Genomic DNA, 113829 nt, shown 5'->3' on the forward strand with positions numbered 1-113829 from the left:
TTCCCATCCCGAACCGGACCGTGAAACAGCTCCACGCCGATGATAGTGCGGATTGCCCGTGTGAAAGTAGGTAATCGTCAGGCTCCTTATGCTGTAACGTCCAGAACCCCGGTGTCTCCGAAAGAGAGCCGGGGTTCTGGCGTTTGGGCGCGCGGAAAATTGAATGCTCGACGCGACGCAGGAAACAAAAAAGCCGTCCACGGGACGGCTTTTTACGTTAACCAGCGTCGACAAGCGCAGGCCTATTGCGCAGCCTTCTGCACAGTTGCAGTGACCGCGGCGTCTTTCGCCAAAGCAACATCCTCTGCGGCATCTGCAAGCTGCTCTTGAGTCAATTCTTCAAGCAGCGCCAGGTCACGCTCGATGACTTGCGGAAGATGCGCGCGCAAAAACTCCACCCACGTCTTCGTCTTCGCGTCGACGAATTTGCGCGACGGATAAAGCGCGTACACGTTCGTCTTCTGCAGCTTGTGCTGCGGCAGCACGCGCACGAGTGTACCGTTACGCAGTCCTTCTATTGCCGCGTAGACCGGCAGCATCCCAATCCCCATGCCTTCGCGTATCGCCACGGCTAGCGATTCCGCGATATTCACCTGCACCGGTCCGTCCACTTGCATCTCGACGCTACCCTCGGGCCCGTCGAGCGTCCACTCATGCGCCGGAAACGCCGGCGATTTGAGAATCAGACAGTCGTGATGCGAGAGATCGGCGGGCGTGCGTGGCGCACCATGCGTATGCACATACCCAGGCGACGCGCACAGAATGCTGTACGTCGAACCCAGCTGGTGCGAAACGAGATCGGAATTCGGCAGCGAAGACGCCGTGACCACGGAGACGTCGCTGCTGCCTTCGAAGAGATCCGGCATGCGCTGCGAAAGCGTCAGCTCGACGGTGACCTCGGGATGCAGCGCGCGATAGCGCGAAATTGCCGGCAGCACGTACTGCTGACCAATACTCGCAAAGCTATGCATGCGCAGCGCCCCGGCCGGGCGTTCGTGCGCGCAGCTCGCTTCTTCTTCCGCACTATCGACGTCCGCGAGAATCTGCGAGCAGCGCTTGAGATACCGCTCGCCAGCGGGCGTGAGCGCAAGCCGGCGCGTCGAGCGGTTGAGCAGACGGGTGCGCAAATGCGCTTCGAGTTCCGATACCGCGCGCGACATCGCGCCGGTAGTCGAATCCAGCGACTGAGCCGCGGCCGTGAAGCTGCCCGCTTCCACGACGCGGATAAACACCCGCATGTTTTGTAACGTATCCATCAGACCTTCTTGACCTTCTTGTTCGGTACAGAAACGATATTGTCCGCCTGTCGGGGCGCGTCATTGTTGAGTGATCTGGAACGGAGGTTCCCCGCGCGTCCCATTAATGCGGCGCAATGACGCTCCTACAATCGGCCCCTGTCTTCGAAACAGTTCGAGCGTTTGTCATGACCCGCCAGCCTGCGATACATCGAGCGATCGACTCGCGTCGGCGCGCGGAAATCATATGGCGCGCCGCCAGACGGGCGCTGCGCGACTGGCAGGCCACCGATGGCGCGATCTGGATTCATCTGCTGAAAACGGTCGCGGCCGGCTTGCTTGCCATGGGCATCTCGATGCTGCTGGACCTGCCGCAGCCGCGCATTGCGATGACGACGGTGTTCGTCCTCATGCAGCCGCTCTCCGGCATGGTGTTCGCCAAGAGCTTCTATCGCATCGTCGGCACGGCGGTGGGAATGGTCGCGGCGGTGGTGCTGGGCGCCGTGTTCGTCCAGCAGCCCGAGCTTTACATACTCGGGATGACGGGATGGGTGGCCGCCTGTACGGCTGCCGCCATGAGGAATCGCCATTTTCGCTGGTACGGTTTTGTGCTCGCCGGCTACACGGCAGCGCTGATCGGCATTCCGCTCGTGATGCAGCCCAACGGTCTCTTTCTCGCCGCACTTGGCCGCGGCGCCGAAGTGGCCGTGGGCATTCTCTGCTCGGGCATGGTCAGCGCGGTGATCGTGCCCCGGCAGTCAGGTTCGCTGCTCGATCGCACTTTGCGCGCTCGGTATCTTAATTTTACTGCGTTCGCTGCGGCGGTGTTGGCAGGACGGCTCGAAAGGGGCGCATTCGAAGGGCGATTCGCGAGCCTCGTCGACGATGTCGTTGGCTTCGAGGCCACGCGCGCTTTCTCGTTTTTCGAAGATCCGACGATGCGCTCGCGCAGCGGCCTGCTTTCGCGTCTGAATTCGGAATTCATGGATGCGTGCGCGCGGCTGCACGCGCTGCGTCAGTTGCTCAAAAGGCTGCATTGGAGCGACGCGGCGATCGCACCGCTCGCGCCATATTTTGCCGAGCTAGCTGCGCTGATCGAGCAACAGCCGCGTCGCAACGAAAGCGACCGGGCTTACGCGTCGCGGCTCGCCGATGGACTCGAAGCCTTCCAGCGCACGTTGCCGCGTCATGTGCGCGAGACGCGGCGGCCGCTCGAGCATGCGCTACCCGACGCGCTACCCGACTTCGACACCTCCGCCGAACTCATCTATCGCTTCACGACCGAGATCGTCCGCTACAGCCGCACGTGGGCATCGCTCATGGAGGCGCGTCCTGCGCAGGAGCCGCGCGCGGCGCGCTACGTGCCCCGCACGAGCTGGTACGTAGTGGCATTCACCTTCTTGCGCACCGCTGTCGTGGTGGCGGCCCTGGGCTGGTTCTGGGTCGAGACCGACTGGCCGAGCGGCGGGCTCGCGATGATCGCGGCCGCGCTCACGTGCGCGCTCACGTCGTCGGCGCCGAACGCGTCGCGCATGGCCGTACAGATGGCGGTCGGTGCGGGATTTGCCGCCGTGACGGGTTATCTCTTCACCTGCTACGTCTATCCCAATGTCGATGGGTTTCCCTTGCTCTGCGCGACGCTGGTTCCGGTACTCGCCATCGGCGCTTTTCTCGCCACGCGCTCGCGCATAGCGGGCTACGGCGTCGGCTTCTCGGTGTTCTTTTGCCTGCTGGCCGGCCCGGACAACGTGATCGTCTATACGCCGGATCTGCTGATCAACAACGGCATCGCCGTCGTCGCCGCGATGCTGGTCGCATCGCTCGCTTTCGCGGTGGTGTTTCCGCCGCACATGAACTGGCTCGTCGAGCGCATGTGCGTGTCGTTGCGTGGGCAAGTCGTGCTCGCTTGTCACGGAGAACTGGATGGCCTCGGGCAGCGCTTCCAGTCCGGTACGCACGATCTGATGCACCAGTTGAGGCTCTTGCTGAACGGGCGCCGCCAGGCGCACCGGCGCGCGCTGCGCTGGATGCTCGTGACGCTCGAAGTCGGGCACGCCGTGGTCGATCTGCGCAACGAGGCGCGCGCGGCGGCCTGGCTCGGCTTTCATGACGCGCGCTGGCCTGCGGCCCTCGCGCGTGTGCAGGAGGACATCGCGCATCTCTTCGAGAATCCGGACGGGATCGCGCTCGACCGTGCGCTCAGCGCCGTGCGCGCCGCAACCTGGATCGCCCAGGAATCGCTTGAGACCGTGCATCACGAGCGAGAAAGGCGGCACGAGGTGCAGCGGCTGCTGAGCCATCTGCATTTCATCCGCAGCGCGCTGCTCGATCGCGATGCGCCGCTCGGGCCGCTCGCACGCCGCGCACGCCGCACGTCTGCGCCTCGGGAATCGTTGGAAACACAATGAAAGCGGGCCCGCGCGATCTTGCTGCAGTCTGGAAATATGCCTTCCACCCCGCCTCCTTAATCAATACGACACCGAGTCATATAGTCACATCACTGCTTCGCAGTACCCCGTTAGCACTGGAGAGTCAAATGAAGTCCCTGAAGATCGCTGTTGTTGCCTGTTCGCTGTTTGCCGCCGCCGCTGCTCATGCGCAGAACGAAGCACCGGCAGCGAGCGTCCCTCAGCAGATCGCGCAGACCGCTGCCCCGCAAGCAAGCGCCCAACGCGAAAACGTAAAGCCGGCAAAGAAGGATGAATGCGTCGGCCCGGTCAGCTTCTGCAATATTTATTTCGGTAGCTGAGATCGAGAGCACGCCAGCCATGTGCAGGCGCACGCTGAAATCTTGTGCCGCGACGCCTTCATCCGGGCGCCGCGGCTTTGCGCATTGGGGCTTCAAGAGACGCTGCAACAGTGTTTTGTGAAACTCGCAGTGCACGACCGCCGATGCAAGACCTGAAAATAGGCACCAGGCGATCAGAGAGTTTGTGGAGACTTTGATGTACGAAGACCGTATTCGTTGTGCCGCCTTGCGCGGGAAAATCACTTCGGCTGCCGAGGCGGCCCAACTCGTGCGCAATGGCATGCGCGTTGGCGCGAGCGGCTTTACGCGCGCCGGCGACACGAAGGCCGTGCCGATCGAACTGGCGCGCCGCGCGCGCGAAGAGAAGGAGCCGCTGCGTATCACGCTGATGACGGGCGCCTCGCTCGGCCACGACGTGGACCGCATGCTGACCGAAGCGGGCGTGCTCGAGCGCCGACTGCCGTTCCAGGTGGACGGCACGCTGCGTAAGGCGATCAACCGCGGCGAAGTGATGTTCGTCGACCAGCATCTTTCGGAAACCGTGGAGATGCTGCGCGCGAACCTACTCGGCAAGCTCGATCTCGCGATCATCGAAGCCGCCGCAATCACTGAGACCGGTGCGATCGTGCCCACGACATCGGTCGGCAATTCGGCGAGCTTCGCGATTCTCGCGGAGAAGGTGATCGTCGAAATCAATCTCGCGCAGCCGCTCGCGCTCGAAGGCCTGCACGACGTGTGGATTCCTGGCCGCCGCCCGCATCGCGATCCGTTGCCGATCGTGCGCCCGCAGGACCGCGTGGGTACGAACGCCATCGAGATTCCGCCGGAGAAGATCGCCGCCATCGTCATCACGAACGAATCGGACAGCCCCTCGACCGTGCTGCCCGCCGACGAGGAAACCGCGCGCATTGCAGGTCACCTCATCGAGTTCCTGCAGCACGAAGTGAAGCACGGCCGCATGAGCGCGCAATTGCCGCCGCTGCAGGCCGGCATCGGCACGATCGCGAACGCGGTGCTTTCGGGCTTCGTGGATTCGCCGTTCGAAGCGCTTACGATGTACTCCGAAGTATTGCAGGACTCGACTTTTGACCTGATCGATTCCGGCAAGATGGTATTCGCCTCGGGCGCTTCGATGACGCTCTCCGCGCAGCGCCAGGCCCAGGTGCTCGCCGAACTCGACCGCTATCGCGACAAGCTCGTGCTGCGTCCGCAGGAAGTGAGCAATCATCCGGAAGTGATTCGGCGCCTGGGCTTGATCGCGCTGAACACCGCGCTCGAATGTGACATTTACGGCAATGTGAATTCCACGCACGTGGGCGGCACGCACATGATGAACGGCATTGGCGGCTCGGGCGATTTCGCGCGCAATGCGTCGTGCGCGATCTTCGCGACCAAGGCGATTGCGAAGGACGGCCGCATTTCCAGCATCGTGCCGATGGTCCCGCACGTCGATCACAACGAGCACGACGTGGACGTGATCGTGACCGAGCAGGGCCTCGCCGACTTGCGCGGTCTCGCGCCGCGCGAACGCGCCAACCTCGTGATCGAGCATTGCGCGCATCCGCTGTATCGCGACCTGCTGCGCGACTACTATCGCGACGCACTCAAGATTGGTGGCCAGACGCCCCACGATCTCGCACGCGCCTATGAAATGCATCTGCGCTTCAATCAAACAGGCTCGATGTTGCCTGAAGCGACGGGCGGACTCGCAGCGAACGCATAAGGCGCTCGCGATTCAGAAGCACACAAAATAAAACGGGAGCACCGGCAACGGTGCTCCCGTTTTTCATTGATAGCGCGAATTCGCTACGCTCGTCTGACGAGGCGAATGATGAAGAGCAGAATGACCGCGCCGACAATGGCGGTAATGATCGAGCTGATGATACCGGCGCCGATATGAATGCCGAGCACGCCGGCAAGCCACCCGCCGATGAACGCGCCGACAATGCCGACGATGATATCGACGAACAATCCGAAGCCGCCGCCCTTGACGAGGACGCCAGCGAGCCAGCCTGCGATTGCGCCGATGATGAGCCAGGCAATGATGCCGTGTTCCATATGAATAGACTCCCCTTGTTGGCGTGAACGAATCACGGTGAGTGGAGCTTAGTTCAAGGGCGACCAGGCGTCCATGAAACGCGGCCAGAATTGACAGTTCTTGAACACCGCCGCGAATAGTTTTAAAAAGCGCAATGAACTAGAAATGCATTCGTAAGGAATGCGAGCCGATGCAATGCGCCAATCCTCATTCGGGCGCGATTTCGGGTTCCGCGGCAGTCCAGCTCACGCTGGAGACGCCTTTCTCCATGCTCAGGCGGCTCGCCATGAGCTCGAGCTTCGGCTGGTACTTCGGATGCAGGCGCATCGTTGCCGTCACGCGCAGGCGCGGCGGATCGCCGGCCAGATCCTCGCTCGTGAGGCTTTGAAATGAAAGCGGCGTTGAGTACAAAGAATTTGAAAGCAACGTGCGGATATGGACTTCGTCTTCTTCGCGGCAAACCACGGTAAGCACGTAAGCGCGTACGAGATCCGCATTCGAAACGGGCGACGCGTTGATGATGCGGCTCACCTCGCGCAGCACGGTATTCGTGAGCAGCACGACGACGGTGCCGGCCACCGCCGGGCCGTAGTGGCCCGCGCCGCACAGCACCCCCACGGCCGCCGAACACCATAGCGTCGCCGCAGTATTGATGCCCTGAATCGAGCCCTTCTCGCGCATGATGACGCCGCCGCCGAGAAACCCCACGCCAGAAACGACATAAGCCGCGATTTGCGTTACGCCGGTCGATCCGTTGCCGGTCAGCACGCCGAGCGTCACGAATAAACACGCGCCGCTTGCCACGAGCGTGATCGTGCGCAGACCGGCCGTGCGTTGGCGAATCTGGCGTTCGAGGCCGATGGCGACGCCGCAGGCGAACGCCGCGAGAAGGCGCAGGGCGAATTCGAGAGTCATCGTTTTGTCATGAAAGCGCAGGGCTGCCGCATGCCATGCGGCTCTCGCGCAAGGCGTGACGGGTGCGGTCAAGGACACCCCGAGGGCTCGTGGATCATACGCGGGACGGGGCTTTGCGCCAAGCTGTCCGCGCTGTCATGTTCGAGTCAGGATCAGGCCACGGCTCATGGGCGAAACTAGTTTCATTCGTATCGAGATGGGAAGGCAGGTCGAATGAACGGGGGTTTCTGATGGATACGCTGCGCAATATGCGGGTCTTCGTGCGAGTGGTGGAGTCCGGCAGCTTCACGCGCGCTGCGGCGAGCGAAACGATGACGACGGCGCAGGTCTCGCGCGCGGTCACTGATCTGGAGTCGCGGCTGCGCACACGGCTGCTTAACCGGACCACGCGGCGCATGTCGCTGACCGAAGCGGGCGAGCGTTACTTCCAGAGCTGCAAGCGCATTCTCGCCGACATCGAGCAGGCCGAGGCCGAAGCCGCCGCCGCCCACGCGAACCCCGCGGGCAAGCTGCGCGTGTATGGCGGCACGAGTTTCGGACAGCACTATGTGATGCCGCTCATCGCGCGTTATCAGCAGCATTTGCCTGAGGTATCGGTCGATCTCACCATCGCGCAGCAGATGCCCGACATCATCGAGGAGGGCTTCGACGTCGCGGTCGTGGTGGCCGCCGAGCTCGAGGACTCCGCGCTGATCTCCCAGCAGCTGGGCAGCACCGCCGCCATTCTTTGCGCGTCGCCGGCGTATTTGCGCACGCGCGGCGAGCCACAATCGTTCGATGACCTCGAGGCGCATACCTGCCTGCATCTGACCGATGCGAGCCTCCCCGCCGGCCAATGGGTGTCCGAAGGGCCCTTGGGCGAGACCTTCCGGCATACGGGCGTGACGCCGTTCCAGGTGAACAACCCCGAAGCGCTCGCGCTCGCCATACGCGAGGGCATGGGCATCGGCCCGCTGCCGGTGCCGGTGGCGCTGCCCGGTCTCGCCGACGGCACGCTGGTTCGCGTGCTGCCCACGCACACGCTGCAAAAGCTCAACATCTACGCGCTGTACGCTTCGCGCCGCTATCTGGACGCGAAGATCCGCACCTTCGTCGAGTTCCTGCGTGAGAAAGTGCCGCTCGTTCTCGCCGAGCAGGAGGCCGCGCTCGCCACGTGCGTTGAACCGCCGCTTCGCGAGGTGGAGGCACACGCGGGTCCGCGGGGCACGCGAGCGCGTAGCGGCCGCGCCCGCACTCACAGCACGCACGACCTCGAGCGCCTGCGCCTTGTGAATTAAAGCGGTGAACTGAAGCAGTTAAAGAAGTCATCGCGAAGCGCGAGTCTGTTACGGCGCGTTTCGCGGCTGCGGATTTCACGCGCTTTGCGCCGCTACGGCGGCGATCTATCTGCGTTCTCGTGCGCTTTCATACGCCTCGCGTGTTGCCTGTCAATTTCGCCATATTGGCGCCAGCGAACCGCCACCGCCATTGCCTATGATGCGGCACCCGCTGGATGAATGCGTCCTCGTCTCAACCCCTCGCCTGAGTTGTCCGAAACACTGACATGTGGATTGTCAATCTCGCGCTGAAGCGACCGTACACGTTCATCGTGATGGCCATCCTGATCGTGCTGGCCACGCCGTTCGTGCTCATGTCGATGGCCACCGACGTGCTGCCGAACATCAACATTCCGGTCATCAGCATCATCTGGTCGTACACCGGCTTTTCCTCGAAGGACATGGCTGACCGCATCACCTCGGTCAACGAGCGCAGCCTCACGACCACGGTAAGCAACATTGAGCACATCGAGTCGCAATCGCTGCCGGGCATCGCCATCATCAAGCTGTTCCTGCAGCCGGGCGCGAGCCTGCAAACGGCGATCGCACAGGCCGTCGCATCGGAGCAGGCGCAGGTGAAGCAGATGCCGCCGGGCGCCACGCCGCCGCTCGTGATCAGCTATTCGGCCTCGAGTATTCCGGTGATCCAGCTCGGCCTCTCGAGCAAGTCGATGAGCGAGCAGGCGCTCGCCGACGTCGCGATGAACTTTCTGCGCCCGCAGCTCATTACGATTCCCGGCGCGCAAGTGCCTTACCCATATGGCGGCAAGACGCGCGTGATCTCCGTGGATCTCGACACGCGCGCGCTCATATCGAAGGGCCTCACGCCCGCCGATATCGTCAACGCCGTCAACGCGCAGAACCTCATATTGCCGACGGGCACGGCCAAGCTCGGGCAAACCGAATATCGTGTGGACACCAATGCATCGCCCGATACGCTTGCCGGGCTGAACCGCATTCCCGTGCAGACAGTGAACGGCGCGACCACCTATCTCGGCGACGTGGCGCATGTGCGCGACGGCTTCACGCCGCAGACCAATGTCGTGCGCCAGGACGGCCAGCGCGGCGTACTGATGTCGATCTTGAAGAGCGGCGATGCTTCGACGCTGCAGGTGGTGGGTGCGCTCAAAGACCTGTTGCCCAAGGCGCGCGACACGCTGCCCGCCGACCTCGTCGTGAAGCCGCTCTTCGACCAGTCCGTATTCGTTTCCGCAGCCGTGCAGGGTGTGGTGCGCGAAGCGCTCATCGCGGCCGCGCTCACAGCAGCAATGATCCTGCTCTTTCTCGGCAACTGGCGCAGCACGCTCATCATCGCCGTGTCGATACCCTTGTCGATTCTCTCGTCGATCATCGCGCTCTATGCGCTTGGCGAGACCATCAACATCATGACGCTCGGCGGCCTCGCGCTCGCTGTCGGCATTCTGGTTGATGACGCAACGGTCACGATCGAGAACATCGAACGGCACCTGCATCTGGGCGCGAAACTGCACGACGGCATTCTCGAAGGCGCCGGCGAAATCGCGGTGCCCGCGCTCGTCTCGACGCTATGCATCTGTATCGTGTTCGTGCCGATGTTCTTCCTCACCGGCGTGGCGCGCTTTCTGTTCGTGCCGCTCGCGGAAGCCGTGGTGTTCGCGATGATCGCGTCGTATATCCTCTCGCGCACGCTGGTGCCGACGCTTGCGATGCTGCTCTTCGAGGGCCACGATCCCACCGCGCACGCGCAGCGCGCACAAAGCTCGCTCTTCTCGCGCATCCACTGGCGCTTCAATCATGCGTTCGAGCGCGTGCGCGCCAACTACATCGCGCTGTTGAGCCTGCTGCTTTCGCGCCGCAAGCTCTTCGGCGGCAGCTTCCTCGCGTTTTGCCTGCTTTCGCTCGTCCTCGTGTTTTTCCTTGGCCGCGACTTCTTTCCTTCGGTCGATGCGGGCAACATCCGCCTTCACATGCGCGCGCCAACGGGCTTTCGCATCGAGGAAACCGCGCGCCTGGCCGACCAGGTGGAGCAGGTGGTTCGCGAGGTCGTGCCGCCCGACCAACTCGAAACGATCGTCGACAACCTCGGACTGCCCTATAGCGGTATCAATCTCTCGTACAGCAATGCGGGGACGATGGGCACGCTCGACGGCGAAATTCAGATCGCGCTGAAGCCCGATCACGATCCCTCGCGCATTTACATCGATAAGCTGCGTGCGTTGCTTCCGCAACGTTTTCCGGGCGTCGAGTTCTTCTTCCAGCCCGCGGACATCATCACGCAGATTCTCAACTTCGGTCAGCCCGCGGCGATCGACGTGCAGGTGGTGGGCGCGAATCTGAACCAGGACATGGCGCTGGCGAGCACGCTGCTCAAGCAGGTGCGGCAACTGCCGGGCGCAGTCGACGCGCACATCGAGCAGCGCAACGACGAGCCCGCGCTCACGCTCGCGATGGACCGCTCGCGCATGCAGCAGTTGAACCTGAGCCCGCAGAACGTAGCGCAGGACGTGCTGATCGCGCTCTCGGGCAGTACGCAGACGTCGCCTGCGTTTTGGGTGAGCCCGCAAAACGGCGTGGAATATCCGCTCACGGTGCAAACACCGCAGTATCGCGAAACCTCGATGAACGAGCTGATGGGCACGCCCGTCTCCGCACACAGCACGAACCCCAATGCGCCGCTGCAACTGGTGAGCAATCTCGTGCAGCTCAGGCCACATGACGGGCCCGCCATCATCACGCACTACAACATCCGTCCCGTGATCGACCTGCTCGTGAGTGTGGAGGGCAGCGACCTGGGTTCTGTGGGCGTGAACATCAACGACATCATCCGGCATGTGCAGGCGCACGCGCCGCGCGGCACGACTATCACCATGCGCGGGCAGATTGGCACGATGCGTTCGTCGTATGTGGGTCTCGGCGTCGGTATTGCGATGGCGGTGGTGCTCGTGTATCTGCTGATCGTCGTGAACTTCCAGTCGTGGGCCGATCCGCTCATCATCGTCAGCGCGTTGCCGGCAGCGCTCGCGGGCATTGCGTGGATGCTGTTCATCACCGGCACGCATCTCAGCGTGCCGGCGCTCACCGGCGCGATCATGACCGTGGGCGTAGCGACCGCGAACAGTATTCTCGTGGTTTCGTTCGCGCGTCAGCGTCTCTCCGCTGGCGCGACGCCGCTCGCCGCTGCGCTCGAAGCGGGCGCTACCCGCATACGTCCCGTGCTGATGACGGCGTTCGCCATGATGATCGGCATGGTGCCGATGGCGCTCGGCCTTGGCGAAGGCGCGGAGCAGAATGCGCCGCTCGGGCGCGCGGTGATCGGCGGCCTGCTGTTCGCTACGGTCTCCACGCTATTGTTCGTACCCCTGATGTTTGCGACCGTGCATACGCGGCTCGCCCAACGCGCCGCCGCGAAACGCGAGCGCGAGGCGCATCGCCGTGTCGCGCGAGGCGATACCCGTTAAGTCACTATGGCCGAAGACATGAACGAACCTCACCACCATTCATCTCTCGACATCACCGTGGGCGGCGAGCAGGGCATGGACCTGCCGGCGCGCGGCCAGGCGGGCAAGCGCGCACGCTTCGCGGTGATCGTGGTCGCGCTGCTGCTCGCGGCGGGCGCCACGCGCACGATCGTCGCGAACCTCATGAACGCCCACCATCTCGCGGAAGTCACGAAGCAAAACGCGAAGCAGTACGTAAGCGTCGTGCAGCCCAAGGCGGCGGGCGCGGACGGCCGCATCGTGCTGCCGGGCACATTGCGCGGCTACGTCGAAGCACCGATCTACTCGCGCGCGAACGGCTACGTGCGGCGCTGGTACGCCGATATCGGCGCGCACGTGCAGCAAGGTCAGTTGCTCGCGGAGATCGACACGCCCGAGATCGACCAGGAACTCGCGCAGGCGCAGGCACAGCGCGAACAGTCCGCCTCGACGCTCGCGCTCGCGAAGACCTCGTTCGATCGCGCACAGCAATTGCGCCAGCGCGATGCGGTCTCGCAGCAAGAGCTCGACGACCGCCAGGGCGCATTCAACACGGACCAGGCGAATCTCGCCGCCGCCGACGCGAACGTGCGCCGCCTCACGGAGATGAAGTCGTTCCAGCGCATCGTCGCGCCGATCACGGGCATCATCACGCAGCGCAACGTCGATATCGGCGACCTCGTGAATGCGGGCAACGGCGGCGCGGGGCATGCGCTCTTTTCGATTGCGCAGGCCGATCCGCTGCGCCTCTATCTCGACGTGCCGCAGACTTACGCGCAGCAAGTGGCGGTTGGCCAGCACGTGAGCGTGACCGAGCAGGAGCTGCCGGGCGTGACGTTCGACGGCACCGTTACGCGCACGGCGCAGGCCATCAACGTGGCCACGCGCACGCTGCAGGCCGAAATCTCGCTGCCCAATCACGACGGCAAGCTGCTGCCCGGCGCATACGTGCAGGCCGCATTGCAGACCGATGCGAAGGGCTTGCTGACGGTGCCCGGCAACACGCTGCTGTTCCGCTCGGAAGGCCCGCGTCTTGCAGTCGTCGACGCGGATGGCAAGGTCAAACTCAAGCCCGTGGAAATCGCGCAGGATCTTGGGCAGACGCTCGAAATCAGCCGCGGGATCGAGCCGACCGACCGCGTCGTGCTCAACCCGAGCGATTCGATAGCGGATGGCGACAGCGTCGTCGTGGTTGCGCCGAACAAGACCGAAGCGGCGCGCGAAGCCGCCAAGCGGAGCGCGACGTGACCAGGCGGCAAAACACGCGGCAACGGCCACTCGCCTACGTCACGGCGCTAGGCGCGATTGGTCTAGCGGCTTGCACTGTGGGCCCTGACTATCACGCGCCGCAAACGCAAAGTCCGGCGGCCTGGCGCGTCGATTCCGCCGATTCGTACTGGCACGCGGCGCAGCCTTCGCATGCGCCGCTCGATCCGCAGTGGTGGAAGGCGTTCGACAACGCCGAACTCGACGGTCTGGAAACTGCGGCGCTCGCCGAGAACCAGACGCTGCGCGTGGCCGTCGCGCACTACGCGCAGGCGCGCGCCACGCTCGCTTCGGTGTCGTCGCAGCAAAGCCCGCAGGTCGGGCTCGACGCGGGCCTCGCGCGCGAGCGCATCTCCGCGAATCGTCCGCTCACGAACTACGCGACGCCCAACACGTCGACCGTGCAGAACCAGGTCATCGTTGGCGCGACCGTGAGCTACGAACTGGATCTGTTCGGGCGCATCCGGCGCATGGTGGAGTCGGCGCAGGCATCGACGCAGCAGGCCGGCGACGATCTCGCCAACGCGCGCCTCGTGCTCACCGCCGAACTCGCCACCGACTATTTCGCCATGCGCGAACTCGACAATGAGATCGACGTGGTGAACCGCTCGGCGCAGTTGCAGCAAAAGGCGCTCGACTTCGTGACGGCGCAGCACGACCTCGGCGCGGTGTCGGGTCTGGAACTGCTACAGCAAAAAGCCCAGCTCGCTGCGACGCAAACCCAGGTGCATCTGCTCGAAAACCAGCGCCAGCAGGAGCAGAACGCCATTGCCGTGCTGGTCGGCAAGCCGGCGCCCGAATTCACGATTGCGCAGAAGGTCACGCCGCTGCCGGTGCCTGCGCTTCCCACAGGCTTGCCGAGCGAGTTGTTGCAGCGGCGGCCCGACGTGGCTTCTGCCGAGCGCGCGATGGCCGCGGCCAATGCGCAGATCGGCGTCGCGCGCTCGGCGTACTTTCCGGACATCACGCTCTCGCCGACCTTGGGCTGGGAATCGACGCGTTTTGGCGGCCTTTTTTCCGTGCCGAGTCTCATGTGGTCGGTGGGCGCGACGGCCAGCGAGGTGCTGTTCGACGGCGGCAAGCGCGCGGCGGGCGTGGATTTCGCGCAGGCCGGTTACGAATCGGCGCAGGCTTCGTATCGTCAGACTGTGCTCACCGCGTTCCAGGAGGTGCAAAATGCGGTAACGGGCCTTTCGGTGCTGGAGCGCGCATCGACCGATGGCCAGTCGGCGGTGGACGACGCACGCAAGTCCTTCGATCTCGCCAACGATCGCTATCAGGGCGGCCTCGTGGCGTTCATCGATGTGCTCAACGCGGAGCAGCAGTTGCTCGCGAGCGAGCGCCAGGAAGTGCAGATTCACGGCCAGCAGGCCGCCACGGTGGTTTTTCTTGCGAAGGCGCTGGGCGGCGGCTGGAGCGCCGACGATCGCGAGATGGCATGCAGCGCGGGCACGTGCCGCGAAGTGCCGAAGGCCGAGGGTCAAAGTCAGGTCGCGGGCAAGGGCTGAAAGCGGGGCATAAAGGCGGTTCATAAAAACGGGCTTGAGCGAGCCCGGCACCAGGGTATATAAAAGCGCGCAACGGCGGTCACGAGCCGCAGTGGCCGGCACCGCCAGGGCAGCGCGCGAAGAGGAGGGCGGGCATGAAAGTATTGGTTATCGAAGACGAGCGCAAGGTCGTCGACTACTTGCGCAGCGGACTCACGGAACAGGGCTGGGTCGTGGACGTCGCCATGGACGGCGAGGAAGGCGCGTGGATGGCCACGGAGTACGACTTCGACGTGATCGTGCTCGACGTGATGCTGCCGAAGCTCGACGGCTTCGGCGTGCTGCGCGCCGTGCGCGCGAAGAAGGACACGCCGGTCATCATGCTGACGGCGCGCGACCGCGTGGACGACCGCGTGCACGGCCTGCGCGACGGCGCCGACGACTATCTGACGAAGCCGTTCTCGTTTCTCGAACTCGTCGAGCGGCTGCGCGCGCTCACGCGGCGCGCGCGTACACAGGAATCCACGCTGATTTCGGTGGGCGATCTGCAGGTCGATCTCATCAGCCGCCGCGCGACGCGCGACGGCGTGCGCCTCGATCTTACGGCGAAGGAATTCCAGTTGCTTTCGGTGCTCGCGCGGCGGCGCGGCGAGATTCTCTCGAAGACGCTCATCACCGAGCTGGTCTGGGATGTGAACTTCGAAAGCAATGCGAACGTGGTGGAAACGGCGATCAAGCGGCTGCGCGCCAAGCTCGACGGTCCGCATGCGGCGAAACTGCTGCACACCATCCGCGGCATGGGCTACGTGCTCGAAGTGCGCGAGGAAGGAGGCCAGACGTCATGAAACGCTCGATCTCGCTGCGGCTTTCGGCGATGTTCGCAGCGGTGTCGCTCATCGTGTTCACGCTCACCGGCGCGGGTCTCTTCTTCCTGATGCAGCGCCAGCTTTTCAACGAGCTGCGCGAAACGCTCGACACGCGCGCACGCATTGCGAGCCTGATCGTTTCGCACGCACCGGATGTGCAGAAGTGGGCCTTCGTGCAGGAAAAGCTGCGCGATCTCTCGCCTGCGGATAGCCGCATGCATTACTACGTCGAAGGCCCCGATCCGCGCTTTCGTTTCGGCACGCCCATCGTCGGCAAGGTCACGGGCGACGTGGGTCCGAACCACGTGCTCGTGCGCCCGCCCGGCTGCAGCTACGACATCATCACGACGACCTTTATCGTGCCCGCGAGCGGCGATCGGCCCCAGGTGAAACTCGTGGTCGGCAGCGACTGCGTGCGCACCGAAGGCATGCTGCGGCGCTTTGGCATTGCGCTCGGCGTGCTGATCGCGCTGTCCACCATTGCGGTCGCGTTGCTGAGCCGCGCGGTCACGCGCTTCGGGCTGGCGCCGCTTACGCGCCTCTCGCGCGAGGCCTCGCAGTTGAGTCCGTCGAACCGGCGTCAGCGCCTGCATTCCGATGAACTGCCCGAGGAACTGCACGAACTCGCCACGTCGTTCAATGGCGCGCTCGAGCGTCTCGACAAGGCGTACGAGCGCCTCGAATCGTTCAACGCCGACGTGGCGCACGAACTGCGTACGCCGGTGAGCATCCTGATCGGTCAGACCCAGGTGGCGCTCACGCGCGACCGTTCGGTCGAGCAGCTGCAACAGACGCTGCAATCGAATCTTGAGGAATTCGAACGATTGCGCGTGATCGTGAACGACATGCTGTTCCTCTCGCGCAGCGATCGCGGCGAACGCGCGACCGACCTCACGGAAGTGTCGTTGCGCTCGGAGATCGAACGCATGCTCGATTTTCTCGAGATGCCGCTGGAAGAGGCGCAGCTTCGCGTGGAAGTGCAGGGCGATGCGCGCGCTTGGGTGAACACGTCGCTGATCGGCCGCGCCGTGAGCAATCTGTTCGTCAACGCAATCCAGCATTCGCAGCCGGGCACGACGCTGTGCGCCACCGTCGCGCCGCAGAACGGGCACGTCGAGATCGCCGTTTCGAATCCCGGCGAGCCGCTCGATCCGGTGACGCGCGAGCACATTTTCGACCGCTTCTACCGCATTCAGGAGGCGCGCTCGAACAGCCACGAAAATCACGGGCTCGGGCTTTCGATCGTCAAGGCTGTGGCGGAGATGCACGGCGGCACGGTGTTCGTGCGCAGCGCGGATGGCGTCAACACGTTCGGGTTTTCGGTGGCCGTGGACGGCGTCCACGCGACCGAAGTCCCCGTTGCTGGCATCTCACGCCAGGGCCGCGCCGGCTTGCCGCTGCACGTCTCGCCCTGATGTCGCGCTGATGTCGCCCTGAGGCGGGCTCGTTAGACCGGCTCGTCTTCGACGGGCGAGCTTTCGTTTTCGATGTTGTGCTGGTCCTTGCGCAGCAAGTCCCAGCAACTGATGAAGAGGGCCGCGACGAGCGGCCCGATCACAAAGCCGTTGATGCCCATGAGCGAAATGCCGCCGAGCGTCGAGATCAGCACGACCCAGTCGGGCAGGCGCGTGTCCTTGCCCACGAGCACCGGGCGCAGCACGTTGTCCACGGTGCCGATCACGACTGAGCCGAAGACGATGAGCCCGACGCCCTTCGCCACCGCGCCCGTGGAGAGGAAGTAGATCGCAATGGGCCCCCACACGAGCGCCGCGCCCACGGCGGGCAACAGCGAGAGCAGCATCATCACGAAGCCCCACAGCAGCGCGCCCTGAATGCCGAGCACCCAGAGCGCAATGCCGCCCAGCCCGCCCTGTACGACCGCCACCGCCACGTTGCCCTTCACGGTTGCGCGGATCACCGTCGTGAACTTGCGCATGAGATGCAGCTTGTGCTGTTCGTCGAGCGGAATGGCCTCGCGCACGAGTCGCGAAATGTCGCGGCCGTCGCGCACGAGGAAAAAGAACAGATAGAGCATCACGCCGAAGCTCACGATGAATTGCAGCGTGTTCTGCCCGAAGGAGAGTGCGCGCGTGGCCACGAACTGGCTGATCTGCGCGGCGCCCGCCGAAAGCCGCTGCTGTAGCCCCGGCAGATCCATGAGGTCGTAGCGCGCGAGCAGGTTCTGGATCGACACGGGCATGGCATGGACGATCTGCGTGAAATACGCGCCGAAGTCGAGGCTGCCGCTGCGCACCTGCTGATACGCCGAGGCGACCTGCTGCACCAGCGTGGCCGTCACTAGCGTGAGCGGAAAGATCACGATGACGAGGCAAATCGTGAGTGTGATGAGCGCGGCGATATTGCGCCGCCGCCCGAGCCGCGCGACGAGCCGGCGCTGCACGGGCTGGAAGATCAACGCGAGTATGGCGCCCCAGAGCACCGTGCTGAAGAACGGCGCGAGGATGAAGCAAAGCGCGATGGACACCGCGAACAGCAGCAAATAGAACGATGTCTGGTGGAGGTGCTTGTTGCCTTCCATGTGCGATGAATTCCGGTTAAAGCCGTCTGGCGGATGCAGCGCGCGGGGTGGCCGCAGTCTGGTCGCCGCGAGTTCTCAATGTGCGCCTACGAGCCGCACGCGCGTGATTTCCGAAGGCGCGCCAAGACGCTTGGGCGGCCCCCAGTACCCCGTCCCGCGGCTCGTGTACACCCAGAGGCTGCCGAGCTTTTCGAGACCTGCCGTGAACGGCTGCTGCAACCGCACGAGAAAATTCCACGGGAAGATCTGGCCGCCGTGCGTGTGGCCGGAGAGTTGCAGTGTGAAGCCTGCGTCGGCGGCGGCGTGGGCCGTGCGCGGCTGATGCGCGAGCAGCACGCGCGTGTTGACGTCGGCGGGCGCGCCGCGCAGTGCTGCGGCCGGATCGCTGCGGTGCGCGGGATCGAACTGACCGCCCGTGTAGTCGGTCACGCCGGCCAGCACGAGCCGCGCGCCGCCATGCTCGATCACCACGTGCTGGTTCATCAGCACAGTGAGGCCGATGCGGCGGAACTCGGCGACCCAGGCGTCCGCGCCCGAGTAGTACTCGTGGTTGCCCGTTACGAGATAGACGCCGTGATGCGCATCGAGCCTGGCGAGCGGCGCCGTGTGGGGCGCGAGATGCGCCACGCTGCCGTCCACCACGTCGCCCGTGATCGCGACTACGTCGGCGTCGAGCTGGTTCACGGCGCGCACGATGGCGTCGACGTAGCCGTGCTTGATGGTCGGCCCGACGTGGATGTCGCTCAACTGCACGATGGTGAAGCCGTCGAGGGCAGCGGGCAGGCCGCGAATCGGCACCTCGACGTTGCGCACGCGCGCACGCCGGCGCGCGTTGAAGAAGCCGAACCCGGAGGAGAGGAACGCCAGCGCGATCACCGTGGCGGCGCTCACGGTGCGCCAGCCGGCAAGATCGATCGAGCGTGGCCACAGCGCTTCGACGGTCATGGCCGAGGCGAGCACGATGTCGCGCGCGATCGTCAGCATGAGCAGCGACGAGAAGAATCCCATGGCGAGCATGCCGATCCAGGCGAGGCGGTCGCCGAGCGGCTGACGCTTGAAGCGCCGCGCGAGCATGCCAGGCGGGATGAACAGCACTGAGAGCACGAGCCACAGCACGGCGAGCCATTTGCCGGTGGCCGCAACGGGCAGGTCGGGAATCAGGCGAAAACCGACATAAACGTGCAGCAGCACGCCGATGGCGATGAAGCGGACCAGAAACGAGAGTCGGGGCATGGCGGCGCGAACGGATGGGAGCAGACCGACGTGGATTGGCGTGCCGCGCGCTGGCGTACCGGCTACGGCGCACTGCAGCAAAGCCCAACCAGCAAGGCCCGGTCGAACACCTGCCGAACGGGGCGGCGCAGGTGGCTGCGTTGCATTTTACCGGTGCAGCAGACTTCGTGCCGGTAGGCGGCGGTGTTTGGCGCGCTCGCATGCTGCGATGCGCCATGGAAGGGTTTATCGATTACGCATCGACATACATGCATGCCTGTATGCATAGGCCTTGGCGCTTTACCGCGACGGCGTGTGGCACTGCGGCATTTCCCTGGATTGCCAGCGCGATCCCACTCGTCGCACTATGTTCTCGTGGGGCCGGGCGCACTCTATTAAACGTCCATTGAATCGGCCCTTGCGATGGACTATGCTCGAAATGAGGCCCGCGCGGTTTCGGGCGCTCTGGGGGAGACGGATCATGAAAGGTATCCGGCCGGTCGTACATGGGCTGCATGAGGGTCTGCATGGTCGTCACGTCGGGCACGAGGGCAGCCATGTCATGCTGCCGATGGTCGGGCTCTCGCTCATGGCCATCGCGTTGTATATCGCGGTCAAGCACATCGATATCCCCGACATTGGCCGAAGCGCGTTATTCGACGTCGTGATGGTGTTCGTTGCGCTCGGTATTGCGGGCATGTTCGGCGTGCTGGGCGCATGGCTGCGCTCGCGCACCACCGACGAACCCGCCGAAGGCTTCTGCTTCGTCGGCGCGCTCATTGGTGCGGCGGTGTTCTACATCGCGCTGCTCACCTGATTCGCTTGCCGCAGTTTCTGCTGATTCGCTGTCGGTTTACAGTTGATTCGCTGTCCTGCGCAAAGCGACAGCGCGCGGCGGCCGGGTCCGCGCCATGCGAAACTGTATGTATTCCCGCTCGATTGAAGCTCTCCAGATGTTCGATCTTTTCGACGATACGCCTGCCCCCGACGTGGCCTGGCATCCGTCATGGCTCGCGCCTGCGGCGGCCGCCGAGGCGCTCGCGCGCATCATCGCCGAGGCCGACTGGCGCCAGGAACGCATCCGTACGCCCGGCGGCTGGGTGGACCAACCGCGCCTCACGGCCTGGCAGGGCGACGAAGGCGCTGTGTATGTCTATTCAGGCATCCGAAACATCCCACAACCGTGGACACGCCGGGTCGCCGAACTGCGCGACGCCATTTCGGCGCTTTGCGGCGTGCGCTTTAACAGCGTGCTGCTCAACCGCTACCGCACGGGCACGGACAGCATGGGCTGGCACGCGGACCACGAACCCGAACTCGGCCCCGAGCCGGTGATCGCTTCGCTGAGCCTTGGCGCGACGCGGCGCTTCGATTTGCGTCACAACGCGACGGGCGTGGTGCGATCTTTCCAGCTGACGAGCGGCAGCCTGCTCGTGATGCAGGGCAGGACCCAGGCGCAGTGGCGGCATCGCGTGCCGAAGGAGCCTGCCGTGGGCGGCGAGCGTGTGAATCTCACGTTTCGCGTGATAACGCCTGGTTTGCGTAAATAGGCTTCATTTTCGCTGAAAATGGCGGGAAGATCGCTGATTTTCTGTGCGGTGATTACGCGTCCGCGAGTGCTTTCGCGTTAATAATCAAATAAGAATTTATGCGCATAAACGCCAAAGACGGCGTTGGCGATGCGCTCAGACATCCTCGCCGAGCCGCCGCCGCACGATCGCAACGAGACGCTCCAGCGGCAAACCCGAGCCCGCGAGCGCGGCCACCTCGGGATACTGCTCGCGCGCAATGTCCGTCAGCACCTGGCCGGGCGGCGCCTCGACCAGCACGCTCGCGCCCGACTCGATCATGACCGTGAGCGCGTCGTACCAGCGCACCGTGTAGCGCATATTGGTCGCGAGATCGGCGCGGATGGCGTCGGCGTTGTAGAGCGGCCGGCCGCCGCGATTGTCGACGTATACGCCACGCGGCGCGCGTATGGGAATGTCGCGCGCCCACTCGGTGAGCGATTCAGCGGCGCCGGCCAATAGCTCGCAATGCGAAGGAACGGCGACTGCGAGCCGTTGCGCCTTGCGCGCGCCAGCGGCGAGTGCGCGCGCTGCGAAGCCTTCGAGCGCGGCATCGGCGCCGGCCACGACGATCTGACGCGGCGCGTTAACGTTTGCCACGTAGACGCGTGAGCCGCCCTCGTGTGCATGCGTATTCGCGAGCGTTTCCACCTGCGTTTCGCTCAGCCCCGCAACGGCGGTGAGGCCATAGCCCGATGGCCAAGCGTTTTCCATCAGCTCGGCGCGCTTGCGCACCATGTGTAGCGCGTCGCTAAACGCCAGAGCGTCGCAGCTCACCGCGGCCGCATAAGCGCCCACGGAAAGCCCTGCGCTGAACTGGGGCACGAGGCCTTCTTGTGCCATTGCGCGCGCAACGGCTACGCCCGCAACCGTGAGGCCGATCTGAACGGCAACCGTGGAACGCAAGGCGTCGTCGCTATCGAGCGTGAGGACGTCGAAGCCGAGCGCAGCCGACGCCTCGTCGAGCGTCGCCCGCACCGCGTCGTGCTGCGGCAGCTTGTGCAGAAAGCCTGTGCTTTGCGCGCCCTGGCCGGGAAAGAGCAGGGCGAGCGTCATGGCGCTTGCCAGGGGTCGGCGATGCGCTGCGCGCCGCTGGAAGCGCGCGCCAGCACGCGCGGCTTGTGCGCCGCAAGTTCGGCGAGCGCGACGCCGCCTGCGGGCGTTTCGAGCTGCGCGTCGATGCGTGTGCCGGCGCGGCTGGCGGCTTGCGCGAGCGTTTGCGCAAGCGTGTCGATCGCCGCGCGCGAGATGCGTTGCGGCAGGCGAATCAGGATGTCGAGATCGCTCGAAGCCGTGAGGGTGGGAACACCCGTGGCGAGTTCGAAACCGGCGCTGCCTGTGGGGCCCCAAACATGATTGCGCAGCGGCGAGGCGGTTGCGCGCAGGGTAGCGAGCGCGATGAACGCGGGCAGTGCGCGGCGTGTGCTCAGTGGCTCAACGTCGCGAAGATCCTCCGGGCTGGAAGATGATTCGATATCCTCAGTATTGAGCCATGTTCCGAAACGCTCGGAACGTACGCAGCCGCGCACACCCACCGCCACAAAACCCGCCGCCGCACACGTGCGCCGCACGACGACCCAAGGCGCACGAGCGAGCGCGCCGCGTACCCAGTCCGGCTCGTTGTCGGAAGGCGCGAGACGCGCGACGCGAAGCAGATCGTGCGCGCGCCAGCGCGCATCATCCACGCGCGGCGCGTCGGCGGCAAACGGCGGGGCCGCGCACGCGCGCATCAGCTAGCGTCCCACTGTTGTGCCAGGCGCTTGCGCACTTCAATCGACGCTGCGCGCGTACGCTGCGCCGACTCGCCTTGCAGACGATGCGCGAGGCCGCTCTTGTCGTTGCGCGCTTCCCGCACTTTCTGCGCGAGCACATCGCGCACGCGTGCGATCTGCGCGTCGCTGGGCGCGTCCGCATCGACGCCTTCGATCAGCTCGTCGAGCAAACCGAGCTTCGCGAACGACGCCATCGAATACGACATCGGCACGATCTTTTCGCCAAGCTCGTCGAGGTCCTCGACGCTGCGCCGCGTGACGCGCGCAGCGGCTTCCTTGCCCATCGCGTGGACCATCGTGCCAGGCGCGTCGAGCGCAACGATGCGATTGGCCTGATAGCCGTGCGCGAGAAACGCGCCCGACATGGCGGGCCCGACGATCAGCGCCACCACGGGATGCCCCGCGAGCCGCGCGCTCGCGTAGGCGTCAACGGCCGAGGCGCACGCGAGGTGAATGCCGAGCATCTCTTCACGATAGCCGTAGGCCTGGCTCTTCACGTCCACGATCGCGATGATGGGGCGGCGCTTGCCGCTCGCCGCGTCTTCGGCAATCGCTTCGCGCACGGCCTTCGCGAGCCCCCAGCCTTGTTCGAGGCCAACCACGTTGTCGCGCGCGCGTGGAAAGCGGTTCGTGGGATCGGGCGCAACGGTGATGAAGCGCGCGGCCTCGCCCTCGAGCGGCGCGTCGGCGTATTGCACGCATGCGCCCTTTGATTCGCCACTCGCGAGGGCGCGCAGCCAGCGTGTGCCGCGGCTCGTCGTCGTGTCGTTCATGCGTTTTCTCCGCTCAGGTTCAGGGGCGAAGCGGTAAACACCGCGCGCATCGTTTCAGGGGTGACGCTGGCGGGATCGATCTGGGCGAGTTTCGCGAGCGTGGCATCGACATCCGCCGAGCGCGGCGTGCGCGGCGCGCTTTGTGCAAATGCAGCGCGCACCGCGGTGCGCACGTCGTCCACGGCGTCTTCGACGAGCGCGTCGGCGAAACCGGTCTGCGCGCGTTGCTCGCCGCCGATCAGTTGCCACACCTGCCGGCGGTCGCTCGAATCGAGTTCCTCGATGCCGGCTTCCTGCTCGATCACCTCCGGTCCATTCATGCCGAGGCGGCCTTGCTTCGTCATCACGAGCGTTGAACACAGGGCTGCCGCGAGCGACATGCCGCCAAAGCAGCCCACCATGCCCGCGATCACGCCAACCACGGGTACGTGAGCGCGCAACGCGACGATGGCCGACTGGATCTCCGCAATCACGGCGAGGCCGAGATTGGCTTCCTGCAGCCGCACGCCACCGGTTTCGAACAGGATGATCGGCCGCACGATCTTGCCGCGCTCGCAGTCGGCGAGTGCGAGTTCGAGTGCGGCGGCTATCTTGCTGCCCGACACTTCGCCGATGCTGCCGCCCTGGAATGCCGATTCGATCGCGGCCACCACAGCCGGCTGGCCGTCGATGGTGCCGCGCGCGATCACCGCGCCGTCGTCGGCCTGGCAGACGATGCCCTGCAACGGCAGCCACGGCGATTCAATACGGTCGAACGGTCCGAGCAGTTCGCGGAACGTGCCCGCGTCCAGCACGGCGGTTGCGCGCTCGCGCGCGCTCAATTCGATAAAGCTCTCGCGCAGCAGCGCGCCGGGCGTCAGTTGATTAGTTCTGCTCATGACTGCGCTCCCTGCGCTGCTTCGACGGCTTCCGCGAGCCGCAGCGCCACCACGCCGGGCGTGGCGCCGAAGTCGTTGATCTCGATGAGCGCCGCGCCGTCATAGCGCGTGAAGAAGCGGTCGAGCACGCTCTTCCAGATGTGGCTGTAGCCATCCACGCTCGTATGCACGACCACGCGCGCCTTCATGTCGCTGGCGGGCTGCAGCAGCACTTCGAGGTCGCCCGAGCCCACCACGCCCACATGGGCGCGCGTCGTCACGGCGCGTTGCGCCGGGTAGTCGAATGTCAGTTGTTCCATGAAACCGTCCTCCCGCCCATGCGGTGCTGAACCAGTCTGTCGATGAAGAGCGTCGCGGCGAGCAGATCGGCCGCGCCACCCGGCGATGCGTTGAGTGCGAGCAACGCGCGTTCGAGTGTGTCGAACGCGGCGCGGCCCGCTTGCGTGGCGACGCCGCCCGCGTCGCGCACGCGCTGCGCGCCCACTTGCGCGGCTTCGCGCCCGGCGAGGCCTGCGCGATGCAGCACGCAGGTATCGTCGAGCGAGGCCATGATCGCGAGCAAGGCGTCCACGCGCGCGTGTGCCTCGTCGTGGCCTTGCGCACGCGCGGCGTAGAGCGCGGGCAGTCCCACGCGCACGACGTGCGGAAAGCCTTCTTGCGCTTCGCTGCGCGCGCCGCCTACGTTGTAGCGCTGGCGCACGCGTTCGCCGTTGCTTTGCGCGGGTTGCGCGAGCATGTCCTCGTAGCGCGCGATCTGCGCAGCGGTTTCGCAGATGTGCGCCGAGTGAGCGTAAGCGCTGTCGTCGCTGCCAGGCGTATGCACGATCGCCGCGCCCGCCACGAGCAGACCGACGATCCAGATCGCGCCGCGATGCGCATTGCTGCCTTGCGTCGCGCGCATCATCGCGGCTTCACCGGCGCGGCCGATGCGCGCGAGATCGGTGCGCAGCGCCGTGCCGGGCGCGGCCCCGCGTGAAGCGCGCGCGAGCGCTTCGAACGTGGGCTCGAGCGCGTGCGCCGAGCGCAGCATCGTCGCGAGATCGAGATCGTTGTGCGCGCCACTACCGCGTGCGTCTACAAGTGCGGGCTTGGGCGTGAGGCGCGCCTCTTCGATCAGCGCGTCGCGTGCGAAGCGAGCGAGTTGCGCATCGGAGGAGGGCAGCCGCGCGTCGCCAGCGTACGGGACACGCCGCGCAAGACCCGCCGAGCCCTCGGCAAGCACCGTAAAAGGAAGCGTGCGCATCGCGCTTACCAGCTACGGAATCGAGCGGGCGGCGTGTAGAGCCCGCCCGACCACGTCACCAGATCGTCGATGCTGCGCGCCGCGAGCAGCGAGCGCTTGGCCTCGCCGCGCAGAATGCCGAGATCTTCGGGGAACTGTACGATGCCGCGGCGACGCAGTTCGTCTGTTTTCTGCTGCTGCGCGCGCAGGCCGATCGGCGTCACGCCCGCCACTGCCGCAAGCGCGGCGCGGCGCTCGTCGATGCCTTCTGCGCGATGCAGGTGCGCAATGCCCTCCTCGGTCACGACATGGCTCACGTCGTCTCCGTAGATCATCACGGGCGCAACGGGCATGCCGCTCTTCTGGCCTACGGCGATGGCGTCGAGTTCGTCGACGAACGTCGGCTCGCCGCCTTTCTTCCAGGTTTCCGCCAGTTGCACCACGAGCTTTTGGCCGCGCGAAACAGGACCGTTGTCCTTGAGCAGCTTGAGCCACGCTTCGCTCGCATGACGCCGCCCGCGCGGATCGTGGCCCATGTTCGGCGCGCCGCCGAAGCCCGCGAGCCGGCCACGCGTGACGGTGGACGAATTCGCATCCGCGTCGATTTGCAACGTCGAGCCGATGAAGAGATCCACGGCATATTGCCCCGCGAGCTGGCACAGCACGCGGTTCGAGCGCAAGCTGCCGTCGCTGCCGGTGAAGAACACATCGGGCCGCGCGGCGATATAGGCTTCCATGCCCACTTCGCTGCCGAAGCAATGCACGCTTTCCACCCAGCCCGATTCGATGGCGGGAATCAGCGTGGGGTGCGGGTTGAGCGTCCAGTTGCGACAGATCTTGCCCTTGAGGCCGAGCGATTCGCCATACGTGGGCAGCAGCAATTCGATCGCGGCGGTGTCAAAGCCAATGCCATGATTGAGCGACGAGATGCCATAGGGCGCGTAAATGCCCTTGATGACCATCATCGCGGTGAGCACCTGCAGGTCGCCGATATGACGCGGATCGCGCGTAAAGAGCGGCTCGACCGCGAACGGCCGGTCGGCCTGCACCACCACGTCGACCCACGAGCCGGGAATGTCCACGCGCGGCAGTTCGTCGACGATTTCGTTCACCTGAACGATCACGATACCCTGGCTGAAAGCTGCGGCCTCGGCGATGGTCGGCGTGTCTTCGGTGTTCGGGCCGGTGTACAGGTTGCCGTGACGGTCGGCCTTCTCGGCGCACAGCAGCGCGACCTGGGGAATCAGGTCCACGAACATGCGCGCGTACAGCTCCACATAAGTATGGATCGCGCCCACTTCGAGCTGGCCGTCTTCGAGCAGTTGCGCCACACGCAGGCTCTGCGGTCCCGCGAACGCGAAGTCCACGCGGTGCGCAATGCCGCGCTCGAACAGCGTGAGATGCTCGGGGCGGCTGATGCTCGAAATCAGCAGGTGAACGTTATTGACCTTGGCCGGATCGGCCTTTGCCAGCGAGCGCGAGAGGAAGTCGGCCTGCTTCTGGTTGTCGCCTTCGAGCGCGACGCGATCACCTGGGCGGATCAGCAGTTCGAGCGCATCGGTCATGCGCGAGGTGGGCAGGACGCCGTCTTCGAGCCAGCCCGATACGGCGGCGAGGCGGCGGGCCTTTTCGTCGCGGCGCGTGGTCCACGAACGCGGCGCGAGGTCAGGGGAGTTTTGCGTATCAGCTTGAGGCTTCATCGGCAGTTCGGCTCCGTGAGCGGGAAGAGGCGGCGCGTGGCTTTGGGGCGGCAGTTTGCACAGCAGGAGGTGCCGCCGGCAGCACGGCGCGCTCGGTCAGGAAACGGTAGATGAGTTCGCCCGTGCCGAGCAGGTGCTCGGCCACGAGCTTTTGCGCGGTGGGCACGTCGCCGCGCTTCACGGCGGCAAGAATTTCGGCATGCTCACTATCGGATTCGCCCTTGTATTCGGGAAAGCCGAATTTCAGGCGCAGATAACGTTCACCGCGGCGATGGAGCGCGGTGAGCATCTCCATCAATTGAGGGCGGCCGGCGGGCGCGTAGAGGTTCATATGGAAAGCCTCGTTGCGCGCGACATAGAGCGACGGATCGCGTTCGCGCTTCGCGGCGGCGGCCAGCGCGGTCACTTCGCGCAGCGTGGCGCTCGTGTGATTCGGAATGGCGAGGCCTAGCGCGAGGCTTTCGAGCGCGGAGCGGATCTCGTAGATCTCGCGCGCTTCGTCGGCGGATAGCGAGGCCACGCTCGCGCCCTTGTTCACCTCGATCTTCGCCCAGCCTTCGCTCGCGAGCTGGCGCAGCGCCTCGCGCACGGGGATGGCGCTGACCGAAAAGTGTCGCGCGATCGCGTCCTGACGCAGCGGCGCGTTGGGCGCGAGCTTGCCCTCGACGATCGCGCTGCGCAAGGCGTCGGCGATCATGCGCGAGGTGCTGGTGCGGGGCGCGGCAGCGCCTTCCAGGGGAAAACCATTCGTTGCGTCGCTCATGAGATCAAATATTATATATAAAACGACCAAGGCGAAAGCCTCGAAAACCCGCAACACAGAAACACCAGTTTCACTATAGACGGGTAAGAAGAACGGGGGCTTACAGGGAGTTCCTGAAGAGGGCCGGCACTGCCGCGGCCTGCATTTCCGCGTTTCGCGGCGTGTGTACGAACAGGTGCGCATGCAGGCGGGACACCAAAGGAGAGAGGAGCATCATGAATTCGATTACCGAGTCCGCGCGGCGTACTCGCAGCAAGACACCGCTCAACCGGTCGCAGATCGCCGGTTTCTGGGGCGCCTGGGCAGGCTGGACGCTGGACGGGATGGACTCGTTCATCTACGCACTCGTGCTCACGCCCGCGCTCACGGAGCTGTTGCCGCGTTCGGGCTACGAGGCGAGTGCGGCGAACGTCGGGCTTGCCGGCTCGATCCTGTTCGCGCTCTTCCTCGTGGGCTGGGGCCTGTCGTTCATCTGGGGGCCGCTCGCGGACCGCTACGGCCGCACGCGCGTGCTGGCCGGCACCATCTTCATGTTTGCGATCTTCACGGGACTTTCGGCCACCGCGCAGAGCGTGTGGTCGCTCGGCATTTACCGCTTTCTCGCGGGCGTGGGCATCGGCGGGGAGTGGGCGCTTGCGGGCACTTACGTAGCCGAATCGTGGCCTGAAGACCGCCGCAAGATGGGCGCGGGCTACTTGCAGACCGGCTATTACGCAGGCTTCTTCATTGCCGCCGCGCTCAATTACACGGTCGGTGTGCACTTCGGCTGGCGCGCCATGTTCCTCACGGGCGCGTTGCCGGTGGTGGTGGCGATTCTCGTGCTTACGCGCGTGGAGGAGCCGGCCAAGTGGCAGAAGTCGGAGGCGAGCCATGTGCATCGCGGCCGCCCCTTGCGTGAAATCTTCGGCGACGTTTACCGCATGCGCACCATCGTTGCGTGCGCGTTGCTGACCATCGCGATCATTGGCCTGTGGGCAGGCGCGGTCTATGAACCGTCCGCGGTGATCCAGCTGGCGACGAAGGCTGGTGCGAGCAAGGCCGAGGCGATCCGCACGGCTTCGATCGCCACAGGCATCCTGTCGATCGGCACGATCCTTGGCTGTCTCGCACTGCCGCCCATGGCCGAGCGCATTGGCCGCAAGTGGACGCTCGCCGTTTATTTCGCGGGCATGGCCGTGACGATCGCGGCGAGCTTCGGCTGGGCGTTCTACCTGGAGAACGGGCTCGTGCCGTTCATCGCGCTGCTCTTCGTGCTGGGCTTCTTTGGCGGCAACTTCGCGTTGTTCAGCCTCTGGCTGCCCGAGCAGTTCGAAACGCGTGTGCGTGCCACGGCGTTCGCGTTCTGCACGTCATTTGGCCGATTCGTGGGCGCGGGCGTGAACTTCCTGCTTGGCGCTGCGGTGCTGCATATGCACACGCTCGGCGTGCCGGTCGCGCTCACGGCGCTGGCGTTTGTTCTCGGCCTGCTGATCATTCCGTTCGCGCCGGAAACGAAGGGGCAAACGCTGCCTTCGTGAACCCGATACGCGGCGCGTAGATTAGCGCCGCGCCTTCACGAGCCTCGGCGGCAACAGGCGCCAGCCGAGATTGACCCCGAGGCTCGCCGCTACGATCAGTACCATGCCCGCAAGTTGCGGCACGCTCAGCGCGCGGCCGTAGACGATCGCATCGACGGCGATCGCAGTGAGCGGATACACGAACAGCAGCACGGCAATCACGGGCGTGGTCAACATCGGCAGCGCGCCGTAGATCAGCACGTACGACAGCCCCGTGTGCAGCACGCCCATACCCACGAGCCAGCCCCATTGCGTGGCCGAAATATGCGCGAGTTCGAGCGGCGCGAAAAAAGGCGCAATGAGCGGCAGGCACACCGACCCCACCACGCATTGTGTGAGCGTGAACAGATGCGGGCGAAAGTTGCGCAGGCTCTTGGCGATCAGCGTGACGCTCGCATAGAGCACCGAGCCGCCCAGCGACTCGCCAATGCCGATCATGTAGCTCGTGCGGTCGGCCACATGGCTTTCCGCGAGCACGCCGGAAGCGAGCACGAGCCCCACGAATGCAATGCCGATCCAGCCCAGCCGGTCGGCGCCCAGGCGCTCGTGAAAGAGCGCCGCGCCCATCAGCACGACCCAGAATGGCTGCACATGGAACACGACCGTCGAAACGGCGATGCTCGTGCGATGGATCGCGTCGAAGAAGGCCACCCACTGCGTGACCATCAGCACGCCTGCGATCACCGAGAGCGTGAGCGTGCGGCGCGTGAACTGCCGCGGCGAGAGCCAGCCCTTGTACGCGCAGTATCCGGCGAGCGCGAGCATGCCGAAAAAGCAGCGGAAGAACACGAGCGTGAGGGCGCCGAGGCGCGCCTCCTCGACGAACACGCCGATCGTGCCCATCAGGAGGCCGCCGCCCGCGAGCATGAGGACGCCTTGCTGGCGGTTTCCGTGATGTTCGGATTGCATGGCCGGAGCTCGGAATTCAAAAGGGGTTAGGAGACAGCCTAAGTATTCGCCAGTTGCGGGGCGTGAGCAAACGAATTAAATTGAAGAATTCCATCAACGCAGCTTATGAATGGGCTGCAAACCGCCCGTCCCGCATATGAACCCCGAATTCGATATCGATTTGCTGCGCACCTTCGCCGCCGTCGCGGACGCGGGCAGCTTCACGAAAGGCGCCGTGACCGTGCATCGCTCGCAGGCGGCCGTGAGCATGCAGATCAAGCGGCTCGAGCAGATGCTCGGCACCTCGCTATTCACGCGCGACACGCGCAATTTGGCGCTCACGCGTCCCGGTAACACGTTGCTCGAATATGCGCGGCGCGCGCTCGATCTGCAGGAGGAGGCGTGGGCGGCGCTGGTGCGGCCCGAGGTGACTGGGCGCGTGGTGCTCGGCGCGCCCGACGACTATATGGCGTCGCTGCTCTCGCCGGTGTTGCGGCGTTTTTCGACGCTCTATCCGCATGTGGAGATCGAGATCGTCTGTGCGCAGAGCGTAGCGCTCGGGCCGATGCTGGCGGACAACAAGATCGATATCGCGTTCGTCACGCGCGACCGCAAGATACGCGGCGAGTTCGTGCGGGCAGAGGATATGGTGTGGGTGGGGGCCGCCGCCGACCCCGCGCCGCTCGCCATTTCGCCGCTGCCGGTCGGGCTCTACGAACATGGCAGCGTGGCGCGCGCGCATACCGTGGCGGCGCTGGATGCCGCGCACATCCGCTACCGCGCCGCGTATAGCAGCGCGAGTTTGATGGGGCTGACGGCAACGGTGGAGGCGGGCATTGCGATCGTCGCGCTCACGCGTTGCAGCGTGCCGGCGCGCTTTGCGATCCTCGGCGAGGCGCAGGGCCTGCCGAAAATCGAGCCGCTGGAAATCGTCGTGGCGCGCAGCGTCAAATCGAATCGCCCGACTTGCGACTACCTCGCGCAGCAGATGGTCCAGGACCTTTCGGTGCCGCGTCAGCGCGGGTAGACGCTCACTTCGCCGCCCACCGCTAGCCGCACGCGCTCGCCTTCGCGTGGTGTACGGTAGCCGGGCACGCGTGCCCGAACCGTTGCGCACGCATCGATCAGTTGCAGCGTGAGGGCGGCGTCCTGACCCTGGAAGGTGATGGCGCTCACCACCGCTTCCAATGAGCCATCGCGCTGGGCGGATTCGGGCAGCACGTCGATCTGCTCGGGGCGCAGCATCACGTCTACGGCGCCTTCTGCGGCGTGCTGGTCTTGCTGGATCGGCAGCGCACCGAGCACGCAATGCGCCCGCCCGTTGGCCACGGTACCCGGCAGCAGCACCGCCTCGCCGATGAAGGCCGCGAGTTCGCGCGTGGCCGGGCGGCGGTAGAGCGTTTGCGGCGTCCCGCTTTGCAGCAGTTTTCCTTGCCACAGCACGGCAACTTCGTGGCCGAGCGAAAGCGCCTCGGCCTGATCGTGCGTCACGAGCACGGCGGTCGCGCCGGCGGCGGCGAGCGCGCGCGCCACGGCTTCGCGCGTTTCGACGCGCAGCGCGGCGTCGAGGGACGAGAACGGTTCGTCGAGCATCACGAGGCCGGGCGAGGGCGCGAGCGCGCGGGCGAGCGCCACGCGCTGCTGCTGTCCGCCCGAGAGTTGCTGCGGCGCGCGCGATGCATAGGATTCCGGAAGACCGACGAGTTCGAGCAATTCAGCCACGCGATGGTGCGCTCGGCGCTGCGCACGCGGCAGGCCGAACACGATGTTCTCGGCGACCGTGAGGTGCGGAAAGAGCGCGCCCTCTTGCGGCACATAGCCGATATGTCGCTGCTCGGTCGGCAGATGCAGCCGGTCGCCGGCCACACGGCGGCCGTCGATTTCGATCGTGCCGGCGTCGGCGCGCTCGAAGCCGCACAGCACGCGCAGCAGCGTGGTCTTGCCGCTGCCCGAAGGCCCGAGCAGCGCGACAAGCGAACCCGAGCGCACGGAAAGGTCGATGCCGTGCAGGACCGGGTGGCCGTCGAAGGCCTTTTGGAGGCCGGAAATGCGAAGTGTGCTCATAGGTGAGGCTCAGGCGTCGCTGGGCGGCGCGTTGTTCGTATCGACCGGCATATTCACCGTTGCCTGGCCGGCAAGCGCGGAGCGGCCCGCAAACGCGAACAGTAGGCCCGAAGCGGCAAGCGAAAGCGCGGTGAGCAGGGCGGCATAGGGCGCGGCGGCTGCGAAGGCGAGCGTCGAGGTGTCGGTCCAGACCTGTGTGGCGAGCGTGTGCGTGCCGATGGGCGCGAGCAGCAGCGTGGCGTTGAGTTCGGTGACCACCGAGATGAACACCATCGAGGCCGCCGCGCCAAGGCCGGGACCCGCGAGCGGCAGCACGACGCGGCGCAACGTTGCGAACCAGCCGAGACCCAGTGCGCGCGCCGTATCTTCGAGGCGCTGCTGCGCTTGCATGAGCGCCGCGCGCACGCTCACGAGCGCGAGCGGCAGACAGAGGATCGCGTACGCCGTAATCAGCAGCGTGGTGCCTTGATAGAGCGGTTCGAGCGCGCGCACGGCGAGCGAAACGATGGCCAGCGCGATGACGAGACTGGGTACGCCCTGCGCAATGAAAGCCGTGCGTTCGAGAAACGTGGCCGCGCGGCCGGGATAGCGCGCAAGCAGATACGCGAGCGGCAGCGCGAGCAGTACGGTGAAAAACGCGGCCGTGAGGCCGAGGCGCAGCGAAGCGAACGTGGTCGAGACCAGCAATTCGGGCGAGACATCGGCGGGCGTGATCGCGGCAGCGCCTGGCTGCGTGAGCCAGTAGCCGATCATCGCGAGCGGCACGCCGAGCGTGGCCACATTGAGCGCGACGAAACCCGCCGCGACGGGCCAGCGCCAGCGACCGAGCGCATGGCGCGCGCTCGCGCGCCGCGCGCCGCGATCCACGCGCTCGTAGCGCGAGCGTCCGCGCACGCGAAACTCGAGCACGAGGCACACGAGGCAAAGCAGGATCAGCACGCAGGCCAGCAGCGAGGCGCCGCCGCCATCGAAGCTCGTGCGGTACTCCGCATAGATCTCAGTCGTGAACGTGCGAAAGCGCAGCAGCGTGAACGCGCCGAATTCGGACAGCACGCCGAGCGCGACGAGCAACATCGAGCCCAGCAGCGCAGGCCGCAATTGCGGCAGCACGACGCGCACGAAAACGGCCCAGCGGTTGCAGCCGAGTGCGCGCGCCGATTCTTCGAGCGCGGGGTCGAGGCCGCGCAGCGCGGCGGCCACGGGCAGGTAGACGAGCGGGAAATAGGCCGTCGTGATGACGATGAACGCGCCGAGAAAGTCCTGCAAATCGAGGCTCAGCGAGACCCACGCGTAGCTCGTGACGAACGCGGGCATGGCGAGCGGCGCGGCGGCAAGGAGCGCCCATGCGCGCCGCCCCGGCACGTCGGTGCGTTCCACGAGCCACGCCACCGCGGTGCCGAGCACCGCAGAAGCGAGCGTGGCCGAAACGGTGATCGAGAGCGTGTTGACGAGCAACTCGCCCACCAGCGGCCGGAAGATCAGCTCGGCGGCGTCGGCCAGACCAAAGGACAGCGCGCGCCAGAACGTCAGCGCGAGCGGCAGCAGCACCAGCAGCGGGCCGAGCGCGGCGGCGGCAAAGAGCGCGCGCGGCGCACGCCGCCGCGCGCGTGGGGGAGGGCCCCCCGCGACATCCACTTGATGAGACTTTGGCACGGCCTGTGCCGTCGAAACTGCTTCGCTCACGATCTTGCTTCGTACTCCATGCCGGTTACAGCAGGCCAGCCTGACGCAGCAGCTTGCCTGCCTGGCTGTCGTCGCCGAGCTGCTGGATGGTCAGCGCGGGCGGCTTGAGCTGGTCGAACGGCTTGTTGATGGGGTCGCTCGCCACGCCGGGACGCAGCGGGTACTCGTAGCTGATGTGGTCCTGCGCCATCAGCTTCTGTGCACGCTCGCTCACGAGGTAGGCGAGGAACTTCTGCGCACCGTCCACATTGTGCGCGGACTTCATCACGGCGGCACCCGAAACGTTCACGAGCGCGCCCACGTCGCCGTCGGCGAAATGCGCGACGGCGCTTCGCGTCTTCTTGTCGCCGAGTTCGGCGTGCAGGCGGTCCCAGTAGTAGTTGTTGATGATGCCGGTGGCGACCGCGCCGCGATTCACGGCAGCGACCACGCCTTCGTCGTCGTCGAAGATCTGCGAGTTGGTCTTCAGGCCCTTGAGCCATTCGAGCGTCGCGGCTTCGCCCTTCACGGCGAGCACGGCGTCGACGAGCGGCAGGAAGTCGGCGTCGCTCGGCGCGATGCCGACCTTACCCTTCCATTCGGGCTTGGCGAGATCGAAGATCGATTTCGGCAATTGCGCCGGCTGCACCTTGGCCGTGTTGTACACGAGCACGTTCTCACGCGCGGTCACGCCCACCCATTGTCCTTGCGGCGAGTTGAAACGCGCGGGCACGGATGCGAGCGTCGCTTGCTGCACGGGGGCGAGCAGGCCCTTTTCTTCCAGCAGCATCAGCTCGGGCGAGTTCTCGGTGAAGTAGACGTCGGCGGGCGTCTTCTCGCCTTCGGCGACGAGTTGCGCCGCGAGCGCCGGGCCTTCGCCGCTGCGGATCTTCACGTCGATGCCAGTCTGCTGCTCGAAGTCTTTCGCGAGCTGGTTCACGACCTGTTCGTGCTGCGCGTTGTAGAGCGTGATCGAGGCCGCATGTGCGGCGAGCGGCAGCATGCCTGCAAGCGCGAGCGAGAGGGCGGCGGCGCGCAGCGGTGCGCGCATCATGGAAATTTTCATATTGCTTCGTTGTCCGTTGTTATCGATTGAACTCAAGCGCTGAATAGCTCCGCGCCAATGAACGAGCCCGCTTTCGCGCCGGGCGGGCATGCGAAGATCGCGCTGCCCACGTGCGTCGTGAACTGGTTCATCATGTCGAACTTCGCGAGCTTTTCGTTGATCGGAATGAAACCCGTACGCGGGTCGCCCTGGTGGGCGACGAAGATGAGGCCCGCGTCATATTCGGTCTCCTGGCGCCACGGCGGCCAGCGTTCGATATAGAAGTCTGTGCTGTCGTTGTACGAGTATGAGCGGCGCAGGATCTGTGCGCCGTTGTTCGAGCCGCGGTTCGACAGACGGACGTGCGAGTTTTCCGGAATCAGCGGATTGCCGTCCTTGTCCTGCGCATCGAGATCGACGTTGTCGAATTCCTTCTTCTGGCCGATGGGCGCGCCGCTGTACTTGTGGCGGCCGAACACCTGCTCCTGGAAGCCCAGTTCCATCTGGTCCCAGTGCTCCAGCGTGATACGGATGCGGCGCACCACCGTATAGGTGCCCCCTTGCATCCACGGCGCGTCGGCGGCCGTGGCCCAGACGAACTGGTTCATCGCCTTCGGGTCCGTGGTCGGCGGGTTGTTGGTGCCGTCCTTGAAGCCCATGAGGTTGCGCGGCGTCTGCGCGCGCGGGCCCGAAAGAAAGCCTGCCTGGCCCCAGCGCATCGTCAGGATTCCGTAGCCTTGGCGGGCGAGCTGGCGCACCGCGTGGAAGGCGACCTGCGCGTCGTTGGCGCACGCCTGCACGAAGAGATCGCCGCCGGTCTTTTGCGCGATCAGCTGGTCGCCGTTGAAGCGCGGCAGATCGACGAGCGCGGCAGGGCGCTTGTGCGCGAGACCGTAGCGGTCCTTTTCCTGTGAAGTGAAGAGGCCGGGACCGAAGCCGAACGTGACCGTGAGGCCCGCCGGGCCGAGGCCCAGCACGTCGCCGGAATCGGGCGCGGGGTGGTCGTCGCCGGTGTAGTCGAGCGCGGCTGCCGGTTGCGCCTGGCTCATGCGCGCCGCGGACTCCGTCCACTTGCGCAGCAGGTTGATGACGTCGTCGCGCGAGGTCGTCGTGAGGTCGAAGGCCGCGACATACGTGTGCGCTTGCTGCGGCGTCACGATGCCGCCCTGGTGCTCGCCGTAGAACGGCTCGACGGCGAGCATCGGGTCGGCGGCCATGGCGTGGTGCTTCGCCTCGGCGGCCTGGGCGAGGCCGCTCGAGGCCGCGCCTGCGCCAAGGCTCGCACCGAGCGCGGCACCGGCTTTCAGGAAGCCGCGCCGCGATGGTTTGTTGGGGGTATCGTCGGAGGACATGATTATTTAGCCAGCACGAGAGTGTTCACGTCGTCTTCCACGTAGTAGAAGCCGTCGCCCGCCGGGGTCAGCGCGATGCCGAAGAGGTCGCCGTTGCCCGGAGGGGTTTGCGCCTTGTCGGTATCGATCCAGCGCGCGTAGAGCTGCTTCGCCGCCGCCGGGTCGATCTCGACGACCTGGCCGTTCAAGGCATTCGTCACGAGCAGGTGCCCCTGCGGCGTCGCGATCATGGCGAGCGGGCGGTGCAGCAGGCCGTCTGCGGTGAGCTGGCGGCCCACGCCCGCGCTGGTGTCGCGCGTGAGCGGGTCTTCGATCACGTTGATGCGGTTGCCGATCGCGTCCGATACATAGAGCAGCTTGTTGTCCGCCGAAAGCGCGAGACCGGTCGGGCCGACGAGGAACACGCCCTTGTCCGCCTGCGCGCCGAAGCCGCTCGCCACCACGGTTTCGCTCTTCACGACCGGCGCCTGGCCGCTCGGGATGTCGAGGTCGAGGCGCAGCACCGTGGCCTGTTTGAACACGGGCGGGTTGCCGTCCGCGCCGCCCACACCGAAGCCCGCGTTGCTCACGAACAGCGTGGCGTGGTCGCCGTTGTCGACCACGGCCATGTTGCCCCACGGGTCATTGATATTTGGACTGCTGATGACCTTGTTGATCTTGCCGCTGCTGTCGAGCACGATCATGCAGCCCGCGCCCTTGGTGCCGGTCGTGCCGTCGTTGCTCGGCGTGCTGCCCACGATGACCCAGCCCGACTTGAGCATCGTCATCGCGGTCGAAAGGCCGACGCCACCGGGGCATTCCTTGAGATCGCGCGGAATCGTCGCGAACAGGGTCATCTGCTTCGTGTCGGGGTGATAGTCGACGATCGTGCTGCCGGTGCCCTGCAGGTTGGCTGCATTGTTGAAGTTGTCGATCAGCACGTCGCCTTCCTTCACCGTACCGGCGGATACCGGCGCGACGAAGATCGCGTACGGGTTCTGGTCGCCGTTGTCGGGCACGGTGTTGATGAGCGTGGTGTGATGCTTGACGGTCTCGAGCAGGCCCTGCGGGTCGGCGTGAGCGGCGAGCGGCGCGCCGGCGAGCGCCGCAGCGGCGGCAAGCGCGAGCGCGGAGCGGGCCGCGTGGACCGTGCATTGCAGGAGCGTGCGCGTAGCGTATTTCATACTGAATCTCCGTGCCTCGCGCGACCGCAGCGTATGCGGTTGGGAAAACGCGAGGACTTGGGGTTGAACATGGGTCGGTTGCGCTTTCTCGGGCTTAGAACGTGATGTTGGTCCGCACGCCCACCACGAACGTGTTGCGCAGCGGCGCGGTCGGATCCTGCGGATTCTGGCCGGCACCCGCGTTGAAGGTGTATTGCGCGTCGGCCTGGATAATCCACCACGGCGTGACCTGATACTGATAGGTGGCTTCGAGCGCCGTTTCCTGCGTGCGCACGCCGTAAGGACCGCCGGTGAACATCTGCTGGTCGAGGTCGAGGTTGTGCACGTTGTTGCCAACCTTGATGTACGTGGCGGCGAGACCCACGCTGTCGTTGTCGCGGCCCTTGAACGGCGCCTTCATCACGATGCCGAGGTTGGCCGCGAGGCTCACGAGATTGCGGTCGCCGGGTGCGCCCATTACGCGCGCAAATACACCGATGCTGCGCGGTTCGTCCGGATCGGGACGCCAGATCATCTGGTCGGCCACCGCGTAGAAGCTGTAGTTGCCCTGGTGCTGCGCCGCGACGCCGGTCGATGCCGGATTCGCGAGCGAAAGCCCCGTGTTGTCGAAGCGCTGGTCGGCGAACGCGTTGTTGTTGTACCAGAAGCCCACCTTGTAGGTGCCGGGCAGGCTGCGATTGTCCGCGCTGACCAGTTCGCCTTCGGACGGCTGGTTGATGGCGTATTGCAGTTCGCCGATCCACAACGTGCCGTTGTGCAGATTGAAGTTCGTACCACTAAGGTTGTTCGGATCGTTGCCGAGCGGGTCGCCTGAGAACACGCCTGCGAGCGCCGTCAACGAGGGTGTGATCTGTCCGCGCACCCGCACGCCGAGACCCGCGAGCGGATAGGCGGGACCGCCCGAGGGCATGTCGTACGAAGGCAGCGCGGGCCAACCGAACATCGTGTTCATGAACAGCGCCCCGTACTGGCTCACGATGAATTCCTGGTCGAGACTCTGCTGACCGATCTTCACGTCTAGGCGTTTGTTGAAGAACGATTGCTGGTACCACAGTTCCCACAGGCGCGTGGTCGGCGTCGCTTCGATGCCGCTCGCCGTGTTCAGCGTGCCGAGGTTCGACGTGCTCAGGTTGGTGCCGTGGATCTGCAGGGCGCTCACGTTGAAGAGGCCGCCCGGAATGCCGAGCGCCTTGCTCGTGTCGACCTGGACCGTCGCCGTCGTGAGGCCGTCGTACGCGCCGCCGGTCTTCAGGCCGCCGCGCAGGTTAGCGAGGTACTCGCTCGTCTCCGTGAGCTGGAATGTGACACCGTATTTGCCGAGCCAGGGGCGCAGGCCGCCCATGTCGCCGAGCATGGTCTGGCGCGTCCAGATGCCGGTCCAGAAGCTGGACGGCTGCGCCTGAATGGCGAGGTCGGCTTCCGGTGCTTCAGGGGCGGCGTCGGGGTTTGCATTGCTCTGCGCGCGGGCGGCTCCACACGCGAATGTCGCGCTCGCGGCAAGCACCGCAATGGCGCGCAACGCCGGTGCACGCCGGCGCGCCAGGCGGCCTGGCGCTGCGCTGCGCGAGCAGGCCAGCGCAGGCGCGCGGACGGTTCGGGTCAATTCCATCGTATTCCTTACTTATTGAAATGTTTGCTTGATTGATCGCGTTGGCGTTTGTTATTCGCAAGCCGCTGAATACCCGACATCTCCAGACGGCGCCAATCGTACTAATAGCGAATGCGAGCGTCAACAAAAACGAGAATGATTCTCAACTGTTTTACGCTTGCTTTACGCGGCGTCATCGGAAGCCTTACGAATGCCTGTCTTGTGTGCGTTTTTTCATTACAGATCGTTAGTTTTCGACGAATTAGTCAGGCGAATGAAGTCGCTTATCATCTCGGGTGTGAAGGGCCGTTCACCGCTCAAACTTCAAAACACACAGCCTCCATGACTGACATTTCCACACGCTACGAACTCGATCTCGACCCGTACTTCGCCCGCATCGGTTACGACGGTCCGCGTGCAGCGACGCTCGCTGTGCTGCGCGAGTTGCACCGTCTTCATCCGCTTGCCATTGCGTTCGAGAATCTCGATCCGCTCGCCGGGCGGCGCGTGTCGGTCAAGTTGCCGGACATCGTCGAGAAGCTCGTCGCGCGGCATCGTGGCGGCTACTGCTTCGAGCACAACACCTTGTTCGCGCATGTGCTCATGCAGCTGGGCTTCGCGGTGACGCCGCTATCGGCGCGCGTGCTGTTGGGCCAGGCGCCGGGCGCGAGCACGCCGCGCACGCACATGCTGCTGCGCGTGGAGGCGCAAGGCGATTCGTGGCTCGTGGACGTGGGTTTTGGCGGCGCGACGCTGTGCACACCGCTTTCGCTGTCGACCGAAGCGGAACAGCAAACGCCGCACGAACCGGCGCGCCTCGTGACGCTTGGCGCGAATGAGCGCAAGCTCGAACTGTTCGATGGCGAGAAATGGTTTGACGTCTATCGCTTCGAATTGACGCCAGCGGAATGGGTCGACTACGAAGTGGCGAACTGGTACACGTCGGCGTCGCCCGATTCGTTCTTCACGTTCAGCCTGATCGCGTGCATGGCGCGCGAAGGCGGCCGTGCGATCCTGTTCAACGATCGCTTTACCGAACGCGACGCGCAAGGCCAGGTGAGCGAGGAGCGTACGATTACAAATGGAGCGGAGCTCGCGCTGTGTCTGCGCGAACGCTTCGGCATCGATCTCGCGCGCGGCGATGCGGCGCAGCGTATCGACGCCGACGCGCTATACGCGCGCATGACTTCGCACAGCGCGAAACAGTAAGCGCGGGTAAGCACGCCAAAGGATGCTCCGCCCGCGTGCAAGGAGGGCATCATGACTGAGCTGAAAATGACGAAAGCGCTAATGGCGAAGCTGTTCGTGCAAGTCGTGGTCTGGTTCGGGTTGATGGGCGTGCTGCTGTTCGCTTCGGCGGGCACGCTGGCCTGGACGGCGGCGTGGCTGTGGCTCATCGAGTGGGCGTTGTGCGGCGTCTGGATCGGGCTGTGGCTCGGGCGTGAAGATCCGGGCCTCCTTGTCGAGCGGCTCGCGCCGTTTGCCCAACGCACGCAGCAACCGTGGGACCGCGTGTTCATGCTGTGCGTTTCGGTGGGATTTTGCGCGTGGCTGTGCCTGATGGGCATCGACGCCGTGCGCATGGGCTGGTCGCGCGTGCCGCTGTGGCTCAGCGTGCTCGGCGCCATCTTCATCTTCGTCGATATCTACGCGACGCGAGCGGTCTTCGCAGCGAACCGCTTTGCGGCGCCCGTGGTGAAGATTCAGAGCGAGCGCGGGCATACGGTGAGCGACACCGGCCCGTATGCCTATGTGCGTCACCCGATGTATGGCTTCGCGCTGCTCTTTCTCGTTGGCACGCCGCTCATGCTCGGGTCGTGGTGGGGGCTCGCTTGCGTGCCGGTCATGGTCGTGGGGATCGGCTATCGCGCAGTGCGGGAAGAACAGACGCTCGCGGAGAATTTGCCCGGCTACCGCGAGTATCTGGCGCGCGTGCGCTATCGCTTCGTGCCGGGCGTGTGGTAACCGGGTAGTGCGAGACTAGCGCGCAGCGGGCGTAGTGAGCGCTTGCGCGTAACGGCGATAAAGCCACGCGAGCGCCGTGGTGGTAAGCAGCGCGAACACAATATTGCCGATGCTCTGGCCAACGGCGAGCGCGGTGAGCCAACCGGGCGTGCGCACGATTTCAGGCGAGACGCCCGCGAGGCCCATGCCGATCAGCACGACCAGGCCGCACACCGCGATGGGCAGCGCGGCGACCAAGGTGACGCCAAAGAGGCTCCAGAAGTGCCCGCGGCTGTCGCGCCATGCTGCACCGAAGGCGATCGGGCTGCCGATCGCAAGCGCGGGAAAGAGCAGAGAGAGGCGCACCGCGACGAACATCCAGATCGCGATGACCACCAGAAAGAGGAACGCGGCGCCCCCCTGGTACTGAGGCCGCAGCACGACCCACAGCAAGAGCGCGAATGCGCCGAGCGCGACCGCCAGAATGAGGCCGACCGCGAAAATACGCAGGAAGGGCTTGGCGCCCGCCGGCATGAGCGGCGCACTGCGCTCGCCTAGCAGCACGAAGCGCGAGACCTTGAGCGTGAACCAGAGGTAGATGAGCGAATTCAGGAGCGAGGCGAGATTGCCAAGCACAATGAGCCCCGCGGAGGGCGTCGCGCCTTCGGTCGGCACGGGCCGCCCGGCAAGCCCGAACCAGCCGAGCGCCGCGTAGATCACGAAGGTCCCCGCGATGAGAACCGGCATTTGCACGGCGGCCTGCCAGGCGCTCGCCCACGCGCGCTTGACGCATTCCATGAAGGTCATCTGTTGCATGAAGGTTTCACACGGGTGACAGAGAGCCTACAGTCTAACGCGGCGCCGTAAAATCGAGCGTGCTCGTGCATATCACTTCACGGCGAACAGCGTGAGGTTCATAAAAACCTTGAACGCGAAGCCGAGCGACACGGCCGCGCCCACGCCCGCACACCAGAGGAGTACGAACCATAGCCAGCCGGGCAGCGCGCGGCGAGCGGTGTTAGTCGCAGTGTTAGTGGTAGTGATGGGTGTCGCCATGACGCACCTTGCCTCTAAAGACCCAGTAACCGAGCATCGTGTACGCGAGGATGATCGGCAGAATGAACGCTGCGCCCGCAAGCGTGAACATCTGGCTTTCGCGCGGCGCGGCTGCTTGCCACAGCGTGAGGCCCTGCGGAATCGCGTAAGGCCACAGGCTCACGAGCAGGCCCGCATAGCCGAGCAGCACGAGCCCGATCGCCGCGATGAAGGGCGTCTTGTGATGGCGCGCATGCACGGCCCAGCGCATCCACGCGGCACACGCGAGCACGAGCAGCGGCACCGGCGCGAGACGCCAGAAGAGGCCCGAACGGAACCAGCGTTCGGCAATGGCCGTGTCCTGCAGCGGCGTCCACAGGCTCACGAGCGCGATGAAGCCGAGCAGCATGACCGTGAGCGGCCAGACGAGCTTGCGCAGGCGGCGCTGCAGGTCGCCCTCGGTCTTCGCGACGAGCCAGCAGCAACCGAGCAACGCGTAGGTCGCGACGAGCCCGAAGCCCGAGAGCAGGCTGAAGGGCGTGAGCCAGCCGAAGGCGTCGCCGGCGAACTGGCCGCCGTCCATCGGAATGCCTTGCAGGAAGGCGCCGAGCGCGATGCCCTGGAAGAACGCCGCACCCGTCGAGCCGCCGATGAACGCGAGATCCCACAAATGCTTCGTGCGATTGGCCTTGGCGCGGATCTCAAACGACACGCCGCGGAAGATCAGGCACGCGAGCATGAAGACGAGCGGCAGGTAGAGCGCGGAAAGCACGGTCGAGTACACCACGGGAAACACGGCGAAGAGCCCCGCGCCGCCGAGCACGAGCCAGGTCTCGTTGCCGTCCCACACGGGGGCGACCGTGTTCATCATGAGATCGCGCTCTTCCTCGTCGGGAAAGAGCGGAAACACAATGCCGATGCCGAGATCGAAGCCGTCCAGCACCACGTAGAGAAGAACGCCGAGCGCGATGATCGCGGCCCAGATGACGGTGACATCCATTTGCTTGCTAGCCTCGTAACGATGAATGCGGGGAGCGTCAGGCGTCGATCAGCTGATCGGCGGCGGACATGGGGCGGCGTGCGGGCTGACTCACGGCGAGCGCCGGGAGAGCCACGTGCGGTTCACGCGGTTCGTGGGGCGAATGCGGCTTGGCGTCGGGCAGTGCAGGACCTTTGCGCAGCAGCTTGAGCAGGTAGTAAATGCCCGTGCCGAACACGAGGAAGTACACCGCCACGAACGCCATCAGCGAAACGCCTACCTGTTGCGCCGTGAGCGGCGACACCGCTTGCGCCGTGCGCATCACGCCATAGACCACCCAGGGCTGGCGGCCCGCTTCGGTCGTGACCCAGCCCGCGAGCAGCGTGATGAAGCCTGTCGGGCCCATGGCGAGCACGAAGCGCTGGAAATTGCGCGATTCGTAGAGCGTGCCTCGGCGGCGCAGCACCCAGCCCATCACGCCGAGCAGAATCATCAGGAGGCCTAGACCGACCATCACGCGGAAGCTCCAGAACAGGAGCGGCGAATTGGGACGCTCGTCGGCGGGGAAGGACTTGAGTCCCTTGATCTCGCCGTCCCAGCTATGCGTGAGGATCAGGCTGCCCAGGTGCGGAACAGAAACCGCGTAACGCGTCGTTTCCGCCTGCATGTCGGGAATGCCGAACAGATTGAGCGCGGTGCCGCCTTGTTCGGTATCCCAAATGCCTTCGATCGCGGCGATCTTGGCGGGCTGGTATTCGCGCGTGTTCAGGCCGTGCGCATCGCCCACGAAGGCTTGCACCGGCGCGAGCACGAGCAGCAGGCCGAGCGCCATCGAGAACATCTTCTTGATGGCGGGGTCGCGCCGCCCCTTGAGGAGATGCCATGCGCCGCTCGCGGCCACCACGAGCGCGGCCACGATGAACGCGGCGATCGCCATGTGCGCGAGACGGTACGGGAACGACGGATTGAAGATGATCTTGAACCAGTCCACCGGGACGACGTGGCCATCGACGATCTTGAAGCCTTGCGGCGTCTGCATCCAGCTATTCGAGGCGAGGATCCAGAACGTGGAAATGAGCGTGCCGATGGCGACCATCAGCGTCGCGCCGAAGTGGGCGCGCGGGCTCACGCGGTTCCAGCCGAACAGCATGATGCCGAGGAAACCCGCTTCGAGAAAGAACGCGGTCATGACCTCGTACATGAGCAGTGGCCCGGTGATGGGACCCGCGAACGACGAGAAGCCCGACCAGTTGGTGCCGAACTCATAGCTCATGACAACGCCGGACACGACGCCCATGCCGAAGGCTACGGCGAAGACTTTCGACCAGAAGAGGTAGAGGTCCTTGTAGAACGGCTGGCGCGTTTTGAGCCAGCAGGCTTCGAGCACGGCGATGAAGCTCGCGAGGCCGATGGAGAGCGCCGGAAAGACGATATGAAACGAGACGGTGAAGGCGAACTGCAGCCGGGCCAGGTCGAAGGCGGATAGTGACGTGTGCATGTGCGTGCCTGTTGCTTGCTTACCGGGAAATGCGCGGGGAGAAACTGCGCACTGCATCACAGTGGGGGCGCTGTGGTTGCGTGCGATGGACGTAAGCGTAGGGGAACGGCGGCGGTTTTGCTGCACTGCGACGTGCGCCAGCGTGTCGCAGTCGTCAATCTCTACGAGACGAAAACATGCGCTAACGCATTGATAAAGATCAATTTAGATTAAACGCTCGTTGTGCAGACGGGAGACGCGAGAGGTGTGGCGCTGCGTCAATACACCGCGCAGCCGCATGGGGTGCGGCAATGCGCCTCGGGGCGCGGCGTAAGCAATCGTGCGGGGGAGGATTCAGGCGCGCCTGGCGGCGCAATCGGTGCGTGCGCCGCCAGGCGGAAAAGATAAGGAATGCGATGGAAATGGCAACGTCAGCGCGGATCGCTCCACAGCTTGCCGGCCGTCGCCCAGTTTTCAGGCTTCACGTCGTGAAAGATGATGTCGACGGACTGTGGCTCGACGCCGAGCACCTTGCAGGTGGTCTCGGTCAGTGCGGCGGCGAGCTGGCGCTTCTGTTCGACGCTGCGGCCTTCGAACATTTCGATGTGGAATGTCGGCATGCGGGTCTCCTTGAAAACTCAGTGATGCGATGGAATCGGCGAGGTTAGTCGCGGTATGACGAATCGATGCGATCGAGCTTGCGCAGCAGCGCCGGCCATTCGAGCACGCCTTCGATCGCTCCGCCGTCGCGCAACTGCTCGGCTGTGCGTTCGGCCACCGCGGGCGGCGGCAAGACGAGCGGCACGCCGCCCGCCTGCGCCTGCAGCTGGATTTCGCAGGCCTTGATGAGCGTCGCCATCAGCACATAGGCCTCGGCTACCGTGCGGCCGGTCGTGAGCGTGCCGTGATTGCGCAGCAGCATGGCAGGGTTGTCGCCCAGGTTCGACGTGAGGCGCGCGCCTTCGGCCGGAGAGAAGGCGAGGCCTTCGTAGTCGTGCCACGCGAGCTGGCCGTAAAAACGCAGCGCGTGCTGCGAGGCGGGCAGGAGGCCGTCGCGCTGGATCGACACGGCAATGCCCGCCGTATTGTGCAGATGCATCACGCACACGGCGTCGGGCCGCGCGAGATGCACGGCCGCGTGCAGTGCGAAGCCGGTGGCGTTCACGGGGTGGTCGCTCTCGCCGACGATGCGGCCTTCGGTGTCGATCTTCACGAGGTTCGAGGCGCGCACTTCGTCGAAGGCGAGGCCGAACGGATTGATGAGGAAGCGGCCGGGTTCCCCGGGCACGGCGGCGGACACGTGCGTGTAGATGAGGTCGTCCCAGCCATTGAGTGCGATGAGGCGGTAAGCGGCGGCGAGATCGACGCGCAGTTGCTGCTCGGCGGCGGAGCGCGGTGCGGTCTCGGCGCAGGTGCTCGTCGGGCGATGGGCGAAAGACATGGCGATTCCTTCAGCGGACGGTGGACTCTTCAGACGGCCTGGATGACGCAGACAGCGCGCGCAGGCGTCGCGCCGCCGTGTGTACGCTCCAGCTTGCGAACACGAACGGCGCGGTCAGCGCGGGCAGTCCGCAGCGCACGGCGGCCAGATGCAGGGCTGCGGCGAGCATGGTCGCACAGATCGCGGCGCGCGTGCCGAGCGCGCAGACTGCGAGCGCGGCGAGCGCGCCGTTGAAGCCCGCGAGGCCCGCGCTGAAGGCGTCCGGGCTCGCGCCGCACGCGAGTTCGAGGGCGCTGGCAAGCGCCGCGCCGCCGAGCGCATAGGCGGCCGCGCGGCGCGACGACCAGGCGAGGCCCGCGAGCACGCACAGGCCCGCCGCCGCGCCCGATGCAAAGGTGGTTTGCGCGAGACCGCTCAACACGCCGGCAGCGGCGTGCGCTGCGGCCGCGAGCGGCGTGTCGTGCGGCGCTGCGGCGAGTGCGCTGGCGACCGGGTCGCTACCGGGATGCAGCGGCAGCCAGATCCAGGTCGCGATCAGGCAGGGCGCGGAATACAGACCGAGCTGCGCGCGAGCGAGACTGCGGTTCAACGGCCCGGCGATCCACGCGCTCGCGCCGCCCGCGATGAGCGCGAGCGCGGCCGCCGTGCCCGCATCGCCGACGAAGGTGAACGCCGCGAGCGCGGCGAGCGCGCCGTTGTAGCCCGCGAGGCCGTCGCGGATCGCCGGTTCCGGGTGGCCTGCCACGACCGCGCAGACGTTGGCCGCGGCGGCGCCGAGCAGGGCGGCGAACGCAAGCCGCCAATCCGTGAGCGCGAGCGCCGCGAGCAGGCACACGCCCGTCCCCGCATGCGCTTGCAGCACGATCTGGCCGAGGCTGCGCAAAAGCGCGGGCAATGCGGGACCCGCGGCAGTATCGGCAATGGCGCCGGAAGCGGCGGAAAATCGGGCGGACATGGCGAAGGCGTGGCGTGCGGAAACGGGCGAGTACGGCCCCGGTGCGAGGCACACGGACGGCCAGAATGCGAGCATAGGCGATGCGGCCCGCCTCGCGCATGCGCGCACATTGATAGTCGCTATTTGCGGGCGCGTTACGATACGCGCACGGCGGTCATGATGGTCACTGTGGAGGCGAACGATGCGTGAAGTGCGTTGGGCATCCGAAACGGGCGAGGGCATCGAGCATCTGGCGTTCGATGCGCATTGCGGCCCGAAATTTGGCGAAAGAGGCGACACGATCCGCGCGGAAAGCGTGGTCGTCGGCGAGCGCTACGGCAAGTCTTATGGCCTGGCCTACGCCATCGAGTGCGACGCGCACTGGCGCGTGCGCTGGGCGGCGTTTCGCGTGATGGGCGGCGCATCGCTCGTGCTGCGCAGCGACGGCAAGGGTCACTGGACCGACGGCGAAGGCCGCGAACTGAAAGCGCTCGACGGCTGCATCGACATCGATATCGCCGCGACGCCGTACACGAACACGCTGCCTATCCGGCGTCTGGGCCTCGCGCGCGGCGAACGCCAGCCGATCCGCGTGGTATACATCGCCGCGCCCGATCTGGAGCCCAAGCCTGTCGAGCAGGCCTACGTGTGCATCGAGCGCGATCGCGAGTACCGCTACGAGGGCATCTTCCGCGACTTCACGGCAAACCTGCGCGTGGACGAAGACGGGCTCGTGATCGACTATCCCACGCTGTTCCGGCGCTTACCGCCGGCGGAGCGGTAAAACGCGGCGATCAATCGCTTAAGCCGCGCCGCCCGCGCTTTTGCCGAACAGCAGCTGCTCGATCAGCGTGTTGTCGATGGTCTCGTTATTGAGCGTGCGCGCGAGCAGTTCGCCCGCCAGCAGTTGCGGCGAAAACACCATGTCCGGCTGCAACAGCCGCAGCCGCTGCAAGTTGCGGCTGTCGTTCACGAGCGCCACGGTGCGCACCTTCGGCGCGATTTCCTTGATCGCGAGAATCACGAAGGCGTTCTCGGCATCGTCCGAGCGCAGCGCGAGCGCGGCGAGCGCGGTTTCGGCGCCTGCGTCGTGCAGCGTGGCCGTGTCGCTCGCATCGCCGACGATGAGGTCGGCCTCGGCCGGATAGTTGTGCGGCGTATTCGGCGCGACGATCACGGTCGCCGCGTAGCCGCGCTTGATGAGCCCCGCATACACGCTATGCGCGAGCGGCGAAGCGCCGACGATTAGATAGTGGTTCTTGCGGGTCACGTTGGAAATGCCTCCCTTCACGATGCGTTTTAAATGCCCGCCGATCACGGGCCCGACCACGGCGCTGATCGACGTCGCGAACACGGTGATGCCGAGCACGATGATCGAGGCCGTGAAAAGCCGCGCGGTGTCCGAGCGCGGCACGATATCGCCATAGCCGACCGTGGACATCGACACGATCGAGAAGTAGAACGCCGTGACGAGATTGCGGATAGGCGGGTCGAAATTGTCGCCGAGATACAGCGAGCCGAACACCGCGTAGACGACCAACGAGCCAATGCTCAGGAATGCGAACAAGGAGCCGACGGCGACGCTCGCGCGGTCGAAGCGGCGCCAGTAGTAGATGAGCGCGCAGGCCAGTGCGAGCGAGAAGCCGGCGAGCGCGTGGCTGCGGTAGTCGCCCCACAGGCAAATGCTGGCCGCGCCGGCGAGCAGCACCAGCGAGAGCGCCCACGCCACGCGCGCCCGCAGCGCGATGCCGAACGACATCATCGTGAGACCGGTGGCGACCAGCGCCTGGGGAAGCGCGAGCACACCGAACGCGTTGATGAGCGTGATCCAGTCGTCGAACCAGTTGCCGCGCGCGTGTTCGAGCGCCTTCTGCGCGACCGGGCGCACCAGCAACAGGCCATCGATCACGAGCAGCAAGGCCAGGTAGCCGTGCGGCACGAGCCCTCTGGCGTAGCCGCGCAGGCGGCGCGCGTACGCGTTCATTGCTGCTGCGCTTGTTGCGTCGGTTGCGTGGGCTGCGTCGGTTGCTCCGGTTCTGCCGGTTGTGGCTGCACGATGTGCAGCTCGCGCGTGCGCAGGGGCAGTGAGAAGTGCGCGTCGTTGAGCGTCTGGCGCACCTGGCGTGACAGCTCCCAGCGCATTTCCCAGAACGTGTCGATGTTCGACCACACGCGCACGTTGAGCACCGCGGTGCTGTCGTCGAATCGCGTCACCATCACTTGCGGCGCGGGCGAGGCCAGCACGCGCGGGTCGGCGGCGGCGAGCCCGCGCAATGCGTCGATGGCGCGGTTCACGTCGTCGCGCACCGACACTTCCACTTCGAGGTCGAGCCGACGCGTGGGATTGCGGCTGTAGTTGCGGATCGAATTGCTCCACAGCGCGCTATTCGGCACGTATTCGCAGATGCCGTCGGGCTTCGTGAGGCGCGTGGTGAAGAGGTTGACTTCCTCGACGGTGCCCGCGACGCTGGCGCCAGCGCTGCCGTCGATATAGTCGCCCACCTTGAACGGCCGCAACAGCAACAGCATGATGCCTGCCGCGATGTTCTGCAGCGTGCCTTGCAGCGCGAGACCGATGGCGAGACCGGCCGCGCCGAGCACCGCGACGATGCTGGCGGTCTGAATGCCGATCTGCGAGAGCGCGCCGATCACGGCGACGAGGCGCACGCCCCACACGGCCGTGTCGCGCACGATGGGTCGCAGCGTCGGGTCGATGCCGCTGCCGCGCCGTTTGATCCAGTTGCCTACGCGGCGGGAGAGCCACCAGCCGAACCAGAGGATCGCCGCGGCCGCGCACAAGCGCAGCGCGAGCGCGGAAAGCGCGTCCCACAGGAAGCCCCAGTTGGACGGGTGCAGGTGTTCGAGGAGGGGTTGCATGGCGAATCGGTCCTTGTCTTCGGAGCCAAGGGTCTGGCTCCGTTGCGAAAGGACGTATTGTACGAGCGGCGTTTTGCTTGCGGCGCGCGAGCGGCTTGCCGGAGCGCGTTCGAGCGTGGCGCGTCAGCCTTTGAAAGGCGGCGTATCCGCGCCTGGCCCGAGCGTGCGCTGCATGAGCGCGGTGTCGCGCCACTCGCCGTGCTTGAAGCCGACGCCGCGCAGCGTGCCGGTCAGTTCGAACCCAAGACGCTCGTGCAGTTTGAGCGAGCCGCCGCGCGGGTCGGCGACCACGGCGATCATCTGCCGCCACGGGCCTGCCTCGCAGCGCTCGATCAGCGCGCCCAGCAGGGTGTGGCCGAGTCCGCGGCCGCGAAACGCCTCGTCGATATAGATCGAGTCTTCCACCGTGAAGCGGTACGCCGGGCGCGGCCGGTAGGGCGTGGCGTAGCAGTAGCCCGCCACGCTGCCGTCGATCTCGGCGACGAGCCAGGGCAGGCCATGCTCGCGTACGGCGGCGTGGCGGCGCAGGAGTTCGTCGAGCGAGGGCGGCGTCTCCTCGAACGACGCCGTGCCGTGCAGCACGTGGTGCGCGTAGATCGCAGTGATGGCGGGAAAGTCGTCGGCGGTGGCGTCGCGCACGTGCGCGTCGGAGTGTGGGTTCATCGGCTGGAACGAGGCGCGAAGGCACAGGAGAAGGAGGTTTGCATCCCTCACTATGCCTTGCGCGCGGGCGGTTTTGAAGCACGCCAAAAATGCCAGGCGCTAGACGCGCTGCGTGCCCGCACGATTGGCCACAGACGAAGCGCCCGTCGCGCGCCCGAAACGCCGCGCGCCGGCTACGCAGGCGATCACCACGGCGGTCACCGCGATCATCGCGGGCGGCACGGATTCGTGCAGCAGCAGCGCCGCGAGCACGAAGCCGAAGAAGGGCTGCAGCAATTGCAACTGGCCCACGCCCGCAATGCCGCCGAGCGCGAGTCCGCGATACCAGAACACGAAGCCGATCAGCATGCTGAAGAGCGACACGTAAGCGAGCCCCCACCACGAGGCCGCGCCCACGGCGGCGAACGACGCGGGCCGCAGCCACCACGCGAGCGGCGCCATCACGGGCAGCGAGAGCACGAGCGCCCAGCAGATCACCTGCCAGCCGCCCAGGCGTCGCGAGAGCCGCGCGCCCTCCGCATAGCCGAGCCCGCACACGACGATCGCGCCGAGCATGAGCGCGTCGCCGAGCGGCGAGGCGTCGATGCCGTGGCGCAGCGCAAACGCCACCACGGCGGCGCTGCCGGCCGCGGAAAAGATCCAGAAGGCGGGCTGCGGACGCTCGCCCGCGCGCAGGACGCCGAACACGGCCGTGGCGAGCGGCAGCAGGCCGACGAACACGATGGCGTGCGCCGAACTCACGTGCTGGAGCGCGAGCGCGGTGAGGAGCGGAAAGCCCACCACCACGCCAAGCGCGACGATGATGAGCGGCCAGACTTCGGCGCGCGCGGGCCGCGCCGCGCGCAGCGAAAGAAGCAGCAGCACGGCGAGCGCGCCCGCGATAGTTGCGCGCGCGCCGGTGAGGAACACGGGGTCGAGGCCGAGCACGGCCAGGCGCGTGGCGGGCAGCGAGCCGCTGAAGATGAGGACGCCGGCGAGACCGCAGAGCCAGCCGTCGGTGGTGGAGTCGAGCGTTTTGCGCATGGGCTTCGGTGTGAAAAAAGCGCGTGAAAAAAACTTCGGACGAGAGACCGATGATGCGCGCCGCGCCAAGCAAAGGTAAGCTACAGATCAGTACAATCTGTTCAAACTGTATTGAACACGGAGCAGTACAGATGAAAGACAGAGCGAGAACGCAAGCCTTGCCCATGACGCGCGTCGAGCAGGTGATGCAGGCGCTGCGCGAGCGCATCGCCGCGCGCTCGCTGGCCGCGGGCGCGCGCGTGCCGTCCATCAGGGCGATGAGCGAGCAGCTAGGCGTGTCGAATTCGACGGTGGTGGAGGCCTACGAGCGTCTCGTCGCCGAAGGTGTACTGGTCGCGCGGCGCGGGGCGGGCTTTTTCGTGGCCGGGCACGCGCCGCCGCTCGCGCTTGCCGCGCTAGGCCCGCAGCTCGACCGCGAGATCGATCCGCTCTGGCTCACGCGCCAGTCATTGCAGACCGAGGCGGATGCGCTGCGCCCCGGCTGCGGCTGGCTGCCCGCCTCGTGGCTGCCGGAGGACGCGGTTCGGCGTGCGCTGCGCGCCATCGCCCGCGACCCGCGCGCGCCGCTCACCGATTACGCGACGCCGCTCGGCCTGCCCGCGCTGCGCCAGCAGCTCGCCTGGCGGCTCGGCCAGCACGGCGTGGAGGCCGCGCCCGAGCAGATCGTGCTGACCGACGGCGGCACCCAGGCGCTCGACCTGCTGTGCCGCTTTTTGCTGGAGCCGGGCGACACCGTGCTCGTGGACGACCCGTGCTACTTCAACTTCCAGGCGCTGCTGCGTGCGCACCGCGTGCGCGTGGTGGGCGTGCCGTACACGCCGACCGGCCCGGATCTCGCCGCGTTCGAGCGCGCGCTGGCCGAATCGCGCCCCCGTCTCTACGTGACGAACTCGGCGGTCCACAACCCCACCGGCGCGACGCTCGCGCCCGCCGTTGCGCATCGACTGCTGAAGCTTGCGGAGGAACACGACCTGCTGATCGTCGAGGACGACATCTTCGCCGACTTCGAGAACGAGCCCGCGCCGCGCCTTGCAGCCTTCGACGGGCTCGCGCGCGTGGTCACCATCGGCAGCTTCTCGAAGACGATGTCGGCGGCGGCGCGCTGCGGTTTCATCGCGGCGCGCGCCGACTGGATCGAGCCGCTCGTCGATCTCAAGCTCGCGGTCTCGTTCGGCAACGGGGAGATGGTGGCGGAACTCGTGCACCGCCTGCTCGTGGACGGCACGTATCGGCGGCACCTGGACGGCCTGCGCGCGAAACTTGCCGACGCCATGGGCGAAACGCTGCGCCGTCTTTCGGCGCTCGGCCTGAGCGCATGGACGCGTCCGCAAGCGGGACTCTTCGTGTGGGCGCAATTGCCGGACGGACTCGACGCGGCCCAGATCGCGCGCGAGGCGCTGGTGGAAGGCGTGGTGCTCGCGCCGGGCAACGTGTTCAGCGTGTCGCGCAGCGCGGGCGATTTTCTGCGTTTCAACGTTTCGCAGTGCAATCGTCCGAAGGTCTACGAAACGTTGCAGCGTGCGATGGAGCGGGTGGCGCAGCCGGTCTGAACCAGGCCATGGCCGCGCCACGCGGGGGCATCACGGCTCGTGGCGCAGATACCCTTCCTTGCCCGGGTCGCGCATGCGCCACGACACGATGAGCGCGACCGCGCAGATCGCCGTAACGTACCAGTAGAACGTGGTTTCGCTGCCGACCGACTTGAACCACAGCGCGACATATTCGGCCGAGCCGCCGAACAGCGCGTTGGCCACGGCGTACGAGAGGCCGACGCCCATCGCGCGCACTTCAGGCGGGAACATCTCGGCCTTGATGAGACCGCTGATCGACGTATAGAAACTCACGATGGCGAGCGCGACGATGATGAGCACGAACGCGGTCACCGGGCTCGACACGTCCTTGAGCGCGTGCATGATCGGCACCGTGCCGAGCACCGAAAGCGAGCCGAACAGGATCATCGACGTACGGCGGCCGATCTTGTCGGACAGCGCGCCGAACACCGGCTGCATCAGCATGTAGACGAAGAGCGCGCAGGTCATCACGCTGCTGGCGGTTTTCGCGTGCATGCCGGCCGTGTTCACGAGGTACTTCTGCATGTAGGTCGTGAACGTGTAGAAGATCAGCGAGCCGCCTGCGGTGAAGCCCACCACCGTGAAGAACGCGCCCTTGTGCTGCCACACGCCGCGAATCGTGCCTGCGTCGCGTTTGTGACGCGATTCGCTCGTCGAGGTTTCGTCGAGCGACTTGCGCAGGTAGAGCGAAATCAGCGCGGCGAACGCGCCGACCACGAACGGAATGCGCCAGCCCCAGGCCTTCAGCTCTTCCGTGGAAAGCGTCTGCTGCAGGATCACGAGCACGAGCAGCGCGCAAAGCTGGCCGCCAATCAGCGTGACGTACTGGAACGACGCGAAGAAGCCGCGACGGCCCTTGAGCGCAACCTCGCTCATGTAGGTCGCGCTCGTGCCGTACTCGCCGCCCACCGAAAGGCCCTGGAAGAGGCGCGCGAGCAGCAGCAGGAACGGAGCGAACGCGCCGATCTGCGCGTAGGTGGGCAGCATGGCGATCACGAGCGAGCCGCCGCACATCATGAGCACCGAGATCATCATCGCGGTGCGGCGGCCGTGGCGGTCGGCGATGCGGCCGAACAGCCAGCCGCCGATCGGGCGCATGAGGAAGCCCGCGGCGAACACGCCGGCGGTGTTGAGCAACTGCGTGGTGGTGTTGCCGCTCGGGAAGAACGCGGGCGCGAAGTACAGCGCGCAGAACGAATAAACGTAGAAGTCGAACCACTCGACGAGATTACCCGACGAGGCGCCGACGATGGCGAATACGCGTCGCCTCGTGTCTTGCGCGGATAGCGTGGTTTGGTCGGTCTGGACGTCCATGGGCGGGTCTTCTCCTGGTTGTGTGTTTTATGGCGAGCGGCCGTCATGCAGCCGTCGCGAGAGTTGGAACGCGCGCCGCCGGGTCCCGGCGCGCGATGCCCGCGATTTTAGCTAACTGTAATTAAATGTGTGGAAAATGTAATAACGATGCGAACGGGCCCCATTAGGCCGATCCAACGCCGGTTTTGGGCATAAAAAAGCCAGCGGGAACCCGCTGGCTGGAGGGGAAAGATGCGCGTCGAACGCGCTCAAATCAATGCTGCTTGCGCAGCGGCACATCGCGCAGCAGCAACGACAGCACGAACGAGAACACCACCACGATCGCAGCCGCGAGATAAACCGTGTGCAGCGCGCCGGCGAAGGCATCGAGATACTGCGCGTGGAGCACGGGCGGCAGATGGTGGATCACATCGGGCGTGAGCGGCTGCGGCAGTTGCACGTCGGCGGTGAGCACCTTTTCGAGCCGCGCGTTCAGCCCATGCGAGAACACCGCGCCGAACGCGGCTACGCCCACCGAGCCGCCAATCGAGCGGAACAGCGTTGCGCCCGAAGTGGCCACGCCCATGTGGCGAAACTCCACGGCGTTCTGCACGGCGAGAATCAGCACCTGCATCACCATGCCGAGTCCACAGCCGAGCAGGCCCATGTAGAGATACATGCGGTGAACCGGCGTGTCGATCTGCAGGCGCGCCAGCAATATCATCGCCACGGCCACGAGCGCCGTGCCTGCAATCGGGAAGATGCGGTACTTGCCGATCTTGCTGATGATGCGCCCCGTGATGATCGACATGACCAGCACGCCGCCCATCATCGGCAGCATCTGCATGCCGGCCTGCGAGGGCGTCGAGCCTTTCACGACCTGCAGGTAAAGCGGCAGGAACGTGACCGAGCCGAACAGCGACACGCCCACGATGAAGCCGATCAGGCTCGCCAGCACGAAGGTGCGCTGGCGAAAGAGTTCGAGCGGAATGATGGGCTCGGCCGCATGCTTTTCCTCGTGGATGAAGCCCGCGACGGCCACGACGCCGAGCAGCAGCGTGAGCCAGAGCGTGGGCGACGTCCACGGCAGGAGCGAGCCGCCTTCGCTCGTGAAGAGGATCAGGCAGGTGAGGGCGGCGGCGAGCCAGCCCGCGCCCATATAGTCGATCACGTGCTTCACGTGCGCGGCGCGCGGCTTGAACACCGCGCCGATCACCACGAGCGCGATCGCACCGAGCGGCAGGTTGATGTAGAAAATCCAGCGCCACGACAGATGCTCGACGAGAAAACCGCCGAGCAGCGGCCCGATCACGGTGGCGATGCCGAACACCCCACCGAACATGCCCTGATATTTGCCGCGCTCAGCGGGCGGGATGACGTCGCCGATGGCGGCCATCGTCACGACCATGAGGCCACCGCCGCCAATGCCTTGCAGGGCGCGCAGCACGATGAGCTGTTCCATGTTCTGCGCCACGCCGCACAGCGCCGAACCGATCAGGAAGATGACGATGGCGGCCTGCAAAACGATCTTGCGGCCGAACAGGTCGCCGAACTTGCCGTAGAGCGGCACGACGATCGTCGAAGTGAGCAGGTAGGCCGTGACGACCCACGAGAGCCGGTCGAGCCCGCCCAGCTCGCCGACGATGGTGGGCAGCGCCGTCGAGACAATGGTCTGGTCGAGCGCGGCCAGCAGCATGACGAGCAGGAGCGCCGGAAACAGCAGCCGGACAGGCGGATGGCCGCCGCTGTCGGCGACCGCCGGGCCCGACGCCATCGCCCCCGCCGTGGCGGGCACAGGGTGTTTCGTGCTGGGTTCCATCGTATCCATCTGTCTTGAAATTAATTAATTCGGAGGTTAATATTAGGACAATTGTTCCAGTTGGTCAAAATTCAATTCGTTACGAGATACAACGCCTATGAAAGCGCCTGAATCCTCCCTCGACAGTGCAGGCGGTGCGCCAGGCCGGCCCGCCGCGCGCCGGCCCGGGCGGCCGAGTGGCGGCGTGGGCGGGGCGGAGCAGCGTGCGCGTCTGATCGACGCCGCGCTCGCGCTGTTCGCGCGCCAGGGCATCCTCGACACATCGCTGGCGGCTATCGCCCGCGAGGCAGGCGTCACGCCCGCGATGGTCCACTACTACTTCAAGACGCGCGATCAACTGATCGACGTGCTGATCGAGGAGCGTTTCGTGCCGCTGCGAGAAGCGCTTGGCGACATCTTCGCGGAGCATCCCGACGATCCCGTCACCGCGCTCACCGCGCTGGCGCAGCGCTTCGTGGCGGTGGGGCAGCGTAATCCGTGGTTTCCGCCGCTGTGGGTGCGCGACGTCATCAGCGAGGGCGGCGTGCTGCGCCAGCGCATGCTCGAGCGCCTGGGCCGCGAGCACCAGGAAAAGGCCCACACGGCAATTGCACGCTGGCAGCGCGAGGGCCGGCTCAACGCGGCGCTGGAGCCTTCGCTGCTGTTCCAGTCGCTGATGGGCCTCACGCTGCTGCCGCTCGCCACCAGCCAGATGTGGCGCGGCGACGCGGCGCAACCTCATGTCGATATCGAGACGATCGCGCGCCATGCGGTCGCGCTCATCACGCAGGGCGTGGGACCGGCGCGCATCGCCGCAAGCGCCGATACGGGCATTGATACGGATTAAGCGCCGCGGCGCGCCGTGGTACGCTCCGTGACCTTTGCGGCACGGCCCGTGCGCAGTGCCGCGCGAATGTTTCCCGGTCGAGGTCCGGTCTGCCTTCTTCTTCTGCTGCTTCTTCGCGCGCTTCAGCCGCGTCTTCCCGTCAAGCGCCCGCCATCGTCTGGTTTCGCGACGATCTCCGGCTCGCCGATCAGCCCGCGCTCGCGCAGGCCGCGGCGAGCGGCTTTCCGCTGATCTGCGTCTGGATACACGATCCGCAAGCCTCGGGCGAACGCCCTGAGGGCGGTGCGGCGCGCTGGTGGCGTCATGAGACGCTGCGCGCGCTCGAAGCGGCGTTGGCTGCTCGCGGCGGCCGCCTGCTTCTCTTGCAGGGCGACGAAGCGGCAATGCTCGACGCCCTCGTCACGGAGACCGGCGCGCAAGCCGTGTACTGGAATCGCCGGTACGGCGCGGTGCAACGCGAGGTGGATCGCGCCCTCAAAAGCTCGCTGCGCGAGCGCGGTGTGACTGTCGAGAGCTTCAACGGTCAGCTCCTCAACGAGCCGTGGACGGTGCTCAATCAGTCCGGAGAACCGTTCCGGGTTTTCAGCGCCTACTGGCGCGCTTGCCTGCGCATGGGCGATCCGCCGCCGCCGCAAGGCGAACCGGAACGGTTGATTTTTCAATCGCTGCCAGCACGTCTTACCCAACGCGCATCGAAACTGGACGCGCTCGGCCTGGCTCCTCGCGCGCCCGACTGGTCGGGCGGCTTGCGCGCAGCCTGGCCAGCGGGTGAGGAAGCCGCGCTGGAACGCTTGCGCGCGTTCCTCGCCACCGACCTCGACGCCTACGCCGGCGAGCGCGACGAACCCGGCGACGCCGCCACGAGCCGCCTCTCCCCGTATCTCGCTGTCGGCGCCATTTCGCCGCGCCAGATCTGGGCGGCGCTCAAGGCGGCGCAGCACGCGCACGGCCGCGGGTCGGCTCGCCGCGCGACCAGTGCGGAAAAGTTCGGGAGCGAGCTGGGCTGGCGGGAGTTCTGCCACTACCAGCGCTTTCACTACGCCGATCTGGCGACGCGCAATCTGCGTCCCGCTTTCGACGCCATGCCGTGGCGCAAGGACGCCGCTGGACTGCGCGCATGGCAGCGCGGGCTGACCGGCTATCCGCTCGTCGATGCCGGCATGCGCGAGCTTTGGCACACGGGCTGGATGCACAACCGCGTGCGCATGGTCGTGGCGTCGTTCCTGAGCAAGCATCTGCTGATCGACTGGCGCGCGGGCGAGTCCTGGTTCTGGGACACGCTCATCGATGCCGACCCGGCCAGCAACCCGGCCAACTGGCAGTGGGTGGCCGGCTCGGGCGTGGACGCCGCACCGTATTTCCGCATCTTCAATCCGGTGCTGCAGGGCCAGAAGTTCGACCCGCGCGGCGCCTACGTGCGGCACTGGGTGCCGGAGCTGGCGGGCCTGCCCGATGCGCTCGTGCACCAGCCGTGGAAGGCCGGCGCGCAGCAACTCGAAGCGGCGGGCGTGAGCCTTGGCAAGAATTATCCAGAACCTGTCGTCGAGCATGAACTGGCGCGCCAGCGTGCACTCGAAGCCTATGCGCAAACCGGCAAGGCCAAGGGCCTTGCCGCTTCGCAACCAGACGCGAAACAGCGTGTAAAACAGGGCGGCAAGGCGTGAACGCGGCCGTCATCGGGCTGTCTTGTGATGCAGCTATCGTGCGCGGCGCGGATGGGCGCGCTTGCAGCACGCTGCAACAGGACGGCATTAAGATTGCTCTATCAGGACGGCACCGCGCAACCGTGCGCCCAGCATCACACCGGGCTCGCAGCCTCGCGGCACTCGGCCTGACAGACAGAAAGGCATGTAAGCAAACACAATGAACGCAGTACACAAGCTCGACCGGACGACCATCGTCCTCGTCGAAGACGACCCGCACAGCCGGGCGTCACTGACTTCGCTGCTCGAGGCGGAGGGTGCAAACGTCGTGGCCGTGGAAGACGCCGAAACGGGCGTCGAAGCGGCCCTGAGCCTGCACCCCGACGCCGTGGTCTGCGATCTCGACCTGCCGGCCATGGACGGCTTCTACCTGATCCAACGTCTGCGCGACTACGAAATTCGCGGCGATCACGCACCGACCGTCGCGGTCGCGCTCACGGGCCATACCGACGAAAGCTGGCGATTGCGCAGCATCGGCGAAGGCTTCCAGCACTTCATGACCAAGCCGGCGCGGCCGGACGAACTCGTGACGCTGCTGAGCGACGCGATCGACGACGCGCGCCAGTCGCTGTGACGCAGCGCGCGTAGCGAGGCGGGAAACGTGCGGGTGCTGAGGGGCTGAGCGCCGCGACAGGCGGCGCGGTTGCGCCGTTGCCTGCGATTACCCGCACTGAACGGCGGGCAAGACGCTTAGCTAAGGGACGAGGACGGCGCGGCGGCTTCGCTTGCTGCCACGGCGCCGGGTTGTGCAGTTTGTGCAGCCTGGGCAGTCTGGCACTGCGCACACAGACCCTTGAGTTCGATGCCATCGCCCGCAAGCCGGTATCCCGCGGCCTCGATTTGCGCGACGAGCGCCTGGCGCAGCTTCGGCTCGTGCAATTCGGTGACGTTGCCGCACTGCTGGCACACCACGAGAATGCCGTGCTGGCACTGCGTGAGGTCGTGACACACGGCGAACGCGTTGATCGACTCGATGCGATGAATGAGCCCCGCCGACAGCAGGAAGTCGAGCGCCCGGTAGACCGTGGGTGGCGCCGAACCCGGGTGGATCTGGCGCATTTCGTCGAGCAGCGAATACGCTTTGGTCGCGCGTCCCGAGGCGAGCAGCAACTCCAGCACCTTGCGGCGGATCGGCGTGAGCTTTTCGCCGCGTTCGCGGCAATAGGCCTCGGCCATCGCGAGCGCGGACTCGAGCGAAGCGCCCTGGGCGCCGTCGTGCGAGTGTGCGTGGCCGTGATCGTGTGCGTGGTCGTGCGCCTCGGTGTGGCTATGCAGGGCCGAGGCGTCCGGTGACGGTTTTGCTGTCTTCATGCCTGCGATTATACGGGGCGCGCCGCCGGCCCGCCCGCGCCGCCGTGGAGCGGCCGCTCAGGTGAGTTTCAGGTGAGCGGCAGATCGATGTACTTGCGAAACCCCTGGCGCTGCGCGATGCGCTGATACCAGCGCTCGAGATTCGGCAGCGGCTCGCGCTCCACGCCTTCGAGCCCGAACCAGCGCCGCGCGAACGCGCCAAGCACGATGTCCGCGAGCGAGAAGCGCTCGTTTTCCAGGAAGAAGCGGCCTTGCAGATGGTGGTCGAGCAGCCTCCAGAGCGGGGTCAGCTGATCGAGATCGGCGGCGATCTTCGCGGTGTCGCGCTTTTCGGGCGGTGTGCGCACGAGCGCGAGAAACACCGGGCGCTCGGCGGGCGCGAGCGTGCCCATCGACCAGTCGAGCCAGCGCTCGATCGAGGCGCGCACCTTCGGGTCGGTCGGGTAGAGCAGGCTCGAGGGACCGTACTCCATCGCCAGATACCGCAGGATCGCGTTCGACTCCCACAACACGAACGTGCCGTCGGTGATCGTCGGGACCTTGCCGTTCGGATTCATGGCGAGGTAGGAGGGCTCGTTGAGATGGCCGAATGAGCCGCCCGCGTCGATACGCTGGAACGGCAGCACGAGTTCATCGCAACACCACAGGACTTTCTGGACATTCACCGAATTGGCGCGTCCCCAGATCGTGATCATCTGGCGCGTACTCCTTGCAAGGGGAAAAAGGGTCAAGCCTGGCGTTGGCCGCCACGATACACGATTCTCGCGCGGTTTTTTGTGCGGGCAGGCATTTCGTAGAATAGGCGCTGCGCGGCGCCGGGAGTTCCGCCGCCGCGCCCCATTCGTGCAGATTTGTGCGGCACCGCTCTCTCGATTCCGTGCGGCGCCGCACCGCCTCGACTCCCAACCCACGCCCGAGACCCGCCCATGGCCCGTATTGTCCCCGACGACTGGCAGCATCTCGAAGCCACCGGCGCCGCCGCGCGCGAGCGCGAAACGCTCGCCGCGCTCGCCCGCGGATTGCCGAACGGCTACACCGTCTATCACGGTGTGCACTGGACGCGCCTTTCCGAAGGCTTTTCGGTGTTCGGCGAGGCCGATTTCGTGATCGTGAGCCCGGCCGGGCGCGTGATGATCGTCGAGCAGAAAACGGGCTTTCTGCGCGAAACGCCGGGCGGGCTCGTCAAGGCGTACATGCAAACCGAGCGCAACGTGGCGATCGCGCTGGCGCGCACGGTCGAAGGGCTGCACCGGCGCTTCACCGCAACGTTCGGCGCGGGCACCTATGTGCTCGAAGAACTGTTCTACTGCCCCGACCACGTGGTGCGCGACCCGGCCATCGCGGGCGTGAACCCGGCGCGCATCGTCGACGCCACGCGCAAGACGCAGCTCGCCGCCATCGTGCTCGAAGCCATGCCCGCCGACGAGCCGCGCCTGCCGTGCGCCGCGAAGATCCACCACTTTCTCTCCGACGAACTGTCGCTCACGCCCGACACCAGCGCGCTGGTCGGCGCGGCGGGCACGCTCGTCACGCGGCTCGCGGGCGGTCTTGCAACGTGGGCGCGGCGGCTCGAATTCGCGCCGTTCCGGCTGCGCGTGATCGGCACGGCGGGTTCGGGCAAGACGCAACTGGCCGTGCAGGTCATGAAGGACGCGGCGGCGCGCGGCGCGCGCACGCTCTACGTGTGCTTCAACCGGCCGCTCGCGGATCACATCGCGCAGTTCGCGCCGCCCGAGGCGAAGGTCGCGACCTATCACCAGCTATGCGACTGGGTCGCGCGTGACGGCGGCCACGTGCCCGACTTCGAGCGCCCCGGGGCGTTCGAGGATCTCGTCCGGCGCTTCGGCGAGATGCCGATTGCCGAGCGCTGGCAGTTCGACGTGCTGATCGTCGACGAAGGGCAGGATTTCCACGAGCCGTGGGTCGGCGCGCTCGAGCGTCTGCTGCGGCCAGGCGCCGCGTGGTGGTGGCTCGAAGATCCGCTGCAGAACCTGTATGTGCGCGAGCCGCTCGCGCTGGCAGGCTGGACCGTGCTGCGCGAGAACACGAATTACCGCAGCCCGCGCGACATACTGGCGTTCCTGCGCGAGGTGGCCGGGCCGACCGTGCCTGCCATCGCGCAGCTTGCGGCGGGCAGTCCGTTCGACGGCTCAGAAGTGAGTGTGGCGAGCTGGGACGAGCATGAAACCGAACCCGGCGCCGAGCCCGGCGTGGTTCTGGCGACCAAGCGCGCCATCACGCAGGCGCTTTCGCTCGGTTTTCGCAAACAGGACATCGTCGTGCTGTCGTATCGCGGGCGCGAGCATTCGCTGTTCACGACGCTCGATCAGCTCGGCCCGCACCGGCTGCGCAGCTTCACGGGCCAATACGACCTGTTCGGCAATCCGCAGTACCGCGAGGGCGACGTGCTGCTCGATTCGATCTACCGCTTCAAGGGGCAGTCGGCGCCGTGCGTGATCCTGACCGAGGTCGATTTCGAGGCGTTCGACGAGCGCGCCGCGCGCAAGCTCTTCGTCGGCGCGACGCGTGCGGCCATGAAGCTCATCGTGGTGGCGTCGCCGCGCGCCGCCCGGTTCATCGAAGCGCAGCGCGGCGGCGTCTGAGGGCTTTCCCGCTCAGCTCCAGGCCGAGGCGCCGATCAGCGTGCCCGTGCGCGCCTGGGCGTTCCACCAGATCACGCGCAACAGCGGCGCGCTCTGGGCGATCAGGATGGCCTGGACCGGATCGCTCTCGATGAAGTGCGTCACGCCGCTGCGAATGGCCGCCGCGGCCTTGTGCGCCGCCACGGCCGCGGCGGTGTCGTCGTGCTCGTCCGGCGTGCGCATGATGAGTTCGAGGTGCCCGAAGCCGTGGCGTTCGAGCCACGCGAGCGTGCGCTCGCGGTCGATCTCGGGACGCCCCGTAATGATCGCGCGCGTGCGTTTCAGGTCGATGCCGGGCAGGCGCTCGAACGGCACTAGCTCATCGCGCTCGGCGAGCGCGGCGACGAGGTCTTCGTCGTAGCGCGCAACTGGAATGTCGGGGAGCAGGACGCCGTCGAGATCGATGGCGTAGACGGCGTATTCGTGGTCGTCGGCCATGCGCGCGCCTTCGCCTTCGCCCTCGCGGATCCAGTCGGCGCGATAGCGGTCGGTGTAGGCCTGGCGCTCCCACGGGAAGAGCGCGAAATAGCCGCTGGCGTCGATCGAGTAATCGGGGCGCAAACGGCTGAGGTCGTCATAGGCGCCGGTGAGCGTGCGCACGACGAGCCCGTGCTCGCTCAGAAACGCGATGCAGTCCACGAGCGTATGGCCGCGCCCCGCGATGTCCTCGCAGAGCAGCACTTTCGAGCCCGGCTCGGGAAGCGGCAGCGTGGAGTCCCAGCGCACTTCGCGCGTTGCGCGGTCATAGCGCAGGAACGCCACGCCCGCGCCCGTTGCGTGCGAAACCATCAATGCGAGCGGCGCGCCGCCGCGCAAAATGCCGACCACGAGGTCGAATTCCTCCGCGATCAGTAGCGGTTGCAGCGACTCGACCCAGTGATCGAGCTGTTCGTAGGTGAGCGGAACGACAGGTTTATCCATGGGGTGAAATGGGTGACGAAGCACGTGGCGGCCAAATGCGCGGCAAATGCGCAACACACGTTTCCGATAGCTGTGTACGAGAAAAAGACGGCTATTGTCAGCACAATGTTTGACGATATTATGCCTATGCTCACCAGCGCCTGCTGGCATGGCGGGCGCCGGTAGCGGGAAAGCGCTGGAGAGAGTGCAAAAAGCAGCTGGAAAACGCGGCGCAGCGCCGCGCAAAGACACACGACAACGACGCGAATCATCGCGCGAAAGGGCTCGGGCAAGATGTGGCATTGGATGGGATGGCCAGGCTGGCGGCGCTGGGCCGCCGTGGCGGGGTTCGCGCTCGCGGGCGCGATGCCTCAATTTGCACATGCGGGTCCTGCGGGTTCGCTCTCGCTCGACGTGGACGGCGAGGTGCGCGTGACCAACAACGCGGCCCATACGGCGTATCACTTTAGCGAGGCGCAACTGCTCGCGCTGCCCGCGCATTCGATCACGACGGCCACAACCTGGACGCCGCGCTCGACCTTCACGGGCCCGCTGCTCTCGGACGTGCTCAAGGCCGTGGGCGCTTACGGCAGCCAGATCGAGATCCACACGCTCGACGACTACACCTGCGTCGTGCCCGTGGCCGACGCCGCGCGCTATGGCGTGGTGATCGCCTACGAGATGAACGGCCAGCGCCTGAAAGTGAGCAATTTCGGCCCGTTATTCCTGATCTATCCACGCGACCAGCATCCGCTTGAGCTCGACGGCGCGGCCGGCGACTCGAAGTTCGCGTGGCAGATCAAGTCGATGACGATCAAGCGGTGAGTAGCGGTTGATGCAACGTCCCTTGCGACGCCTGCTGCAGGCGATCATCTGGATGGCGGCGCTTGCGCCGCCCGTGGTGGCGGTCGGCTATCTGCTTTACGCGAACCTGCTCAATCCGCAGGTCGTGCAGCGCATCACGGGCAACTACGACGGCCTGTACTGGGACGCCGCGCAGCTCCAGATCGCCTATGCGCGCTTCGAGAGCCAGTTGCTGATGTTCGCGGACGGCATCGACCGCGATCTCGACAAGGTGCGGCTGCGCTACGAGGTGCTCCAGTCGAAGCTCAACGTGATGAAGGGCTCGACGCTTTCGCTCGATTCGACGCCGGGCCTCAAGCGCCACCAGGACGCCGATCTCGCCATACTGGCTGCGACGATCTCGCCATTCGAGGCCGAAATCGCCACGCTCGCGGACAACCCCGAACGCGCCGTGCCGATGCTCATGGCGCTCGACCTGCACTGGACCCAGGTGACCGACCTTGCGCTGAACCGGCGTTTCGCCGACGTGACCGAGCGCGAGGCGATCCGGCACGACTTCATCGCCAAGCGGCGCGAGCTGTTTGCGTCGGGGCTCGTGCTGCTCGTGCTTTCGGCGGCGGCGGGCGTGCTGCTCGTGATGAACGGCTACCGGCGCACGCGCCTGTTGCACCAGCAGCACGCGGCGCTCGAAGCAGAGCACCAGGCGAGCCGCGCCGCGCGCGAGGCGAGCATGGCGAAGGACGCGTTCCTCGGCATGATCAGCCACGAACTGCGCACGCCGCTGCACGCCATCGTCTCGTCGATCGAACTGCTCGGCTTCAACTCGCATTCGGAAGCCGACCGCAAGGTGATCCTTCGCCTCGAAACCGCGGCGCGCCAGCTCGAAGCGCAGATGAAGGATCTCACCGACTACGCGCGTCTTGGCGCGGGCAAGCTCGAATTGCGTCAGGAAGAGTTCGAGCCGCGCGACCTGCTGCAGTCGATCGTCGACGAGAACGAGCAGGCGGCGCGCTCGCGCGGGCTCGTGTTCGAGCACGCTTGGGTGGGACCGCAGCGGCGCGTGGTGGCCGACCCGCATCGTATCCGCCAGATCGCGGGCAACCTCGTTACGAACGCGATCCGCTATACGGAGCGCGGCAAGGTGCGGCTCGAATTCTGGCTGCAGGCGCCCGCGCGGGTCGCGCGGCCGGTGACAGGCGACGAAAGCGGCCCTCGGGCGGCTGGCGGCGACACGCTCGTGATCGTCGTCGGCGACACGGGGCCGGGCGTGGCGGCGGACCAGATTCCGCTCATCTTCAAGGAGTTCACGCAGCTCGACACGTCGCGCTCGCGGCGCTACGAAGGCGCGGGGATGGGACTCGCGATCGTGCGGGGCCTCGTCGAATTGTTCGGCGGCACGATCGAGACGCAAAGCCGCGTGGGCAAAGGCACGACGTTCACCGTGCGCATTCCGGTCACACCGGTCGAGCCGCCGGCGCCTGCGGCGGTGACCGAAGCGGCGCTGCCCGCGCGGGCGTTGCCGCAGGTGCTCGTCGTGGACGACAACCCGCTCGTGCGCGATTCGCTATGCGAGATGGTCGCGCACATGGGCTACCGTGCGCTCGCGGCCGGCGACGCGGACAGTGCGCTTGCGCTGCTGGCACGCGAGACGTGCGACGTGGTGCTGCTCGATTTGCACATGCCGGGGCGCGACGGGTACGACTTCGTGGCGGGGCTCGAGACGGCGCAGGACGTGCTTGTGCAGCCGCGTGTGATCGCGGTGAGCGCCGATGTGGCGGGGCTGGCGGCGATTCCCGCGGACTCGCCGGGCGGCGAGGGTACGCCGTTCTTTGACCGGCTCACGAAGCCGGTGCATTACGAAGTGCTGCGGGTGGCGTTGCAGCGGGCGTTGAGTGTGCCGCGGGCGGCGGCTTGACTGTGGCTCCTGGCGCTTTGGCCTTTCCTTGATTTCACAGGGGCAACGCTGGCAGACCGACGCGAAATCAAGAAAAGGCCAAAGCGCCAGGAGCCACAACAAAAACCACCCAGCGCCGAGCAGGCCTCACCCGCGATTAAGCCGCTTAGAAAGATCGGCAACAAGAATCGCCATGCGCGCCGGCTTCTCGTAACACGCCACGTTGTAATGCCGCACGACCTGGCTGATCTCCGACTCGCTGGCCTTGCCGGTCAGCAGCTCGCCGGTGAGCACGAAGATGGGCGCATCGGGGTTCTCGGACGCGCGCACGCTGCGAATCGCCTCGGCGGCAGTCTGGCTGCCGAACAGCCAATCGATCACCACGCCATCGAACACGTTGTTTTCGAGCGCTTCGTTGAATGCCGCGAGGCCATACAGCGCGAGCGCCGTGTAGCCGCTGTGCTCCAGGTAGTCGCGCAGGTTGTCGGCGGACGACTGGTCGTCGTCCACCACGGCGATGAGCGGCTTGTCGGACTCCGCGCGGCGCGGGTAGATCTCGATCTTGTGGACCTCGCGCGCGTTCTGGTAGAGCGCGCCGTCCGGGCGCACGACGCGCCACTGGCCGTGCTTCTCGTAGGCGACGAAGTCGGGGCGGCTGCCCGCCTCGACCGGTGCGCCGATCCACGCGGTGCACGGCAGCTCGGCGGCGCTCACACAGAGCGTCGCCTCCTGAGCGCTCGCCCCGACCATGCCGGGATCGAGCAACTGCGCGCCAAACAACTGGCCCGCGGGTTCGCCGAACGCTTCGGCCACTTTCTTGATTTGCGCGAGCGTCCACGGGCTGTTGCCGCGCAGCTTGCGGTGCCCTTGTGAAAAGCTCAGGTCAAGAATCCGGCACAGCTCGGTCGTTTGCTGACGTTTGCCGATGCCGTGACGGCTCATCAGCTCGCGTACGCGCTCCGCCACCGAGGCCGAGTCGGTTGTGTATGCAACGTTCGACATACTGCTCAAAAGGGGGGATTCGTGGATTCAGTTTCTGATTAATCGTGTCCTGGCGCCTTGGCGTCGAGAAGCCGATATGACCGGACCTCGCGCGGTGTGCGTTCGGGAGCACGATATTCTAAACGCATAAAATACCAAGCGCTGGCGCTATTTTAGCTAAACGTAATGCGGCGCCGAATAACGAGAATGTAAGCGTATATTCGGCTTCATTTACGCGCGCCTTACGGCATTCACGGCATTGCGGGGACGGCGCCTGCCTGCGAATATGCACGATTTTGAACGCCGGGCGCTCGAGCGCGGCGGATCAACCTTACTGTGGCGAGGGGTATCGTTTGGACGACGTGAGCAACGGCGGGACATGGCGCCATCGAGGCGTGCCGTATTACAGCCAGTGGGGCAGCGCCGACTGGGTGGCGCCCATCGTCGAGCGTGGCGCCGACCCGTGCGAGGACCCGCACTGGCGCGCGAGCGGCTTCACCGAAGCCGAAGCATATCGCTTCTGGGCCAAGCGCCTGTGCGGCCTGACCTGCCTCGAATCGGCGCTCGACTATTGGGGCGTCGCGCATGCGCCGCGTGCGCAGTTGCTCGATGAGGCGTTGCGGCACGGTGTTTATCGCGTGCGCGAAGATGGCGGCGTGGACGGGCTGATCTACCGCCCGTTCGCCGCCTGGGTGGAAGCCGCGTTCGGCGTGCGCGTGGAAGTGATGACCGACGAGGACATCGAGGCGAGCGCCGCGCGCATCGCCGCCGACACGCTCGCGATCGTTTCCGTGAGCCCCGAGATCCGCTACCCGGAGCGGGTCAATCCCGGCCAGGGCGGCCACCTGATCCTGCTGCACGGACGCGGCGACGGTGGCGTCTGGTTCCACAATCCGTCGGGCATCGCGCCGTATCAGGCGGACGTCTGGCTGCCCTACGAGACGGTCGCGCGCTTTCACGCGCGGCGGGGCATGACGCTCACCCGGCCGCGCTGAAAGCGCGCCTCACCTCAGGCGGGCGCCGGCTGCAGCCCGCCCAATAACTGCCGCACGCGCGAGAGATCGCGGTTGACCGCACCCGCGTCTTCGAACAGCTCCGCGAGCCAGTCGACGAACGCGCGCACGCGCGGCGACACCTGGCGCGACTTCACGAACGCCACCGATACCGGCGTGGGCAGCGGTTTCCACTGCGGCAGCACCTCGCGCAACGCGCCGCTGTCCAGGTACGGCTGCGCCGCGAGCAGCGGCGGCTGGATCAGGCCGTAGCCCTGCAGGCCGCAGGTGAGGTAGGCGAACTCGTCGGAGACGTGCACGAAGCCGTCCACCTTCACCTTGGTCGGGCTGCCGTCCACCTCGAAGTCGAACTCGAACGGGCGGCCCGTGAGCGGCGAGAGGAAGTTGACGACCGGGTGCTGCGCGAGATCGTCGAGCGCTTGCGGCGCGCCGTGCCGCTCGAGGTACGCGGGGCTTGCGCAGGTCACGTGCTCCAGCACGCCGAGGCGCCGCGCCGCGAGTCCCGAGTCGGGCAGCTCGCCCAACTGGATGCTGCAATCCACGCCTTCGCCGACGAGATCGACGTTGCGCAGGCTCACGCCGATCACGAGGTCGATTTGCGGATAGCGCGCGTGGAAGTCGTCGAGCGCGGGCAGTACGATCGCGTTCGCGATCAGGCCCGGCATCTCCACGCGCAACCGGCCGCCGATCGCGCCGGGCGACTGGCGCACGCTCGCTTCGGCATCGTCGATGTCGGCGAGGATCTGCGAGGCGCGCTCGTAGTACGCGGCGCCTTCGGGCGTGAGCGAAAGGCGCCGCGTGGTGCGCACGAGCAATTGCGTGCCGAGCAGCGATTCGAGGTTTTGCATCAGCGTGGTGGCGCTGGCGCGCGGCATATCGAGCGATTGCGCGGCTTTGGTGAAACTATTGGTGTCAACGATACGCACGAACGTGCGCATCGCCTGGATGCGGTCGATCACGGGCGAGCTCCTAACGATGGGCTTGAGGCTTGAACGAAATCCGCGCTGCTGCAGGAAACAGGTGAGCCGCGTAGCGACGAAGGCGCTTCGCGGTGCCGGCGTCTCGCGGAAAGCGACGCTCAGCGGTTAAACATCGATGACGATTGGGCGGCGTCGAATGTGACGCCGGCTCCTACGGGAAAACCGCGGGAGGCCAAAAAGGAAGGCCTCGAAGGGGAAGGGCTGGCGGGCCATCCGGAATGGATGGCCCGGCGGGGCAGGGTGTTACGTCTGAATGCGCGGCGCTGGTTGCCCGCGCTGCGTGCGCGGGGCTTCGGTGTTACTTGCGCAGCGAATCGAGGTCGATCACGAAGCGGTACTTCACATCGCTCTTGAGCATGCGCTCATAGGCGTTGTTGATGTCCTGCATCTTGATCATTTCGATATCCGACGTAATCCCATGCTTGCCGCAGAAGTCCAGCATTTCCTGGGTTTCTGCAATACCGCCGATCAGCGAGCCCGCCAGACGGCGGCGCTTCATGATCAGGTTGAACACTTGCGGCGACGGGTGATCGTGCTCGGGCGCGCCCACCAGCGTCATCGTGCCGTCACGGCGCAGCAGCTCGATGAACGGGTTGAGGTCGTGCGGCGCGGCCACCGTGTTCACGATCAGGTCGAAGCTGTTGGCGTGCGCCTTCATCTGCTCCGGGTCCTTCGAGATCACGACTTCGTCCGCGCCGAGGCGCTTGCCGTCTTCGATCTTCGAGGGCGACGTGGTGAACAGCACCACATGCGCGCCCATGGCATGCGCGAGCTTCACGCCCATATGGCCGAGGCCGCCGAGACCGACGATGCCGACCTTCTTGCCGGGGCCCGCGCCCCACGTGCGCAGCGGCGAATACGTGGTGATGCCCGCGCACAGCAGCGGCGCGACGGCGGCCAGTTCGAGGTTCTCCGGCACGCGCAGCACGAAGGCTTCGTCCACCACGAGCTGCGTGGAGTAGCCGCCGTAGGTGATGTCGCCGCTTACGCGGTCGGCGCCGTTATAGGTGCCGACCCAGCCGTTCTCGCAATACTGTTCGAGGCCTTCGGCGCAGCTCGGGCAGGTGCGGCACGAGTCGACGAGACAGCCCACGCCGACGAGTTCGCCGACCTTGTACTTCGTCACGCCCGTGCCGGTTTCGGCCACGCGGCCGACGATCTCGTGGCCCGGCACGACCGGATAAATCGTGTTGCGCCATTCGTCGCGTGCCTGGTGCAGGTCGGAGTGGCACACGCCGCAGAACAGCACGTCGATACGGACGTCGAGTTCGCGCAGGTCGCGGCGCTGGAATTCGAACGGGGCGAGCGGCGAGGCGGCGTCGCGGGCGGCGTATCCGTAGGTTGGGTACATAGGGTGTAGCTCCTCTAGTGCGTGGGTGTTGCGGCAGGGTTCCCATCGTAAGGATCGGGGCCCACCCAGGGAATACCTGAAGCTATCGAAGACTTGCCTGATTCTCCTGGCGCGCAGCACATCCGCAGGTTCGGTGATAGATTGGCAAGCCTGTTTCTCTGCCTGACTTCATCTTTTGGGGCACAACCGATATGGGCTACGTCAAAACCCTCGCGGCGGCGGCCATCGCGCCGGCGGCCGCCACGCAGGCGCGCACGGTCGACCTGCTCATGCAACTCACGCAGCGCGACGGCGTGCACGACACGCCGGTCGAAGGCGTGCGGCTCTATCGCGGGAGCGAAAGCCATCCACGCCGGCCGGTCATGTACGAACCGAGCATCTTCATCGTCTGCCAGGGCCGCAAGCGCGGCTTTCTCGGCGACCAGGTCTTCATCTACGACGCCCAGCAATATCTGGTCCTCTCGGTGCCGATGCCGTTCGAATGCGAGACCGAGGCGAGCCCCGAGAAGCCGATTCTGGCCATCTCGATCCGCGTCGATCTCACGACCGTCGCCGAGCTGCTCATGGCGCTCGACGACCCGCGCCGCCCCGTGTCCGAACCCTCGGGCATCTACGCCACGCCGCTCGACGCCACGCTCTCGAACGCCGTGCTGCGCCTGCTCGAAGCGCTCGCACAGTCGCACGAGGCGCGCATTCTCGGGCCGTCGATCGTGCGCGAGATCTGCTACCGCGTGCTCATGGGCGAGCAGGGCGACGCGATTCGCGCAGCGCTCACGCATCAGCATCATTTCGGGCGCATCGCGAAGGCGCTGCGGCGCATTCACACGGACTACCGCGGCGACCTCGACGTCGAAACGCTCGCCTCCGAAGCGGGCATGAGCCTTGCCGTCTTCCATGCGCACTTCAAGGCCGTCACGTCGACTTCGCCCATGCAGTACGTGAAGACCACGCGCCTGCATCATGCGCGACTTTTGATCACCCACGACGGCCTGACCGTGAGCGCGGCGGCCACGCGCGTGGGCTATGAAAGCGCCTCGCAGTTCAGCCGCGAATTCAAGCGCCTGTTCGGCATGAGCCCTGCAGACCAGATGCGCGCCGCGCGCGACGCCGCTGCCGCGCCGCGCGTGGAGGTGTTGCCGCCGCGCTATGTGACGGCCGTGTGAAGTCCGCGCGCGGGCGCTGCGGTATTCGATTCGCACATCGAAACAATCACGCAAGGATTACACGACGATGAAGCCATGCCTGTTGGTCCTGATTCTGCTTGCCGATGAAGACCTCGCCGCGTTCGGCGAACAATTCGATGTGATTTACGCGCCCGACGCTGCTGCGCGCGCCAATGCCGTCGCAGAGCGCGGCAAGGACGTGCGCGTGGTGCTCACCAACGGCACGACGGGCCTCACCGCCGGCGAAATCGACCGCATGCCCGCGCTTGAACTGGCGGGCGCGCTTGGCGCGGGCTTTGAGAACATCGCGCTCGACCACGCACGCGAGCGCGGCATCGCGCTGTGCAACGGCGCGGGCGTCAACGCCGACTGCGTGGCCGACCACGCGCTCGCGCTGCTGCTCGCGGCCGTGCGCGCGGTGCCGCAGTTCGACGCGGCGTGCCGCACCGGCGTCTGGCGCGACGCGCTGCCCATGCGCCCGACGGTCACGGGGCGGCGGCTCGGCATCGTCGGCTACGGGCATATCGGCGAGAAGGTCGCGCGGCGCGCGGCGGGCTTCGGCATGGAGCTCGGCTATCACAATCGCAAGCCGCGCGAAGGCGCTGCGGCGCGCTTCTTCGAGAGCGTGATGGCGCTCGCGCAATGGAGCGACTTTCTCGTGATCGCGACGCCGGGCGGCGCGCAAACGAAGCATCTGATCGACCGCGACGTGATCGACGCGCTGGGCCCGCAGGGCTTTCTCGTCAACGTTTCGCGCGGCAGCGTGGTCGATACGGCCGCGCTTGCCCTCGCGCTGAAGGCAGGCGCGCTGGGCGGCGCGGGGCTCGACGTCTATGAGGGCGAGCCGCAGCCGCCCGCTGCGCTCATCGGGCTCGACAACATCGTGCTCACGCCGCACGTGGCCGGCACGTCGCCCGACGTGCGCACCGCCACGGTGCGCCACTTTGCCGAGAACGCGGCGCGGCACTTCGCGGGCGAGGCGCTGCTCACGCCGCTTTGAGCGTGGTTCCTGCGCCTGCATGCCCCGCCGTATGTATGCCACCGCGCGCGGACGCAGGCAGCGCATGACGTATCATTCCTTTTGTGCGAGCCAGAATCGCTGTTCGAGCGGCCGCTAATGACCATAACGGCCATGAAACTGGCGTGACACCCCGCTCATTTTGTCCATCTGGGCCGTGACGCCAGGGCGGTGATATCGAAGGCTCCAAGATGAAAACGCTGATCGGCGCGCTGCAGGTGCACGCGGCCCACGTGGTGAACCGCTTCTACGAGGAGCTGGGCCGCCTGCCCAAATCCCGCCGCATCCTCGAAATGCTTTCGGGTGAGGAACTCGCGCACCTGAAGGCGCGCCAACTCCAGAATCTCCTTGCCCTCGCCGATCTCGGCCTGACCGCGCGCGCCCACGAGGAAATGGCGCAGCGCATTGGCCGCATTCACGCCATTGTCGGGCTCGACAAGGAAGAACTCGTGCGCAGCCGCGGCATTCTTCAGGAACTGATCTACGCGGACGTTGGCCGCACCGTGAGCACGCAGCAGCTTTCGCTTTACGCGCGCCGCCTGACCTCCGACCTCGCGTGGCAACTCAAGGCGTATCAGGCCGTGCAGGACTCGCAGCAGGAGGCGCTGTTGCGCATCACGCGTCTCGTGTGGGAAGCGGGCAGCTACACGAATTTCATCGATCAGGTGATCGCCGCGCTGGCCGCGCATGGCGAAGTGAGCGCCTGCACCATCGGTCGTCCCGACGAAGCGGGCATCTTTCACTTCGAGGCCGGCGCGGGCGGCAAGACGGAGGGCGGCATGCTCAACGTGCTCGCCGCGCACGACCAGGAAATCAGCGTGCGCGCCGATCATCCGCAAGGGCAGGGCGCCATTGGGCGCGCGTGGCGCAGCGGCAAGCCCGAGCGCGTGGTCAACTACCAGACCGATCCGCTCGTCGCGGCGTGGCGCGATCTCGCGGCGCGCGAAGGTGTGCGCTCTTCGGTGGCGATTCCGCTCGCCGCGCCCGGCCAGCCGCCGCTCGCCGTGCTGAGTTTGTATAGCGCGTTTCCGGGCGGCTTCGTCGGGCCCGACCAGGTGGCCTTCGTCGATTTGCTGCAAACGCTGCTCGGCTGTGCCGCGATGCGCATTCCCGCCAACGACGGCCTGAGCGCCGCGGTGCCGGTGAGCGTGCGCCAGCATTGGGCGGCGCTCGTGCGCACCGGCGCGCTGGAAATGCACTACCAGCCGCTGCTCAGCCTGGCGACGGGCAAGGCGACCAAGGTCGAAGCGCTGGCGCGCCTGCACGACGGCGAGCGCCTGCTCGTGCCCGACGAGTTTCTCTCGGCGCTCTCCTCCGACGATCTGCTCGCGCTCTTCGCGCGCGGCATCGACCAGGCGCTCGCCGACCGCGAACGCTGGTACGCCGAAGGCCGCGACCTCGATGTCTCGATCAACCTGCCGCCGGCGGCGCTCAACGACATCCGCTATTTCGAAAGCACCCGCACCGCGCTGGCCGCGCACCGTTGCCCGGCGGCGCGGCTCACGCTCGAAGTTCTGGAAAACGAATCACTTTCGCTGAGCCAGGGGCAGCGCGCCATTCTCGCGAAGTTCCGTGAGCTAGGCGTGCTGCTCGCGCAGGACGATCTCGGTGCGGGACATAGCGGCCTTACGCGTCTGCGTGAATTGCCGTTCGACTGGATCAAGCTCGACCGCGAGATGGTGAAGGTGAGCGGCGGCGACGCGCTCAATACGCTGCGCGTGATCTACCAGTTGACGCGCCTCGGCCATTCGCTCGGCAGGCTCGTGCTTGCCGAAGGCGTCGACACGCTCGACCTCCTGCGCGCGCTCGCCATTCTCGGCGTGGACGGCGCGCAGGGCTACGTCATTGCCAAGCCGATGGAAGGTGCGCGTCTCATCGAGTGGCTCGACACGACGCCGGCTTTCGCCGCGACTTCTGAGGGCGGCGCAGGAACGGAAAGCGTGCTTGCGCGGCTCGCCCGCTTTGTGATCTGGGAAGAGCGCATGCTCTTGATCGCGGCCGTGCCCGAAGCGGCGCAAGACCTGCTGCGTGCCTTGACGAGCGAAGCAGGCGAGGGCGGCAAGGCGCCGCTCGCGATGTCGCTGGCGGGCTTCGGCGACATACTGCCTGCGGGCGCGCAACGCGATGCGTTGCATCGGCAGGTGGTCGGCGCGCTGCTGACTGAAGGCCCGAACAGCGAAGCGTGGCGCGTTGCGCTGAACGGGCTGATCGAGGCGATCGCAGCGACCGTTTAGGCGATCGCATCAATCCTGCAACGCGAGCGCCACATCGCTTTGCGTGGCCGACGTCTGCTTGCGCTGCAGCACCGCGATACACACGAGCGAAACGGCCGCAAGCCCGCTGTAGAACAGCGCCAGCGGCCACCACTGACCCGGATAGTCATGCGCGAGCAGCGTGCCGACGAGCGGCGTGAGACCGCCCGCGAGCGCCGCGCAACATTGATAGGAGATCGAAATAGCCGAGTAGCGCACGCGCACCGGGAACGCATTCGTCATGAAACCCGCCATCACCGCGTACGAGCTGCACATGCACATCACGGCAATTGCAATGCCAACCACGATCGCGACCGGCCGCCCCGTGGAGACGAGCACGAACATCGGGTAAGGCGAAATCATGGCCAGCGCGGCGGCCAGTACGAGGAAGCGCCCGGCGCCCACGCGTTGCGCGAACCAGCCGGAAAAGAGCTGCGTAAAGAGCTGGATGAACGCGACGACGAACAGACAGTCGAGAATCAACCCGCGGTCGAGCCCGAGCGTTTGCGTCGTGTAATTCAGCATGAAGGTGTTGACGAACCACGCTCCCGCCACGCCGATCACATTCGCGCCGAGGCAGAGCAGCACGACGCGCCAAGAGTCGCGCAGCACTTCGACAATCGGCATCGAAGCAGTTCGACGCTGCGTCTTGATCGCCTCGAATTCCGGCGATTCGCCCACGCCCGATCGAATCAGCAGGCCCACCACGAGCAGCACGGCGCTCGCGATGAACGGCAAACGCCAGCCCCAGGAAAAGAGCGCGTCATGGTCGAGATGCGCGACGCTGCGAAACGCCAGCAACGCGAGAATCAGCCCGGCAGGACTGCCGAGTTGCGCAAATGAAGCGAGAAACGTGCGCTTTTCCTTGGGCGCATGCTCGCCCGCCATGAGCACCGCGCCGCCCCATTCGCCGCCAATCGCAATGCCCTGCGCCACGCGCAGCAGCACGAGCAGCGCCGGGGCGAGCGCGCCGGCGCTCGCATAGGTCGGCAAGAAGCCGATGCCCACGGTGCCGACGCCCATGATCGAGAGCGTGGCGACGAGCGCCTTCTTGCGGCCGATGCGGTCGCCCAGATGCCCGAATACGAGCCCGCCGAAGGGCCGCGCGAAAAAGCCCACCGCAAAGGTGCCGAACGAGGCGAGCGTGCTGTAGAACGGCTCGTGGGAGGGGAAGAACAGCTTGCCGAAGATGAGCGCCGAAGCGGTAGCGTAAATATAAAAGTCGTACCACTCGATGGTGGTGCCGACGAAGGCGGCGAGCGAGGCGCGGGCGGGCTGGCGCGCAGGGGTGTTGCCGGTGCGGGTCATGCATGTCTCCTTGATCGGGTTGAGCCGGCTTCGGCCGGTCTGTATTCCGTTGGGGTTCGATGAAACGCTAAGCGCTTACGGTCGCTTCGGGCTCCTTGACAATGCCGGCTTCGAAAAGCCGTTGCTGCGTGTCGGCGTCGATGCCGAGCGCGTCCATGACGGCGCGCGTGTCGGCGCCGAGCGCAGGCGGGCGCGTGCGATAGGTCGGCGGCGTGCGTGAGAGCTTCACGGGCGCGCCCGTGCCGCGATATCCCTCCATTTCGACGATCATGCGGCGGTGCTGCGTGTGCGGATGCGCGGCCACGGCGTCGACGGTCTGCACCGGGCCGCACGGCACGCCTGCCTGGATCAGGTCGCGCGCAAGCGGCTCGCAGTCGTGCGCCGCGAGCTGTGCTTCGAGCGCGGCCTTGAGTTCGGGGCGATGCGCGCAGCGGCTGCGGTTGTCGGCGAAGCGCGGGTCGTCGGCGAGGCCGGGCACGCCCAGATGCGCGCAGAGCTTCGCGAACTGGCGGTCGTTGCCCACCGCGAGGAAGATGGGCGCGCTGCGCGTGTCATAGCTGTCGTAAGGTGCGATATTCGGGTGCGCGTTGCCGCTGCGCTGCGGCGTGCGGCCGTTGCCAAAATAATTCGGCAGATGCGGATGCAGGAGCGACACGCCGCAATCGTAAAGCGCGATATCCACCGACTGCCCGAGGCCGCTCTTTTCACGCTCGGCCAGCGCGAGCAGAATGCCCGCGAGCGCGTTCAGGCCCGTGACCATGTCCACGATCGGCAGGCCGATGCGCAGCGCGGGGCCGTCGTGCTCGCCGTTCACGCTCATGAGGCCCGCCATCGCCTGGATCACGGCGTCGTAGCCGGGCAGGCCGCCGAGCGGGCCGTCCGGGCCGAAGCCCGAAATCGCGCAGTGAATCAGGCGGGGAAAGCGCGGGCGCAGATCGCGCTCGTAGTCCATGCCCCAGCGCGCGAGCGTGCCAGGCTTGAAGTTTTCGACCAGCACGTCCGCGCCTTCGAGCAGTTGCCAGAGAATCGCGCGGCCTTCTTCGCGCGAGAGATCGACGGCGATGCCCTGCTTGTTGCGGTTCACGCCCACGTAGTACGACGCCGTATCGCCGACGAAGGGCGGGCCCCAGCCGCGCGTTTCGTCGCCATCGGGCGGTTCGAGCTTGATGACTTCGGCGCCGTGGTCGGCGAGCGCCTGGGTGCAGTATGGACCACCCAGTACGCGGCTCAGATCGATTACGCGCAGGCCATGCAGCGCACCGTTCACCTTGGTTGCTTCGGAATCCTTCATCGTGCGTCGCCTCCGTGCGCCGGCATGAGTTGCATGGCTTGATCCAGCGTCAGCGGGCGTTCGTCCACGAGCGCGCGCAGTGTTGTGGCGTTTTCGTCGCGTTCGTCGAGCGCGAGCGGGTCGCGCGGCAGCAGCTTGTGGCGCACGAGCAGATGCGCGAGCGCGAGGCGTCGATAATCAGGGGCATGGTGCGAAATCTGCGCGGCTTCGCAGGCCATCAGGGCCGCAGTGGTGGCGTGGTAGAGCGCGCTCGCGGCCTGGCGCACCGATTCGTCACGACCGCATTCGGCCACGCTCACGAGCGCGGCGCCCGCGCGGTCGAACACGTCGCGCAGGAGCGCTGCGCTCGTTTCGGGCAGGCCGCTTTCCGAAAGCTCCGCATGCACGTGCTGCGTCAGCGCTTCGAGCGCGCCTTCGCGTTTCGCCGCGCGCGCGACATCGAGCGCGACGATATTACTCGTGCCTTCCCAGATCGAGCCGAGATGCGCGTCGCGCACGAGGCGCGGGTCGCTCCATTCCTCGATATAGCCCACGCCGCCGCGCACTTCCATGGCGTCGCCGGTCACGCGGCGCGCGTCGCGGCAGGCGCGGAACTTGATGAGCGGGGTGAGAATGCGCACGCACTTCGCTGCGAGTTCGTCGCCTTTGTCGGCGCGCGTGAGCAGTGTTGCGATGCGCATGAACATCGAGCGCGCCTGTTCGGCGGGCAGCATCATTTTGAGCAATTGACGCTGCATTAAAGGCATTTCGATCAGCTTGCGGCTGAATGCCTCGCGGTTGCGCGCCACGTGCAGCGCCTCGGTTACGGCACGGCGCATGAGGCCCGCGGCGCGCACGCCGTTCGACAGGCGCGACATGTTGATCATGTCCGCCATCTGATGAAAGCCGCGGCCCACCTCGCCGATTAGATACGCCTGAGCGCCTTCCAGCACGATCTCGCCGCTTGCCATCGAGCGGCTGCCGAGCTTGTCCTTCAGGCGCACGATGCGATAGGCGTTGCGCGTGCCGTCGGGGAGCGTTTTCGGCAGGAGGAAAAGCGCGAGGCCTTTGATGCCGGGCGGCGCGTCGTCGGGGCGCGCGAGCACCATCGCGAGATCGGCGTCGGCGTTCGAGCAGAACCACTTGTCGCCGTGAAGACGCCATACGTCCTCGCCATTCGCGTCGCGCTCGCGCGTGGCCCGAGTGGCGATGCGCGCGACGTCCGAGCCCGCTGCCTGTTCGGTCATGAACATCGCGCCCTGGTAGAGCGTGTCGAAGTCCTGCGAGGCGAGCATCGGCAAATAGCGCGCAACGAGTTCGGGCGTGCCGAAGCGGCGCAGCGTGCGCGTGAGCGAGTCGGTCATGCTCACGGGGCAGCACAGACCGAATTCGGCCTGCACGAACAAATAGGTGAGCGCGTATTTGACGAGCGGCGCGGGTGCGTTCTCGCGATGGCTCATGGCGGCGAGGCCAAGCTCCGCGTAAGCGACTCGTTCGAGCGCCACATAGTCGGGATGCTTGTCGATGCGCTGGATCGCCTCGCCGCTGCGCGTGCGCTGTTCGAGCGTCGGCGGATGCTTGTCGGCGACTAGCGCGAGCGCGTCGAGTTCGTCGGAGGCGCGCTGGCCGAGCGTGACGAGACGCGCTTCGATCGCGCTGAATGCGGCGTCGCCGAGGTAGCTGCGCAAAAGGGGCGCGAAGCCGGGGTCGCTCGTATAGAAGTTGATGCCGCGGCTATCGGGAATGTTGGCCGAGCCGCTGGCGCTGGTGGCCTGCGGGGCCTGGGCGGCCGGTGTGGCGAAGGCGGGGCGATCGCTCATCGTGTGCTGTCTCCGTGCTGTTTTGCTCTGTGATTCGGCGTAGCTTAGGCGCGGCTTCGATAACGGTCCAATACAACCGATGTCATGTACGATAAGCGCCATCTATCGATAGAACGCCGAAGGAGCCCGCCATGGAACTCAAGCAACTGCGCTACTTCGTGGCGGTAGCGGAAGAACTGCACTTCGGGCGCGCGGCGCGCCGGCTCTTCATTTCGCAGCCGGCGCTGAGCTTCGACATCCGCAAGTTCGAGGAGCAACTAGGCGTGCAACTGCTCGAACGCACCAACAAGGCCGTCGCGCTGACCAACGCGGGCAACGTGCTGCTCGAAGAGGCGCGGCGGCTGCTGGAACAGGCCGACGAAGTGCGGCGCATCGCGGCGCGCTCCGCGCACGGGCTGGCGGGGCGGCTTCGTATAGGCTTCGTCAATTCGATGCTTTATCGCGGGCTGCCGGAGGCGGTGCGGCGTTTCGAGGCCGATCATCCCGCCGTGGAAGTGGTGCTGCGCGAGATGAACACCGCGGAGCAGGTGCAGGCGCTGCAGCGCCTGCAGATCGACCTGGGGTTCGCGCATTGGGGGCGCTTTCCGGCCGAGGTGCAATCGGAGGTGCTGTTTTCCGAGCCGTTTCTCTGCTGTCTGCCGGAAGGGCACAAACTCGCGCGCAGGCGACGCATCGAACTTGGCACGCTCGCGCGTGAGCCGTTCATCCTGTTTCCGCGCTCGGTGTCGCCGCACTATCACGACCAGATCATCGCGACTTGCGTGGAGGCGGGTTTCAGCCCGCAGATTCGTCACGAAGCGCGGCTCTGGCAAACCGTCGTGACGATGGTGGAGTTCGGCATGGGCGTCGCGCTCGTGCCCGCCGCACTCGGGGCGACGGGCGGTGGGCGCGTGGTGTTCCGGCCGTTGGCTAGCAATCCTTATGAATCGCAGGTTCTGAGGCTCGTGCGCGCTGGCGAGGCGAACGCGCTGGCGCAGGGGTTTGCGGGTTATCTTGGGTTGCGAAAAGAAAACAGGGCGGATGCTACCCCACCCCGTACGTGAGCATCAGGCCTCAACCGCAAGTCCCAATCTCTCCGCATGCCGTGCAGAAGTCGCACCCGTCCTTGCGGATCACCGCATTCGCCCCGCACGATCCGCACTTGCGGCCGAGCATCGCGTGGGCGAACGCGTGCTGTCCATCGGCGGGCAGTGCGTTGTCGCCATTCAGCACCTGGTCGCCGGGATGCTCCGCGCCGGCCCGCGCGTTGCCCGTGAATTGTGCGGCCAGCGCACCGTCACGCCGCTGCGCGAGCAGCCGCGACGGCACTTGCCGCCCCTCGGCATCGAGAAAGCCGCGCCGATGCAGGATCTGCTGGATCGCATAGGCGATGGCCGCGACCTCGGAGTCGTGCCACAGCGGAATGCGCCGTCCGTCGAGGCGCTGCGTTTCGCCATAGCGTACCTGGCCGCGATCCCACGACACCTTGCGCAAATCCTGCAAGTTGCGGGCGACAAACCCGCCGCGCGCCGCGAGCGAGAGCGAACGCATGGTCGCCGTGATCCATTGCTGCTGCTCGTCGCGCTGGCCCACGGGGATGAAGAACTCGATAGGCCGCTCGATCGTCACCGCCTCGCCGCCCACCTGACCCGTCACTTCGAGGAACGACACCGCCACGTAGAGCGACACCTTGCCCGTCTGCGTGATGTATTCGATCTTCTCGATCACGGCGGGCAACTCGCCCTTGGGCCGATGGTCGATTGCCACGCGCAGCGGGTCGAGCAGGGCATCGCCGAGAGCGTCGTCGGCCGTTGCGGCAGTTTCGGGAGGCAGTGTTTGCAGTACCGCGCCGAGCGTCTCGTTGGGCCGGTAGGTCGCGAGTCCCTTGAGGCCGCGCCGCCATGCATCGAGATAGAGGTTTTCGAAGTCCTCGAACGGATAGTCGGCGGGCACGTTGACGGTCTTCGAGATCGACGTATCGACGTACGGCTGCACGGCCGCCATCATCGCCACGTGTTCCTGCGCGCTCATTTCCAGCGCGCTCACGAAGTACGCGGGAAGGGCGTTCACGTCGCCGCCCAGTTCGCGGTACACACGCCACGCGTGGTCTTCGACGTTGAAGGTTTCGCGGCTGCCGTCGGCCATGCGGCGCGTACGCTGGTAGGTCCACGAGAACGCGGGCTCGATGCCGTTCGAGACGTTGTCGGCAAACGCGAGGCTCACCGTGCCCGTGGGCGCAATGGAAAGCAGATGGCTGTTGCGGATGCCGTGCGCGCGGATCTCGGCCTTGAGGTCGTCGGGCAGGCGCGAGGCGAAGGTGCCTTCTTCGAGGTACGTCCTCGCGTCGAAAAGGGCAAACGCGCCGCGCTCGCGCGCGAGTTCGACCGACGCGCGATAGGCGGCGTCGCGCATCGTGCGCCCGATGCGTGCACCGAATTCGCAGCCTTCGGGCGTGTTGTAGCGGATGCCCAGCATCACGAGCGTGTCGCCGAGCCCCGTGAAGCCCACGCCGATACGCCGCTTGGCCGCCGCTTCCGCCTGCTGCTCGGACAGCGGCCAGAGCGTGGCGTCGAGCACGTCGTCGAGAAAGCGCACCTGGGTGCCCGTGCGCGCGGCGAGCGCGTTCCAGTCGAAATCGGGCTTGCCGCCGCGCATTTGCGCGAACGGCTCGATCACGAAGCGCGTGAGGTCGAGCGGTCCGAGGTTGCAGCACCCGTAGGCGGGCAGCGGCTGCTCGCCGCAGGGGTTGGTCGCGCGGATGCTTTCCAGCGCGCGCAGGTTGTTGTCCTCGTTCATGCGCGAGATGAACACCACGCCCGGCTCGGCCACGTCGTAAGTCGAGCGCATGATCGTGTCCCACAGCGCGCGGGCGCGCGTTTCGGCGTAGACCCACAGGCCGTCGTCGCGGCGCTGCAGGTCGCCCGAGGCGCGCAGCGCGGGCGAGGGCTCGGCGCGATGCACGAGCTGCCAGGGCGCGTCGTTTTCCACGGCACGCATGAACTCGTCGGTCACCGCGACCGAGACGTTGAAGTTGTTCCAGCGCCCCTTCGAGTGCTTGGCCTCGATGAATTCGGGCAGGTCGGGGTGATCGCAGTCGAGCACGGCCATCTGCGCGCCGCGACGCGAGCCCGCGCTTTCCACAGTGCGGCACGAGGCGTCGAACACGTCGATATAGCTGCACGGGCCCGACGCGCTCGATCCCGTCGACTTCACGTGCGCGCCGCGCGGCCGGATCGCCGAGAAGTTGTAGCCCACGCCGCCGCCGCGCCGCATGGTTTCGGCAGCCTGCAGCAGCGCGACGTAGATGCCGGGGCGGCCTTCGTCGTCCACGCCCTGGATGCTGTCGCCCACCGGCTGCACGAAGCAGTTGATCAACGTGGCTTCGATGCCGGCGCCCGCTGCGCTCATGATCCGCCCCGCGCCCAGCGCGCCGTTGCGCAGGTTGTCGACGAAGCGCGCCTCGACCTCGGCGCGCAGCGCGGGCGGTTCGACCTGCGCGACGCCGCGCGCGACGCGGCGATAGATGTCGTCGGCGGTCTGCTCGTCGCCTTTGGCGTACTTCTCGAGCATCACGTCGAGGGAGAACTGCTGCGGGGGAAACGGAAGCGGGGGCGTGTTTTCTGCCATGGCCGGGCCTCGCGATGCGCCGCACGCAAGGCGGCGGTTGAAGGGCGTGAGAACGGGGTTTGCAGCGTGGCGGCTGTGCCGCGACCGTTCAACCTTACCCCAGCGGCGGGCGGCTTGCACGGCGACCTGAGCGCACATGCGGCGGCGCCGGAGCCTGCGCGCGTCGCGGCGGCCAAAGCGGGTCTGCGGTTACACTGCTCCCGCCTGCACGCGGGCACCGATTGTGGAGACGGGAGAGGGGACTGGATGACGAACGAAACGGCGCCCGTGGTCTACCGCGACACGGTGCGGGCGGAGTGGGTCGATTACAACGGCCATCTGCGCGACGCGTTCTACATGCTGATCTACAGCTACGCGACCGACGCGCTGCTCGACGCCATCGGGCTCGATGCGGCAGTGCGCGATGCGCGCGGGCGGTCGATGTACACGCTGGAAGCGCACCTGAACTATCTGCACGAGATCAAGGAGGGCGCGCGGGTGCGCGTCGACGTCCGGGTGATCGGGCACGACGCGAAACGCGTGCGTCTGTATCTGGAGATGTTCGCGGGCGATATTGACGATGCCGCCGCCTCGCCGGTTTCGGCGAGCGAGCAATTGCTCTTGCACGTGGACCGCTCGGGCCCGCGCGCGGTGGCTTTCGACGCCGATGTGCTCGCGCGGGTGGCGGCGTTGTGCGCTGCGTCGGCGGGCTTCGCGCCGCGTCATGCCGCGCGGGCTATCTCGCTTGCGCCTCGTGCGCCAGCTTGAAGCCGCTCAGGCGACGTCGCTGCGCTTACTTCGGCAGTTCCGCGCCGATGAGGTCGCCGAACACTTCGGCTGCGATCATGACGGAGGCGTTCAGCGGCGCGGGGCGCTCGGCCGGCTTGAACACGGCGTCGCCGCGGCGGATCTTGCGGCGCGACACGGCGCAGGTGCCCGAAGAGTGCGCCGAACGACGGCGCCAGCGCTGTTCGCCATAATGGCAGCGCCCAGGTTCGACCCAGCGGATCACGAGCGCCGTATCCGTCTGCTCGAGTATCTCGATACGCTCACCGTTGGCTCCGTCAAGCGAGAGGCACGCTTTTTTCTTCATTGTCGGCTCCGTAAGTGTGGTGCCGCGAATGTATTCCTGCGCGCCGACAAGTGCCATTCTGTCGCCGTTGAAACACCATTCCATTTTCAGCAACAATCGCCCTGCGACACGTTGCGATTAACGAAGGAATGGGGGTTTGCGGCTGATTAGGGTCGACATCTCGAATTTGTGCAACGCACTGTTGTACGTAACGCGACATCGAGCGGCCCGAAAACGGACGCCAGTAGGGCGTTTCAGGGTGGGGACGGAACGGCTGGGGCAGATGTGAATCTGAGGAAAGACCGGCCCGGTTTGCCTGACTTGCTGCGCTGCGCAGCCCCGAAACCTGGGCACTTGTTTTTGAATTTTCACGAGGTTACATGATTCATCGTCCGCCTGCTCCGAACTCCGCAAACGAGCAGAAAATCCAGCGCGCCGCCTCCGCGGTGCTGTACGCCACGCTCGTGCTGCTCGCGCTGTGGATCGTGCGCGAGTTCGTGCCCGCCGTAGCCTGGGCGAGCGTCTTCGCCATCGTCCTGTGGCCCGCCTATCAGGCCATCGAGCGCCGCGCCTGGTTCAAGGGCCGCAAGACGCTGATCGCCACGCTGCTCACCGCCGCGATCGGCCTGCTCGTGCTCCTGCCGATCGCCGTCACGGCCATCCAGGCCGGCGGCGAGGCTCACGAGCTTTACCTCTGGTTGCGCGACGCCCAGGAGAACGGCGTGCCGGTGCCCGACTTCGTTTCGCATCTGCCGGTGGGCAGCCGCCAGGTGAGCGACTGGTGGCAGGCCAATCTTGCCCAGCCGCTCAAGGCTTCCCCGGCGATGAAGAGCCTGCACGGCGACACCATCGCCTCGTTCGGCCGCCACTTCGGCGCGCGCGCCGCCCACGCCACGATGACGTTCGGCTTCATGCTCGTCACGCTGTTCGTGATCTTCAGGGCGGGCCCGCGCCTTTCGGCCACGGTGATGCGCGGTGCGCGCCGCGCCTTCGGCGCCGACGGCGCGCAGCTCTTGCAGCGCATGGCCGCCGCCGTGCGCGCCACGGTCACGGGGCTCGTGGTCGTGGGGTTGGGCGAGGGCGTGCTGCTGGCGGCCGCCTATATCGCGACCGGCGTGCCGCACGCGGCGCTGCTCGGCACCGTGACCGCCATCGCGGCCATGCTGCCGTTTTGCGCGCCCATCGTGTTCTGCGGCGCGGCGCTGTGGCTCGTCATTCAGGGTTCGTTGATCGCGGCTGCTGTGCTTGCGGTCTGGGGATTCGTCGTGGTGTTCGTCGCCGAGCATTTCGTGCGGCCCGTACTGATCGGCAATTCCACGCGTCTGCCATTTCTGCTCGTGCTGTTCGGCATTCTGGGCGGGGCGACGACCTTCGGGTTGATCGGCATCTTCATCGGCCCGGCGCTCATGACCGTGCTGATGGTGCTTTGGGTGAACTGGGCGGAGTGATGCGCACTTCGCGGCGAGACGCGTCGCGGGCCTCGCTCAACGGAAGCAGGCGAGCGTGTATTTGAGCGCGGCCGGCAGCAGTTCGCGCCATACCGGCCACACGTGGCCGCCGTCCACGATGCGCAGCGCCGCCGTGTTGCCCGCCTCGCGCAGACGCGTGTAGAGCAGCGACGACTCGGCCTGGATCACGAGGTCGTCGTCGCCGGCGGCAATGAAGAACGGCACGCGCCAGGGCCGCGCGAAATAGGGCTTCCAGAGCGCCGGATAGTTGAGCGTGCGCCAGATCTGCGCATCGAACTGATGGTCGCCGAACACGCCTACGTGACGTGCCGCCGAGCTGGGCGGCGGGTCGCTCGCGTAGACCGCTGGCGAAAGCAGCAGCGCGCCGCAGAACATGTCGGGGTGCTCCAGCGCGTAGCGCAGCGCGCCGAATCCGCCCATCGAGACGCCGCCGATCGCGCGGCCGTCGCGCTCGTTGTCCACCGCGAAGTGCGACTCGATCTCGGGCAGCAAGTCCTCGAAGAAGGCCGTCTCCATCTTTTCCTTGCGGTCGACGTACCAGTCGGTGCCGCCCTGCGGCATCACGATCACCACGGGCGGGATCTCGTGACGGGCGATCAGCGTATCGGCGGTGGTCTGAAGCTGGCCTTGCGCGACCCAGTCCATCGGCTCGCCGTTGTTGCCATGCAGGAGGTAGAGCACCGGGTAGCGGCGTTGATCCGCGCGATAGCCGTTCGGCAGATACACCAGGTAGGGCCACTCGCGGTTGAGTGCCGCCGCGTGGAACGTGCGGACTGCGATCGTGCTCGCCGCGGCAGGTGCGGCCGGCGTGACGAATGCCGCGCAGGAGACTGCGAGCGGGAGCAGCGCGGAGCGAAGGAGTCTGCGCATGGCAGGGACATCGAGGGCAGTGGCGCGCCGGCGGCGCGGGGTCACCATGCTAGCAGCCGCTCGTGCGCGCCGGAAGCCGTGGTCGGCGAGCCGGTGCGCAGTGCATGGCCTGCGAGCGGGGTCGTTTCAGGCGGAAGCTTTGGCGCGCGAAGGCAGCAGACGCTTGAGCGGATCGGACGCGCGCGCAACGAGCAGCAACGCGGTGATCGCGACGGCGTCGGCGCACAGGCCGAGCGGCACGTTCAGATAGCCGTCCGTGTACCAGTAGAGCACCGAATCGACCGTGAGCGAGATTACGGCGCCGGCCACGAACGAGAGCATCCCCTTCTGGCCGACGAGACCCACCCACGGCAGCGATAGCGCCACGCGCTTCGCCCAGCCCAGACGGATGAAATGCGCCGTGAGCCACGCGATGCCAAGGAAGTTGAGCGCGCGAAACCATGCGAGGTTGCGCTTGAAGTCGCCGTCGAGCGCGACGTTGCCGAGCTGCAGGCGATAGATCGCCGCGCCCGCCACGACGGCGAGTGCGGCGAGCGTGACGAGCTTGCCCAAACGGTGCTCGCTCACACGCTGGAACACGGGTTGCGCCTGCGCGATCACGCCGAGCACGAACATCAACTGCCAGGCGAACGGGTTGAAGTCCCATTGCACGTCTTCGACGTGCGGCAGCCACGGCGCCAGGTGCGGTGCGACGCCCCAGAGCGCGAGGCTCACGGCCAGCAGCAGCCACGGTCGCGTGCGCGCGAGCGGCAGCGCGAGCGGGGCGGCGAGCGCGAAGCAGGCGTACATCGGCAGCACGCCGGCCAGATACGGCTGGCGGCGCAGCAGCACGATGTCGCGCAACGCGGCGGCGGGCGCGAGCGTGAGGTCGTCGAGATCGGTGGTGGCGAGGTTGGGCGCGTCCACGTTGCACGCAACGAGAATCGCGGTGACGAGCAGCATCAACAGCGCTGTCACGACGAACGCGCGGTAGATCTCGAACGCGCGCTTCACGAAGCGCTGCCGTGCCGCGGCTTCAGTGCGGCGCGCGCAGAGCGCGGCCCACGCGGTGGCCGTGGCGAAGCCGCCCAGGAAGACGAACACCTCGGCCGCGTCGCACAGCGCGTAGGCATGCAGCGTGACGCGCGAGACGATGCTGCCGCCGATGTGATCGACGACGATGATGAGCAGGACGAGGCCGCGGAAGAAATCGAGTTCGACTAGACGGTTGGATGACTTTGACATGTTTGGGCAGCAGGCCGGGCCGGCATGGGGCGCACGAGGCAGCCGATGATGCGGAACGAGCCGGGCGGGCAGATGCTGGAAGTACCTGCCTGGAAAAATCGGGAATTCGGGCGCGCAGGAAAAGACCTGAAGAATACGCAAGGGTTCCCGCCAGATACGGGTTTACGTTGACGTCGCCGATACTAACGTAATTTCAAATACCTTTCAGTAGGCGCCGCCGGTGCGCCGTTCAAGTTTCTGGGACGTGTGCCGATAAGTCAGCGGAAGGGGCACGATCATGCCAGTGTGGCAAACGCCGCGCTGACGCGGGTTTGGGCGCTTCCTTCTGGCCCTTTGCCGGTGCTTTTATGAGGCGAGAATTCGGCTAATTAACATTTGTTTCAAAGTGTTCTCCCTGGGCTGATTTAGTGGAGTTGCGCTTTACAATGCCGGATCGATTTTGAGATGGCACGCTCGTTCGTTATTGCAGCGATGGCGTGCGTTGAATGTTTATCGCTCGAAATGCTGTCGATTTAGACGCAGATCGAAGCGGGTCCGGTGCAGGCGAGCCGTGACGCCAGGAGGGCGGGAGCGCGGCACACGCAGCAGACCGTCCCAGGCGCCACTCGCTGCATCGCACGGCGGCTAGCGCCGCAGGAGAGAGCAATGTTCGAAGACGATCGTATCGGCCACGGTCAGCGTACCAACGGTCTCAAAGGCTTCTGGGCCGCGCTGGGACTGGCGGCCCTGTTGGGCGGCTGTGCCGGCATGAACCAGCAGCAACCGCAACAACCGCAGCCCGACACGGCGGCAGCCGCGACCCCGGCTTCGGATGCAGCGACCGCCGACGCCAGCAGCGCACAACAGGCGGCGAGCGCGCCCGTCACGCGCGTCGTCACGAAGACCACGTACGTGCGTGTGCGCCGCGGCGACACGCTTCAGCGCATCGCGCAAAAGCACAGCGTTTCGGTCAAGGACCTGGCCGCCTGGAACCACCTGAAGCCGAACGGTCACCTGCGTGCTGGTCAGTCGATCAAGCTGGTTTCGAAGCAGACGATCACGGTGCAGGCCGCCGCGCCCCAGGCTGGCGGCGCAGCAGCGAATTCCACCGCGAACGCGGCTGGCAACCGCCAGGTTGCCGCCGAAGTGGGGCGTCACGCGAATAGCGTCGCGCTCGTCTGGCCGGCGCATGGCCGCGTGGTCGAGCCGTTCGCGCCGGGCACGACGCGCGGCATCGAGATCGCGGGCAAGGCCGGCGACCCGGTGATTGCCGCCGCCGACGGCAAGGTCATGTACGCGGGTACGGGCCTGAACGAGTACGGCAGCCTGATCATCGTCCAGCACAACAAGGACTTCCTCACGGCCTATTCGCACAACCGCAGACTGCTCGTGAAGACCGGCGACATGGTGCACCAGGGCCAGCAAATTGCCGAGATGGGCAGCGAGAACAACGACCGCGTGGCGGTGCTGTTCGAGGTGCGCCGCGACGGGAAGCCGGTGGATCCGATGCCGTATTTGCCTTCGTCGCCGCAGGGCTGAGTGCGACGCACGGCGTCGCGTTTCTAGTGCCCGATTTGCGCGGCGAGACCGAGTTCGCCGGCAACCTTATCGAGTCGCTTGTCTCGCGTCCAGATCGTGACGCCCGGTTGCAGGCGGGCCGACGCAAGCAGGCTCGTATCGACGTAGCCGATGCCGCGATTGGTCAGCTTTGCCTGCTCGATCAGATAGAACGTTTCTTCCGCCGTGGCGATGGGTGCGGCCGGCAAGTCGCGCAACGCGCCGAGCACGACGTCGCGCTCGCGCAGACTGCCTAGCGAAATTTCCCCGATTACATAAGCATGTGCGAGCACGCGCTCGTCGATGAGCAGGCCCATCAGCAGGGGATCGGCGGCGTTGAAATGTTCGATCCAGATCGACGTGTCGACCAGAATCATTCGGCATTCGTCCGGCGGCGCGGCGCAGCCACGATGCCGGGCTGACTGCCGCCCAGGTTCGCAAGCCGTTTCGCCGCCTCGCGTTGGATAAGGGCTTTGAGGGCTTCGCGCACGAGCGTCGTCTTTTCTTCCAGACCGGTATAGGCCTGGGCCTTGGCGATCAAGTCGTCGTCGAGAGCGATGGTGGTGCGCATGGCAGTGACCTCTCAAAGTACAGGCATTAAATCTAGCATCAAATGATGCGGATTTCGATGTATCCAAGGCCGGTCCTGTCGTTTAGTTGGAAAAACACTGCGCTAAAGCAAAACCGCCCTGACGCACACAGCGTCAGGGCGGTTTTTTAATCACCGCGAACAGCGCGCCTCTTAAGACCGCTCCTTAAAACGCGTCTCCCGGCACCCGCACCCAGCCTTCCATCAGCACGCGCGCGCTGCGGCTCATGATGGCCTTCGTGACCGTCCATTCGCCGTTTTCCTGGCGCGCCTCGGCGCCCACGCGCAGCGTGCCCGACGGATGCCCGAAGCGCACCGCGCTGCGCTCGCCGCCGCCCGCCGCGAGATTCACGAGCGTGCCGGGAACGGCCGCCGCCGTGCCGATCGCCACGGCCGCTGTGCCCATCATGGCGTGGTGGAGCTTGCCCATCGACATGGCGCGCACCAGCAGGTCCACGTCGCCGGCTTCCACGCGTTTGCCGCTCGACGCTGTATAGCCCGTGGGCTTCGCGACAAAGGCGATCTTTGGCGTGTGCTGGCGCGTGGCGATCTCGTCGAGGTTCTTGATGAGCCCCATGCGCAGCGCGCCGTGCGCGCGGATCGTCTCGAACTTCTTGAGCGCCTGCGCGTCACTGTTGATCGCGTCCTGCAGTTCCGTGCCCGTGTAGCCGATGGCTTCGGCGTTCACGAAGATCGTCGGGATGCCCGCGTTGATCATCGTGGCCTTGAGCGTGCCCACGCCCGGCACTTCGAGGTCGTCCACGAGGTTGCCGGTGGGAAACATCGAGCCGCCCGCGCCTTCTTCTTCGGCGGCCGGGTCGAGGAATTCGAGCTGCACTTCGGCGGCGGGGAAGGTCACGCCATCCAGCTCGAAGTCGCCCGTTTCCTGCACGTGGCCGTTCGTCATCGGCACATGCGCGATGATGGTCTTGCCGATGTTGGCCTGCCAGATGCGCACGGTCGCAATGCCGTTGTCGGGCACGCGGCTCGGGTCGACGAGACCGCCGCTGATCGCGAACGGGCCAACTGCCGCCGAAAGATTGCCGCAGTTGCCGCTCCAGTCCACAAAGGCCTTGTCGATGGCGACCTGGCCGAACAGGTAGTCCACGTCGTGGTCGGGCTTGCTGCTCTTCGCCACGATCACGGTCTTGCTCGTGCTGGAGGTGGCGCCGCCCATGCCGTCGATCTGCTTGCCGTACGGGTCGGGGCTGCCGATCACGCGCATGAGCAATTTGTCGCGCACCTCGCCCGGCTTCTGCGCGGAGGCGGGCAGATCCTGGAGGCGGAAGAACACGCCTTTGCTGGTGCCGCCGCGGATGTAGGTGGCGGGGATTTTGATCTGAGCTACGTGTGCCATGTGTTGTCCTGAAACGAAGGGCGGCGCATGTGTCGCCACTGCGCCGCCCGTTTCTCGTTTATGCCGCTGCCTGCGACGATTCAAGGAAGTCCTGCGCGAAACGCTGCAGCACGCCGCCTGCATCGTAGATCGACACTTCTTCGGCCGTATCGAGTCGGCAGGTGACCGGCACTTCCACGCGCTCGCCGTTCCTGCGGTGAATCACGAGCGTGAGGTCGGCGCGCGGCGTGCGCTCGCCGATCACGTCATAGGTTTCCGTACCGTCGATGCCGAGCGTCGTGCGGTTCGTGCCCGCCTTGAACTCCAGCGGCAACACGCCCATGCCGATCAGGTTCGTGCGGTGAATGCGCTCGAAGCCTTCCGCCACGATCACTTCCACGCCCGCGAGACGCACGCCCTTGGCCGCCCAGTCGCGCGACGAACCCTGGCCGTAGTCCGCACCCGCGACGATGATGAGCGGCTGCTTGCGTTCCATGTAGGTTTCAATGGCTTCCCACATGCGCGTGACCTTGCCTTCCGGCTCGATGCGCGCAAGCGATCCCTTCTTCACGGCGCCGTCCACCACGGCCATCTCGTTGATGAGCGTGGGGTTCGCGAAGGTCGCGCGCTGCGCCGTGAGGTGGTCGCCGCGGTGCGTGGCGTACGAGTTGAAGTCCTCTTCGGGCAGGCCCATTTTCGCGAGGTACTCACCGGCCGCGCTGTTCGCCAGAATGGCGTTCGAAGGCGAGAGGTGGTCCGTCGTGATGTTGTCGCCCAGCACGGCGAGCGGGCGCAGCCCCTTCAACGTGCGCTCACCAGCAAGCGCGCCTTCCCAGTACGGCGGGCGGCGGATATAGGTACTTTGCGCGCGCCAGTCGTACAGCGGGTCGGTCGTCTCGCCGCTTTCCGCCGTAACGGCGAACATCGGCTCGTACACCTTGCGGAACTGCTCGGGCTTCACGCTCTTCGCGACGATGGCGTCGATTTCTTCGTCGGTCGGCCAGAGGTCCTTGAGGTATACGGGCTTGCCGTCCTGGTCCGTGCCGAGCGAGTCGCGCTCGATGTCGAAGCGCATCGTGCCCGCAATCGCGTACGCGACGACGAGCGGCGGCGAGGCGAGGAACGCCTGCTTCGCATACGGATGAATGCGGCCGTCGAAGTTGCGGTTGCCCGAGAGCACGGCGGTGGCGTACAGGTCGCGGTCGACGATTTCCTGCTGGATCTTCGGATCGAGCGCGCCCGACATGCCGTTACACGTGGTGCAGGCAAACGCGACGATGCCGAAGCCGAGCTTTTCCAGATCCGGCAGCAGGTTGGCTTCTTCGAGGTAAAGCTCGACGGCCTTGGAGCCCGGCGCCAGCGAGCTCTTCACCCACGGCTTGCGCGTGAGGCCGCGCGCGTTCGCGTTGCGCGCGAGCAGCGCGGCTGCGATCACGTTGCGCGGATTGCTCGTGTTCGTGCAGCTCGTAATGGCGGCGATGATGACCGCACCATCGGGCATCTGGCCCGGCGTTTCTTCCCACTTGCCTGCAATGCCACGCTCGGCGAGAGCCGACGTGGGCAGACGCTTGTGCGGGTTCGACGGGCCGGCCATGTTGCGCACCACGCTCGACAGATCGAACGTGAGCGTGCGCTCGTACTGCGCGTGCGCGAGCGTATCGGCCCAGAGGCCCGCCGTCTTCGCGTACGTTTCGACGAGCTTGACCTGCTCTTCTTCGCGGCCCGTGAGGCGCAGATAGTCGAGCGTCTGGTTGTCGATGAAGAACATCGCCGCCGTGGCGCCATATTCGGGCGCCATGTTCGAGATCGTGGCGCGGTCGCCGAGCGTGAGGCTCGACGCACCTTCTCCACGGAACTCCAGGTACGCGCCGACGACCTTTTCCTTGCGCAGGAATTCGGTGAGCGCGAGCACGATGTCGGTGGCGGTGATGCCGGGCTGGCGCTTGCCTGTGAGCTCCACGCCGACGATATCGGGCAGTCGCATCCACGAGGCGCGGCCGAGCATGACGTTCTCGGCTTCGAGGCCGCCCACGCCGATGGCGATCACGCCCAGCGCGTCGACGTGCGGCGTGTGGCTGTCGGTGCCCACGCAGGTGTCGGGGAACGCCACGCCTTCACGTGCCTGGATCACGGGCGACATTTTCTCCAGATTGATCTGGTGCATGATGCCGTTGCCCGGAGGAATCACGTCGACGTTCTTGAACGCTTTCTTCGTCCAGTTGATGAAGTCGAAGCGGTCGACGTTGCGACGATCTTCGATCGCGCGGTTCTTGTTGAACGCGTCCGGATCGAAGCCGCCGCATTCCACGGCGAGCGAATGGTCGACGATCAGCTGTACCGGCACGACCGGATTCACCTTGGCGGGGTCGCCGCCCTGATCGGCAATCGCATCGCGCAGGCCGGCGAGGTCGACGAGCGCGGTTTGCCCGAGGATGTCGTGGCACACCACGCGCGCCGGGAACCACGGGAAGTCGAGGTCGCGCTTGCGTTCGATGAGCTGTTTGAGCGATGCGGCGAGCGTAGCCGGGTCGCAGCGGCGCACGAGGTTTTCGGCGAGCACGCGCGAGGTGTACGGCAGCGTGTCGTAGGCGCCGGGCTGGATGGCCTCGACGGCTTCGCGCGCGTCGAAGTAATCGAGCCGGGTGCCGGGGAGGGACTTGCGGTAGGCGGTATTCACGGCTTGGGGACCAAATGTGTAGTGGGTTTGCGGCGGCTGCGCGCGCAGTGAGCGAATGTCCTCACTCTATACGCGCGCGCCGCCGTCTCCCAGTCGCCCGAACGTCGTAGTCCGTCCGGCCGACTGGTATGCGTCGATTAGCGCTTGCTGATCGGCGTGAACTTCAGATTCTCCGGACCCGTGTAATTCGCGCTCGGGCGGATGATCTTGTTGTCGATGCGCTGCTCGATGATGTGCGCGCTCCAGCCCGCCGTGCGCGCGATCACGAAGATCGGCGTGAACATGGCCGTCGGCACGCCCATCATGTGATACGACACGGCGCTGAACCAGTCGAGGTTCGGGAACATCTTCTTGACTTCCCACATCGTCGATTCGAGGCGCTCGGCAATGTCGAACAGCTTCATGTTCGACTCTTCCTTCGAGAGCTTCTTCGCGATTTCCTTGATGACCTTGTTGCGCGGGTCCGAAATCGTGTACACCGGGTGGCCGAAGCCGATCACGACTTCCTTCTTCTCCACGCGCGCGCGGATATCGGCTTCTGCGTCGTCGGCGTTTTCGTAGCGCGACTGGATCTCGAACGCGACTTCATTTGCGCCGCCGTGCTTCGGACCGCGCAGCGCGCCGATCGCGCCCGTGATGGCGGAGTAGATGTCCGAGCCCGTGCCCGCGATCACTCGGCCCGTGAACGTCGAGGCGTTGAACTCGTGCTCGGCGTACAGGTTGAGCGATACGTGCATCGCGTCGACCCACGACTTCGAGGGCGCGCGGCCGTGCAGCAGGTGCAGGAAGTGGCCGCCGATCGAGTCGTCGTCGGTTTCGACTTCGATGCGCTTGCCGTTGTGCGAAAAGTGATACCAGTACAGCAGCATCGAGCCGAGCGACGCCATCAGGCGGTCGGCGATATCGCGCGCGCCCGGCAGGTTGTGATCGTCCTTCTCGGGCAGTACGGTGCCAAGAATCGAGACGCCGGTGCGCATCACGTCCATCGGGTGCGCCGAGGCGGGCACGGCTTCCAGGGCGGTCTTCACGGCGGCGGGCAGGCCGCGCAGCGCCTTGAGCTTCGCTTTGTAGCTGGCCAGTTCGGCCGTGTTCGGCAGCTTGCCGTGCACGAGCAGGTACGCGACTTCTTCGAATTCGCAGGCGGTGGCGAGATCGAGAATGTCATAGCCGCGGTAGTGCAGGTCGTTGCCGGTGCGGCCGACGGTGCACAGCGCCGTGTTGCCTGCAGCCACGCCCGAAAGCGCGACGGACTTCTTCGGCTTGAAACCGCCTGCGGCTTGCGTGGTGTTTTCTGCTTCGCTCATGGTGTCTTCCTCTCTCTGTATCTATGTATGGGCAGGGTTACTTCTTCGCGGCAAAGAGCGCGTCGAGCTTGTCTTCGTAGGCGTGGTAGCCGAGGTAGGTGTAGAGGTCTGCGCGCGACTGCATCGTCGAGACGGCCGCCTTTTGCGTGCCGTCGCGCTTGACGGTCTCGTAGAAGTTCAGCGCGGCGGCGTTCATCGCGCGATACGCGCCGCAGCAGTAGAGCGCGATATCCACGTTCGCGCTCTTCAGTTCTTCGGTCGTGAAGAGCGGCGTCGAGCCGAATTCCGTGAGGTTGGCGAGAATCGGCACGTTCACGGCGGCGCGGAAACGGCGGTAGTCGTCGAGCGTCTTCATCGCTTCGGGGAAGATCATGTCCGCGCCCGCTTCCACGTAGGCCACGGCGCGCTCGATCGCGGCGTCGATGCCTTCCACGGCGGCCGCGTCGGTGCGGGCCATGATGACGAAGCCGTCGTCGGTGCGCGCGTCCACGGCGGCCTTCACGCGGTCCACCATTTCGCCGGTCGCGACGACCTCCTTGTTCGGACGGTGGCCGCAGCGCTTCTGGCCCACCTGGTCTTCCAGGTGCACGGCTGCGACGCCCGCCTTGATGAACGACTTGATCGTGCGCGCGATGTTGAAGGCGCCGCCCCAGCCGGTGTCGATGTCGACCATCAGGGGGATGTCCACGGCGTCGGTAATGCGGCGGGCGTCGATCAGCACGTCGTCCATGGAGCTGATGCCGAGGTCCGGCACGCCGAGCGAGTTGGCGGCCACGCCGCCGCCCGAGAGATAAACGGCCTTGAAGCCGGTCGCCTGCGCGAGCTTGGCCGCATACGCGGTGATGGCGCCGACGACCTGCAGCGGTTGTTCGGCGGCTACGGCTGCGCGGAATTTCGCGCCGGCGCTAGCGGGGAATTTGTTGTTCATGCGTGATGTCTCCAATTGAATCGCCGACTCATACTGCAGATAGCGTGCCAGCTCTGCGTAACGAGGCTAACGCGTTGATTTTGCGCCGGATTTACGCTGGTCGGTTGCCGACCCTGATTTCCGGGATGAAATCGTGATTTCAAAAATGAAATCGACGCGCGATAATGCGAAATCGGGCTGACGGCTGGCTTCCGGGCCCCGCCTCGCCGCCGCGTCACCGTATCGTTGGACACCATGAACCGCTATCCCGCCCCCGCTTCCTCCACCGCTTTTTCCGGCATCCGCCCGCGCGTATGGGCCATGGGCATCAGCCGCTTGCGCGACCTGTTTCGCGACATCGCCGGCGAATACGACGAACTCGCGGACCTGCGCGTGGTGCCGCGCGGCTTCGAGGAGGCGGTGGCCGAAATCGCCGCCGCGGGGCCGAATCAGCGGCCCGACGTGGTGGTGGCGGCGGGCTCGAACGGCACCTACCTGAAGGCGCGCATCGACCTGCCCGTCGTGCTTGTCCAACCCACCGGCTTCGACGTCATGCAGGCGCTCGCCCGCGCGCGGCGCGAAGCCGAGCTCGTCGCGCTCGTCACCTATGGCGAGACGCCTGCGGAAGTGCAGCGCTTCGCCACGGCCTATGGCATCAACGTGGTGTTCGGTCAGTACCGCACAGTCCAGGACGCCGAAGCCTGCGTGCTCGATCTGCGCGACCGCGGCGTGGGCGCGGTAGTCGGGCCGGGCCTCGTCAACGACCTCGCGGCGCGGCTCGGGCTCGTCCCGTTTTTCGTCTACTCGCGGCCTTCGGTGCGCGCGGCCTTCGACAACGCGCTGGATCTCGTCCAGGCCACGTGGCGCGAAACGCAGCGCCGTCAGCGGCTGGACAGCGTGCTGCAACATTTGCGCGATGGCGTGGTGGCGCTCGACGCGCGTGGCCGCGTCGAGGCGATCAACCAGCGCCTCGCCGCCGTGCTCGACATCGATCCGGCGGCGGCGGCGGGGCAGTCGCTCGCGGCGCTTGCGCCCGATATCGCCTTCTCGCTGCCAGAAGCCGACGGCGAATCGCTCGAGACCGTACGCGGCGTGAGCTATGTCGTGCATCGCGGGCCGCTCGTCGACAACGGCGTGACGACGGGCGCCGTGCTCACGTTCCAGGAGTCGCGCGCGGTGGAGCGGCTCGACCGCACATTGCGCTCGCGCCAGCGCACACAGCAGTTCGTCGCGCGCTACCGGCTGGACGACCTGAGCGGCGCAACGCCCGGCATCGAGCGCGTGCGCCAGCTCGCGCGGCGCTATGCGAAGTCGGATGCCACGGTGCTGATCCGCGGCGAAAGCGGCACCGGCAAGGAGATGATCGCGCAGGGCATTCATCGCGAGAGCCCGCGGCGGGACTTTCCGTTCGTCGCCATGAATTGCGGCGCGTTTCCCGAAGCGTTGCTGGAGAGCGAGCTGTTCGGCTACGAGGAGGGTGCGTTCACGGGCGCGCGGCGCGGCGGCAAGGTGGGGCTCATCGAGGCGGCGCACCGCGGCACGCTTTTTCTCGATGAAATCGGCGAGATGCCATTGCCGTTGCAGAGCCGGCTGTTGCGCGTGCTGCAGGAGCGCGAAGTGGTGCGCCTGGGGGCCACGGAACCTACGCGCGTGGATGTGCGCGTGGTTGCCGCTACGCACCGCGCGCTCACCGAGCAGATCGAGGCGGGCGAGTTTCGCTCGGATCTGTTCTATCGCCTGAACATTCTCAATCTCGCCATTCCGCCGTTGCGCGAGCGCGGCGCCGATATCCCGTTGCTGGCGAGCGAGCTGCTGTTCCAGGCCTCGCGCCGCGAGCCGCGCGTGGCCGTGCGTATCCGCACGCCCGAAGACGCGGCGCGCACGCTCGCGCTGGTGAGCGGCGCGCTCACGCGGCACGCATGGCCCGGCAACGTGCGCGAGCTGCAGAACGTGGTCGAGCGGATGGTGGTGGAGCTGGCGGATTCGGAAGAGGACGTGCTCGCGCCCGATGTGCTGCGCGCGATCGCGCCGGAGGTGTTCGAGTCGCGCCGCACTGCGAGTGGCGCCGCAGCGGTGGCAGCAGATGGCGCGCTTACGCTGCGCGAGCGCAGCCTCAACACCGAAGCCGACGAGATCCGCGCCGCGCTCGACGCCTGCAACGGCGATCGCGACCGCGCGTGCGAGATGCTCGGCATCAGCAAGACGACGCTCTGGCGGCGCCTTTCCGCCGCGAAGGGCAAGCGTGGCGGCGTACAGGGTGAAGCGGCAGTGGACACGGCGCCTCGTAAGGCGCCGCGCAGTTGAAGCCGCCTAGTTCTTCAGCGCGTTGAGCAGCGGCGCCACAGTCCCATGCAAATGCAGGATCTCGGGGCTCGCCTGCAACAAGGCCTGATAGCGCTCGTAGAACTCCGCCGATTCCTCGCCGGAAAAGAGCGCGGCCACGCCTTGCGCCGCACCGATGCGATCGTCGGGGCTTGCGTCCTTTGCGTCGAGGGTTTCGTCGACGTTGGCGATTATCGTCGAGAGCGGCATGAGCCAGCGAAAGCCCGAGCCGTTGATAAGCACCTGCAGGAAGGCCGCCGGCGTGACCGGCCCGAACTCGCGTTCGTACTCCTTGCGCTCGTGGTCGAGAATCGCCTTGTGCAGCGTGAGCAGCGGCTTGCGCACGGTCGAGAGGAATTGAATCGCGCTTTGTTCGTTCATCTTGCGGCTCCTTCGGTGGCGCTCGCCGGGTCGTGACGAATGGTCACGCGACGCGCGCCGGATCATGAGGTAGCGCGAACCGTTCGCGCAGAGATGCGGACGATGGTAGCGCAATGGCCGGTGGCCTGTGGGTAAGCCGTGGCCGGGCGCGGCGGCGCTACACTCTGCCGATCCGCGAAAACGCGATTCCGATGCCGATCCACCTGAGAACGCTTCGATGACGATGACGATCCTGCCGCTGCGCCGCGACGACCTGCCGCTCGACACCGCAGAGCTGGCGCGCTACATGGTCGGCAAATATCTCGTGCGCGACCTGGCGCGCGGGCGCATGGCCGGGCGGCTCGTCGAAGTCGAGGCGTATCCGGTGGGCGACTCCACGAGCTATGCCTACATCGGTCGGCGGCCCTATAACGCCGCGATGTTCCTCGAGCGCGGTCATGCGCACGTGCGGCTGACCTACGGCAGCGCCTGGATGTTCAACATGTCGAGCGAAGCCGTGGATGTCGGCGCCGGCATCCTGTTTCGCGCACTGGAGCCGCTCGAGGGCATCGGCGCGATGGAGGCGCTGCGCCCTGGCGTCCCGCTGCGCGATCTCGCGCGCGGGCCGGGGCGGCTCTCGCGGGCGTTCGGCATTGCGGCGGCCCTCGACGGCGTCGACCTGTGCCGTGGGCACGGACTCTGGATCGGCCGCGTTGACGAACCGGCGCGGCCCGTGGGTGTGACGACGCGCATCGGGCTCTCACGGGAGACGGACCGGCCGCTGCGCTTCTACGAACTGGGCAGCCGGTTCGTGAGCGGGCCGCGCAAGCTGCTGGATGGCACCGTCGCCCAACTGTGACCGGCGCGGACGCCACGCCGCAAGGGTCTCGCCGGACGCCTCATGCGCGCGGCATTGTTGCGTGGGTTGAAAGTGTATTTTCTCAAATTAAGGGTTTCCCCTGGTCTCTTGTCTCAATAGACTGAAATCACTGGTTCGGCGGTGCAATCAGACACCGCCGCCGGCATAAAACAAGTGATGGAGGTAATGACCATGAAGTCCCGTACCCTGATTCAAGCTGCATTCGTCGCCGCACTCGTGGCTGCTCCGGCCCTTTCGTTTGCCCAGGTGCAAAACAACGGTCCGGTCACGCGCGCCGAAGTGAAGTCCGAATTGATCCAGCTCGAGAAGGCCGGCTACAACCCGGCTACCGCCAATGACGCGACGTACCCGAGCGACATCCAGGCCGCCGAAGCGCGCGTGAACCAGCAGGAAGGCCTGGCGCAACAAGCGCCGGCAGCCGAAACGAGCGGCTATGGCCCGTCGACCTCGGGCTCGGCGCAGTCGGGCCAGCCGGCCACGATGCGCCCGTCGCAGTCGGTGTACTTCGGCAACTAAGCGGGCAACTAAGCGGGCAACCAGGCGGGCAACCAGGCGGGCAAGCAAGCGGATAGCCGCCCGGACACTGGCGCATGCGACATCGATCGGCCACACGCTGGCCGATCCCGCGCAAGCCGATGCCCGCACGCTTCGAGCGGGCGGACACGTTCGCGCAGGGCGCGCTGACCGCGCCCCCACCCAGCAAGGCTCCCACCCGATACCGGCGAAGGCGGACACTGTTCCGCCTTTGTCGCACGCCACCGCGCAAACCTTCGCGCGATTTTTTATGCGTGGAACCTCCGCCGCCGAAAGGTGGCTTCGCCCAACCCCGTCGGGATTGGGCGTTTTTTCACATCTGGCGGTTTGGAGGCGGCCGGCCCTTGACCTCAGGCGCCAGGCCCGCCGGTGATGTAGTGCTCGAGCTGCTCGATCGTGAACTTCTGCTCGGCGATGATTTCCTTCACCAGGTCGCCGATCGACACCATCCCCACAAGCTTGCCGCCGTCCATGACGGGCAGGTGGCGCATGCGCCGCTCGGTCATGAGCGCCATGCAGTCGTAGGTGGTCTGCTCCGGTTCGACGAAGCGCACGTGCGTGCTCATGATGTCGCGCACGGCGGTCGTTTTCGACGACCGGTCCATCAGCACGATCTTGCGCGCGTAGTCACGCTCCGTGACGATGCCGGCGATCGAGGGACCGTCGGTCACGAGCAGCGCGCCGATCTGCTTATCGGCCATCAGGCGGATTGCGTTGTAGACGGAATCGGAGGCTTCGATCGTGTACACCACCTGTTCCGGCTTCGATTTGAGTACCTGTGCAACGCTTGTCATAGGGCGACCCCTCTTCGTCCTTCTGGTTGTTCAGTCATTGCGCGGCGCGGCAAGCCGGGTGGATTGCCCGTCAAGCCATTGGAAAGCCATTTCAGTATAGGCGGCTGGCGTGCCGCGCGTCGTCGGGGTATGCGCGGGGTCGCACCATTTATGCGGGCGGCATGCGGCTCGGGCGAGCCGCCATCCGGGCCGGCACCGAAGCCGCCACCCAGAGGCGGCGCGGCGGGGCGGAGCAAATGGCGGTAAACTCCGGTTCCAAACCTCAACCCGGCCCCTTGCCGGTTTTTGCCAGCTTCCTGTTCCAGATCATGCCTACGCTTCCTGAGTCGTCCTGTGCGGACGGCGACAACGCCAACGAATGCGTCGTGCTTGACGCGACCGCCACGCTGCCGACCCGCTACGGCACGTTCGAGTCCTATGTCTACCGGGTGAAGGACGGAGGCGCCGAGCATCTCGCGCTCGTCATGGGCGACGTGGGCAGCGGCGAGCCCACGCTGACGCGGCTCCACTCCGAGTGCCTGACCGGCGACGTGTTCGGCTCCTACCGCTGCGACTGCGGCGAACAGCTCGACCTCGCCCTGCGCTATATCGCGGCCGAAGGCCGGGGCGTGCTGCTCTACCTGCGCGGCCATGAAGGCCGGGGCATCGGCCTGTCGAACAAGATCCGCGCGTACCAGTTGCAGCAGCAGGGCCGCGATACCGTCGAGGCGAACCTCGATCTCGGCTTGCCCGACGACGCGCGCGAATACGACTCGGCGGCGGCGATCCTGCGTCTGCTGAAGGTCTCGTCGGTGCGGCTCATGAGCAACAATCCGAAGAAGTTCGACACGCTCAGGCAGCACGGTCTCCCTGTGATCGAGCGAGTGGCGCTAGCGATCCCGATGCGCGAAGAAAACGAACGGTATATCCGGACCAAGCAGGTCAAGTTCGGGCATTACTTCGAAGAAAACGAGTAACCGGGAAGCCACGGCGCAACGAGTGCCGGGCACGACAATTGCGCAGCGCAAAAACAAACTAGCTGGAACAGGGAGAAACGATGTCCAAGCGTGTCAAGACGCGCCTGCGCGCGCTCGCACCTGCGCTCGCCAGCGCGTGCCTCGCAACCGGTCTCGTGCTCGCGTCCTCCGACGCCAGCGCGCAAGCCGCGGCCTATACGAGCGAACCGGTGGATCTGTACGCCGGGCCTTCAGGCGACTATCCAGTCGTTGCCGAACTGGGACCCGGCCAGCCCGTTACCGTGATGGGCTGCGTGGGCGACTATTCGTGGTGTGACATCACGGTGCCCGGTCTTCGTGGCTGGGTCTACGGTGGCTATCTCAGTTATCCGTATCAGGGCAGCTACGTGCCGCTCACCGACTATGGCGCGGCAATCGGCCTGCCGATCGTGACGTTCTCGCTCGGCGCCTACTGGGGTAGCTTCTATCGCGACCGGCCGTGGTATGGCGAGCAGCAGCGATGGGCGCACGTCCCGCCGCCCGAACGCGGCCGCCCGCCATCTGAGCCGGCGTGGCATGGTGCGCCGGGCCGTCCGCCCGCCATGCCGCAGGGCGGTGGCGAGCGCCCGCACGGGCCCAATGAGCCGATGCGCGGCGGCCAGCCGCCTGGTGCCCAACGCCCGCCTGGCAACCCCGAAGCGCCGCGTGCGCCGGGCTACATGCCGCCACAGGGCGAGGGCCGGCCGCCCGGCAACATGGAGCAGCCCAACGCCATGCGTCCGCACGAGGCGGGCCATCCGCCCGAGCAGCAGCAGTACGGCGGCCGCCCGCCGGCTGGGCAGCCGGCGCAGGGCTACGCCCATCCGCCAGCGCCGCAGCCGCAGGGTGGCATGCGTCCGCAAGGACCCGTACCTCAACAGCCACAGGGTGGTATGCGGCCGCAAGGTCCCGCACCTCAACAGGCACAGGGACGGCCGCCTGCGCAGCCTCAGGGTGGTCAAGGCGGTCACCAGGGTGGCGAACGGAACAACGACCGGCAACCCGAGCACTAACGCGTATTGCGTTTCTTCGCTGCAGCGGCGGGATTTCCATGCGGGAGTCTCGCCGCTGCTGTTGCCTGGCGATGACTTAGGATTGCAGATCAATCAAGGTGTGTGATGGACATGCGCCGCGTTACGCAGGTTCCGCAGGTTCGCTGAAGTCATCGTCCAGGCCATGCCATCCACCTGTTCTTCACCGCTTTTCGTCGTTCTGACGGATTTAACAATCCCTGACAGTAAATTCGTAGCGCCCAGGTGAGAATACGTCGTCGCGGCAAGTGCAAGCACGGCCGCACGACGCCAGCGCCACGCGATTCAAGCGTATGCGCCGCTGGCAACGGATATCTGCTACGGGGGCTGGCTCGCTCGGGACTTGGCGACGCAGTCAGCAAGAGGAAGTCAGAGCGAACCCGAGTTCGCCGGATAACGCTGGGAAAACCAGTGCTTTGAGGTGGACGTGGCGATGGCGGCACGTGCCTCGTCGTGCAGGGAGGCGGCTTGCGGCCCGCTGTAGAGCGTCGGGCGGTGACGCTGGCAGCGGGGCTCGCGCCGCGCACGACGATGACTGCGCTCGCGGTCCGACTCCGGGGGCGGAATCCGGAGACCACGCAGTGCGTAGCACGCGGCCGTCGCCACATTTTTTTCCACACTTCTGAACGAATTCTCTGTGCCGCTTCGCGCATCGCGAGCGGCTCGACGTTGTTGCGTCCGCGAAAAAACGCCTGGCCGCTTCACTTCTGTTGCTGTGCCTGCTTGTCTTCACGGGGGCGACATGTTTTTCCGATCCGGCCGTATGCGTTTTCCACCGGGTTCGCGCGTAGACGGCCCCGACGGTGGCCGCGAGTTCGACCGCGTCGAGCTCGACCTGGTGCGCGACCGCCACGCGCGCGCCGCGATGGAGGCCTATGCGGACTCCTGCGCGGCCGAACTCCCGTGGCTCAGCGAAGCGCTGCGCCTTTCGCGTTACGTCGCGGCGGAGCGCATGACGCAGTGTTCGTCCACGGTGCTGCGCGTGTTCGTCGCGGCGCAGTCGCGCGCAGCCGTGCAGCCCGACTACGCGCATGCAGCATGGGAGCACGTGCGCGCCCATCTGACCGCGCTGCTTGCGGGATCGCCGTCAACCGCAGGCGGGGCGGGCAAACCCGGCTCGAACGACGGTAAATTCGACTACCATGAGTGATTAACATGAGAGCGATCTGTTCACCGAAGTCGAGCGCGGCCGCGCGCTCCCATTTTTTTCGAGACGCGGCGAAAGTAGCGGCCGTCGGCGCACGGCGGGTCCCGCGTGCCGCCAGTTCGAGGGTGGTCCGCCATCGACCCGGTGCCGGTGTGCGAACAAGGGCCCGCCAGGCGAAGGTCAAGGCCGCAGCGCGGTGCGGCGGAAAAGCAGTCCATCCTGAGACGATCAATAACAAACCTGGTTGCGGGGTGCTATGAGAATTGCAGTACTGGATGACGATGCAGCGCAGACGGAATTCGTCTGCCAGGCCTTGAGCGCGGCGGGCCACGCCTGCCACGCGTTCGCCAAGGGCAGCGAGCTCGTCAGGCAGCTTCGGCGGCAGACGTTCGATCTGCTCGTGCTCGACTGGAACGTGCCCGACATGGCGGGCGACGAAGTGCTGCACTGGGTGCGGCAGAGCCTTTCCACGCGCCTGCCGGTGCTCTTCATGACGAGCCGCAGCCGCGAGGTCGACATCGCCCAGATGCTCAACGCCGGCGCCGACGACTACGTCGTCAAGCCCGTCTCGGCGCCGGTGCTGATCGCCCGCGTCAATTCGCTGCTGCGCCGCGCCTATCAACTGCATGCGCCCGCGCTCAAGGAAACTTTCGGCGAGTATGAATTCGACCTGAAGTCGCGCCAGGCCTCGGTGAGCGGGCGCAACGTCGCGCTCACGCAGAAGGAGTTCGATCTCGCGCTGCTGCTGTTCCAGCATCTGAGCCGTCCGCTTTCCCGCGCGCACATTCTCGACGTGATCTGGAAGCAGTCAGACGACATTCCCTCGCGCACGATGGACACGCACGTTTCCATGCTGCGCTCGAAGCTCGGCCTGCGTCCCGAAAACGGCTATCGCCTCACGCCGATCTACGGCTACGGTTACCGGCTCGAGCGTATCGAGGGGGACGACGCGTGAGAGGCGCGCGCGCGGTGCGCGCCTCAGCGGCTCCGTTTTTTGCCTTCGCGCTCGCGTTCATTTCCCTTCCCCGCGGCGCCGAGGCGCGCGAGAGTGCTCCGCGCGCGCCAGCCCAGCCGCCCGAGATGACGACCTACGTCACGCGCCCCGGCGACTCGCTCTACGACATCGCCACGCGTTACCTGCGCAATCCCGCCGACTGGAAAAAGCTCGCGAGCCTCAATCACGTGAGCGCGCCGCGCCGCCTGCAACCGGGCACGGCGTTGCGCGTGCCGGTTGCGCTGCTGCGCCAGGACGCCCTCAGCGCGAAGGTGATCGCCGCGAACGGTCCCGTGCAGCATGCGTTCCGCGCCGGTCCGCTCCTGCCGGTCACGGTCGGCTCGAGTCTTGTTGAAGGCGATCGGGTGCAGACCGGCCACAACGGCTTCGCCACGCTCGAACTGGCCGACGGCTCGCATATCGCGCTGCCGCCCGATACCTCGCTCGACCTTGCCACGCTGCGTCAAACGGCGCTCACGGGCGCGACCGACCGCATCGTCGATCTGCATCGCGGCGAAGTGACGAACGAGGTCACGCACGCCACGAAAAAGGACGATCGCTTCCAGATCCGCTCGCCTTCGGTGGTGGCCGGCGTGCGTGGCACGCAGTTTCGCGTGAGCTACGACGGCGACAAGGGTGCAACGGCGGTCGAAGTGCTGCAAGGCGCGGTGGGCGTCGACGCCGACTCGCCGGCCCAGAACCGGCGCGGCGCATACGCCCGGGCGCCGGCGCGCGGCACGCCGCTCACGGCCTCCGAGCAACTCGTCGCCGCGCACTACGGCAGCCTCACGCTGGCGGGCCAGTCGGCGGGCGCGCCCGTCACGCTGCTCGACGCGCCTGAACTGCTGCATCCATCCAAAGTGCAGGACGACGAAGCAGTCGCCTTCGATCTCGCGCCGGCGGCGGGTGCGAGCGCGTATCGCGTGCAGATCGGCCGCGACGCGGGCTTGCTCGACATGATTCGCGACACGCGCAGCGTCGACCCGCACGTGTCGTTCGCCGACCTCGCAGACGGCACTTACTTCGTGCGCATCTCCGCCGTCGACGCTCGCGGCCTCGAAGGCATGCCGGCGTCGTATGCGTTCGAGCGCCGGCGTGTGGCGCTCGGCGCGAGCGCCGGAGCCGTAGAAGGCTCGCGCGACTTTGCGTTCCGCTGGTTCATCGACCGCAACGCGCAGAACACGCGCTTTCGCTTCGTGCTCGGCACCACGTCCGATCTGCGCGTGCCGCTCATCGACCGTACCGACATCACGGCGGGCGAGGCCGTCGTGCGCGACCTGCCGAAGGGCGTGTACTACTGGACGGTGATCGCCGAGCAGTTCGACAACGGCCACTACTACCAGAAGGCAAGCCCCGTCCAGTCGTTCAGGCTCGACTGGTGACGGAGCCGCGCATGAGCGTGAGGCCGCCCGCGCGCCTTGGCCGCTCCGTCGGGCGCCGCTTCCTGTTCGAATGGGCGGGCGTGGGCTGCGCGGGCGTGATCGTGGTCGTGCTCTGCGTGCTCTGGCGGCTCACGAGCGGCGCCGATCATCTGGTTTATGACCGCTTGCTCTCCGCGCGCTCGCTGCCGGTGTCGCCCGACATCGTGCTCGTCGAGATCGACAATGCGAGCGTCGCCGCGCTCGGGCGCTGGCCGTGGCCGCGCGAGGTGCATGCGCGGCTCGTCGATCAGCTTGCGAAGGCGGGGGCGGCGGCCGTCGTCTACGACGTGCTGTTCACCGAATCCTCTCCCGACGACGCGCACTTTGCGCAGGCGCTGCGCGCGCGCGCGTCGTTCCTTCCCATCCTGCTCACACCCGCCGACGACACGGGTCACCGCGACGCCGTGCTGCCAGTCGCGCCGCTCGCGCAAGCGGCCGCAGGCATGGGTCATATCAACCTCGAAGTCGATAGCGACGGCATCGTGCGCAGCGCCGCGCTCTTCGAGGGCGACGCGCAGCAGCGCTGGCCGCAACTGATGGTGCCGCTCTGGCGCGCGGTGCGCAGCGGCGCCGTGAAGCTCGCGCACGGCACGCCCGCCGCCGCGCACAGTGACGATGTGCTGCGCGCCGCCGCGCCGGGCACCGAGTCGCGCTTCCTGATTCCGTTCGGCGCGAACTCGCAGACTTACCACAAGGTTTCGTTCGCGGACGTGCTCGAAGACCGCGTGCCGCCCGAGCAGCTGCGCGGGAAAGTGGCGATCGTCGGTGTGACGGCCTCAGGGCTCTACGACCGCTTCGCCACGCCGCTCTCCGGCACGCTCGGCCCGCTGCCCGGCGTGTATATCCACGCCATCGTGCTCGATACGCTGCTCAACGGGACCGCCATCCAGCCCGCGGCGCCGCTCGGCGTCGTGCTCGCCTCGCTCATGCCGCTCGTCGTGCTGCTGGCGGGCTTCCTCGTGCTCTCGCCGCTGCGCACGCTGCTGTTGCTCGCGTTTTTGATCGCCGTATCGCTCGGCACGAGCGCGGGCATGCTGCACGGCGCGCGCATCTGGCTGCCTCCCGTGCCCGCGATCGTCGCGCTGCTCGTCGTCTATCCGGTGTGGAGCTGGCGCCGCCTCGAAATGACGATGGCTTACCTGCGCAAGGAACTGCGCCAGCTTGCCGACGAACCCTACCTCCTGCCCGAGGCGCCGACGCCTGGCCGCGAATTTGCCGGCGACGCGCTCGCCCAGCAAATGGCGCTCATGGCGCAGGCCGCGCAGCGGCTGCAGGACATGCGCCGCTTCGTGTGGGACAGCCTGGATTCCGTGCCGGAGCCGATACTCGTCGCCGATCTGCGCGGCGTCGTGCTGATCGCCAATCACGCTTCGCGTGCGTATCTCGCGCGCCTGAACGTGAGCGCTGCGGAAGGGCGCTTGATGCAGGACGTGTTCGGCGACCTCTCGCTCGTCAAGCCGATCGACCCGGCGCCCGACGCGATGGCGTTTGCGCACGCGCACTGGCCCGCGCCGCTCGATCCGGCGCGCAGCGAGTTCGCGGAGTTGATGGAGCGCGGCGTGGAAGTGCGCGCGCGCGACGGCAGCGACTACCTGCTGCGCTACGCGCGCTGCACGAACGCGCAGGGGCAGGCGGTGGGCTGGATCGCGGGTCTCGTCGACGTGACCGAATTGCACGACGCCGAGCGCCAGCGCGAGGACGCGCTGCGCCTCCTGTCGCACGACATGCGCTCGCCGCAGGCCTCGATCGTCGCGCTCGTCGAGACGGAGCGCGAGCGCGGCACGCTCGCCTCGGAGCCCGTGCGCGGCGTGATGGAGCGCATCGAGCGCTACGCGCGTCGCTCGCTCAAGCTCGCCGACGACTTCGTGCAACTCGCGCGCGCCGAGTCGCAGGTCTATGCGCTCGAGCCCACGAGCCTCGCCGAACTGGTGATCGACGCGAGCGACGAAGTGTGGCCGCAGGCGCGCGCGAAGCGCATCCAGATCGACACGGCGTTCGAGGGCGAGCAGATGGGCTGGATCAACGCCGACCGCTCGCTCATGACGCGTGCGCTCGTGAACGTGCTGAACAACGCGGTGAAGTACAGTCCTGCGGATACGCGTATCGTCTGCACCATCGCACTGGACGACCACACGCCGCCGCGTGTGATCTGCTCGATTCGCGATCAGGGCTACGGCATCGCGCAGGAAGATCAGGCGAGGCTGTTCCAGCCGTTCCAGCGCTTTCACGCGGAGCAGCGGCCCGAGGTGAGCGGCGCCGGGCTCGGCATGGCGTTCGTGAAGACGGTTGTGACGCGCCACGGCGGCGACGTCCACCTGGAAAGCGGGCCGGGCAAAGGCACCGTGCTGACGATGTCGCTGCCCGCGTTCGACGCACCGGTTTGAGCCACCGAGGGCATGAATAACCGATGGAGTGTTTCGTGAAGACTTTGTTGTCGATCTGTCTCCTGCCGATGCTCGTCGCGCTCGCCGGATGCGCGGGCGTGACGACCGACGTCGCGGCCACGGGCGCGCTGCCCGCTGCGTCTGCCGTGAACTACCGTTTTGCACCTACACCTGCCCAGGCAGAAGCAGGCGAGATCCTCCCGTACCAGGCGTTACTGAGCGAAGGTCTCGCGCAGCGCGGCTTCAACGCGGGAGCGCCGGAGGCGGCGCGCTATCTCGTATCGGTGGCCTGGGCCACGCGTCCCGCCGACGTGAAAGTCATTGACGGCGATTGCGGCGCCGGCTGCGCGCCGGCCGAGGGACCGTCGCTGCCATGGTTCGGGCGGCCCTACTTGCATACGTTGACGCTGCGTTTCTTCGCGTTGCCCGATGGCGGCGAGGTCTACAAGGTCAGCGCCGTGAAGCGCGACCGCAACGCCGACGCACGCGAAGCCGTGCCGTACCTCGTGGCGGGCGCACTGGCGCGGCTGCCGTACGCGGGCTCGCCGCAATGGCGCGTCAAGCTGAAGAGTCCGGCTAACGCCGGCGCGGCGGATCACGCGCCGGGCATGCCGGAAGTGCTTTCCGTTTCGCCCGTCGATAAGCAATAGTTCAGGGCAACTTTCCCCAGGCCGCGCTGGATTCAAAGGCGCTATGCTGATTCCCGAATCTGGCGCAACGGTTGCGCGCAGACATTACGGGAGTCGCTCATGTTCGATCACATTGGATTGCGCGTGCAGGATCTCGCACGCAGCGTGCGTTTTTACGAGGCGCTGCTCGCGCCGCTAGGCGTCGTGGTGTGCATGCGCGACGACACCTATGCGGGACTCGGCCAGCCGGGCGAGCCCAAGCTCTGGCTGCATGCCTTTTCCGCCGCATCTGCCGACTCTGCGCTTGCGCCGCGCGGCGTGCATGTGGCGTTCGCAGCGCCGAATCGCGCGGCGGTCGTTGGCTTTTATGAAGCGGGCCTGCGCGCAGGCGCGAAAGACAATGGCGAGCCCGGTGTGCGAGCCGATTACAGTCCCGACTATTACGCAGCATTCCTGATCGATCCCGACGGCAACAACGTCGAGGCCGTCTGCTACGCGCGCGAAGCGTGAGCGTGCGAGGGTCTCAGCCGCCGGGCGCTGCGTCCGGCGCCGCTTCGGTCACGACGGCCGTTGCGTCCTGCGGCCAGCGGTTTTCGAACACGCATTCGCCAAGCGGCTTGCGTTCGGCCCACTTCTCCATTTCGAGCATCGGCTGCGGGTAGAACGCGTCGACCTGACCCACGCAGAGTATCGCCACCGGCTTGGCGCCCGGCGGCATGGCGAGCAGGGCGCGCACTTCGTCGACGTCGAAGATCGACACCCAGCCCATGCCGAGCCCTTCGGCGCGAGCCGCGAGCCACATGTTCTGGATCGCGCACGCCACGGAGGCGAGGTCCATCTCCGGCAGCGTGCGCCGGCCGAAGACGTGGGCTTCGCGGCGGTCCATCAGCGCGACCACGAGCACCTCGGCGCAGTCGCGCATGCCTTCCACCTTGAGCTTCATGAACTCGTCACGGCGCTTGCCCAGCGCATCGGCGGTCGCGATGCGCTCGCGCTCGACCGTTGCGTGAAGTTGCTCGCGCAACGTGTTGTCCGTGATGCGCACGATGCGCCACGGCTGCATGAAGCCTACGCTCGGCGCATGATGTGCGGCGTCGAGCAGGCGCGCGAGCGTCGCGGGTTCGATCGGACCCGGCGCGAAGTGCCGCATGTCGCGGCGCTCGTAAATCGCGCGGTAGACCGCCGCGCGCTCGGCTTCGTCAAAGGGCTGTGCCATGGAAGAGTGCGGCCGCGAAAGCCGGGTTGGAGGGCCAGTAAGCGTGCATATAGGTGCTCGCGATCGAGCCATGCCGATACAGCGCCTCGCCGGGCGCACCAGTCTGTGCGTGGCGTGCCGTGAGCGTGGGCGCAAGCGGCGTGGCGATGCGCGAATAGTGAAACGTGTGGCCGCGCAGCGCGCCATGCGCGCCGTCGAGTTGCTGCATGCCGAGCGCCGCGAAGCGCTTTTGCATGACCGCCTCGCCTGGCAGCAGGCCGAGCATCGGCGTGCGCGCGCCTTCTACGTCGGTCAGCGCGTCGAGCAGATAAAGCATGCCGCCGCATTCGGCGACGAGCGGTCTGCCTGCGGATACATGTACGCGCAACGAATTTGCGCTCTGCGTATTGCGCGCGAGCGCCGCAGCATGAAGCTCGGGATAGCCGCCGGGCAGAAAGATCGCATCGGCGCTGGCGGGCGCGGGCTCGTTCGAGAGCGGAGAGAAATAGCTCACGCTTGCGCCCAGCGCTTCGAGCAACGCAATGTTCGCGGGATAGAGAAACGAGAACGCGGCGTCGCGCGCAATGGCGATATGACGGCCTTCGAGCAGGCGTGGAATTGATTCGTCATGCGAAGGATCGGCGAACGCCACGGGAGGCGGCAATTCCGCGAGTGCAGTCTGCGCGAGCGCGTCGGCGGCGCGTTCTATGCGCGCGTCGAGGTCGTCGATCTCCGCAGCCTGATGCAGTCCGAGATGGCGGTCAGGCAACGCCATCGTCGCTTCGCTCGCTACGTGCCCGAGCCAGCGCACGTCGGCGGGCAATGCCTCCTGCAGCATCTGCGCGTGGCGCGCCGAGCCGACGCGGTTCGCCAGCACGCCATGAAACGGCACATCCGGCCGAAAACGCGCGAGACCGAACGCGATCGCGCCGAAGGTCTGCGCCATCGACTTCGCGCTCACGACGGCGGCCACCGGCACGCCGAACGTGGTCGCGAGATCGGCGCTGCTCGGCGTGCCGTCGAACAGGCCCATCACGCCTTCGATGAGGATCAGGTCGGCTTCGCGCGCGGCCTGCGCGAGGAGGGCGCGGCACGCTTGCTCGCCCACCATCCACAGGTCGAGCGAGAGCACGGGCGCGCCACTCGCGCGCGCGAGGATCATGGGGTCGAGAAAATCCGGCCCGGTTTTGAACACGCGCACGCGACGCCCCGCGCGCCGATGCAGGCGCGCGAGACCCGCCGTGAGCGTGGTCTTGCCCTGGCCCGAAGCGGGTGCGCTGATGAAGAGCGCGGGGCAGGCGAGCGTTGCGCTCATGCGCTCAAAACTCCACGCCCTTTTGCGCCTTTACGCCTTGCTCGCGATACGGATGCTTCACAAGGCGCATTTCCGTGACGAGGTCGGCGGCTTCGATCAGCGCGTCGGGCGCATGGCGGCCCGTCACGACCACGTGCACGTGCGGCGCGCGCGACGCGATCACGCCGAGCACTTCTTCAAGCGGCAGGTACTCGTATTTGAGTACCGTGTTGAGTTCGTCGAGGATCACCATCGCGTACTCGCCGCTCTCGATCATGCGCTTGGCCTCGTCCCAGCCCTTGCGCGCGGTGGCGATGTCGCCGTCACGATTCTGCGTGTTCCAGGTGTAGCCGTCGCCCATCGTCACGAAATCGCAGTGCGCGACGCTGCCGAGGAAATCGCGTTCGGCCGTGTGCAGCGCGCCCTTGATGAACTGCACGACACCGAGCTTCATGCCGTGGCCGAGCATGCGCACGGCCATGCCGAACGCGGCTGTGCTCTTGCCTTTGCCGTTGCCGGTGTTGACGATCAACAGGCCCTTTTCGTGCGTCGCGGCGGCCTGCTTTTTCTCGTGGCCTTCGCGGCGGCGTTGCGTCATGCGTTGGTGCGATTCGGGATCGGTTTTCATCGTCGTGAGTGGGTTGGTTGCGGGGCTTGCGCGTCCGCGTTTTCGTCTTTTAGCAGCATGCTCGCGATCGCCACTGTTACGCCTTCGAGCGCCAGCTTGCCGCGCACGAGCGGCCCGCCGCTAGCCGCAAGACGCGCGCAGGGCTCGCACACGCCATCCACGCCGAAACGCGCTTGCGCGGCTAAGGAAGGCGGGGCAAGCGTTGGCGTCGTGGCCAATTGCTCTCGCGTGAACGTACGCAAGGGCAGCGCATGTGCCGCGCAAAACGCTTGCAACGCGGGTTCACTGGCTTTGGCGTCGAGCGTTGCCACCGCCGTTACGCTTTCAAGCGGCCACGCGCCGAGCGCGGCGCGCACCGCCGCCTCGACCTGCGCGAGCGTCACGCCGCGCCGGCAGCCAATGCCGAGCACGAGCGCAGTCACGCGCTGTGCGGGCTCCAGCGTGGCTTCGAATGAGGCGGCGTGCGAGGCGCGCTTTTCAGCAGGATTCACGGCGAGAGCGTCGATCGAAGGCGTGGCCGGGGAGGCAAAAGCCGGCCCGTGCCGGATGCGCGCTACGATAGCACACGCTTTTGCGGCTTCCCACGCCTTCCTTGACGCGCAGGCGCCCCGCGCCTACACTCGCACGCACTCTGGTGCTCGCGCGCGCGATTCATACTGCGTGCGCAGTTAAACGGGAATCAGGGAGCCATCCCGCCTCGGGCATGGCCAACCTGAACTGCACCCGCAACGGTACAACGAGCGCGGCGTTCGCACGAATGCCGCAAACCGCTTCCATGCTTCACGCAGTCCACGCCACTGTGCGAGCCGGCCGCAAGGCCGCTCGCGCGGGAAGGCGAAGCGGTGTTTCGTCAGTCCGGATACCGGCCAGATACGTGGGATTCGCGCTGCGGGGATGCGGTGCCGGGTCCGTGATATTCATGCGTCAGCCGGGCGAGGCCCGGGTGCGTTTCTGGTCGTTCGTCCCCTGCAGGTTTTGTTGAATCGTTACGCGTGGCAGCGTCTGCATGGCTACGCGCGTACTCGCAATGCAACACCCGTACGAACGGCCAACGCGACGCACCATGCCCCTCTATACGGCCTGGCGCCGAAGGAGCACTTCATGCAAATGCGCAAGATTCCGGTCACGATCGTGACGGGCTTTCTCGGCAGCGGCAAAACCACGCTGCTGCGTCACATTCTTCAGCACGCGGGCGGCCTGCGCGTGGCGGTCATCGTCAACGAATTCGGCGAACTCGGTATCGACGGCGAAATTCTGCGTGGCTGCGGCATTGGCTGCGACGAGAACGGCAACGAAACGCAAGGCCAGC

At 66.3% G+C, this 113829-nt stretch carries 101 protein-coding genes and 1 riboswitch (1 of these 102 only partly in view); of the genes, 43 read left to right on the forward strand and 58 right to left on the reverse strand.

The features are described 5' to 3' along the window. Window positions 1-242: 242 nt before the first annotated feature. On the reverse strand, window positions 243-1256 hold the full coding sequence (locus VSR72_RS18140; RefSeq protein ID WP_342953735.1) for a LysR family transcriptional regulator: 1014 nt from the start codon (window positions 1254-1256) through the stop codon (window positions 243-245). A gap of 167 nt (window positions 1257-1423) precedes the next feature. Here VSR72_RS18140 and VSR72_RS18145 point away from each other — a divergent pair, with 167 nt between their 5' ends. The 3 genes from VSR72_RS18145 (at window position 1424) to VSR72_RS18155 (ending at window position 5707) form a co-directional block, all read left to right on the forward strand. Next, complete coding sequence (locus VSR72_RS18145; protein WP_342953736.1) at window positions 1424-3643, forward strand: FUSC family protein; 2220 nt, start codon at window positions 1424-1426, stop codon at window positions 3641-3643. Window positions 3644-3771: 128 nt separating this feature from the next. Beyond that, window positions 3772-3984, forward strand: a complete 213-nt coding sequence (locus VSR72_RS18150) for a hypothetical protein (protein ID WP_342953737.1) — start codon at window positions 3772-3774, stop codon at window positions 3982-3984. 196 nt (window positions 3985-4180) lie between these two features. Then, the gene (locus VSR72_RS18155) at window positions 4181-5707 is read left to right on the forward strand and encodes an acetyl-CoA hydrolase/transferase family protein (protein ID WP_342953738.1); all 1527 of its coding nucleotides are present in this window, start codon (window positions 4181-4183) and stop codon (window positions 5705-5707) included. Window positions 5708-5790: 83 nt separating this feature from the next. Here VSR72_RS18155 and VSR72_RS18160 read toward each other — a convergent pair whose 3' ends face one another. Together VSR72_RS18160 and VSR72_RS18165 are read right to left on the reverse strand one after the other, a co-directional pair. Further along, window positions 5791-6042, reverse strand: a complete 252-nt coding sequence (locus VSR72_RS18160) for a GlsB/YeaQ/YmgE family stress response membrane protein (protein ID WP_158759429.1) — start codon at window positions 6040-6042, stop codon at window positions 5791-5793. A 187-nt stretch (window positions 6043-6229) separates the two neighbouring features. Further along, the gene (locus VSR72_RS18165) at window positions 6230-6937 is read right to left on the reverse strand and encodes an MgtC/SapB family protein (RefSeq protein ID WP_342953739.1); all 708 of its coding nucleotides are present in this window, start codon (window positions 6935-6937) and stop codon (window positions 6230-6232) included. 230 nt (window positions 6938-7167) lie between these two features. Between VSR72_RS18165 and VSR72_RS18170 the strand changes: the two genes are divergently transcribed. From VSR72_RS18170 to VSR72_RS18195, 6 genes are all read left to right on the forward strand, one after another. Then, window positions 7168-8214 (forward strand): LysR family transcriptional regulator, encoded by a 1047-nt coding sequence (locus VSR72_RS18170; protein WP_342953740.1) that lies wholly within the window; start codon window positions 7168-7170, stop codon window positions 8212-8214. Between the two features lie 266 nt (window positions 8215-8480). Beyond that, window positions 8481-11690, forward strand: coding sequence for an efflux RND transporter permease subunit (locus VSR72_RS18175; protein ID WP_342953741.1), 3210 nt, complete (start codon window positions 8481-8483; stop codon window positions 11688-11690). An 18-nt stretch (window positions 11691-11708) separates the two neighbouring features. Beyond that, window positions 11709-12956, forward strand: coding sequence for an efflux RND transporter periplasmic adaptor subunit (locus tag VSR72_RS18180; RefSeq protein WP_342953742.1), 1248 nt, complete (start codon window positions 11709-11711; stop codon window positions 12954-12956). Window positions 12957-13012: 56 nt separating this feature from the next. Then, entirely contained in the window at window positions 13013-14482 is a 1470-nt protein-coding gene (locus tag VSR72_RS18185) for an efflux transporter outer membrane subunit (protein ID WP_342953958.1), read from the forward strand. Window positions 14483-14616: 134 nt separating this feature from the next. Then, the gene (locus VSR72_RS18190) at window positions 14617-15306 is read left to right on the forward strand and encodes a heavy metal response regulator transcription factor (RefSeq protein ID WP_342953743.1); all 690 of its coding nucleotides are present in this window, start codon (window positions 14617-14619) and stop codon (window positions 15304-15306) included. Continuing rightward, the gene (locus tag VSR72_RS18195; RefSeq protein WP_342953744.1) at window positions 15303-16742 is read left to right on the forward strand and encodes a heavy metal sensor histidine kinase; all 1440 of its coding nucleotides are present in this window, start codon (window positions 15303-15305) and stop codon (window positions 16740-16742) included. Before VSR72_RS18190 ends, VSR72_RS18195 begins: the two co-directional genes overlap by 4 nt. A 32-nt stretch (window positions 16743-16774) precedes the next feature. On the opposite strand, the gene VSR72_RS18200 is transcribed toward VSR72_RS18195, so the two are convergent. Together VSR72_RS18200 and VSR72_RS18205 are read right to left on the reverse strand one after the other, a co-directional pair. Beyond that, on the reverse strand, window positions 16775-17866 hold the full coding sequence (locus VSR72_RS18200) for an AI-2E family transporter (RefSeq protein ID WP_342953745.1): 1092 nt from the start codon (window positions 17864-17866) through the stop codon (window positions 16775-16777). 75 nt (window positions 17867-17941) lie between these two features. Beyond that, the gene (locus tag VSR72_RS18205; protein WP_342953746.1) at window positions 17942-19099 is read right to left on the reverse strand and encodes a metallophosphoesterase; all 1158 of its coding nucleotides are present in this window, start codon (window positions 19097-19099) and stop codon (window positions 17942-17944) included. Between the two features lie 460 nt (window positions 19100-19559). Here VSR72_RS18205 and VSR72_RS18210 point away from each other — a divergent pair, with 460 nt between their 5' ends. Together VSR72_RS18210 and VSR72_RS18215 are read left to right on the forward strand one after the other, a co-directional pair. Next, window positions 19560-19895, forward strand: a complete 336-nt coding sequence (locus VSR72_RS18210; RefSeq protein WP_342953747.1) for a hypothetical protein — start codon at window positions 19560-19562, stop codon at window positions 19893-19895. Window positions 19896-20031: 136 nt separating this feature from the next. Further along, complete coding sequence (locus VSR72_RS18215; protein WP_342953748.1) at window positions 20032-20628, forward strand: alpha-ketoglutarate-dependent dioxygenase AlkB; 597 nt, start codon at window positions 20032-20034, stop codon at window positions 20626-20628. A gap of 135 nt (window positions 20629-20763) precedes the next feature. On the opposite strand, the gene mdcH is transcribed toward VSR72_RS18215, so the two are convergent. From mdcH to VSR72_RS18255, 8 genes are read right to left on the reverse strand one after another with little or no spacing between them, the layout of a single operon-like run. Continuing rightward, window positions 20764-21702 carry a malonate decarboxylase subunit epsilon gene (mdcH, locus tag VSR72_RS18220; RefSeq protein WP_342953749.1) on the reverse strand — a complete coding sequence of 313 codons (939 nt, stop codon included), beginning with the start codon at window positions 21700-21702 and terminating at the stop codon, window positions 20764-20766. Then, a complete protein-coding gene (locus tag VSR72_RS18225; protein WP_342953750.1) occupies window positions 21699-22376 on the reverse strand; it encodes a malonate decarboxylase holo-ACP synthase in 678 nt (225 codons plus the stop codon). Before VSR72_RS18225 ends, mdcH begins: the two co-directional genes overlap by 4 nt. Beyond that, on the reverse strand, window positions 22376-23191 hold the full coding sequence (gene mdcE, locus VSR72_RS18230) for a biotin-independent malonate decarboxylase subunit gamma (RefSeq protein WP_342953751.1): 816 nt from the start codon (window positions 23189-23191) through the stop codon (window positions 22376-22378). Before mdcE ends, VSR72_RS18225 begins: the two co-directional genes overlap by 1 nt. Further along, window positions 23188-24069, reverse strand: a complete 882-nt coding sequence (locus tag VSR72_RS18235; RefSeq protein WP_342953752.1) for a biotin-independent malonate decarboxylase subunit beta — start codon at window positions 24067-24069, stop codon at window positions 23188-23190. The genes mdcE and VSR72_RS18235 overlap by 4 nt, the downstream gene beginning before the upstream one ends. Continuing rightward, window positions 24066-24368, reverse strand: coding sequence for a malonate decarboxylase subunit delta (locus VSR72_RS18240; RefSeq protein ID WP_342953753.1), 303 nt, complete (start codon window positions 24366-24368; stop codon window positions 24066-24068). The genes VSR72_RS18235 and VSR72_RS18240 overlap by 4 nt, the downstream gene beginning before the upstream one ends. Next, window positions 24356-25312, reverse strand: coding sequence for a triphosphoribosyl-dephospho-CoA synthase (locus VSR72_RS18245; RefSeq protein WP_342953754.1), 957 nt, complete (start codon window positions 25310-25312; stop codon window positions 24356-24358). The genes VSR72_RS18240 and VSR72_RS18245 overlap by 13 nt, the downstream gene beginning before the upstream one ends. Before the next feature lie 5 nt (window positions 25313-25317). After that, window positions 25318-26991 (reverse strand): malonate decarboxylase subunit alpha, encoded by a 1674-nt coding sequence (mdcA, locus tag VSR72_RS18250; protein WP_342953755.1) that lies wholly within the window; start codon window positions 26989-26991, stop codon window positions 25318-25320. Continuing rightward, window positions 26975-27754: a GntR family transcriptional regulator gene (locus VSR72_RS18255; RefSeq protein WP_342953756.1), complete on the reverse strand. Its 780-nt coding sequence runs from the start codon at window positions 27752-27754 to the stop codon at window positions 26975-26977. Before VSR72_RS18255 ends, mdcA begins: the two co-directional genes overlap by 17 nt. Before the next feature lie 215 nt (window positions 27755-27969). Here VSR72_RS18255 and VSR72_RS18260 point away from each other — a divergent pair, with 215 nt between their 5' ends. Next, window positions 27970-29271, forward strand: a complete 1302-nt coding sequence (locus VSR72_RS18260) for an MFS transporter (protein WP_342953757.1) — start codon at window positions 27970-27972, stop codon at window positions 29269-29271. 21 nt (window positions 29272-29292) lie between these two features. Here the strand turns inward: VSR72_RS18260 and VSR72_RS18265 are convergent, their stop codons facing one another. Further along, the gene (locus VSR72_RS18265; RefSeq protein ID WP_342953758.1) at window positions 29293-30219 is read right to left on the reverse strand and encodes a DMT family transporter; all 927 of its coding nucleotides are present in this window, start codon (window positions 30217-30219) and stop codon (window positions 29293-29295) included. Between the two features lie 136 nt (window positions 30220-30355). Between VSR72_RS18265 and VSR72_RS18270 the strand changes: the two genes are divergently transcribed. Next, window positions 30356-31225 carry a LysR family transcriptional regulator gene (locus VSR72_RS18270; RefSeq protein ID WP_342953959.1) on the forward strand — a complete coding sequence of 290 codons (870 nt, stop codon included), beginning with the start codon at window positions 30356-30358 and terminating at the stop codon, window positions 31223-31225. Here the strand turns inward: VSR72_RS18270 and VSR72_RS18275 are convergent. From VSR72_RS18275 to VSR72_RS18300, 6 genes are all read right to left on the reverse strand, one after another. Continuing rightward, on the reverse strand, window positions 31213-32262 hold the full coding sequence (locus tag VSR72_RS18275) for an ABC transporter ATP-binding protein (RefSeq protein WP_342953759.1): 1050 nt from the start codon (window positions 32260-32262) through the stop codon (window positions 31213-31215). The two genes, VSR72_RS18270 and VSR72_RS18275, sit on opposite strands and share 13 nt — an antisense overlap. Window positions 32263-32271: 9 nt before the next feature. Further along, the gene (locus VSR72_RS18280; RefSeq protein WP_342953960.1) at window positions 32272-33915 is read right to left on the reverse strand and encodes an iron ABC transporter permease; all 1644 of its coding nucleotides are present in this window, start codon (window positions 33913-33915) and stop codon (window positions 32272-32274) included. 55 nt (window positions 33916-33970) lie between these two features. Next, window positions 33971-34990, reverse strand: coding sequence for an iron ABC transporter substrate-binding protein (locus VSR72_RS18285; protein WP_342953760.1), 1020 nt, complete (start codon window positions 34988-34990; stop codon window positions 33971-33973). 32 nt (window positions 34991-35022) lie between these two features. Then, window positions 35023-36321, reverse strand: a complete 1299-nt coding sequence (efeB, locus tag VSR72_RS18290) for an iron uptake transporter deferrochelatase/peroxidase subunit (RefSeq protein WP_342953761.1) — start codon at window positions 36319-36321, stop codon at window positions 35023-35025. 2 nt (window positions 36322-36323) lie between these two features. Further along, entirely contained in the window at window positions 36324-37484 is a 1161-nt protein-coding gene (locus tag VSR72_RS18295) for a hypothetical protein (RefSeq protein WP_342953762.1), read from the reverse strand. A 94-nt stretch (window positions 37485-37578) separates the two neighbouring features. Beyond that, window positions 37579-39093, reverse strand: coding sequence for a carbohydrate porin (locus VSR72_RS18300; protein ID WP_342953763.1), 1515 nt, complete (start codon window positions 39091-39093; stop codon window positions 37579-37581). 321 nt (window positions 39094-39414) lie between these two features. On the opposite strand from VSR72_RS18300, the gene VSR72_RS18305 reads away from it, so the two are divergent. Next, window positions 39415-40281 (forward strand): arylamine N-acetyltransferase, encoded by an 867-nt coding sequence (locus tag VSR72_RS18305; protein ID WP_342953764.1) that lies wholly within the window; start codon window positions 39415-39417, stop codon window positions 40279-40281. A 51-nt stretch (window positions 40282-40332) separates the two neighbouring features. Next, entirely contained in the window at window positions 40333-41037 is a 705-nt protein-coding gene (locus VSR72_RS18310) for an isoprenylcysteine carboxylmethyltransferase family protein (protein ID WP_342953765.1), read from the forward strand. A 15-nt stretch (window positions 41038-41052) separates the two neighbouring features. On the opposite strand, the gene VSR72_RS18315 is transcribed toward VSR72_RS18310, so the two are convergent. The 7 genes from VSR72_RS18315 to VSR72_RS18345 form a co-directional block, all read right to left on the reverse strand. Further along, window positions 41053-41832, reverse strand: a complete 780-nt coding sequence (locus VSR72_RS18315; RefSeq protein WP_342953766.1) for a hypothetical protein — start codon at window positions 41830-41832, stop codon at window positions 41053-41055. A gap of 72 nt (window positions 41833-41904) precedes the next feature. After that, window positions 41905-42072 carry a hypothetical protein gene (locus VSR72_RS18320; protein WP_342953767.1) on the reverse strand — a complete coding sequence of 56 codons (168 nt, stop codon included), beginning with the start codon at window positions 42070-42072 and terminating at the stop codon, window positions 41905-41907. Next, window positions 42047-43051, reverse strand: coding sequence for a cytochrome d ubiquinol oxidase subunit II (cydB, locus tag VSR72_RS18325; protein ID WP_342953768.1), 1005 nt, complete (start codon window positions 43049-43051; stop codon window positions 42047-42049). The genes VSR72_RS18320 and cydB overlap by 26 nt, the downstream gene beginning before the upstream one ends. Window positions 43052-43088: 37 nt before the next feature. After that, a complete protein-coding gene (locus VSR72_RS18330) occupies window positions 43089-44528 on the reverse strand; it encodes a cytochrome ubiquinol oxidase subunit I (protein ID WP_342953769.1) in 1440 nt (479 codons plus the stop codon). Window positions 44529-44938: 410 nt separating this feature from the next. Further along, entirely contained in the window at window positions 44939-45127 is a 189-nt protein-coding gene (locus tag VSR72_RS18335; RefSeq protein ID WP_028205614.1) for a 4-oxalocrotonate tautomerase, read from the reverse strand. Window positions 45128-45171: 44 nt separating this feature from the next. Next, a complete protein-coding gene (locus tag VSR72_RS18340) occupies window positions 45172-45948 on the reverse strand; it encodes a class II aldolase/adducin family protein (RefSeq protein ID WP_342953770.1) in 777 nt (258 codons plus the stop codon). A gap of 10 nt (window positions 45949-45958) precedes the next feature. Beyond that, entirely contained in the window at window positions 45959-46978 is a 1020-nt protein-coding gene (locus VSR72_RS18345) for an urea transporter (RefSeq protein ID WP_342953771.1), read from the reverse strand. Between the two features lie 106 nt (window positions 46979-47084). On the opposite strand from VSR72_RS18345, the gene VSR72_RS18350 reads away from it, so the two are divergent. After that, on the forward strand, window positions 47085-47666 hold the full coding sequence (locus VSR72_RS18350; protein ID WP_342953772.1) for a putative glycolipid-binding domain-containing protein: 582 nt from the start codon (window positions 47085-47087) through the stop codon (window positions 47664-47666). An 18-nt stretch (window positions 47667-47684) separates the two neighbouring features. On the opposite strand, the gene kch is transcribed toward VSR72_RS18350, so the two are convergent. From kch to VSR72_RS18370, 4 genes are all read right to left on the reverse strand, one after another. Then, window positions 47685-48866, reverse strand: a complete 1182-nt coding sequence (kch, locus tag VSR72_RS18355) for a voltage-gated potassium channel protein (RefSeq protein WP_342953773.1) — start codon at window positions 48864-48866, stop codon at window positions 47685-47687. After that, entirely contained in the window at window positions 48863-49759 is an 897-nt protein-coding gene (locus VSR72_RS18360; protein ID WP_342953774.1) for a mechanosensitive ion channel family protein, read from the reverse strand. The genes kch and VSR72_RS18360 overlap by 4 nt, the downstream gene beginning before the upstream one ends. 123 nt (window positions 49760-49882) lie before the next feature. Continuing rightward, window positions 49883-50422: an N-acetyltransferase family protein gene (locus VSR72_RS18365; RefSeq protein WP_342953775.1), complete on the reverse strand. Its 540-nt coding sequence runs from the start codon at window positions 50420-50422 to the stop codon at window positions 49883-49885. A gap of 99 nt (window positions 50423-50521) precedes the next feature. Then, a complete protein-coding gene (locus tag VSR72_RS18370; protein WP_342953776.1) occupies window positions 50522-51445 on the reverse strand; it encodes a DMT family transporter in 924 nt (307 codons plus the stop codon). Window positions 51446-51576: 131 nt separating this feature from the next. On the opposite strand from VSR72_RS18370, the gene VSR72_RS18375 reads away from it, so the two are divergent. Beyond that, on the forward strand, window positions 51577-52995 hold the full coding sequence (locus tag VSR72_RS18375; RefSeq protein WP_342953777.1) for a PLP-dependent aminotransferase family protein: 1419 nt from the start codon (window positions 51577-51579) through the stop codon (window positions 52993-52995). A 30-nt stretch (window positions 52996-53025) separates the two neighbouring features. On the opposite strand, the gene VSR72_RS18380 is transcribed toward VSR72_RS18375, so the two are convergent. Both VSR72_RS18380 and VSR72_RS18385 read right to left on the reverse strand, forming a co-directional pair. After that, entirely contained in the window at window positions 53026-54330 is a 1305-nt protein-coding gene (locus VSR72_RS18380; protein WP_342953778.1) for an MFS family transporter, read from the reverse strand. A 253-nt stretch (window positions 54331-54583) separates the two neighbouring features. Continuing rightward, on the reverse strand, window positions 54584-56083 hold the full coding sequence (locus VSR72_RS18385) for an MDR family MFS transporter (RefSeq protein WP_342953961.1): 1500 nt from the start codon (window positions 56081-56083) through the stop codon (window positions 54584-54586). A 142-nt stretch (window positions 56084-56225) separates the two neighbouring features. On the opposite strand from VSR72_RS18385, the gene VSR72_RS18390 reads away from it, so the two are divergent. The 3 genes from VSR72_RS18390 to VSR72_RS18400 all read left to right on the forward strand — a co-directional run bounded on the left by VSR72_RS18390 (window position 56226) and on the right by VSR72_RS18400 (window position 59231). Beyond that, window positions 56226-56954, forward strand: coding sequence for a TetR/AcrR family transcriptional regulator (locus VSR72_RS18390; RefSeq protein ID WP_342953779.1), 729 nt, complete (start codon window positions 56226-56228; stop codon window positions 56952-56954). A gap of 89 nt (window positions 56955-57043) precedes the next feature. Then, window positions 57044-58618 carry a deoxyribodipyrimidine photo-lyase gene (locus VSR72_RS18395; protein WP_342953962.1) on the forward strand — a complete coding sequence of 525 codons (1575 nt, stop codon included), beginning with the start codon at window positions 57044-57046 and terminating at the stop codon, window positions 58616-58618. 199 nt (window positions 58619-58817) lie between these two features. Further along, complete coding sequence (locus tag VSR72_RS18400) at window positions 58818-59231, forward strand: response regulator (protein WP_342953780.1); 414 nt, start codon at window positions 58818-58820, stop codon at window positions 59229-59231. A 116-nt stretch (window positions 59232-59347) separates the two neighbouring features. Here the strand turns inward: VSR72_RS18400 and VSR72_RS18405 are convergent, their stop codons facing one another. Beyond that, the gene (locus VSR72_RS18405; protein WP_342953781.1) at window positions 59348-59968 is read right to left on the reverse strand and encodes a Fur family transcriptional regulator; all 621 of its coding nucleotides are present in this window, start codon (window positions 59966-59968) and stop codon (window positions 59348-59350) included. Between the two features lie 68 nt (window positions 59969-60036). Beyond that, window positions 60037-60663, reverse strand: a complete 627-nt coding sequence (locus tag VSR72_RS18410) for a glutathione S-transferase (RefSeq protein WP_342953782.1) — start codon at window positions 60661-60663, stop codon at window positions 60037-60039. A 231-nt stretch (window positions 60664-60894) separates the two neighbouring features. On the opposite strand from VSR72_RS18410, the gene VSR72_RS18415 reads away from it, so the two are divergent. Next, on the forward strand, window positions 60895-62571 hold the full coding sequence (locus VSR72_RS18415) for an ATP-dependent helicase (RefSeq protein WP_342953783.1): 1677 nt from the start codon (window positions 60895-60897) through the stop codon (window positions 62569-62571). A 12-nt stretch (window positions 62572-62583) separates the two neighbouring features. Here VSR72_RS18415 and VSR72_RS18420 read toward each other — a convergent pair whose 3' ends face one another. Further along, entirely contained in the window at window positions 62584-63531 is a 948-nt protein-coding gene (locus VSR72_RS18420; protein WP_342953784.1) for a phosphoribosyltransferase, read from the reverse strand. 345 nt (window positions 63532-63876) lie between these two features. Between VSR72_RS18420 and VSR72_RS18425 the strand changes: the two genes are divergently transcribed. Then, window positions 63877-64335 carry a molybdopterin-dependent oxidoreductase gene (locus VSR72_RS18425; protein WP_342953963.1) on the forward strand — a complete coding sequence of 153 codons (459 nt, stop codon included), beginning with the start codon at window positions 63877-63879 and terminating at the stop codon, window positions 64333-64335. 10 nt (window positions 64336-64345) lie between these two features. Then, complete coding sequence (locus VSR72_RS18430) at window positions 64346-66229, forward strand: ATP-binding protein (protein ID WP_342953785.1); 1884 nt, start codon at window positions 64346-64348, stop codon at window positions 66227-66229. A 126-nt stretch (window positions 66230-66355) separates the two neighbouring features. On the opposite strand, the gene VSR72_RS18435 is transcribed toward VSR72_RS18430, so the two are convergent. Further along, window positions 66356-67210 carry a helix-turn-helix domain-containing protein gene (locus VSR72_RS18435; protein WP_342953786.1) on the reverse strand — a complete coding sequence of 285 codons (855 nt, stop codon included), beginning with the start codon at window positions 67208-67210 and terminating at the stop codon, window positions 66356-66358. Window positions 67211-67542: 332 nt separating this feature from the next. Between VSR72_RS18435 and VSR72_RS18440 the strand changes: the two genes are divergently transcribed. Next, window positions 67543-68184, forward strand: coding sequence for a C39 family peptidase (locus tag VSR72_RS18440; protein ID WP_342953787.1), 642 nt, complete (start codon window positions 67543-67545; stop codon window positions 68182-68184). A 14-nt stretch (window positions 68185-68198) separates the two neighbouring features. Here VSR72_RS18440 and VSR72_RS18445 read toward each other — a convergent pair whose 3' ends face one another. Both VSR72_RS18445 and VSR72_RS18450 read right to left on the reverse strand, forming a co-directional pair. Continuing rightward, complete coding sequence (locus VSR72_RS18445; protein WP_342953788.1) at window positions 68199-69161, reverse strand: LysR family transcriptional regulator; 963 nt, start codon at window positions 69159-69161, stop codon at window positions 68199-68201. A gap of 319 nt (window positions 69162-69480) precedes the next feature. After that, window positions 69481-70533, reverse strand: a complete 1053-nt coding sequence (locus tag VSR72_RS18450; protein ID WP_342953789.1) for an NAD(P)-dependent alcohol dehydrogenase — start codon at window positions 70531-70533, stop codon at window positions 69481-69483. A gap of 191 nt (window positions 70534-70724) precedes the next feature. Between VSR72_RS18450 and VSR72_RS18455 the strand changes: the two genes are divergently transcribed. From VSR72_RS18455 to VSR72_RS18465, 3 genes are all read left to right on the forward strand, one after another. Next, window positions 70725-71696 carry an AraC family transcriptional regulator gene (locus VSR72_RS18455; protein ID WP_342953790.1) on the forward strand — a complete coding sequence of 324 codons (972 nt, stop codon included), beginning with the start codon at window positions 70725-70727 and terminating at the stop codon, window positions 71694-71696. 67 nt (window positions 71697-71763) lie between these two features. After that, a complete protein-coding gene (locus tag VSR72_RS18460) occupies window positions 71764-72696 on the forward strand; it encodes an NAD(P)-dependent oxidoreductase (protein ID WP_342953791.1) in 933 nt (310 codons plus the stop codon). Window positions 72697-72905: 209 nt separating this feature from the next. Further along, window positions 72906-74948, forward strand: coding sequence for an EAL domain-containing protein (locus tag VSR72_RS18465; RefSeq protein ID WP_342953792.1), 2043 nt, complete (start codon window positions 72906-72908; stop codon window positions 74946-74948). Between the two features lie 9 nt (window positions 74949-74957). Here VSR72_RS18465 and VSR72_RS18470 read toward each other — a convergent pair whose 3' ends face one another. The 3 genes from VSR72_RS18470 to VSR72_RS18480 form a co-directional block, all read right to left on the reverse strand. Further along, a complete protein-coding gene (locus VSR72_RS18470) occupies window positions 74958-76274 on the reverse strand; it encodes an MFS transporter (RefSeq protein WP_342953793.1) in 1317 nt (438 codons plus the stop codon). A 67-nt stretch (window positions 76275-76341) separates the two neighbouring features. Further along, a complete protein-coding gene (locus VSR72_RS18475) occupies window positions 76342-77565 on the reverse strand; it encodes a CaiB/BaiF CoA-transferase family protein (RefSeq protein WP_342953794.1) in 1224 nt (407 codons plus the stop codon). Further along, window positions 77562-79364, reverse strand: a complete 1803-nt coding sequence (locus tag VSR72_RS18480) for an acyl-CoA dehydrogenase family protein (protein ID WP_342953795.1) — start codon at window positions 79362-79364, stop codon at window positions 77562-77564. The genes VSR72_RS18475 and VSR72_RS18480 overlap by 4 nt, the downstream gene beginning before the upstream one ends. Before the next feature lie 131 nt (window positions 79365-79495). Here VSR72_RS18480 and VSR72_RS18485 point away from each other — a divergent pair, with 131 nt between their 5' ends. Continuing rightward, window positions 79496-80407: a LysR family transcriptional regulator gene (locus VSR72_RS18485; protein WP_342953796.1), complete on the forward strand. Its 912-nt coding sequence runs from the start codon at window positions 79496-79498 to the stop codon at window positions 80405-80407. Window positions 80408-80417: 10 nt separating this feature from the next. Here the strand turns inward: VSR72_RS18485 and VSR72_RS18490 are convergent, their stop codons facing one another. Next, window positions 80418-82970: an adenosylcobalamin-dependent ribonucleoside-diphosphate reductase gene (locus tag VSR72_RS18490; RefSeq protein ID WP_342953797.1), complete on the reverse strand. Its 2553-nt coding sequence runs from the start codon at window positions 82968-82970 to the stop codon at window positions 80418-80420. A 246-nt stretch (window positions 82971-83216) separates the two neighbouring features. Here VSR72_RS18490 and VSR72_RS18495 point away from each other — a divergent pair, with 246 nt between their 5' ends. Next, complete coding sequence (locus VSR72_RS18495) at window positions 83217-83717, forward strand: thioesterase family protein (RefSeq protein ID WP_342953798.1); 501 nt, start codon at window positions 83217-83219, stop codon at window positions 83715-83717. 25 nt (window positions 83718-83742) lie between these two features. Here VSR72_RS18495 and VSR72_RS18500 read toward each other — a convergent pair whose 3' ends face one another. Further along, window positions 83743-84042 carry a DUF3331 domain-containing protein gene (locus tag VSR72_RS18500; RefSeq protein WP_158759490.1) on the reverse strand — a complete coding sequence of 100 codons (300 nt, stop codon included), beginning with the start codon at window positions 84040-84042 and terminating at the stop codon, window positions 83743-83745. Between the two features lie 359 nt (window positions 84043-84401). Here VSR72_RS18500 and VSR72_RS18505 point away from each other — a divergent pair, with 359 nt between their 5' ends. Then, window positions 84402-85469 carry an AI-2E family transporter gene (locus VSR72_RS18505; RefSeq protein WP_342953799.1) on the forward strand — a complete coding sequence of 356 codons (1068 nt, stop codon included), beginning with the start codon at window positions 84402-84404 and terminating at the stop codon, window positions 85467-85469. A 36-nt stretch (window positions 85470-85505) separates the two neighbouring features. Here the strand turns inward: VSR72_RS18505 and VSR72_RS18510 are convergent, their stop codons facing one another. Together VSR72_RS18510 and VSR72_RS18515 are read right to left on the reverse strand one after the other, a co-directional pair. Then, a complete protein-coding gene (locus tag VSR72_RS18510) occupies window positions 85506-86360 on the reverse strand; it encodes an alpha/beta hydrolase-fold protein (RefSeq protein WP_342953800.1) in 855 nt (284 codons plus the stop codon). Window positions 86361-86486: 126 nt separating this feature from the next. Next, window positions 86487-87584, reverse strand: a complete 1098-nt coding sequence (locus VSR72_RS18515) for an OpgC domain-containing protein (RefSeq protein ID WP_342953801.1) — start codon at window positions 87582-87584, stop codon at window positions 86487-86489. A gap of 645 nt (window positions 87585-88229) precedes the next feature. Between VSR72_RS18515 and VSR72_RS18520 the strand changes: the two genes are divergently transcribed. Further along, entirely contained in the window at window positions 88230-89102 is an 873-nt protein-coding gene (locus VSR72_RS18520; RefSeq protein ID WP_342953802.1) for a peptidoglycan DD-metalloendopeptidase family protein, read from the forward strand. A 23-nt stretch (window positions 89103-89125) separates the two neighbouring features. Here VSR72_RS18520 and VSR72_RS18525 read toward each other — a convergent pair whose 3' ends face one another. The 6 genes from VSR72_RS18525 to prpB all read right to left on the reverse strand — a co-directional run bounded on the left by VSR72_RS18525 (window position 89126) and on the right by prpB (window position 95954). Then, a complete protein-coding gene (locus tag VSR72_RS18525) occupies window positions 89126-89497 on the reverse strand; it encodes a PIN domain-containing protein (RefSeq protein WP_342953803.1) in 372 nt (123 codons plus the stop codon). Beyond that, window positions 89494-89691 (reverse strand): type II toxin-antitoxin system VapB family antitoxin, encoded by a 198-nt coding sequence (locus VSR72_RS18530; protein WP_342953804.1) that lies wholly within the window; start codon window positions 89689-89691, stop codon window positions 89494-89496. The genes VSR72_RS18525 and VSR72_RS18530 overlap by 4 nt, the downstream gene beginning before the upstream one ends. Window positions 89692-89875: 184 nt before the next feature. Then, window positions 89876-91066 carry a 2-methylaconitate cis-trans isomerase PrpF gene (gene prpF / locus VSR72_RS18535; protein ID WP_342953805.1) on the reverse strand — a complete coding sequence of 397 codons (1191 nt, stop codon included), beginning with the start codon at window positions 91064-91066 and terminating at the stop codon, window positions 89876-89878. A 58-nt stretch (window positions 91067-91124) separates the two neighbouring features. Further along, a complete protein-coding gene (gene acnD, locus VSR72_RS18540; RefSeq protein WP_342953806.1) occupies window positions 91125-93722 on the reverse strand; it encodes a Fe/S-dependent 2-methylisocitrate dehydratase AcnD in 2598 nt (865 codons plus the stop codon). Between the two features lie 137 nt (window positions 93723-93859). Continuing rightward, window positions 93860-95026: a 2-methylcitrate synthase gene (prpC, locus tag VSR72_RS18545; RefSeq protein ID WP_342953807.1), complete on the reverse strand. Its 1167-nt coding sequence runs from the start codon at window positions 95024-95026 to the stop codon at window positions 93860-93862. 37 nt (window positions 95027-95063) lie between these two features. Next, window positions 95064-95954 carry a methylisocitrate lyase gene (gene prpB / locus VSR72_RS18550; protein ID WP_342953808.1) on the reverse strand — a complete coding sequence of 297 codons (891 nt, stop codon included), beginning with the start codon at window positions 95952-95954 and terminating at the stop codon, window positions 95064-95066. A 234-nt stretch (window positions 95955-96188) separates the two neighbouring features. Between prpB and prpR the strand changes: the two genes are divergently transcribed. After that, window positions 96189-98237 carry a propionate catabolism operon regulatory protein PrpR gene (gene prpR, locus VSR72_RS18555; protein WP_342953809.1) on the forward strand — a complete coding sequence of 683 codons (2049 nt, stop codon included), beginning with the start codon at window positions 96189-96191 and terminating at the stop codon, window positions 98235-98237. A 6-nt stretch (window positions 98238-98243) separates the two neighbouring features. Here the strand turns inward: prpR and VSR72_RS18560 are convergent, their stop codons facing one another. Continuing rightward, complete coding sequence (locus VSR72_RS18560; protein ID WP_342953810.1) at window positions 98244-98636, reverse strand: hypothetical protein; 393 nt, start codon at window positions 98634-98636, stop codon at window positions 98244-98246. 217 nt (window positions 98637-98853) lie between these two features. Here VSR72_RS18560 and VSR72_RS18565 point away from each other — a divergent pair, with 217 nt between their 5' ends. Then, window positions 98854-99474 (forward strand): DNA-3-methyladenine glycosylase, encoded by a 621-nt coding sequence (locus VSR72_RS18565; RefSeq protein WP_342953811.1) that lies wholly within the window; start codon window positions 98854-98856, stop codon window positions 99472-99474. 192 nt (window positions 99475-99666) lie between these two features. Beyond that, complete coding sequence (locus VSR72_RS18570) at window positions 99667-100011, forward strand: DUF4148 domain-containing protein (RefSeq protein WP_342953812.1); 345 nt, start codon at window positions 99667-99669, stop codon at window positions 100009-100011. Between the two features lie 368 nt (window positions 100012-100379). Here the strand turns inward: VSR72_RS18570 and VSR72_RS18575 are convergent, their stop codons facing one another. After that, window positions 100380-100823, reverse strand: a complete 444-nt coding sequence (locus tag VSR72_RS18575; RefSeq protein ID WP_342953813.1) for a CBS domain-containing protein — start codon at window positions 100821-100823, stop codon at window positions 100380-100382. A 308-nt stretch (window positions 100824-101131) separates the two neighbouring features. On the opposite strand from VSR72_RS18575, the gene ribA reads away from it, so the two are divergent. The 8 genes from ribA (at window position 101132) to VSR72_RS18615 (ending at window position 109913) form a co-directional block, all read left to right on the forward strand. Beyond that, window positions 101132-101779 carry a GTP cyclohydrolase II gene (ribA, locus tag VSR72_RS18580; protein WP_158759506.1) on the forward strand — a complete coding sequence of 216 codons (648 nt, stop codon included), beginning with the start codon at window positions 101132-101134 and terminating at the stop codon, window positions 101777-101779. Between the two features lie 80 nt (window positions 101780-101859). Further along, the gene (locus VSR72_RS18585; protein ID WP_342953814.1) at window positions 101860-102810 is read left to right on the forward strand and encodes an SH3 domain-containing protein; all 951 of its coding nucleotides are present in this window, start codon (window positions 101860-101862) and stop codon (window positions 102808-102810) included. A 781-nt stretch (window positions 102811-103591) separates the two neighbouring features. Beyond that, complete coding sequence (locus VSR72_RS18590) at window positions 103592-103978, forward strand: hypothetical protein (RefSeq protein WP_342953815.1); 387 nt, start codon at window positions 103592-103594, stop codon at window positions 103976-103978. 253 nt (window positions 103979-104231) lie between these two features. Continuing rightward, window positions 104232-104930: a response regulator transcription factor gene (locus tag VSR72_RS18595; RefSeq protein ID WP_201698742.1), complete on the forward strand. Its 699-nt coding sequence runs from the start codon at window positions 104232-104234 to the stop codon at window positions 104928-104930. Then, window positions 104927-106351: a FecR domain-containing protein gene (locus VSR72_RS18600; protein ID WP_342953816.1), complete on the forward strand. Its 1425-nt coding sequence runs from the start codon at window positions 104927-104929 to the stop codon at window positions 106349-106351. The genes VSR72_RS18595 and VSR72_RS18600 overlap by 4 nt, the downstream gene beginning before the upstream one ends. Before the next feature lie 11 nt (window positions 106352-106362). Then, on the forward strand, window positions 106363-108774 hold the full coding sequence (locus VSR72_RS18605; RefSeq protein WP_342953817.1) for a CHASE2 domain-containing protein: 2412 nt from the start codon (window positions 106363-106365) through the stop codon (window positions 108772-108774). 35 nt (window positions 108775-108809) lie between these two features. Next, complete coding sequence (locus VSR72_RS18610) at window positions 108810-109424, forward strand: DUF4136 domain-containing protein (protein ID WP_342953818.1); 615 nt, start codon at window positions 108810-108812, stop codon at window positions 109422-109424. Window positions 109425-109523: 99 nt separating this feature from the next. Continuing rightward, entirely contained in the window at window positions 109524-109913 is a 390-nt protein-coding gene (locus VSR72_RS18615) for a VOC family protein (protein WP_342953819.1), read from the forward strand. A 13-nt stretch (window positions 109914-109926) separates the two neighbouring features. On the opposite strand, the gene bluB is transcribed toward VSR72_RS18615, so the two are convergent. Genes bluB through VSR72_RS18635 form a run of 4 tightly spaced genes read right to left on the reverse strand, consistent with a single transcriptional unit; the run spans window position 109927 to window position 113011 of the window. Continuing rightward, window positions 109927-110619, reverse strand: coding sequence for a 5,6-dimethylbenzimidazole synthase (gene bluB, locus VSR72_RS18620; protein WP_342953820.1), 693 nt, complete (start codon window positions 110617-110619; stop codon window positions 109927-109929). Continuing rightward, window positions 110603-111913, reverse strand: a complete 1311-nt coding sequence (locus tag VSR72_RS18625; RefSeq protein WP_342953821.1) for a cobyrinate a,c-diamide synthase — start codon at window positions 111911-111913, stop codon at window positions 110603-110605. The genes bluB and VSR72_RS18625 overlap by 17 nt, the downstream gene beginning before the upstream one ends. Window positions 111914-111917: 4 nt before the next feature. Next, the gene (gene cobO, locus VSR72_RS18630; protein WP_342953822.1) at window positions 111918-112520 is read right to left on the reverse strand and encodes a cob(I)yrinic acid a,c-diamide adenosyltransferase; all 603 of its coding nucleotides are present in this window, start codon (window positions 112518-112520) and stop codon (window positions 111918-111920) included. Further along, entirely contained in the window at window positions 112517-113011 is a 495-nt protein-coding gene (locus VSR72_RS18635) for a cobalamin biosynthesis protein (protein ID WP_342953823.1), read from the reverse strand. The genes cobO and VSR72_RS18635 overlap by 4 nt, the downstream gene beginning before the upstream one ends. 124 nt (window positions 113012-113135) lie before the next feature. Then, window positions 113136-113406, forward strand: a riboswitch (cobalamin riboswitch). 215 nt (window positions 113407-113621) lie between these two features. On the opposite strand from VSR72_RS18635, the gene cobW reads away from it, so the two are divergent. Further along, a protein-coding gene (gene cobW, locus VSR72_RS18640) for a cobalamin biosynthesis protein CobW (protein ID WP_342953824.1) crosses the window boundary here: on the forward strand, window positions 113622-113829 show its 5' portion. 884 nt of this gene lie beyond the right edge of the window; only the first 208 of its 1092 coding nucleotides appear in the window; its start codon is at window positions 113622-113624; its stop codon lies beyond the right edge, outside the window.

Source organism: Paraburkholderia sp. JHI869 (assembly GCF_038900775.1).
Classification (GTDB): domain Bacteria; phylum Pseudomonadota; class Gammaproteobacteria; order Burkholderiales; family Burkholderiaceae; genus Paraburkholderia.

Bases quoted from the DNA above. Each gene is read 5' to 3' on its own strand.
- prpR (WP_342953809.1), top strand. From the start codon at position 96,189: ATGAACCGCTATCCCGCCCCCGCTTCCTCCACCGCTTTTTCCGGCATC.
- VSR72_RS18425 (WP_342953963.1), top strand. From the start codon at position 63,877: ATGCCTCAATTTGCACATGCGGGTCCTGCGGGTTCGCTCTCGCTCGAC.
- VSR72_RS18165 (WP_342953739.1), bottom strand. From the start codon at position 6,937: ATGACTCTCGAATTCGCCCTGCGCCTTCTCGCGGCGTTCGCCTGCGGC.
- cobO (WP_342953822.1), bottom strand. From the start codon at position 112,520: ATGAAAACCGATCCCGAATCGCACCAACGCATGACGCAACGCCGCCGC.
- VSR72_RS18145 (WP_342953736.1), top strand. From the start codon at position 1,424: ATGACCCGCCAGCCTGCGATACATCGAGCGATCGACTCGCGTCGGCGC.
- VSR72_RS18205 (WP_342953746.1), bottom strand. From the start codon at position 19,099: ATGCCCCGACTCTCGTTTCTGGTCCGCTTCATCGCCATCGGCGTGCTG.
- VSR72_RS18475 (WP_342953794.1), bottom strand. From the start codon at position 77,565: ATGAAGGATTCCGAAGCAACCAAGGTGAACGGTGCGCTGCATGGCCTG.
- VSR72_RS18160 (WP_158759429.1), bottom strand. From the start codon at position 6,042: ATGGAACACGGCATCATTGCCTGGCTCATCATCGGCGCAATCGCAGGC.
- VSR72_RS18560 (WP_342953810.1), bottom strand. From the start codon at position 98,636: ATGAACGAACAAAGCGCGATTCAATTCCTCTCGACCGTGCGCAAGCCG.
- VSR72_RS18370 (WP_342953776.1), bottom strand. From the start codon at position 51,445: ATGCGCAAAACGCTCGACTCCACCACCGACGGCTGGCTCTGCGGTCTC.
- VSR72_RS18590 (WP_342953815.1), top strand. From the start codon at position 103,592: ATGCGTTTTCCACCGGGTTCGCGCGTAGACGGCCCCGACGGTGGCCGC.
- VSR72_RS18155 (WP_342953738.1), top strand. From the start codon at position 4,181: ATGTACGAAGACCGTATTCGTTGTGCCGCCTTGCGCGGGAAAATCACT.
- VSR72_RS18410 (WP_342953782.1), bottom strand. From the start codon at position 60,663: ATGATCACGATCTGGGGACGCGCCAATTCGGTGAATGTCCAGAAAGTC.
- VSR72_RS18455 (WP_342953790.1), top strand. From the start codon at position 70,725: ATGGGCTACGTCAAAACCCTCGCGGCGGCGGCCATCGCGCCGGCGGCC.
- VSR72_RS18380 (WP_342953778.1), bottom strand. From the start codon at position 54,330: ATGGACGTCCAGACCGACCAAACCACGCTATCCGCGCAAGACACGAGG.
- prpF (WP_342953805.1), bottom strand. From the start codon at position 91,066: ATGGCACACGTAGCTCAGATCAAAATCCCCGCCACCTACATCCGCGGC.
- VSR72_RS18400 (WP_342953780.1), top strand. From the start codon at position 58,818: ATGAACGCAGTACACAAGCTCGACCGGACGACCATCGTCCTCGTCGAA.
- VSR72_RS18190 (WP_342953743.1), top strand. From the start codon at position 14,617: ATGAAAGTATTGGTTATCGAAGACGAGCGCAAGGTCGTCGACTACTTG.
- VSR72_RS18140 (WP_342953735.1), bottom strand. From the start codon at position 1,256: ATGGATACGTTACAAAACATGCGGGTGTTTATCCGCGTCGTGGAAGCG.
- VSR72_RS18595 (WP_201698742.1), top strand. From the start codon at position 104,232: ATGAGAATTGCAGTACTGGATGACGATGCAGCGCAGACGGAATTCGTC.
- VSR72_RS18285 (WP_342953760.1), bottom strand. From the start codon at position 34,990: ATGAAAATTTCCATGATGCGCGCACCGCTGCGCGCCGCCGCCCTCTCG.
- VSR72_RS18390 (WP_342953779.1), top strand. From the start codon at position 56,226: ATGAAAGCGCCTGAATCCTCCCTCGACAGTGCAGGCGGTGCGCCAGGC.
- VSR72_RS18520 (WP_342953802.1), top strand. From the start codon at position 88,230: ATGTTCGAAGACGATCGTATCGGCCACGGTCAGCGTACCAACGGTCTC.
- VSR72_RS18470 (WP_342953793.1), bottom strand. From the start codon at position 76,274: ATGACCCGCACCGGCAACACCCCTGCGCGCCAGCCCGCCCGCGCCTCG.
- VSR72_RS18265 (WP_342953758.1), bottom strand. From the start codon at position 30,219: ATGCAATCCGAACATCACGGAAACCGCCAGCAAGGCGTCCTCATGCTC.
- mdcH (WP_342953749.1), bottom strand. From the start codon at position 21,702: ATGACGCTCGCCCTGCTCTTTCCCGGCCAGGGCGCGCAAAGCACAGGC.
- VSR72_RS18575 (WP_342953813.1), bottom strand. From the start codon at position 100,823: ATGACAAGCGTTGCACAGGTACTCAAATCGAAGCCGGAACAGGTGGTG.
- VSR72_RS18515 (WP_342953801.1), bottom strand. From the start codon at position 87,584: ATGTCAAAGTCATCCAACCGTCTAGTCGAACTCGATTTCTTCCGCGGC.
- kch (WP_342953773.1), bottom strand. From the start codon at position 48,866: ATGAACGCGTACGCGCGCCGCCTGCGCGGCTACGCCAGAGGGCTCGTG.
- VSR72_RS18385 (WP_342953961.1), bottom strand. From the start codon at position 56,083: ATGGCGTCGGGCCCGGCGGTCGCCGACAGCGGCGGCCATCCGCCTGTC.
- VSR72_RS18335 (WP_028205614.1), bottom strand. From the start codon at position 45,127: ATGCCGACATTCCACATCGAAATGTTCGAAGGCCGCAGCGTCGAACAG.
- VSR72_RS18460 (WP_342953791.1), top strand. From the start codon at position 71,764: ATGAAGCCATGCCTGTTGGTCCTGATTCTGCTTGCCGATGAAGACCTC.
- VSR72_RS18175 (WP_342953741.1), top strand. From the start codon at position 8,481: ATGTGGATTGTCAATCTCGCGCTGAAGCGACCGTACACGTTCATCGTG.
- VSR72_RS18415 (WP_342953783.1), top strand. From the start codon at position 60,895: ATGGCCCGTATTGTCCCCGACGACTGGCAGCATCTCGAAGCCACCGGC.
- VSR72_RS18310 (WP_342953765.1), top strand. From the start codon at position 40,333: ATGACTGAGCTGAAAATGACGAAAGCGCTAATGGCGAAGCTGTTCGTG.
- VSR72_RS18235 (WP_342953752.1), bottom strand. From the start codon at position 24,069: ATGAGCAGAACTAATCAACTGACGCCCGGCGCGCTGCTGCGCGAGAGC.
- cydB (WP_342953768.1), bottom strand. From the start codon at position 43,051: ATGGATGTCACCGTCATCTGGGCCGCGATCATCGCGCTCGGCGTTCTT.
- VSR72_RS18260 (WP_342953757.1), top strand. From the start codon at position 27,970: ATGAATTCGATTACCGAGTCCGCGCGGCGTACTCGCAGCAAGACACCG.
- VSR72_RS18570 (WP_342953812.1), top strand. From the start codon at position 99,667: ATGAAGTCCCGTACCCTGATTCAAGCTGCATTCGTCGCCGCACTCGTG.
- VSR72_RS18275 (WP_342953759.1), bottom strand. From the start codon at position 32,262: ATGAGCACACTTCGCATTTCCGGCCTCCAAAAGGCCTTCGACGGCCAC.
- VSR72_RS18295 (WP_342953762.1), bottom strand. From the start codon at position 37,484: ATGAAATACGCTACGCGCACGCTCCTGCAATGCACGGTCCACGCGGCC.
- VSR72_RS18585 (WP_342953814.1), top strand. From the start codon at position 101,860: ATGTCCAAGCGTGTCAAGACGCGCCTGCGCGCGCTCGCACCTGCGCTC.
- VSR72_RS18480 (WP_342953795.1), bottom strand. From the start codon at position 79,364: ATGAGCGATCGCCCCGCCTTCGCCACACCGGCCGCCCAGGCCCCGCAG.
- VSR72_RS18360 (WP_342953774.1), bottom strand. From the start codon at position 49,759: ATGCAACCCCTCCTCGAACACCTGCACCCGTCCAACTGGGGCTTCCTG.
- VSR72_RS18495 (WP_342953798.1), top strand. From the start codon at position 83,217: ATGACGAACGAAACGGCGCCCGTGGTCTACCGCGACACGGTGCGGGCG.
- bluB (WP_342953820.1), bottom strand. From the start codon at position 110,619: ATGGCACAGCCCTTTGACGAAGCCGAGCGCGCGGCGGTCTACCGCGCG.
- VSR72_RS18240 (WP_342953753.1), bottom strand. From the start codon at position 24,368: ATGGAACAACTGACATTCGACTACCCGGCGCAACGCGCCGTGACGACG.
- VSR72_RS18245 (WP_342953754.1), bottom strand. From the start codon at position 25,312: ATGCGCACGCTTCCTTTTACGGTGCTTGCCGAGGGCTCGGCGGGTCTT.
- VSR72_RS18150 (WP_342953737.1), top strand. From the start codon at position 3,772: ATGAAGTCCCTGAAGATCGCTGTTGTTGCCTGTTCGCTGTTTGCCGCC.
- VSR72_RS18200 (WP_342953745.1), bottom strand. From the start codon at position 17,866: ATGGAAGGCAACAAGCACCTCCACCAGACATCGTTCTATTTGCTGCTG.
- VSR72_RS18530 (WP_342953804.1), bottom strand. From the start codon at position 89,691: ATGCGCACCACCATCGCTCTCGACGACGACTTGATCGCCAAGGCCCAG.
- VSR72_RS18345 (WP_342953771.1), bottom strand. From the start codon at position 46,978: ATGCTCGCATTCTGGCCGTCCGTGTGCCTCGCACCGGGGCCGTACTCG.
- VSR72_RS18180 (WP_342953742.1), top strand. From the start codon at position 11,709: ATGAACGAACCTCACCACCATTCATCTCTCGACATCACCGTGGGCGGC.
- VSR72_RS18625 (WP_342953821.1), bottom strand. From the start codon at position 111,913: ATGAGCGCAACGCTCGCCTGCCCCGCGCTCTTCATCAGCGCACCCGCT.
- VSR72_RS18195 (WP_342953744.1), top strand. From the start codon at position 15,303: ATGAAACGCTCGATCTCGCTGCGGCTTTCGGCGATGTTCGCAGCGGTG.
- VSR72_RS18510 (WP_342953800.1), bottom strand. From the start codon at position 86,360: ATGCGCAGACTCCTTCGCTCCGCGCTGCTCCCGCTCGCAGTCTCCTGC.
- VSR72_RS18305 (WP_342953764.1), top strand. From the start codon at position 39,415: ATGACTGACATTTCCACACGCTACGAACTCGATCTCGACCCGTACTTC.
- VSR72_RS18365 (WP_342953775.1), bottom strand. From the start codon at position 50,422: ATGAACCCACACTCCGACGCGCACGTGCGCGACGCCACCGCCGACGAC.
- VSR72_RS18565 (WP_342953811.1), top strand. From the start codon at position 98,854: ATGACGATGACGATCCTGCCGCTGCGCCGCGACGACCTGCCGCTCGAC.
- VSR72_RS18490 (WP_342953797.1), bottom strand. From the start codon at position 82,970: ATGGCAGAAAACACGCCCCCGCTTCCGTTTCCCCCGCAGCAGTTCTCC.
- mdcA (WP_342953755.1), bottom strand. From the start codon at position 26,991: ATGAAGCCTCAAGCTGATACGCAAAACTCCCCTGACCTCGCGCCGCGT.
- VSR72_RS18350 (WP_342953772.1), top strand. From the start codon at position 47,085: ATGCGTGAAGTGCGTTGGGCATCCGAAACGGGCGAGGGCATCGAGCAT.
- VSR72_RS18505 (WP_342953799.1), top strand. From the start codon at position 84,402: ATGATTCATCGTCCGCCTGCTCCGAACTCCGCAAACGAGCAGAAAATC.
- VSR72_RS18315 (WP_342953766.1), bottom strand. From the start codon at position 41,832: ATGCAACAGATGACCTTCATGGAATGCGTCAAGCGCGCGTGGGCGAGC.
- ribA (WP_158759506.1), top strand. From the start codon at position 101,132: ATGCCTACGCTTCCTGAGTCGTCCTGTGCGGACGGCGACAACGCCAAC.
- VSR72_RS18615 (WP_342953819.1), top strand. From the start codon at position 109,524: ATGTTCGATCACATTGGATTGCGCGTGCAGGATCTCGCACGCAGCGTG.
- VSR72_RS18210 (WP_342953747.1), top strand. From the start codon at position 19,560: ATGAAAGGTATCCGGCCGGTCGTACATGGGCTGCATGAGGGTCTGCAT.
- efeB (WP_342953761.1), bottom strand. From the start codon at position 36,321: ATGTCCTCCGACGATACCCCCAACAAACCATCGCGGCGCGGCTTCCTG.
- mdcE (WP_342953751.1), bottom strand. From the start codon at position 23,191: ATGAACGACACGACGACGAGCCGCGGCACACGCTGGCTGCGCGCCCTC.
- VSR72_RS18375 (WP_342953777.1), top strand. From the start codon at position 51,577: ATGAAAGACAGAGCGAGAACGCAAGCCTTGCCCATGACGCGCGTCGAG.
- VSR72_RS18500 (WP_158759490.1), bottom strand. From the start codon at position 84,042: ATGAAGAAAAAAGCGTGCCTCTCGCTTGACGGAGCCAACGGTGAGCGT.
- VSR72_RS18605 (WP_342953817.1), top strand. From the start codon at position 106,363: ATGAGCGTGAGGCCGCCCGCGCGCCTTGGCCGCTCCGTCGGGCGCCGC.
- VSR72_RS18270 (WP_342953959.1), top strand. From the start codon at position 30,356: ATGAACCCCGAATTCGATATCGATTTGCTGCGCACCTTCGCCGCCGTC.
- VSR72_RS18525 (WP_342953803.1), bottom strand. From the start codon at position 89,497: ATGATTCTGGTCGACACGTCGATCTGGATCGAACATTTCAACGCCGCC.
- VSR72_RS18405 (WP_342953781.1), bottom strand. From the start codon at position 59,968: ATGAAGACAGCAAAACCGTCACCGGACGCCTCGGCCCTGCATAGCCAC.
- VSR72_RS18320 (WP_342953767.1), bottom strand. From the start codon at position 42,072: ATGGCGACACCCATCACTACCACTAACACTGCGACTAACACCGCTCGC.
- prpB (WP_342953808.1), bottom strand. From the start codon at position 95,954: ATGAACAACAAATTCCCCGCTAGCGCCGGCGCGAAATTCCGCGCAGCC.
- VSR72_RS18420 (WP_342953784.1), bottom strand. From the start codon at position 63,531: ATGGATAAACCTGTCGTTCCGCTCACCTACGAACAGCTCGATCACTGG.
- VSR72_RS18225 (WP_342953750.1), bottom strand. From the start codon at position 22,376: ATGCGCGCGTGCGCGGCCCCGCCGTTTGCCGCCGACGCGCCGCGCGTG.
- prpC (WP_342953807.1), bottom strand. From the start codon at position 95,026: ATGAGCGAAGCAGAAAACACCACGCAAGCCGCAGGCGGTTTCAAGCCG.
- VSR72_RS18485 (WP_342953796.1), top strand. From the start codon at position 79,496: ATGGAACTCAAGCAACTGCGCTACTTCGTGGCGGTAGCGGAAGAACTG.
- VSR72_RS18465 (WP_342953792.1), top strand. From the start codon at position 72,906: ATGAAAACGCTGATCGGCGCGCTGCAGGTGCACGCGGCCCACGTGGTG.
- VSR72_RS18170 (WP_342953740.1), top strand. From the start codon at position 7,168: ATGGATACGCTGCGCAATATGCGGGTCTTCGTGCGAGTGGTGGAGTCC.
- VSR72_RS18255 (WP_342953756.1), bottom strand. From the start codon at position 27,754: ATGAGCGACGCAACGAATGGTTTTCCCCTGGAAGGCGCTGCCGCGCCC.
- VSR72_RS18450 (WP_342953789.1), bottom strand. From the start codon at position 70,533: ATGTACCCAACCTACGGATACGCCGCCCGCGACGCCGCCTCGCCGCTC.
- VSR72_RS18215 (WP_342953748.1), top strand. From the start codon at position 20,032: ATGTTCGATCTTTTCGACGATACGCCTGCCCCCGACGTGGCCTGGCAT.
- VSR72_RS18330 (WP_342953769.1), bottom strand. From the start codon at position 44,528: ATGCACACGTCACTATCCGCCTTCGACCTGGCCCGGCTGCAGTTCGCC.
- VSR72_RS18430 (WP_342953785.1), top strand. From the start codon at position 64,346: ATGCAACGTCCCTTGCGACGCCTGCTGCAGGCGATCATCTGGATGGCG.
- VSR72_RS18435 (WP_342953786.1), bottom strand. From the start codon at position 67,210: ATGTCGAACGTTGCATACACAACCGACTCGGCCTCGGTGGCGGAGCGC.
- VSR72_RS18300 (WP_342953763.1), bottom strand. From the start codon at position 39,093: ATGGAATTGACCCGAACCGTCCGCGCGCCTGCGCTGGCCTGCTCGCGC.
- VSR72_RS18340 (WP_342953770.1), bottom strand. From the start codon at position 45,948: ATGTCTTTCGCCCATCGCCCGACGAGCACCTGCGCCGAGACCGCACCG.